Annotated in this window: 100 protein-coding genes, 4 tRNA genes, 1 pseudogene and 2 riboswitches (2 of these 107 cut by a window edge); of the genes and pseudogenes, 68 read left to right on the forward strand and 37 right to left on the reverse strand. The window is 66.1% G+C overall.

What is annotated here, in order from left to right:
• The 4 genes from ACFVHY_RS02770 to ACFVHY_RS02785 form a co-directional block, all read right to left on the reverse strand.
• Positions 1-581, reverse strand: partial view of an ABC transporter ATP-binding protein gene (locus ACFVHY_RS02770; RefSeq protein ID WP_390268075.1) — the 5' portion only. The gene continues 247 nt to the left of window position 1, outside the view; the window shows 581 of its 828 coding nt (coding positions 1-581); the start codon lies at positions 579-581; the stop codon falls past the left edge of the window.
• Positions 574-1,368, reverse strand: a complete 795-nt coding sequence (locus ACFVHY_RS02775; protein WP_390268077.1) for an ABC transporter permease — start codon at positions 1,366-1,368, stop codon at positions 574-576. The genes ACFVHY_RS02770 and ACFVHY_RS02775 overlap by 8 nt, the downstream gene beginning before the upstream one ends.
• Positions 1,343-2,368 carry an ABC transporter substrate-binding protein gene (locus ACFVHY_RS02780; RefSeq protein WP_390268080.1) on the reverse strand — a complete coding sequence of 342 codons (1,026 nt, stop codon included), beginning with the start codon at positions 2,366-2,368 and terminating at the stop codon, positions 1,343-1,345. The genes ACFVHY_RS02775 and ACFVHY_RS02780 overlap by 26 nt, the downstream gene beginning before the upstream one ends.
• Positions 2,365-3,075: a TenA family protein gene (locus ACFVHY_RS02785; RefSeq protein WP_390268083.1), complete on the reverse strand. Its 711-nt coding sequence runs from the start codon at positions 3,073-3,075 to the stop codon at positions 2,365-2,367. Before ACFVHY_RS02785 ends, ACFVHY_RS02780 begins: the two co-directional genes overlap by 4 nt.
• Positions 3,063-3,157, reverse strand: a riboswitch (TPP riboswitch). Its footprint overlaps the gene before it by 13 nt.
• 155 nt (positions 3,158-3,312) lie before the next feature.
• On the opposite strand from ACFVHY_RS02785, the gene ACFVHY_RS02790 reads away from it, so the two are divergent.
• From ACFVHY_RS02790 to rplA, 10 genes are all read left to right on the forward strand, one after another.
• Positions 3,313-3,393: transfer RNA gene (locus ACFVHY_RS02790), tRNA-Tyr, on the forward strand.
• 117 nt (positions 3,394-3,510) lie between these two features.
• Positions 3,511-3,583, forward strand: a tRNA-Thr gene (locus ACFVHY_RS02795).
• Between the two features lie 21 nt (positions 3,584-3,604).
• A tRNA-Met gene (locus tag ACFVHY_RS02800) sits at positions 3,605-3,678 on the forward strand.
• A gap of 93 nt (positions 3,679-3,771) precedes the next feature.
• Positions 3,772-3,939, forward strand: a complete 168-nt coding sequence (rpmG, locus tag ACFVHY_RS02805; RefSeq protein ID WP_045823858.1) for a 50S ribosomal protein L33 — start codon at positions 3,772-3,774, stop codon at positions 3,937-3,939.
• A 97-nt stretch (positions 3,940-4,036) separates the two neighbouring features.
• Positions 4,037-5,134 carry a fused (3R)-hydroxyacyl-ACP dehydratase subunits HadA/HadB gene (locus tag ACFVHY_RS02810; protein ID WP_390268086.1) on the forward strand — a complete coding sequence of 366 codons (1,098 nt, stop codon included), beginning with the start codon at positions 4,037-4,039 and terminating at the stop codon, positions 5,132-5,134.
• A gap of 246 nt (positions 5,135-5,380) precedes the next feature.
• Positions 5,381-5,453: transfer RNA gene (locus tag ACFVHY_RS02815), tRNA-Trp, on the forward strand.
• Positions 5,454-5,492: 39 nt separating this feature from the next.
• Positions 5,493-5,966 (forward strand): preprotein translocase subunit SecE, encoded by a 474-nt coding sequence (secE, locus tag ACFVHY_RS02820; protein ID WP_269554087.1) that lies wholly within the window; start codon positions 5,493-5,495, stop codon positions 5,964-5,966.
• Between the two features lie 70 nt (positions 5,967-6,036).
• Complete coding sequence (nusG, locus tag ACFVHY_RS02825) at positions 6,037-6,906, forward strand: transcription termination/antitermination protein NusG (RefSeq protein WP_390268089.1); 870 nt, start codon at positions 6,037-6,039, stop codon at positions 6,904-6,906.
• A gap of 100 nt (positions 6,907-7,006) precedes the next feature.
• Positions 7,007-7,441, forward strand: a complete 435-nt coding sequence (gene rplK, locus ACFVHY_RS02830; RefSeq protein WP_004021736.1) for a 50S ribosomal protein L11 — start codon at positions 7,007-7,009, stop codon at positions 7,439-7,441.
• An 82-nt stretch (positions 7,442-7,523) separates the two neighbouring features.
• Positions 7,524-8,240: a 50S ribosomal protein L1 gene (gene rplA, locus ACFVHY_RS02835; protein ID WP_065629251.1), complete on the forward strand. Its 717-nt coding sequence runs from the start codon at positions 7,524-7,526 to the stop codon at positions 8,238-8,240.
• A 70-nt stretch (positions 8,241-8,310) separates the two neighbouring features.
• Here the strand turns inward: rplA and ACFVHY_RS02840 are convergent, their stop codons facing one another.
• From ACFVHY_RS02840 to ACFVHY_RS02855, 4 genes are all read right to left on the reverse strand, one after another.
• Positions 8,311-9,939, reverse strand: coding sequence for a DUF222 domain-containing protein (locus tag ACFVHY_RS02840; protein WP_390268093.1), 1,629 nt, complete (start codon positions 9,937-9,939; stop codon positions 8,311-8,313).
• A 205-nt stretch (positions 9,940-10,144) separates the two neighbouring features.
• Positions 10,145-11,224, reverse strand: coding sequence for an ABC transporter substrate-binding protein (locus ACFVHY_RS02845; protein WP_390268096.1), 1,080 nt, complete (start codon positions 11,222-11,224; stop codon positions 10,145-10,147).
• An 11-nt stretch (positions 11,225-11,235) separates the two neighbouring features.
• The gene (locus tag ACFVHY_RS02850; protein WP_390268806.1) at positions 11,236-12,042 is read right to left on the reverse strand and encodes an ABC transporter ATP-binding protein; all 807 of its coding nucleotides are present in this window, start codon (positions 12,040-12,042) and stop codon (positions 11,236-11,238) included.
• 23 nt (positions 12,043-12,065) lie between these two features.
• The gene (locus ACFVHY_RS02855) at positions 12,066-13,145 is read right to left on the reverse strand and encodes an iron ABC transporter permease (protein ID WP_065629253.1); all 1,080 of its coding nucleotides are present in this window, start codon (positions 13,143-13,145) and stop codon (positions 12,066-12,068) included.
• Between the two features lie 46 nt (positions 13,146-13,191).
• A riboswitch (cobalamin riboswitch) is annotated at positions 13,192-13,370 on the reverse strand.
• Positions 13,371-13,520: 150 nt separating this feature from the next.
• Here ACFVHY_RS02855 and ACFVHY_RS02860 point away from each other — a divergent pair.
• Complete coding sequence (locus ACFVHY_RS02860) at positions 13,521-14,474, forward strand: L-lactate dehydrogenase (RefSeq protein WP_078113046.1); 954 nt, start codon at positions 13,521-13,523, stop codon at positions 14,472-14,474.
• A gap of 2 nt (positions 14,475-14,476) precedes the next feature.
• Here the strand turns inward: ACFVHY_RS02860 and ACFVHY_RS02865 are convergent, their stop codons facing one another.
• Positions 14,477-15,361 (reverse strand): alpha/beta hydrolase, encoded by an 885-nt coding sequence (locus ACFVHY_RS02865; protein ID WP_390268100.1) that lies wholly within the window; start codon positions 15,359-15,361, stop codon positions 14,477-14,479.
• A 126-nt stretch (positions 15,362-15,487) separates the two neighbouring features.
• Between ACFVHY_RS02865 and ACFVHY_RS02870 the strand changes: the two genes are divergently transcribed.
• From ACFVHY_RS02870 to ACFVHY_RS02895, 6 genes are all read left to right on the forward strand, one after another.
• Positions 15,488-15,877 (forward strand): hypothetical protein, encoded by a 390-nt coding sequence (locus ACFVHY_RS02870; RefSeq protein ID WP_390268103.1) that lies wholly within the window; start codon positions 15,488-15,490, stop codon positions 15,875-15,877.
• Between the two features lie 150 nt (positions 15,878-16,027).
• Positions 16,028-16,300 carry an excalibur calcium-binding domain-containing protein gene (locus ACFVHY_RS02875; protein ID WP_065629257.1) on the forward strand — a complete coding sequence of 91 codons (273 nt, stop codon included), beginning with the start codon at positions 16,028-16,030 and terminating at the stop codon, positions 16,298-16,300.
• Positions 16,301-16,321: 21 nt separating this feature from the next.
• Positions 16,322-16,798 carry an AraC family transcriptional regulator gene (locus tag ACFVHY_RS02880; RefSeq protein WP_280360618.1) on the forward strand — a complete coding sequence of 159 codons (477 nt, stop codon included), beginning with the start codon at positions 16,322-16,324 and terminating at the stop codon, positions 16,796-16,798.
• Positions 16,795-17,253, forward strand: coding sequence for a VOC family protein (locus ACFVHY_RS02885; RefSeq protein ID WP_247451578.1), 459 nt, complete (start codon positions 16,795-16,797; stop codon positions 17,251-17,253). The genes ACFVHY_RS02880 and ACFVHY_RS02885 overlap by 4 nt, the downstream gene beginning before the upstream one ends.
• 50 nt (positions 17,254-17,303) lie before the next feature.
• Positions 17,304-18,005, forward strand: coding sequence for a YoaK family protein (locus ACFVHY_RS02890; RefSeq protein WP_390268107.1), 702 nt, complete (start codon positions 17,304-17,306; stop codon positions 18,003-18,005).
• Between the two features lie 10 nt (positions 18,006-18,015).
• Positions 18,016-18,846 (forward strand): DUF2786 domain-containing protein, encoded by an 831-nt coding sequence (locus ACFVHY_RS02895; RefSeq protein WP_390268110.1) that lies wholly within the window; start codon positions 18,016-18,018, stop codon positions 18,844-18,846.
• On the opposite strand, the gene ACFVHY_RS02900 is transcribed toward ACFVHY_RS02895, so the two are convergent.
• Positions 18,843-19,784, reverse strand: coding sequence for a hypothetical protein (locus ACFVHY_RS02900; RefSeq protein WP_374612253.1), 942 nt, complete (start codon positions 19,782-19,784; stop codon positions 18,843-18,845). The genes ACFVHY_RS02895 and ACFVHY_RS02900 overlap by 4 nt on opposite strands.
• A 153-nt stretch (positions 19,785-19,937) precedes the next feature.
• Here ACFVHY_RS02900 and ACFVHY_RS02905 point away from each other — a divergent pair, with 153 nt between their 5' ends.
• On the forward strand, positions 19,938-20,456 hold the full coding sequence (locus ACFVHY_RS02905; RefSeq protein ID WP_390268113.1) for a TIGR04338 family metallohydrolase: 519 nt from the start codon (positions 19,938-19,940) through the stop codon (positions 20,454-20,456).
• 6 nt (positions 20,457-20,462) lie between these two features.
• Here ACFVHY_RS02905 and ACFVHY_RS02910 read toward each other — a convergent pair whose 3' ends face one another.
• Positions 20,463-22,490, reverse strand: a complete 2,028-nt coding sequence (locus ACFVHY_RS02910) for a CocE/NonD family hydrolase (RefSeq protein WP_390268115.1) — start codon at positions 22,488-22,490, stop codon at positions 20,463-20,465.
• A 214-nt stretch (positions 22,491-22,704) separates the two neighbouring features.
• Positions 22,705-23,892: a glycoside hydrolase family 76 protein gene (locus ACFVHY_RS02915; protein WP_390268118.1), complete on the reverse strand. Its 1,188-nt coding sequence runs from the start codon at positions 23,890-23,892 to the stop codon at positions 22,705-22,707.
• A 279-nt stretch (positions 23,893-24,171) separates the two neighbouring features.
• On the opposite strand from ACFVHY_RS02915, the gene rplJ reads away from it, so the two are divergent.
• The 16 genes from rplJ (at position 24,172) to ACFVHY_RS02995 (ending at position 46,905) form a co-directional block, all read left to right on the forward strand.
• Positions 24,172-24,702, forward strand: coding sequence for a 50S ribosomal protein L10 (rplJ, locus tag ACFVHY_RS02920; protein WP_004019499.1), 531 nt, complete (start codon positions 24,172-24,174; stop codon positions 24,700-24,702).
• A gap of 87 nt (positions 24,703-24,789) precedes the next feature.
• A complete protein-coding gene (gene rplL, locus ACFVHY_RS02925; RefSeq protein WP_004019500.1) occupies positions 24,790-25,179 on the forward strand; it encodes a 50S ribosomal protein L7/L12 in 390 nt (129 codons plus the stop codon).
• Between the two features lie 306 nt (positions 25,180-25,485).
• Positions 25,486-26,442 carry a hypothetical protein gene (locus ACFVHY_RS02930; protein ID WP_390268122.1) on the forward strand — a complete coding sequence of 319 codons (957 nt, stop codon included), beginning with the start codon at positions 25,486-25,488 and terminating at the stop codon, positions 26,440-26,442.
• A 371-nt stretch (positions 26,443-26,813) separates the two neighbouring features.
• Positions 26,814-28,040, forward strand: a complete 1,227-nt coding sequence (locus ACFVHY_RS02935) for an ABC transporter ATP-binding protein (protein ID WP_390268125.1) — start codon at positions 26,814-26,816, stop codon at positions 28,038-28,040.
• Between the two features lie 2 nt (positions 28,041-28,042).
• Positions 28,043-28,849: an ABC transporter permease gene (locus tag ACFVHY_RS02940; protein ID WP_004023366.1), complete on the forward strand. Its 807-nt coding sequence runs from the start codon at positions 28,043-28,045 to the stop codon at positions 28,847-28,849.
• 2 nt (positions 28,850-28,851) lie between these two features.
• Entirely contained in the window at positions 28,852-29,733 is an 882-nt protein-coding gene (locus tag ACFVHY_RS02945) for an ABC transporter permease (RefSeq protein WP_004023367.1), read from the forward strand.
• Position 29,734: 1 nt separating this feature from the next.
• A complete protein-coding gene (locus ACFVHY_RS02950) occupies positions 29,735-31,102 on the forward strand; it encodes an MCE family protein (RefSeq protein ID WP_065629267.1) in 1,368 nt (455 codons plus the stop codon).
• Positions 31,099-32,181, forward strand: a complete 1,083-nt coding sequence (locus ACFVHY_RS02955; RefSeq protein ID WP_058253304.1) for an MCE family protein — start codon at positions 31,099-31,101, stop codon at positions 32,179-32,181. The genes ACFVHY_RS02950 and ACFVHY_RS02955 overlap by 4 nt, the downstream gene beginning before the upstream one ends.
• Positions 32,182-32,186: 5 nt before the next feature.
• A complete protein-coding gene (locus ACFVHY_RS02960) occupies positions 32,187-33,293 on the forward strand; it encodes an MCE family protein (protein ID WP_065629320.1) in 1,107 nt (368 codons plus the stop codon).
• On the forward strand, positions 33,293-34,624 hold the full coding sequence (locus ACFVHY_RS02965) for an MCE family protein (RefSeq protein WP_058253303.1): 1,332 nt from the start codon (positions 33,293-33,295) through the stop codon (positions 34,622-34,624). Before ACFVHY_RS02960 ends, ACFVHY_RS02965 begins: the two co-directional genes overlap by 1 nt.
• Positions 34,624-35,967 carry an MCE family protein gene (locus ACFVHY_RS02970; RefSeq protein ID WP_390268131.1) on the forward strand — a complete coding sequence of 448 codons (1,344 nt, stop codon included), beginning with the start codon at positions 34,624-34,626 and terminating at the stop codon, positions 35,965-35,967. The genes ACFVHY_RS02965 and ACFVHY_RS02970 overlap by 1 nt, the downstream gene beginning before the upstream one ends.
• Positions 35,964-37,205, forward strand: a complete 1,242-nt coding sequence (locus ACFVHY_RS02975; protein ID WP_065629269.1) for an MCE family protein — start codon at positions 35,964-35,966, stop codon at positions 37,203-37,205. Before ACFVHY_RS02970 ends, ACFVHY_RS02975 begins: the two co-directional genes overlap by 4 nt.
• 102 nt (positions 37,206-37,307) lie before the next feature.
• A complete protein-coding gene (locus tag ACFVHY_RS02980) occupies positions 37,308-37,961 on the forward strand; it encodes a hypothetical protein (protein WP_390268135.1) in 654 nt (217 codons plus the stop codon).
• The gene (locus ACFVHY_RS02985) at positions 37,961-39,034 is read left to right on the forward strand and encodes a hypothetical protein (RefSeq protein ID WP_390268138.1); all 1,074 of its coding nucleotides are present in this window, start codon (positions 37,961-37,963) and stop codon (positions 39,032-39,034) included. Before ACFVHY_RS02980 ends, ACFVHY_RS02985 begins: the two co-directional genes overlap by 1 nt.
• A gap of 343 nt (positions 39,035-39,377) precedes the next feature.
• Positions 39,378-42,884 carry a DNA-directed RNA polymerase subunit beta gene (locus ACFVHY_RS02990; protein ID WP_175404366.1) on the forward strand — a complete coding sequence of 1,169 codons (3,507 nt, stop codon included), beginning with the start codon at positions 39,378-39,380 and terminating at the stop codon, positions 42,882-42,884.
• A gap of 64 nt (positions 42,885-42,948) precedes the next feature.
• Positions 42,949-46,905 (forward strand): DNA-directed RNA polymerase subunit beta', encoded by a 3,957-nt coding sequence (locus tag ACFVHY_RS02995; RefSeq protein ID WP_058253299.1) that lies wholly within the window; start codon positions 42,949-42,951, stop codon positions 46,903-46,905.
• A gap of 60 nt (positions 46,906-46,965) precedes the next feature.
• Here the strand turns inward: ACFVHY_RS02995 and ACFVHY_RS03000 are convergent, their stop codons facing one another.
• The 5 genes from ACFVHY_RS03000 to ACFVHY_RS03020 form a co-directional block, all read right to left on the reverse strand.
• Positions 46,966-47,946, reverse strand: a complete 981-nt coding sequence (locus tag ACFVHY_RS03000; RefSeq protein WP_390268143.1) for an alpha/beta hydrolase — start codon at positions 47,944-47,946, stop codon at positions 46,966-46,968.
• A gap of 320 nt (positions 47,947-48,266) precedes the next feature.
• A complete protein-coding gene (locus ACFVHY_RS03005) occupies positions 48,267-49,781 on the reverse strand; it encodes an acyl-CoA synthetase (protein ID WP_390268145.1) in 1,515 nt (504 codons plus the stop codon).
• Positions 49,782-49,812: 31 nt separating this feature from the next.
• Positions 49,813-50,649 (reverse strand): SDR family oxidoreductase, encoded by an 837-nt coding sequence (locus ACFVHY_RS03010; protein ID WP_390268148.1) that lies wholly within the window; start codon positions 50,647-50,649, stop codon positions 49,813-49,815.
• A 65-nt stretch (positions 50,650-50,714) separates the two neighbouring features.
• Complete coding sequence (locus ACFVHY_RS03015) at positions 50,715-51,512, reverse strand: maleylpyruvate isomerase N-terminal domain-containing protein (RefSeq protein WP_390268151.1); 798 nt, start codon at positions 51,510-51,512, stop codon at positions 50,715-50,717.
• 56 nt (positions 51,513-51,568) lie between these two features.
• Entirely contained in the window at positions 51,569-53,023 is a 1,455-nt protein-coding gene (locus ACFVHY_RS03020) for an aldehyde dehydrogenase (protein ID WP_390268154.1), read from the reverse strand.
• 116 nt (positions 53,024-53,139) lie between these two features.
• Here ACFVHY_RS03020 and ACFVHY_RS03025 point away from each other — a divergent pair, with 116 nt between their 5' ends.
• Complete coding sequence (locus ACFVHY_RS03025; protein WP_390268157.1) at positions 53,140-54,162, forward strand: AraC family transcriptional regulator; 1,023 nt, start codon at positions 53,140-53,142, stop codon at positions 54,160-54,162.
• Here ACFVHY_RS03025 and glsA read toward each other — a convergent pair.
• From glsA to ACFVHY_RS03060, 7 genes are all read right to left on the reverse strand, one after another.
• Positions 54,159-55,424: a glutaminase A gene (glsA, locus tag ACFVHY_RS03030; protein WP_390268160.1), complete on the reverse strand. Its 1,266-nt coding sequence runs from the start codon at positions 55,422-55,424 to the stop codon at positions 54,159-54,161. The genes ACFVHY_RS03025 and glsA overlap by 4 nt on opposite strands.
• Positions 55,425-55,446: 22 nt before the next feature.
• Positions 55,447-55,818, reverse strand: coding sequence for a glyoxalase superfamily protein (locus ACFVHY_RS03035; RefSeq protein ID WP_390268163.1), 372 nt, complete (start codon positions 55,816-55,818; stop codon positions 55,447-55,449).
• Positions 55,819-55,933: 115 nt separating this feature from the next.
• On the reverse strand, positions 55,934-56,749 hold the full coding sequence (locus tag ACFVHY_RS03040) for an endonuclease domain-containing protein (protein WP_390268810.1): 816 nt from the start codon (positions 56,747-56,749) through the stop codon (positions 55,934-55,936).
• A 381-nt stretch (positions 56,750-57,130) separates the two neighbouring features.
• The gene (locus ACFVHY_RS03045) at positions 57,131-58,012 is read right to left on the reverse strand and encodes a helix-turn-helix domain-containing protein (protein WP_390268166.1); all 882 of its coding nucleotides are present in this window, start codon (positions 58,010-58,012) and stop codon (positions 57,131-57,133) included.
• Between the two features lie 58 nt (positions 58,013-58,070).
• Complete coding sequence (locus tag ACFVHY_RS03050; RefSeq protein WP_390268168.1) at positions 58,071-58,397, reverse strand: hypothetical protein; 327 nt, start codon at positions 58,395-58,397, stop codon at positions 58,071-58,073.
• Between the two features lie 136 nt (positions 58,398-58,533).
• Positions 58,534-59,073 (reverse strand): RNA polymerase sigma factor, encoded by a 540-nt coding sequence (locus ACFVHY_RS03055; RefSeq protein ID WP_205334036.1) that lies wholly within the window; start codon positions 59,071-59,073, stop codon positions 58,534-58,536.
• Between the two features lie 63 nt (positions 59,074-59,136).
• Positions 59,137-59,484, reverse strand: a complete 348-nt coding sequence (locus tag ACFVHY_RS03060) for a hypothetical protein (RefSeq protein WP_390268171.1) — start codon at positions 59,482-59,484, stop codon at positions 59,137-59,139.
• 159 nt (positions 59,485-59,643) lie between these two features.
• Between ACFVHY_RS03060 and ACFVHY_RS03065 the strand changes: the two genes are divergently transcribed.
• From ACFVHY_RS03065 to ACFVHY_RS03075, 3 genes are all read left to right on the forward strand, one after another.
• Positions 59,644-61,026 (forward strand): GTPase, encoded by a 1,383-nt coding sequence (locus tag ACFVHY_RS03065; RefSeq protein ID WP_240199272.1) that lies wholly within the window; start codon positions 59,644-59,646, stop codon positions 61,024-61,026.
• 69 nt (positions 61,027-61,095) lie between these two features.
• Complete coding sequence (locus ACFVHY_RS03070) at positions 61,096-62,949, forward strand: dynamin family protein (protein ID WP_390268813.1); 1,854 nt, start codon at positions 61,096-61,098, stop codon at positions 62,947-62,949.
• A gap of 45 nt (positions 62,950-62,994) precedes the next feature.
• A complete protein-coding gene (locus ACFVHY_RS03075; protein ID WP_390268174.1) occupies positions 62,995-64,779 on the forward strand; it encodes an Hsp70 family protein in 1,785 nt (594 codons plus the stop codon).
• 27 nt (positions 64,780-64,806) lie between these two features.
• Here ACFVHY_RS03075 and ACFVHY_RS03080 read toward each other — a convergent pair whose 3' ends face one another.
• Complete coding sequence (locus tag ACFVHY_RS03080; RefSeq protein WP_390268177.1) at positions 64,807-65,460, reverse strand: hypothetical protein; 654 nt, start codon at positions 65,458-65,460, stop codon at positions 64,807-64,809.
• A gap of 304 nt (positions 65,461-65,764) precedes the next feature.
• Here ACFVHY_RS03080 and ACFVHY_RS03085 point away from each other — a divergent pair, with 304 nt between their 5' ends.
• Positions 65,765-66,469, forward strand: coding sequence for a hypothetical protein (locus ACFVHY_RS03085; RefSeq protein ID WP_390268180.1), 705 nt, complete (start codon positions 65,765-65,767; stop codon positions 66,467-66,469).
• Positions 66,470-66,510: 41 nt separating this feature from the next.
• Positions 66,511-67,641 carry a DNA polymerase IV gene (locus tag ACFVHY_RS03090; protein ID WP_390268183.1) on the forward strand — a complete coding sequence of 377 codons (1,131 nt, stop codon included), beginning with the start codon at positions 66,511-66,513 and terminating at the stop codon, positions 67,639-67,641.
• Between the two features lie 481 nt (positions 67,642-68,122).
• Here ACFVHY_RS03090 and ACFVHY_RS03095 read toward each other — a convergent pair whose 3' ends face one another.
• Both ACFVHY_RS03095 and ACFVHY_RS03100 read right to left on the reverse strand, forming a co-directional pair.
• The gene (locus ACFVHY_RS03095) at positions 68,123-69,313 is read right to left on the reverse strand and encodes an alkaline phosphatase family protein (RefSeq protein ID WP_390268186.1); all 1,191 of its coding nucleotides are present in this window, start codon (positions 69,311-69,313) and stop codon (positions 68,123-68,125) included.
• Positions 69,314-69,318: 5 nt separating this feature from the next.
• Positions 69,319-70,170: a GNAT family N-acetyltransferase gene (locus ACFVHY_RS03100; protein ID WP_390268189.1), complete on the reverse strand. Its 852-nt coding sequence runs from the start codon at positions 70,168-70,170 to the stop codon at positions 69,319-69,321.
• 70 nt (positions 70,171-70,240) lie between these two features.
• Here ACFVHY_RS03100 and ACFVHY_RS03105 point away from each other — a divergent pair, with 70 nt between their 5' ends.
• The 4 genes from ACFVHY_RS03105 (at position 70,241) to ACFVHY_RS03120 (ending at position 73,022) form a co-directional block, all read left to right on the forward strand.
• A complete protein-coding gene (locus tag ACFVHY_RS03105) occupies positions 70,241-70,756 on the forward strand; it encodes a YtxH domain-containing protein (protein WP_390268192.1) in 516 nt (171 codons plus the stop codon).
• A gap of 87 nt (positions 70,757-70,843) precedes the next feature.
• Positions 70,844-71,575 carry a YcnI family protein gene (locus ACFVHY_RS03110; protein WP_390268195.1) on the forward strand — a complete coding sequence of 244 codons (732 nt, stop codon included), beginning with the start codon at positions 70,844-70,846 and terminating at the stop codon, positions 71,573-71,575.
• Positions 71,568-72,116, forward strand: coding sequence for a copper resistance protein CopC (locus ACFVHY_RS03115; protein ID WP_390268198.1), 549 nt, complete (start codon positions 71,568-71,570; stop codon positions 72,114-72,116). The genes ACFVHY_RS03110 and ACFVHY_RS03115 overlap by 8 nt, the downstream gene beginning before the upstream one ends.
• Positions 72,117-72,122: 6 nt before the next feature.
• Positions 72,123-73,022 (forward strand): copper resistance D family protein, encoded by a 900-nt coding sequence (locus tag ACFVHY_RS03120; RefSeq protein ID WP_390268201.1) that lies wholly within the window; start codon positions 72,123-72,125, stop codon positions 73,020-73,022.
• Positions 73,023-73,174: 152 nt separating this feature from the next.
• Here ACFVHY_RS03120 and ACFVHY_RS03125 read toward each other — a convergent pair whose 3' ends face one another.
• A complete protein-coding gene (locus ACFVHY_RS03125) occupies positions 73,175-74,098 on the reverse strand; it encodes an alpha/beta fold hydrolase (RefSeq protein WP_068971172.1) in 924 nt (307 codons plus the stop codon).
• Between the two features lie 30 nt (positions 74,099-74,128).
• On the opposite strand from ACFVHY_RS03125, the gene ACFVHY_RS03130 reads away from it, so the two are divergent.
• Positions 74,129-75,022, forward strand: a complete 894-nt coding sequence (locus tag ACFVHY_RS03130) for an alpha/beta fold hydrolase (RefSeq protein WP_390268205.1) — start codon at positions 74,129-74,131, stop codon at positions 75,020-75,022.
• Between the two features lie 102 nt (positions 75,023-75,124).
• Here the strand turns inward: ACFVHY_RS03130 and ACFVHY_RS03135 are convergent, their stop codons facing one another.
• On the reverse strand, positions 75,125-76,384 hold the full coding sequence (locus ACFVHY_RS03135) for a DUF222 domain-containing protein (RefSeq protein ID WP_390268208.1): 1,260 nt from the start codon (positions 76,382-76,384) through the stop codon (positions 75,125-75,127).
• A gap of 1,241 nt (positions 76,385-77,625) precedes the next feature.
• On the opposite strand from ACFVHY_RS03135, the gene ACFVHY_RS03140 reads away from it, so the two are divergent.
• Genes ACFVHY_RS03140 through ACFVHY_RS03155 form a run of 4 tightly spaced genes read left to right on the forward strand, consistent with a single transcriptional unit; the run spans position 77,626 to position 84,500 of the window.
• On the forward strand, positions 77,626-79,170 hold the full coding sequence (locus tag ACFVHY_RS03140; protein WP_390268211.1) for a hypothetical protein: 1,545 nt from the start codon (positions 77,626-77,628) through the stop codon (positions 79,168-79,170).
• Positions 79,167-80,612 carry a glycosyltransferase family 2 protein gene (locus tag ACFVHY_RS03145; protein ID WP_390268214.1) on the forward strand — a complete coding sequence of 482 codons (1,446 nt, stop codon included), beginning with the start codon at positions 79,167-79,169 and terminating at the stop codon, positions 80,610-80,612. Before ACFVHY_RS03140 ends, ACFVHY_RS03145 begins: the two co-directional genes overlap by 4 nt.
• Complete coding sequence (locus tag ACFVHY_RS03150; protein ID WP_390268217.1) at positions 80,605-82,569, forward strand: hypothetical protein; 1,965 nt, start codon at positions 80,605-80,607, stop codon at positions 82,567-82,569. The genes ACFVHY_RS03145 and ACFVHY_RS03150 overlap by 8 nt, the downstream gene beginning before the upstream one ends.
• The gene (locus ACFVHY_RS03155; RefSeq protein WP_390268220.1) at positions 82,566-84,500 is read left to right on the forward strand and encodes an ArnT family glycosyltransferase; all 1,935 of its coding nucleotides are present in this window, start codon (positions 82,566-82,568) and stop codon (positions 84,498-84,500) included. The genes ACFVHY_RS03150 and ACFVHY_RS03155 overlap by 4 nt, the downstream gene beginning before the upstream one ends.
• Before the next feature lie 3 nt (positions 84,501-84,503).
• Here the strand turns inward: ACFVHY_RS03155 and ACFVHY_RS03160 are convergent, their stop codons facing one another.
• From ACFVHY_RS03160 to ACFVHY_RS03170, 3 genes are all read right to left on the reverse strand, one after another.
• Positions 84,504-84,920 carry a hypothetical protein gene (locus tag ACFVHY_RS03160; RefSeq protein WP_390268223.1) on the reverse strand — a complete coding sequence of 139 codons (417 nt, stop codon included), beginning with the start codon at positions 84,918-84,920 and terminating at the stop codon, positions 84,504-84,506.
• Positions 84,921-85,007: 87 nt separating this feature from the next.
• Complete coding sequence (locus tag ACFVHY_RS03165) at positions 85,008-85,835, reverse strand: SGNH/GDSL hydrolase family protein (RefSeq protein WP_390268226.1); 828 nt, start codon at positions 85,833-85,835, stop codon at positions 85,008-85,010.
• 94 nt (positions 85,836-85,929) lie between these two features.
• Positions 85,930-87,174 (reverse strand): lipase family protein, encoded by a 1,245-nt coding sequence (locus ACFVHY_RS03170; RefSeq protein ID WP_390268229.1) that lies wholly within the window; start codon positions 87,172-87,174, stop codon positions 85,930-85,932.
• Between the two features lie 68 nt (positions 87,175-87,242).
• Between ACFVHY_RS03170 and ACFVHY_RS03175 the strand changes: the two genes are divergently transcribed.
• A complete protein-coding gene (locus ACFVHY_RS03175) occupies positions 87,243-89,156 on the forward strand; it encodes a glycosyltransferase family 2 protein (protein ID WP_390268232.1) in 1,914 nt (637 codons plus the stop codon).
• Positions 89,153-91,288 (forward strand): acyltransferase family protein, encoded by a 2,136-nt coding sequence (locus tag ACFVHY_RS03180; RefSeq protein ID WP_390268235.1) that lies wholly within the window; start codon positions 89,153-89,155, stop codon positions 91,286-91,288. Before ACFVHY_RS03175 ends, ACFVHY_RS03180 begins: the two co-directional genes overlap by 4 nt.
• 125 nt (positions 91,289-91,413) lie before the next feature.
• Here ACFVHY_RS03180 and ACFVHY_RS03185 read toward each other — a convergent pair whose 3' ends face one another.
• Positions 91,414-91,704: a hypothetical protein gene (locus ACFVHY_RS03185; RefSeq protein ID WP_390268238.1), complete on the reverse strand. Its 291-nt coding sequence runs from the start codon at positions 91,702-91,704 to the stop codon at positions 91,414-91,416.
• Positions 91,705-91,782: 78 nt separating this feature from the next.
• Complete coding sequence (locus tag ACFVHY_RS03190) at positions 91,783-92,667, reverse strand: glycoside hydrolase family 26 protein (protein ID WP_390268241.1); 885 nt, start codon at positions 92,665-92,667, stop codon at positions 91,783-91,785.
• 801 nt (positions 92,668-93,468) lie between these two features.
• On the opposite strand from ACFVHY_RS03190, the gene ACFVHY_RS03195 reads away from it, so the two are divergent.
• The 12 genes and pseudogenes from ACFVHY_RS03195 to ACFVHY_RS03250 all read left to right on the forward strand — a co-directional run bounded on the left by ACFVHY_RS03195 (position 93,469) and on the right by ACFVHY_RS03250 (position 107,372).
• Complete coding sequence (locus tag ACFVHY_RS03195; protein ID WP_390268244.1) at positions 93,469-94,884, forward strand: sugar transferase; 1,416 nt, start codon at positions 93,469-93,471, stop codon at positions 94,882-94,884.
• A complete protein-coding gene (locus tag ACFVHY_RS03200; protein ID WP_390268247.1) occupies positions 94,884-96,185 on the forward strand; it encodes a UDP-glucose dehydrogenase family protein in 1,302 nt (433 codons plus the stop codon). The genes ACFVHY_RS03195 and ACFVHY_RS03200 overlap by 1 nt, the downstream gene beginning before the upstream one ends.
• Before the next feature lie 168 nt (positions 96,186-96,353).
• Positions 96,354-97,337, forward strand: coding sequence for an NAD-dependent epimerase/dehydratase family protein (locus tag ACFVHY_RS03205; RefSeq protein WP_390268250.1), 984 nt, complete (start codon positions 96,354-96,356; stop codon positions 97,335-97,337).
• Positions 97,338-97,430: 93 nt separating this feature from the next.
• A pseudogene (locus tag ACFVHY_RS03210) lies at positions 97,431-97,673 on the forward strand (Wzz/FepE/Etk N-terminal domain-containing protein); the annotation flags it as partial.
• Positions 97,674-97,898: 225 nt separating this feature from the next.
• Entirely contained in the window at positions 97,899-98,816 is a 918-nt protein-coding gene (locus tag ACFVHY_RS03215; protein WP_390268816.1) for a polysaccharide biosynthesis tyrosine autokinase, read from the forward strand.
• Positions 98,817-99,132: 316 nt separating this feature from the next.
• Positions 99,133-100,482 (forward strand): O-antigen ligase family protein, encoded by a 1,350-nt coding sequence (locus tag ACFVHY_RS03220; protein ID WP_390268256.1) that lies wholly within the window; start codon positions 99,133-99,135, stop codon positions 100,480-100,482.
• Positions 100,483-100,646: 164 nt separating this feature from the next.
• Complete coding sequence (locus ACFVHY_RS03225) at positions 100,647-101,303, forward strand: WecB/TagA/CpsF family glycosyltransferase (protein ID WP_390268259.1); 657 nt, start codon at positions 100,647-100,649, stop codon at positions 101,301-101,303.
• Positions 101,243-102,607, forward strand: coding sequence for a UDP-N-acetylglucosamine 1-carboxyvinyltransferase (locus ACFVHY_RS03230; RefSeq protein ID WP_390268262.1), 1,365 nt, complete (start codon positions 101,243-101,245; stop codon positions 102,605-102,607). The genes ACFVHY_RS03225 and ACFVHY_RS03230 overlap by 61 nt, the downstream gene beginning before the upstream one ends.
• Positions 102,594-103,619: a UDP-N-acetylmuramate dehydrogenase gene (murB, locus tag ACFVHY_RS03235; protein WP_390268265.1), complete on the forward strand. Its 1,026-nt coding sequence runs from the start codon at positions 102,594-102,596 to the stop codon at positions 103,617-103,619. Before ACFVHY_RS03230 ends, murB begins: the two co-directional genes overlap by 14 nt.
• 705 nt (positions 103,620-104,324) lie before the next feature.
• The gene (locus tag ACFVHY_RS03240) at positions 104,325-104,726 is read left to right on the forward strand and encodes a hypothetical protein (protein WP_390268269.1); all 402 of its coding nucleotides are present in this window, start codon (positions 104,325-104,327) and stop codon (positions 104,724-104,726) included.
• A gap of 166 nt (positions 104,727-104,892) precedes the next feature.
• Positions 104,893-106,371: a lipopolysaccharide biosynthesis protein gene (locus ACFVHY_RS03245; protein WP_390268272.1), complete on the forward strand. Its 1,479-nt coding sequence runs from the start codon at positions 104,893-104,895 to the stop codon at positions 106,369-106,371.
• Between the two features lie 20 nt (positions 106,372-106,391).
• Positions 106,392-107,372: a glycosyltransferase gene (locus ACFVHY_RS03250; protein ID WP_390268275.1), complete on the forward strand. Its 981-nt coding sequence runs from the start codon at positions 106,392-106,394 to the stop codon at positions 107,370-107,372.
• Positions 107,373-107,420: 48 nt separating this feature from the next.
• On the opposite strand, the gene ACFVHY_RS03255 is transcribed toward ACFVHY_RS03250, so the two are convergent.
• Positions 107,421-108,404, reverse strand: a complete 984-nt coding sequence (locus tag ACFVHY_RS03255; protein WP_390268278.1) for a hypothetical protein — start codon at positions 108,402-108,404, stop codon at positions 107,421-107,423.
• Between the two features lie 404 nt (positions 108,405-108,808).
• Positions 108,809-109,648: an SGNH/GDSL hydrolase family protein gene (locus ACFVHY_RS03260; RefSeq protein WP_390268281.1), complete on the reverse strand. Its 840-nt coding sequence runs from the start codon at positions 109,646-109,648 to the stop codon at positions 108,809-108,811.
• A gap of 231 nt (positions 109,649-109,879) precedes the next feature.
• Between ACFVHY_RS03260 and ACFVHY_RS03265 the strand changes: the two genes are divergently transcribed.
• The 5 genes from ACFVHY_RS03265 to ACFVHY_RS03285 all read left to right on the forward strand — a co-directional run bounded on the left by ACFVHY_RS03265 (position 109,880) and on the right by ACFVHY_RS03285 (position 114,965).
• A complete protein-coding gene (locus ACFVHY_RS03265) occupies positions 109,880-110,548 on the forward strand; it encodes a response regulator (protein ID WP_390268284.1) in 669 nt (222 codons plus the stop codon).
• A 266-nt stretch (positions 110,549-110,814) separates the two neighbouring features.
• On the forward strand, positions 110,815-111,726 hold the full coding sequence (locus tag ACFVHY_RS03270) for a sensor histidine kinase (RefSeq protein ID WP_390268287.1): 912 nt from the start codon (positions 110,815-110,817) through the stop codon (positions 111,724-111,726).
• Positions 111,726-112,802 (forward strand): hypothetical protein, encoded by a 1,077-nt coding sequence (locus ACFVHY_RS03275; RefSeq protein ID WP_390268290.1) that lies wholly within the window; start codon positions 111,726-111,728, stop codon positions 112,800-112,802. The genes ACFVHY_RS03270 and ACFVHY_RS03275 overlap by 1 nt, the downstream gene beginning before the upstream one ends.
• Before the next feature lie 124 nt (positions 112,803-112,926).
• Positions 112,927-113,262: a LuxR C-terminal-related transcriptional regulator gene (locus tag ACFVHY_RS03280; RefSeq protein WP_390268293.1), complete on the forward strand. Its 336-nt coding sequence runs from the start codon at positions 112,927-112,929 to the stop codon at positions 113,260-113,262.
• 299 nt (positions 113,263-113,561) lie between these two features.
• On the forward strand, positions 113,562-114,965 hold the full coding sequence (locus ACFVHY_RS03285; RefSeq protein ID WP_390268296.1) for a lipase family protein: 1,404 nt from the start codon (positions 113,562-113,564) through the stop codon (positions 114,963-114,965).
• Between the two features lie 68 nt (positions 114,966-115,033).
• On the opposite strand, the gene ACFVHY_RS03290 is transcribed toward ACFVHY_RS03285, so the two are convergent.
• Positions 115,034-115,103 carry the 3' end of an SGNH/GDSL hydrolase family protein gene (locus tag ACFVHY_RS03290; RefSeq protein WP_390268299.1) on the reverse strand. 794 nt of this gene lie beyond the right edge of the window, so 70 of the gene's 864 nt are visible here — the last part of the coding sequence; its start codon lies off the right edge, out of view; its stop codon occupies positions 115,034-115,036.

Genomic DNA, 115,103 nt, shown 5'->3' on the forward strand with positions numbered 1-115,103 from the left:
CGGTAGCGCTGCCACACCGACTGCAACCACGTCTGCATCTCGGTCCGGGTGAGTGAGTCGAGGGCGCCGAACGGTTCATCGAGCAGCACGAGGTCGCGATTCTGGACGACGGTGCGCAGCAGTGCGGCGCGCTGCCGCATCCCGCCGGACAGCTGGAACGGGCGGGCGTCTTCGAATCCGGCGAGTCCGAAGGCGGGGAACAGGTCCGCGGCCCGGCGTCGGGCCTCCTTCGTCGGCACGCCCTGCACCTGGAGGCCGAGGATGGTGTTGTCCAGCACGGTGCGCCATGGGAACAGCAGGTCCTTCTGCGGCATGTACGCGCAGTGTCCGGCGACGGCGGGTTCGGAGCCGACGGACGCGCTGCCGGAATCGGGGACGTCGAGTCCGGCCAGCAGGCCGAAGACGGTGCTCTTGCCACATCCGCTGGGCCCGATGACGGAGACGAACTCGCCGGGCTCGGCGGTGAACGACACCCCGTCGAGGACCTCCCGGCGAGGTTGTCCGCGTCCGGGTCGGGGATAGGACTTGGTGAGCCGGTCGACGACCAGTCGGTGGTCCGGGACCAGCCGGTGGTCAGTCATGGTGGCTCCGGTCCTCGGCGCGAGCCCAGGGCGCGACGATCCGCTCGACGGCGAAGGTGAGCAGGTACAGCGTGACGCTCAGGAGCGCGGTCACCAGCACCGCCGCGAGCACCAGGTCGGTGCGGAACGAGTTCTTCTGCAGGCTCATGTAGATGCCGAGCCCCTGGGTGGCGCCGACGTACTCGGCGAACACGGCGCCCACCACCGCATAGGTGATGCCGATCCGCAGCGCGGTGAAGAACCTCGGTATCGCGGACGGGAGCCGCACGTACCGGAAGACCTGGCGGCGGGTGGCCCCCATGCTGCGCATCAGCGCGCCGGCCTCGCGGTCGGTGGCGGCGAATCCCTCGATCAGGCCGATCGCCACCGGAAAAAACGTGACCAGGGCGATGACCAGCACCTTCGGGAGCAGGCCGAAGCCGAACCAGATGATCATCAGCGGTGCGATCGCGATGATCGGCAGGGTCTGGGAGGCGACGAACAACGGCACGAACGCCCGTCGCAGCGCCGGCGAGAAGTCGACGACGATGGCCAGCAGCCAGGCCAGGACCAACGAGACCGTGAACCCGATCAGGGTCACCTGCAGCGTCGCCGCGGCGTGCACCCCGATCTCCGCGCGGTGCGACCAACCCTGCGCGACGACGCGCGACGGCGACGGCAGCACCTGCGGCCGGATTCCGCTGACGTCGACGTAGACCTGCCAGACCGCCACCAGGACGACCACCGCGACGAGCGCGGGCGCGATGCGACGGAGGCCGGTGCTACCGAGGGGCGTCGAGGTAGTCATTGGTGAAGTACGTCGACCAGTCCGGCTCGGTCGTGAGGGGCGCCCCGTCCGGGCCGGTCAGCAGACCGCTGCGGTACAGGAATCCGGAGTTCCCGGCCCACTGTTCGAGCGTCTGCCGGCCGACCCGGCCGTCGGCGTCCTTCATGTATTGGCCGGCGAGCAACCGCTGGCTCTCGAACACCAGTTGCTCGTCGTTGAACGCGCCGGGGTTGGCGGCGAGGAGGTCGCGGGCGGCCGCGTCCGGGTCGTCGGCCGCCGCCTGGTAGCCGCGCTGCAGCGCCGTCACGAAGGCCGCCGCCCGGTCCGGGTTGTCCGCCAGCCAGTGCTCGTTGGCGTCGACGACGATCGCGTATGCCTCCGGGAATCCGAAGTCGGTGTAGTGGAAGTACCTCATCGGGGTTCCGCGATGCTCGGCCTCGATGCCCTCCCACGCGAGATAGGAGACGGTGAAGTCGGCCTGACCGGAGTAGACGGCCTCGTATGCCGAGGTCCCGAGGGTCACCGAGGTGAACTCGCCGGTGCCGCCGTCGTTCCGGATCACCTGCTCGAGGGTCTTCTCCTCGCCCGGGTCGCCGAAACCGGCGTATGTCTTCCCGTCGAGGTCCTTCGGGCTCGTGATGTCGCGGCGGTCGGCGCGGACACCGATGCCGGTGGCCCACTTCTGCAGCGGCGCGAACACGGAGATGGTGTGCGCGCCCGATGCCCGCGAGAAGGTCGACGAGTTGTGGGTGCTGATCCCGAACTCGGCGTTGCCCGCGTCCACGATGGTGTCCACGGCGGTGTTGTTGTACGGCAGGATCTCGACGTCGAGTCCGGCCTCCTCGAACCAGCCGCGCTGCTGCGCCACGAACAAGCCCGTGTGGTTGGTGTTCGGGGACCAGTCGAGCGCGAATCGGATGGTGCCGTCCGAACCGGCGCCCGAACCGCACGCGGTGATCGCCGACGACGCGACGACCGCGGCGGCGAGCACGGTGAGGAGGCGGCGCGCGCGGGCGCTCATGCGGCGGGCCACGGCTGCGGGTTCAGCGCGGTGTCCCAGAACAGGAGCTCGAACCGCGTGGCGACGGTGAACGCCGTCGCCATCGCGGCCCGTTCGCGCTCGCCGGCGTGCTCCGCAGCCGCGTCCACGAGTTCCCTTGCCCGCGAGGCGGATTCCTGGAATTCCGGGGCGTCGTAGGTGGTCACCCACTGCGCGTAGGGGTGGTTCGGGTCGGCGGCGAGCACCTGGGCGGCACTCGCGGCCAGGGCCCGGCCGACTTCCGCGTAGATCCAGAAGCAGGGCAGGGCCGCGGCCGCGCCGACCGCATACGACTCGGTCGCGGCGACGGCCGTCAGGTAGGACACGTACCCCAGGCACGCCGGCGACGGCTCGGGTTCGCCCTCACGCGGAGGCAGCTGGCCGCCGTTGAGCAGGTCGCCGTGGAGAGCCGACTCGACGGTGGCCGCGGTGGCCGACGAGTTCGCCCAGAACCCCGCGGTCTGCGGGTCGGGGGACTTCGACGCCAGGATCGCCAGCGCCTTCGCGTACCCGGCGAGGTACAGCGAGTCCTGCTCCATGTAGGTGCGGAACACCTCCAGTGGCAGCGTCCCGTCGCCGAGCCGCCGCAGGAACTCGAGGTCGTCGATCGCCGTCCGCAACCCCTTCGTCTCCTCCCAGAGGTGGTCGGAGAATCGGCCGGAGACCGGCAAGTGCGCATGCACAGACATGACATCCCTTCGTCAGCATTACCTGGACAGGTTCTCGGGTCTCATCTCAGCCCCGCGTCGCGGAGCACCCCGTGTCAGAACGCAGCCACAGTAGCAGGAGTGGGGGTCGCAGTGGGACGCCTGTGCCACGACCATGTCCCGGCCTGTTGACCAGCCGGTTTGCGCGTTGATGCGGTGTTCGTTGTATTCTTCACGGCGTTGTTCGTACGGCCGTCACGGTGGCCGGAAGAGCGGCACGGCAGGTTGCCCGAGCGGCCAAAGGGAGCGGATTGTAAATCCGTCGCGCAAGCTACATAGGTTCGAATCCTATACCTGCCACAGCGTGGTCCATTCTCGCGAAACTGCTCTACAGACGGTCTCCGACCAGCGATTTGTCTAGCGCAGACGCGAGTGTGTAACCTCGTTAAGGCTCTCGGGCACAACCGCCCGGGGCACGCCCCCTTAGCTCAGTCGGCAGAGCGTTTCCATGGTAAGGAAAAGGTCGACGGTTCGATTCCGTCAGGGGGCTCGCTGGACGAGAAGTCCGCGGGGCGGTGTAGCTCAGCTGGTTAGAGCGCACGACTCATAATCGTGAGGTCGAGGGATCGAGTCCCTCCACCGCTACACATCGGGTCCGACCGGAACCGAGCGCAAGGGTCGCAAGCCCTGAGGGAACTTCCGAACCCGACCACGTACCACCCGAAAGAAGGCAATCAAGTGGCCTCCTCAACAGATGTTCGCCCCAAGATCACCTTGGCCTGCGAGGTGTGCAAGCACCGTAACTACATCACGAAGAAGAACCGCCGCAACGATCCCGATCGCCTCGAGATCAAGAAGTTCTGCCCGAACTGCGGCAAGCATCAGGGGCACAAGGAATCGCGCTGACGCTGTCGTCGGCCGTTTCGAAGTACCACCAGCAGCGGGCTGCCTCTCGATGAGGCAGCCCGTCTTGTTGTGTCGGGCCCGAAGGGAGTAGAGCTCAATGTCACAGGTAAGCGGAGCCGAGATCCAGGATCGTCCGGACGAGGCGTCGAACGGTGGCGCGAAGCCGACCCCCGACGAGATCGCCGCCCACACGCAGAGCCTCGTCGGCTTCCACTACACGGTCGACGACTACTACGAGATCGGCCGCGAGGAGATCCGTAAGCACGCGATGGCCGTGCAGGACGCGCACCCGACCCACTGGAGCGAGGAGGGCGCGCGGGCCTTCGGTCACGACCGCCTGATCGCCGCGCCCACCTACGTGTCGGTGCTCGGGATCATCGCCCAGCGCAAGCTCTTCGAAGACGTCATCACCGGCTACGACATGTGGCAGATCATGCAGACCGATCAGCGGCTGGTCTACCACCAGCCGATGAAGGTCGGGGACCGACTGATCTGCGACGTCTCGCTCGAGTCGTTCCGGCATGTGAGCAGTCCCGAGATGATCGACCTGATGGTCACCAAGAACGTCATCTGGAACCAGCACGACGAGCCGGTCATGACCACGTGGACCTCCCTGGCCGCGCGTCCCGGCATGGACGTCGACCCCGAACTCGAGGCGTCCCTCGACCACGTGATGATCAAGGTCGACGCCATCGGCGAGTCCGGGCACACCGTCGAGCCGAAGGCGGGTCGCTACGACCTCCCCGATCCGACGCAGTCGCCTGGCGCCTTCGGTGCCGTCGACTTCGACACGCTCACGGTGGGTCAGGAACTCACGCCCAAGCGCTACCTGCTGACGCGCGGCAACCTCGCGAACTATGCGGGCGTGGCCGGCGACCCCAACCCGATCCACTTCTCCGACCACGTCGTGAACGCGGCCGGGATGGACGACGTCGTCGCGCACGGCATGCAGACGATGGGGCTCGGCGCGAGCTTCGTCTCCGAGTTCATCGGCGACCCGGCGGCCTTCTGCGAGTACAACGTGCGCTTCACCAGCCCGGTGTACGTCCCGGCCGACGACAGCGCGGCCGTCGACTTCACCGGCAAGGTGAAGTCGCTCGATCCCGCGACCCGCCGCGGGACCATCGCCATCACCGCCAAGCAGGGCGATCGCCGCATCTTCGGACGCGCGCAGGCCGTCATCCAGTTCAACTGATCGACCGGTCGCGAGCCGTTCGGGCGGCTCACGGACGGGTGGCGTGTACGGTCGTCGGGGGAGCGGAGGCGAGCCCGTTTTGGGTCCACCGCCCCGGTGATCTACACTGAAGTGTCTGATTGATTCAGACTTGCGCGCTACCCATAGGGTGGCGCGTTGGTTTTGTCGGCGACGAAACGTCGACGGGCCGCGAGGCCGGATCGAGAAGCACGGCAACGCCGACCACTCCGGTGGCGGGCGTCGCAAAGGGGCGTAGCTCAATTGGCAGAGCAGCGGTCTCCAAAACCGCAGGTTGCAGGTTCAAGTCCTGTCGCCCCTGCCCTGGTGAAGGGCACACGCTGACGAGAGGACCGCGAAGTTGAGCAAGCGAGACCGGGCCGCCCGCGCCAAAGACGCCGCAGAGGGTTCTGCGGCCGATTCGGCCGCGGCTGAGCTCGACGGTCGCGACGAGGCCACCGACGCGGGTACGGACGACGACACGTCGACCGGAACCGCGAAGGAGCTGCGTCCGTCCGGTAAGCGCTCGGCTCGCGGACGTCGCTCGGCGGCGGGTGCAACCGACGGTGACACCGACTCCGACACGGGGTCCGTCGCCGTCAAGGAACGCAAGACCAAGAAGAAGGCGTCTGCCGAGGAGAGCCGGAATCCGTTCGTACGGATCTGGGTCTTCCTGACGCAGGTCGTCGCCGAGCTGAAGAAGGTCATCTGGCCTACGCGGCGCGAGATGATCACCTACACGATCGTCGTGCTCGTGTTCGTCATCGTGATGACCGCGTTCATTGCCGGCCTCGACCTCGCCTTCGCCAAGGGCGTGCTCTGGTTGTTCGGCTGACCCACGCGGTGGGCTCGGCCGGCGACGAGGAACACGACCGCCAGATGAACCATAAGGAGCGTGGGCTGCAGTGAGCACCCCGGAGAACGAACTCGCCTCGACCGATTCCGTCGACGTGGCTGCTGCCGACGTCGACGCTGTCGACGCGGCCGTGACCGACGCGGTGGACACCGAGGGTGACGCGGTCGCCGACGACGCGGTCGTCGATGGTGACGAGGCCCCCGCCGAGGACACCGTCTCCGAGGATGCCGACGAGGCCGCGGATGCCGCCGACGACGCACCGGCGGAAGAGGCCCCGGTGGAAGAGGCGGAGGTCGATCCGGTCGAGGAACTGCGTAAGCAGCTCCGGCGCGCGCCCGGCGACTGGTACGTGATCCACAGCTACGCCGGTTACGAGAACAAGGTCAAGGCCAACCTCGAGACCCGCGTGCAGAACCTCGACGTCGGCGACTACATCTTCCAGGTCGAGGTGCCGACCGAAGAGGTCACCGAGATCAAGAACGGCCAGCCCAAAAAGGTCAACCGCAAGGTGCTGCCGGGCTACATCCTCGTCCGCATGGAACTCAACGACGAATCGTGGGGCGCCGTGCGCAACACGCCGGGCGTCACCGGCTTCGTCGGGATGACCAGCAAGCCGTCGCCGCTCTCGCTCAACGAGGTGCTGCAGTTCCTGATGCCGCGGACCGAGGCCAAGAAGCCCGCCGCGTCGCGCGGTGCCGCCGCCGAGGGCGTCGAGGCCGCAGCGGCCGCCGCGTCGAACGTCATCGAGGTCGACTTCGAGGTCGGCGAGTCGGTCACCGTCATGGACGGCCCGTTCGCCACGCTGCCCGCGTCGATCAGCGAGGTCAACGCCGAGCAGCGCAAGGTCAAGGTCCTCGTGTCGATCTTCGGTCGCGAGACGCCGGTCGAGCTCGGGTTCAACCAGGTCGAGAAGATCTAGCGCGCCGGCGCCGACGAGGAGCGGGCGACAACCGAGTACACACAGACTTTCACGTCTCCAGCGGGCGTGAATTCGCAAGGAAACAAGCAAGGAACAGAAGATGCCTCCCAAGAAGAAGAAGCTCGCCGGGATCATCAAGCTCCAGATCTCGGCAGGCCAGGCCAACCCGGCCCCGCCCGTGGGTCCGGCGCTCGGTCAGCACGGCGTGAACATCATGGAGTTCTGCAAGGCGTACAACGCGGCGACCGAGTCGCAGCGCGGCAACGTCATCCCGGTCGAGATCTTCGTGTACGAAGATCGCTCCTTCGACTTCAAGTTGAAGACCCCGCCGGCTGCGAAGCTCCTGCTGAAGGCCGCCGGCCTGCAGAAGGGCTCCGGCGAGCCCCACACCAACAAGGTCGGCAAGGTGAGCATGGACCAGGTCCGTGAGATCGCCAAGACCAAGGCCGAAGACCTGAACGCCAATGACATCGACCAGGCCGCGAAGATCATCGCCGGTACTGCTCGGTCCATGGGCATCACCGTCGAAGGCTGACAGACCTCATCGTCACCGTGGGAGGGCCGGCTCGGCCCGCACCACACACCCCGCCGACTGACGGCGGAGAAGGAACAGAGCAATGAGCAAGAAGAGCAAGGCCTACGCGGCCGCGGCCGAGAAGGTCGACAAGACCAAGCTGTACAGCCCGCTGGAGGCTGTGGAGCTGGCCAAGGACACGTCGTCGAAGAACACCGACGCGACCGTCGAGGTCGCGATCCGGCTGGGCGTCGACCCCCGTAAGGCAGACCAGATGGTTCGAGGCACCGTCAATCTGCCGCACGGCACCGGTAAGACTGCCCGCGTGATCGTGTTCGCCGCCGGCGACAAGGCCGCCGAGGCCACCGCCGCCGGTGCCGACGAGGTCGGCGCCGAGGATCTGATCGAGCGCATCCAGGGCGGTTGGCTGGACTTCGATGCCGCGATCGCCACCCCGGATCAGATGGCCAAGGTCGGCCGTATCGCGCGTGTCCTCGGACCCCGCGGCCTGATGCCGAACCCGAAGACGGGCACCGTGACCACCGACGTCACCAAGGCCGTCAACGACATCAAGGGCGGCAAGATCAACTTCCGCGTCGACAAGGCTGCGAACCTGCACTTCGTCATCGGCAAGGCCTCGTTCGACCCGGCCAAGCTGGCCGAGAACTACGGCGCTGCCTACGACGAGATCATGCGCGCCAAGCCGTCGGCCGCCAAGGGCCGCTACATCAAGAAGGTCACCGTCTCCACGACGACGGGCCCGGGCATCCCGGTCGACCCGGCGGTCACCCGCAACTTCGCGGAGGCACCGCAGGCCTGATCTGATCAGGCGCACTGACACCCACGAGGGGCCCGGCATTCCGATGCCGGGCCCCTCGTGTCGTGTGCAATCACGCGTGGTCGGTGAGTATGCGTGCGAGTGCGGCTTCGACCGGGGTCAGCGGTGGGGTGGTGAGGTGCTCCGGCGGTGTTCGCGGATGGACGAGTTCGCGGTAGGCGAGTTCGAGGCGCCGGCCGCGGTCGCCGTAGCCGACGGCGTCGGGGCGCGACTGGTCGCCGGGCCTGGTGGCAGGTCCGTGGATGTCGTTGCGCACGGTGTTCAGGTGTTGTGCGAACTGCCGGGGTATGTCGGGTCGGCGGTTGATGTGTTCGGGGTTGGGTGGGGCGCCGGGTTCGGCGTTGAGTCGCCAGACGCAGCGGCCTTCGTCGGGTCCGGATCGGGCGATGCGGGTGGTGTATTGGCCGGGTTGGTCGCCGACCATGCGGTTGTGGCGTGGGCAGGCGGGTGCGAGGTCGTCGATGTCGGTGAGTCCGCCCTTGGCCCAGTCTCGTTCGGCGTGGTGGAGTTCCACTTGGGTGGCGGGTTGATCGCAGCCGGGTGCGGAGCACACTTCCCCGTCGGGGCGGGCGAAGGAGACGAGGCGTTGTTCGCGGGTGGCGAGGCGTTTGCCCCGTCCGAAGTGCAGGGGGACGGTGGTGGCGTCTTTGAAGAGCGCGAGCCACGGTTGCATGTCGGCGGCCATCGCGATCAGGTCCCGGATGGGGAGCAGGGTGCCGGTGGCGGTGGTCGCCAGTCCGGCTTCGCGGATCAGGTCGGAGAGGTCGGCTTTGATGATCAGTTGCACGGGCAGGCCGCGGTGCGAGGTGCCGAGTGTTCCGTCGGCGAAGCCTGCGGCGAGTGCGGCGTCGAGGGCGTCGTGATTGGTCTGGGCGAGGGTGCGACCGTCGCGGTCGGCTGCGGCGGTCAGGGCGTCGGGGTCGGCGGTGCCGGCCGGGCCTTGGGGTGAGGCGGGGTCGTCGGGGTTGTTGAGTCCAGGTTTGCCCCAGACCGCGAACATCATCGACAACCTGGCGTGGAGTTCGGGAGTCAGCGTGCCCGAGATCTTTGCGGTCCCGTCAGCGCGTTGCCGACCGATCCACAGGCCGCGGCGCCTCTTGCGTTCCGAATCGTCGGCCAGTGTGCCGTCGGGGTCGAGGTGGGCGAGCAGGCGCGCGCCGAGTTGGGTGATCTCAGCGGGGGTGTGGGCTTCGGCGATCTCGGCCATCTGCCGCTCGGCGGCGACCTTGATGTCGTGGTCGACGGCGACCGGGATGCGGTCGAGGACATCGAGGGTGGCCTGCACGTGCGCGGTGCCGACCGCGCCTTGTGCGAAAGCTTCGGCGAGGCAAGGGTATTCGGGTGGGAGGACCTCGCCGCCGAGGCTGGTCCGGTGGGCGGTGGCGTCCATCTGCTTACGGCGGCGCATCGGGTTCGACACTCGTAACCGGTGCGTCATGTACTGCATGAGGGTGCGGCAGCCGGCCTTGCGGGGCAGATCACGAGTCTCGACCTGATCGATCTGCCGGTCACCGGCGACGGTCAGACGCGCGATCGCGCGCTCGGTCTCCGCGGCCACGTCGGCGAGTTCGGCATCGGTACACGGCGACAGATCCACGGTCTGCAACTCACCGAGGATGCGGTGCAGGTCGGCCACCAACTCGAGGGCACGCGGTCGCCGCGACGCTTGTTCGTCAGACATGGTCACCCCCCGAGAACCGTTGCCGCGAATGTACGTTCGAGTGTACACCGGTGCGAGCGCATTGCAAGCCAAAACTGATGTTGTGCAACGCTATTCGGAGCCGGTAACTTGTCGGTGCCTCGTGGTAGGGGTCCACCGACTTCTCCGTGTGGCGGCGGCATGACGATCGCCGCGGCCCCACGTGTTCAACGGGGCGTCCCGCGACTCACTCCAGCCAGTTGTTGCCCCCGAGGTCCAATTGCGCGACATCCAGGGACGGGGTGATACCGGATTCCGGTGCGAGGCCGTGGTTCTCGAGAACGCCGCGCATGATCTCGGCGGCGTCGATGTTGAGTGGGCTCGACACCCACATCGCGTACGGCAGGTTCACGAAGCGGTTCTCGCGCACCGCCTTCAAATTCCGGCTCGCCGGATTCGAACGCAGGGCGGCGATCTTCTCGTCGACCGACTGGCCGGGATAGTCGACGAACACGATGACGTCGGGGTCCGCGGTGGTGAGGCGTTCCCAGCTCACGGCGGTCCAGGTGTCCTCGATGTCCTCGGTCGCGTTGCGCGCGCCCGCGGCGTCGATGATGCCCTGCGGGCCGCCGAAGGATCCGGAGGAGAAGATGGTGTCCGAGACGCTGTCGAAGACGAAGACCGTCGGTTTCGCGGCGGGTTGTGGTGCGGCGCGCAGCTTCTCGAGGCGGTCGGCCACCTCGTCGGCCGCGGCGGCGCCCTGCTCGGGATTGCCGGTGAGGGTGCCGATGTTGCGAAGGTCGGTGTCGAGCGCGACCCACGGGTCCATGGTGCCGCGCTGCGCCTCGCCCTCGGTCTGCCGGCACGCCTCGGACAACTGGTACACGTCGATGCCGTGTCCGGCGAGGATCTCGGGTGTGATTCCGCGCGACTCGCTCATGCCGTAGTTGTATCCGGCATACAGCACTTGGGGTTTCGCCGCGACGATGTTCTCGAGGGTGGGACGTTCGGTCGCGACCTCGTTCAGGGTGTCGACCTGGGGTCCGTACTCGAGCCGCAGGACGTCTTTGTCCCGGGCGAGCGCGCTGACCGCCACCATGTTGTCACGGGCACCGGCGGCGAGTGCGATCGCGATCATGCCGCCGTCGTTGACGAACAACCGGTCGAGGGGTTGCGGGTAAGCGACGTCGGCTCCGCAATTCGATATGGTGACAGTGCTTTCCGACGCCACAGTGCTGTCGGCACCGCAGGCGGTGGCAGTTCCCAGCGTCAGAGCCGCCGCCACGATGGCGACGGTCGGGTGGACTCGGGACGTACGTATGGTCAAAGGATGTCCTCTCACGGGATGTCTTTCGTCAGAGTGCTGGGGGCGGGTGTGGTGGTGGGAGTGTTCAGGAGCAGATGGGGCAGGCCCGTCGATGGATGGTCGACGACGGTGCCGGACACCTCGAAGACGTCGGCCAGCAGAGCCGGCGTCAGCACCTCGACCGGTGGCCCGTGGACGATGACACCGCCGTCGGAAACCACTGCGACGGAGTCGAAGTGACGCAACACCAGGTCCAGGTCGTGCATCGCCGCGACCACGGTGGCGTCGAGCTCGTCGAGGATCTCCATCAGTCGTAGTCGCCAGGCGGCGTCCAGGTGATTGGTGGGTTCGTCGAGCACCAGGATCGGGGTCTGCTGAGCGAGCGCGCGGGCGAGGACGACGCGGTGCCGTTCGCCGCCGGACAGCTGGGTGCACGAGCGGGTGCCCCAGCCGTCGAGCCCGACCTGGATCAACGCGCGATCGACCACCGTCTTGTCGTCGGAACTCCCGGTGGACCAGGCCGACCGGTACGGGGTCCGGCCGAGGCCGACCGCCTCGGCGACCGTCAGCTCCGCGGAGGGCTGTTCCTCCTGGCCGACCACCGCCATCGACATGGCGCGGCGTCGCGAGGGGATGCGGTGGAGGTCGTCTCCGTTCACCTCGACGGTGCCGGCGACCGGGCGTTCGAGACCGCACAGCGTGCGCAGCAGGGTGGTCTTGCCGGAACCGTTGGGCCCGACGATGGCCAGTCGGGTGCCGGCGGGGACCGCGAGATCGACATCCCGCAGTACGACGCGGCCACCGCGACGGCACGCAAGCGCGTTCGCGCGCAACGACATCGACGATGCGCGGGTGGGGTCGGTCACGAGCCACCCCCGAACACGTACTGGCGTCGTCCCATCAGGAAAAGGAAGATCGGTGCCCCGATCAGTCCGGTCACGATGCCCAGCGGCATCTCGCGCGGTGCGGCCGCCACCCGTGAGATGACGTCGACCCACACCAGGAAGAGCGCACCGCCGCAGACCGCCACCGGCAACATCGCGCGGTGGGTGGCGCCGACCAGGAGTCGCGCCGCGTGCGGGACGATGAGACCGACGAAGCCGATGCCGCCCGCCACCGCGACGAGCACGCCGACCAGGAGACCCTGGACACCGAACAGCGCGTTGCGCATCGCGCGTACCGGCACGCCCAGCGACGTCGCGGTGTCGGTTCCGGCCGCGTAGGCATCGAGCCAGGAGTGGATGGCGAGCATGGCCACGACGGTGACCAGCACGACCGCCCCGGCGATCTGCACTTTCGCCCAGGTGGCGCCCGCGACGCTGCCGAGCATCCAGAACATCACGTTGTCGGCGGCGTGCGGGTCCGCGGCGGTGAACACCAGCAGCGACGACAACGCCATGAACGCCGAGGACAACACCACCCCGGACAGGATGAGTCGCAGCGCGGTCAGCCCGCCCTGGGCGCGGGCCACCAGGTACACCGTGACGGTGGCGGCCAGCGCGCCGAGCAGCGCCCCGCCGGACAGCGCCCAGACGCCCAGTCCCGCGAGCACGCCGAGGGTCATCACCGCGGTGGCCCCGACCGCCGCGCCGGCGGACACACCCAGCAGGTACGGCTCGGCCAGCGGGTTGCGGACCAGGGCCTGCATGAGTGCGCCGGCCAGCGCCAGCCCGGCACCGACCAGCGCGGCCAGCACGGACCGGGGCAACCGGAGATCCCAGATGATGACGGCGTGCGCGGAGTCGAGCTCGGCCCCGGTCATCCGGCCGACGACGGTGTGCCACACGTCGCCGACGGGGATCGTCTCCGCGCCGAAAGCGGTGGCCAGGGCGATGCTGAGGAGGGTGAGGACGAACAGTACTGCGGCTAGCGGCGTCGACGGGAGTCGCCGGACCGACGGGGCGGTCGCGCTCTCGGTCGTGCCGTCGGTACGACGGGACACGGGTGGTACTGCCTATCGGTCTGGGTATCTGTGCGCGAGATACACGATGGACTCGAGCGAGAACGGCCGGTAATCGGACTCGGGATCGTGGGGCCGGCGCCTTCCCGGGTCGCCCCGGTGTCCGCGCCGAATCCGTCTCCCATACCGTTGCGCGCCAGTCCCGGATTCACACCGGGTTCCCTGACACCCACGTGTGCGGGTGTGACCGTTCTCGGGGCTGAACATACCAACAACGATTTGCGACATCTGAGTCAGATGTCGCAGTTCGTGGTTCTGGGCGCAACGATGCGTGACATCGGTGCCCGGACAGCCGACACGCGAGCACCTACGCTGGGGGCCGACGATCGATGAACCCGACGCGGAAACGGTGAACCGATGGACGTACGAGACACGAAACTGGCCATCATCGGGGCGGGTGCGGTGGGCACCGCGATCGCCTACTCGTCCCTCATCCGAGGTGTCGCACGGACCATCGCCCTCCTCGACATCAACGCTGCCAAGGTGACCGCCGAGGTGCTCGACATGTCCCACGGCCTCGAGTTCGTGCCGCGGGCGGACATCATCGGATCCGACGACGTGTCGGTGTGCGCGGACGCCGACGTCGTCGTGTTCACCGCCGGCGCGAAGCAGAAACCCGGGCAGTCGCGCCTCGAATTGGCCGAGGCGACAATCGGTCTGACACGCGCCATCCTCCCCGGGGTCTTGGCGGTGGCCCCGAACGCGATCTATGTGATGGTCACCAATCCCGTCGACATCGTCACCTACGCCGCCCAGGAGATCAGCGGGCTGTCACCGCACCAGGTCTTCGGGTCGGGCACGGTACTGGACTCGTCCCGGCTGCGATTCCTGATCGCGCAACACTGCGGGGTCGCGGTGCAGAGCGTGCACTCCTACATCGTCGGCGAACACGGCGACAGCGAGATCCCGCTGTGGAGTTCGGCGTCGATCGGGGGCGTGCCGCTCACCTCGTGGACGCCGCTGCCCGGCCGTCCGGCGATGGACGCCGTTGCGCGCGAACGTATTCACCACGAGGTCGTGCACGCCGCGTACACCATCATCGAGGGCAAGGGGGCGACGAACTACGCGATCGGTCTGGCCTCGACGCGCATCGTCGAGGCGATCCTGAACAACGAACACCGGGTGCTGCCGGTGTCGACGCGCGCCGACGGCATCGAGGGGCTCGACGGCGTGTGCCTCTCGTTGCCGACCGTCGTCGACCGCGGTGGTGCCCAGACCCGGCTCGATGTCCCGTTGTCGGACTCCGAGCGGGCGGGCCTGCTGGCATCGGCGGAAACGCTGCGCGGGATGCAGGCGCGGTTCGGGTTCTGACGTCACACGGGGACGGTCCCGCGCAAGAACTCTAGCTGATCGGCGACCACCCGCTCGAAGTCGTCGCCGATGTAGATGTCGAAATGTCCTGCCGGATAACGAATCACTCGCGCTGCCGGGGCGCGGCGGGCGTACCGGGCAGTAGGTCCGGCCGGCGCCACGGTGTCCTCGTCGCAGATGCACACGAGCGTGGGACAGGTGAGCTTTCGCAATGCCCGACCAGGCGTGTGCAGCGGGATGGCGAGACCGACCCGCGCGGCGACCTCGTTGATGAACTCCAGGTCGTCGGGCACCAGCGGCAGGTATCCCGTCACCGCGTCGGGTGCCGTCATCAGGGCGGCCGAGCCGGACGCACCGGCGAGGCCGACGGTGACCGGCGGACGGCCCAGTGCCGAACCTGCCAGATCCGCGAGCGCGCGCACGGTCACCTTCGTCCCGGACACCACTCCCAGGGCGGCGGTGGAAGCTATTCCACTGGTGAAGGGGCACTGGGAGATCACCGCGGCCACCCGGCCGTCGCGTTCGCCCGCGACGAGGACGTGTCCGCCGCCGAAGGAGGTGCCCCACAGCACTATCCGTGAGGTGTCGACACCGCTGAGTGTTCGGGCGAAGGCGATTGCCGCGGCCCAGTCGTCGAGTTGGCGGCGAATGGACAGCAGCTGTCGCGGTTCGCCGTCGCTGTCACCGAAGTGGCGGTAGTCGAACACCAGGCACGAGTATCCCGCGGCGGTGAAGCGCTCGGCGAACGCGTCCAGGCGCATCCGCCGGACCGCACCGAGCCCGTGTGCCATCACGATGACCGGCGCCGGAGTGGTTCCCTCGGGCCGGTACCACCAGGCCCGGCATGTCGTCCCGGACGAATCGAACTCGACGTCGTTCCTGATCATCGTTTCCCTGCTGTCGGTGTGTGGCCTGGGCGGACTGTACCAATACGCGTTGTCGAATGACAGGCTTGCCGGAGGCTGTGGAGAGCGAGATGGAACCCGACGTCGACGCTGCTAGCGTCTGCCGTCGTGAAGAGATTGATAGCGGGGGCGTTGATCGCCGGAACAGCAGTATTCGGATTGACTGTGGGCGCGGGTGATTCCGACGCCAAGATCAAGCCGGGCAACTACAAACAGCAGCAACTCATCTACGGATTCATTCCGATGCCGGAGTCGAATGCGCGGGTCATCGGCAACGGCATGTACACCGACTACTTCGGGATCGGGCCGTGGAATCTGCAGCGCCAGCAGATCCAGCAGACGCCACACGGCGGCGTCGTGGCCCACACTGCGGACCCGGTGGTCCAGTGGTTCGCGCGTACGGAGTTTCGGCGCACCAAGAACGGATATGTCGGCACGACGTACAGCTGGGGCGTCCCGCTCGGCAGTGCGCTGCTCAAGGAGCAACCCCGCCGCTGACCCCGCGCCTTCCGATCCCGGGTCCGGCCGACGGCGTGTCCGTCGGCCGGACCAATCTTCGCGTCGCATGCGCTGTTCGACGACCCAACCCAGTAGTGTCACCTCGTCACGTTGAGGTGTCGGGGGACACTACGAAGAAGGTCAAGCACGATGCGTTGCTCGCGAAAGATGGTTCTCGGATTCCTGGCCGCGGCGTCGATGACGGTCGCTCCGCTGATGGTGGCGGCACCCGCCGCGGCGGCAACCGACTACGCCAATTGCACCGAACTGCGCGGCGACTACCCGCACGGTGTCGGCAAGACCGGCGCCGTCGACTCGACGTCGGGTACGCCGGTCACGACGTTCACCGTCGACGACGAACTGTACGAGGCGAACTCCGAGAGCGACCGAGACGGGGACGGCATCGCCTGCGAGAAGCACTGAGCGTGCGTCACACTGGGTGACGTGTTCACCCAGGTCGAGGACGAGAACCGCCGGTTGCTCCGTGCGCGCGACGCCATCGACCGCTCCTACGCCGACGACCTCGACATCGCAACGCTCGCCCGCATCGCGCTGATGTCGCCGTCGCACTTCATCCGCCGGTTCCGGGCCGTGTTCGGGGAGACGCCGCACCGCTACCTGCAGCGTCGGCGCATCGAGCGGGCCTGTGCCCTCCTTCGGACCACCGACGTCCCGGTGCTCGACGTCGCGTTGCTGGTCGGCTACGACAGTCCTGGCACGTTCGGCCGGACGTTCAGCCGAATCGTCGGCTCCAGTCCCACGGCCTACCGGCAGCGTGTCGCTCCGATTCCCGTTCCCGGTTGCTTCGTGCGCCGGTGGACCAGGCCGAGCGATGCTGCCACCGGGGTCCCGCGAGCGGCCGAAGTGAGCGATTTCGGAGAAGCGCCGGCCGGGCCGCCGGTCGTATCGTCGGGCGCATGATCAACGGCATCGGTATCCATTCCGTCTACGTCCTCGATCAGGACGTCGCACTCGACTTCTACGTCGGCACACTCGGTTTCACGGTCGACACCGACGTCGACATGGGTTTCATGCGGTGGTTGACGATCGCGCCGCCCGGTCAACCCGACCGGCTCATCCTGCTCGAGAAGCCCGGGCCGCCCGCGCTTTCCGACGAGACCGCCGCGAAGATCCGCGACCTCGTGACGCAGGGGGCGATGCCGGTGACGATCCTGTCGACCGACGATTGTCGCGGCACCCACGCGGCGCTCGTCGCACGCGGCGTCGAGTTCACCCAGGACCCCGAAGACCAGCCCTACGGCACCGATTGTGCGTTCCGGGATCCGTTCGGCAATGCGTTGCGAATGACCCAACGCACCGCCGCCGACCGGCCGATCGGAGCCGACGACATCGGCCGCTGGGCGCCGGACGAGTGAGGTGGTCCGCCGAACATCCCGGCGGCCACGCAGGCGTTAGATTCGTGCCCATGGCGGTCCGACTCGACAAGTACCTGAGCAGCAACCACCCGGACATCGCGATCGCGGCGGCGTTGCTGTTCCTGGCCGGGCTCATCGACGCCATCGCGTTCGTCGTGCTCAAGGGCAGCTTCGTCGCGTTCATGTCCGGCAATTCGACGATCCTGGGAGCGTCGACGGCCGCGGGCGGGTGGTCGACGATCGCGGTCGTCGCCGGACTCGTCGCGGCCTTCTTCGGCGGGGCCGTGGGCGGCGCGGCACTCGGTCGCTGGGGCGGACAGCACTCGCCGGTCTGGGTTCTCGTGGCCGTGACGGTGACGCTTCTCGCCGGCACCGTTGTCGCGCTGACCGCGTCGCCGACGGCCGGGATGATCGTGGTGGCGACGGCGACCGGCGCGATCAACTCGGCACTGTCCCACACATCGGCGGTGCCGGGCGGCTTGACGTACGTGACCGGCACGCTGGTGAAGTCTGCGCACGAGCTGGTCGCCTCGCTGGGTACCGATCGACCGTGGGCGTGGCTGGCGGTGTTCTGGATGTGGCCGGTGTTCGTCCTGGGCGCGGTGTGCGGCGGTTTCGCAGAACGTCACTGGGGTGTCGCCGGGTTGTGGGCCGGGGTCGCGATCGCCGCCTGCACCCTCCTCCTGCGGGTTGCCGAGACCCGGTCTCGAGGCAATTCGCGGTCCGATGGAACCGATCGGGCCGCTGGATAGTCTGAGTTACATGCGCGACGACAAGCTGCTCACCCGGATCTCCGCCCTTCTCCGTCAAGCGGAGAACACCGACAACGAGCACGAGGCCGAGACCTTCATGCAGGCTGCCCAGCGGCTCGCGACGGCGTCGTCGATCGACCTGGCGGTGGCGCGTGCCCACGACCCCGCGGCGCGCAGGAAGGTCACCCCGATCAGTCGACAGATCGCGATCGGCGAACCCGGCAAACGCGGACTGCGGACCTATGTGCAGCTCTTCGTGGCCATCACCGCCGCCAACGACGTGACCGTCGACGTGGCGAGCAACTCGACCTTCGTGCTCGCCTACGGGTACGAAGCCGACATCGACGCCTGCGAGGCCCTCTACACGTCGCTGATCGTGCAGATGGTCGCGGCCAGCGACGCCTACCTGCGGTCGGGTGCCTACAAGGGCGAGACGTTCGCGCGGGTCGTCACCCGGGGGAACGGGTGGCGTGCCCGGCGGGTGATCGAGGAGAAGCCGTTGTCGCCGATCACGGCGCGGCTCAACTTCCAGTCGGCGTTCGCCGAACGCATCGGCAAGCGTCTCGCCGAAGCCCGCGACGCCGCGCGTGCGGAGGCCCTGGCCGCCGAACGTGACTCCGGGGACACCACGCGCTCGACGGCAGTCGCGTTGCGCAACAAGGAGATCGAGGTCACCGACTTCTACCGGACGAAGTCGAGTGCTCGCGGGACGTGGCGTCCGTCGAGCGCCTCGGCCGGCTACTCGGAGGCCGCACGCCGCGCCGGCGACCGCGCGGGACGTCGCGCGAAGATCGGCGCCGACCGCGAGTTCGGCGGTGCGCGTGGTGCTTTGGAGGGTTAGGGCTCCACGCGCGTGGGCGGGGCGTCCACCGGACTCCCGGGAGGCCGGTCGTACCAGGATGCAGACGGGTGCGGGACGAACGGTGTCGGTGTGCCGGCCCACCGCCGCACCCACCGGCCCAGACGACCCTCGTCCGTTGCCACGGCGTGCACGACGATGGCGGTGACGACGAGGATGAGTGCGAACACGAACAGCCAGCTGATCGCGACGAAGACGACACCGAGGGTGCCGTAACTGCGGATGGTGCCCGCCGCGAGGGTCGGCAGTGCGACGCGGCTGCCGGCGAGCAGGGCGGTGATGAGGATGCCGGTACCGAGGCCGTTGAGGACGAGCAGCCTCATCGGTACCTGCGACGAGACCAGGAGCCGCGGGATCGCGGTGAAGGTGACCGACCAGATCAACACGGTCACGGCGACGATGAGCCCGATTCCCAGGACGCCCCGATCGCCGATGTGCATGCCGAACAGCGAGGTGGCCTCCACTCCGGTGGACAGACCCTGCACGGTGACCGCGGCGGGGATGAGGAAGACGACGACGACCCATCGCCAGAAGCTGCTCCACGGCAGTTTGGCGACGTCCCAGATCGACACATACATTCGGCCGAGGGCACGGGACAGGGAGGTGGCGCCGGCGATGGTCATCAGCGCACCGACGATGCCGAAGGTCGTCGCCGAGGTCGGGTCGTCGATCGTGGGCGTGTCGAGACTGCTGACGGGGATACCGAGCTGGGTGAGTGCGTCGTCGACGACGCTGGCGCCCGGCAGGGTGAGCACCAGGATCACGACCGGGAGGATCGAGGTGAAGGCCTGCGCGGCCAGGGTCATCGACCGGTCGGTGAGATTGCCCCGAGCCATGTCGATGACGATGCGGAGCATCAGGGAGGCGCCGGGCAGCCGCATCACGCGCTCGCGTACGGCATCGAGGTCGGGACGGCGCATGAAGTCTCCCATCGGCTCCGGGGTGAGCTTCGGCCCGCTCGCTTCGCTCCCGGCGCCGAGGATCGTCGGCCCGCTCGCTTCGCTCCCGGCGCCGAGGATCGTCGGCCCGCTCGCTTCGCTCCCGGCGCCGGGTCTCTCATCATCGGCGATGCCGTGAGTGAACGGGACACCGGGCGCGCACGATTCTATGAGGCCGAGCACCTCGTGCATCGCCTGTTCGACAACGTATCGTCGTCACGGACGGTGCAACTCGCCGGCACCGAGGTCACCCTCCCCGCGGAGGCGCGCTTCGCCTCGATCGACGCCGTCGACGACTACGTGGGCCGCGTGCTCGCGCTGCCGGGTGTGCGATCGAGTTTCGAGCGCGCGTCGCACCCGGTGTCGGTCCGCGAACGGCGCGGCCAGCGGTCCGCGCACTACGCGGCGCGGGTTCGCAGATCCAACGGTGTGCCGGTCGCCGCCGAGATCGCCATCCCGTCCGCGGCCGACGGACGCTGGGCGCTGCGTGAACTGGTGGTGCTGCACGAGCTCGCCCATCACCTCGACGGCACGACCGGCCAGGCTCACGGGCGCGGATTCGTGCTGACGCTCATCGAACTCGTCGGGCTCGTACTGGGGCCGGAAGCCGCGTTCGTCTATCGCGTCGTGCTGTCGGATTCCGGGGTGGGGTGAACGACCTCAGCGCAGCCCGTCGCCGGCCAGCAGCGTCAGGTGGCTCGGGTGGTCGGGGTCGAGGACCAGGCGCTGGTGTCGGCGGCCGCGTGCCTTGATGAGGTCGGGCACGAGCGTCAGGTAGCGCGGGAGACTCGCGGCGTAGACGTCGACCCGGAGCCGATGGCCCGGCTGCAGGACCGCGTCGGTGGGGACGAGATCGACGTCGAGGCGGATCGGTTCGTCGACGGGCACCGGCAGCTTGCGCTTGCGGGACAGATAGTGGTGCGCCGAGAGCAGGCTGCCGTCGTCGGCGTACGTCGACTTCGATTGATCCAGTGCGCGATTCGACGCCGACAGTGCGCCGTTGGTCAGGACGACCGACGTACCGTCGGGCGCGACGTCGTTCACGGTCACCGCCCAGACGGCCTCGTGTGCCGTGGTGGCGACGTTGAGGCGCAGGTTCATGGCGCCGCTGATCGGAGTGGCCTCTCCGACCGGCTCCGTGGTGAACGACAACGCGCCCCGCTCCTGGTATCGCGCATCCCGGGCGAAGTCCGCGCCGAGGGCCAGCGTCGCCCCCGCGGTCACCTGGGTCATGTCCCGGGACCGGAGCCCCCGAGTGTCCGGACGTACGTGAAGGGACGAAACACCCTGTGCGGGAGTGGTGCTCAGCGAACCGTCGTGGACGCAATGGTCGGCGGTCGACGACGGTTCGGCAGTCAGGTAGAGCCGCGTCGGGGCCACCCCGGGACGCGGGAAGCTCTGGCCCGCGGTCCACGCACCGCCCTGCTGCAGCATGGTGACCGGCCCGTAGTACTCGATCCCGTTGCGGTGCCCCTTGAGCCAGCGGTCGAACCACGCGCGTTCGAGGACGTCCAGGCGCGGGGGAGCGAACTTGCCGCCGTATCCCGACCCCACGTCGAGGTGATAGCCGTCGCCGACGATCATCTGCTTGCGGCCCGGCTCCATCTGCAGGCGCTCGTACACCCCGGTTGCACTGCGGCCGAACAGATCATGCCAGGCGCCGACGGTGAAGGTGGGTGCTTCGATGCGGTCGACGATCGGGTCGCGGGCGTCGAAGTACGGGTCGTCGAAGATGCGTGGATCACGGGCGGTCAGGAACCCCCACAGCAGCGAGGGGATCTCGGTGGCCGGGGACTTCACCCGGTCGATCGCCCAGCGCACCGCGTCGCCGCGCACGAGGTCGCGGATCACGTTGGCGGGGTTGGGAACCCACTTGAGCATGTTGACCGCGGACAACCACACCGGGATGAAGGCCGACGGCATGCCGCCGGTGATGTAGATGTCGCGCACCAGGTCGTCGCAACCCTCTACGGCGAACACGGCTTTCAGCTGTGGCGGCCGCTTGTCCGCGGCCTGCAGCGAGTTGATCGCCGAGTACGACCAGCCGGCCATCCCGACGGTCCCGTCGCACCACTCCTGCTCGGTCACCCAATCGATGACCTCCACCGAGTCCTGCTGCTCGCGAGGACCGAGGATCTGCCATTTGCCCAGGCTCGCGCCGGTTCCGCGGACGTCGACGACGACCTGCACGTACCCGCTGCGTACCAGGTTGCGATTGATGCCGAAGACGTCGAAGACCCCGCCCGACAGGGTCTGTGTCAGCGTCGTGAGTCCCTCGAGGGCCGTGCCCGTCGCGTCCATCGACCGGGACGCGGTGTGCAGTGCCTTGCCGAGGACGGGGGCGTGGAGGGTCTGGTCGATGAAGTCGATGGCCGCGCGGTTGTACGGGTTGATGTTGATGACCGCGGGATAGGGGGTGAGGATCGTCTGCCCGAACCGGTTGGCGGGCCGGATGACCGTGGCGCGCAGGACCACGCCGTCGCTCATGGTGATGGAGACGTTCCGGTCGATGACGACGCGCGGGTAGAGCTGCTTGCCGTCGACCTGCTCGCGCCAGCGGATACCGTCGGCGCCGCCGGTGGGATCACCCAGCGGGAGCGTGCCGAAATGCGGCGCACCAGTGGTGCGGGTTCGTGTCGACGGAGCGACACGGGCGCGCGGCTGTGTGGGATCCAGCTGGTACGTCATGGTGCATCACCCTGCCTGGGATGAGGTGTCGCACCCGCGAGTTGTTGCACGGATCGAGACGGCCGGGTGGACACCGACACCCCGTCGTGTCGGTCGCTTGCTTCCCGGCCCGTCCGCTGGCTGCGGATTACAGTGTGGTCCAGGTCACTTCACGTAGTCGCTGAAGGATAACTCAGCGGCGGTATCGGATGGCTAACGAGGTGGCGTCTTTTGGTCATGCCCGCGTGTGTTCCTGGTCACATTCAGATAAACCCAGGTCGATGGCGGCCGCCGCCTCGAGCACCATCCACGCCGACAACTGCACCGACAGATCCCGCTCCGGGACCTCGGACGGATTGACGGCGCCCGCCACGAACTGGGCTTTCGTGCCGGCGTCGGTCGGGATCACCGCGGTTCGTCGCCAGTCGCTGGAGAAGATCACCCGTCCGGCGACCTCGGTGCGATGAGCCCATGCGGCGTCCGCGCTACGGGTCACGATCCGGGCTGCCCGCGTACGGAGTTCATCCGAACCGTCGACCTCGGGCAGGTCGGTGGCGATGAGTGCGAGGTAGCGGGCCAGCACACCGTGGAACAGGCCTCCGTCGCCACCGCCCCCGCCGTTGATCACCCCGTCGGTGCACGAGTGGCGTTCGACGGCGCCGAGGAGGCGGGCCAGTCGGTCGAGGTGCCGGCGATCTCCGGTCGCCCGCAACGCCTCGAGTTCGGCGCCCAGCACGACGCCCTGGCAGTAGGTATAGGTGCCGGTCTCGGGTTTCAGTGAACCGTCGGGCAGCTTCTTGAGACCGTCGATGACCAGATGGGTGTCGGGATCGACGAGGTTGGCGTCCATCCAGTCGCACATCGCCACGGCGCGTTCGACGTGACCCGTGCGTGCCAGCAGGATCGCGGCCGGGCCGTTGGCCGGTGCGTTGAAGAACTGATCGGCCTTGCGCCAGGGGATGCCGCCGCCGTCCGCGGGTACCCAGGCGTCGAGCATCTGCCCGGCGAGGACGCGGAGTCCGCTCGCATGGTCGAGGTGCAGGTGCCGGTCGGCGCGTTCGATGGCCAGTCCCAGCCATGCCATGTCGTCGTAATAGTTGTTGGTCCAGCGGCCGCCGTTGCGGACCCGGATGCCGCGCAGCAGCCGGTTGGCGTCGTCGGCGACGTCGGGGTCGAAGGAGCGGTCCGAGCCGACACGGTGGATAGCGGCGTCGACGAGCAGGTCGACGAGGTGTGCCTGCCACCAGTAATGCCAGGATCCGAACTGGGCCTGCACGCGCCCGATGGGCCAGGCGACAGCTCCGGCACGTGTCCCCGGCAGCCAGAAGGCCCGCTGCAGGTGACGGTCGTAGATGGCGTCCGCGGCGGCCTGTGCGCGGGCGTTGGGGTCCCGCAGGTCCGACGATTTGGATTGTTCGTCCACGTCCGCGTAGCCTAGTCGTCGATGTGATGCACACCCGTGCGTCGTATCGGTTCAACCAGAGACCGTTGGTCGTCGGGATTTCCCGGACGAAGGCGCGACGAGGTCGCCGGCCCACGCAGGATGAACGAGGAATGTCGCTCCACACGAACAGTGTGTGCGTTCACGCCCCGTGCCTGTGTGCCGGGGCGTTTGTCATCTTCGCCCTCGATCGCCTCCCGATGCCCGTCGCTCTTTCGTTGGACTCGACCAACTCATAGTGACGAGGAGAGGAGGCGAAGTATGGCCAAGTCCGAAAAGGTCGCCGCAGTTGCGGAGATCGCGGAGCAGTTCAAGAGCTCCACGGCGACGGTTGTCACGGAATACCGTGGCCTGTCCGTCACCCAGATCAGCACGTTGCGACGTTCCCTCGGTGAGGGTGCAACCTACTCCGTCGCCAAGAACACCCTGGTGAAGCGTGCCGCTGCTGAGGCGGGCGTGGAAGGGCTCGACGAGCTGTTCACCGGTCCGACCGCCATCGCCTTCATCGAAGGTGAGCCGGTCGTGGCCGCGAAGGCGATCAAGACGTTCGCCAAGGACAACAAGGCGCTGGTCATCAAGGGCGGGTACATGGACGGCCGCGCGCTGTCCATTGCCGAGATCGAGCAGATCGCCGACCTTGAGACCCGTGAGGTCTTGCTGGCCAAGCTCGCCGGTGCCATGAAGGGCAACTTGGCAAAGGCCGCCGGTCTGTTCAACCAGCCGGCTTCGCAGGTGGCGCGCCTGGCCGCGGCCCTGCAGGAGAAGAAGAACGAAGCCGGCGAGACCGAATAGGTCGTCCGCCGCACCACACCAATCCCCGAACCGTACGGGGATGAACACCAAAGCCCCGTACGGGGACTGACAGGAAGGACGCCAACCATGGCGAAGCTCACCGCTGACGAGCTCATCGATCAGTTCAAGGAACTGACCCTGCTGGAGCTCAGCGATTTCGTGAAGAAGTTCGAAGAGGTCTTCGAGGTCACCGCTGCGGCTCCGGTCGCCGTCGCCGCTGCCGGTGCCCCGGCTGCCGGTGGCGCCGAGGCCGCTGCCGAGCAGGACGAGTTCGACGTCATCCTCGAGGGTGCCGGCGACAAGAAGATCCAGGTCATCAAGGTCGTCCGCGAGGTCGTCTCGGGCCTGGGCCTGAAGGAAGCCAAGGACCTCGTCGAGAGCGCTCCGAAGGCCCTGCTGGAGAAGGTCGACAAGGAGGCCGCCGAGGCTGCCAAGGCCAAGCTCGAAGAGGCCGGCGCCAAGGTTTCGGTCAAGTAAGACCGACTCACGCGCAAGCGTTTCACGAGCCCGGGACGGCACTGCTGTCCCGGGCTCGTTGCTGTCTGCTGTCTGCGCCCCTCGCCCTCGGTCCGCGGCGAACTCGTCGGCCTGCTGCGGCTTCGGCCGGCGGTCTCCCCGGATTGAAGTCGCACGCGACATCGATCCGTCGGTGCGACCTCGATCGAAGTCGCGCGGACGGATTGACATCGCATGCGACCTCGATCCGGGGGCTCGGCGCACGGTGCGCAGGGAGAAATCCGGAATGGGATGCAACCGAGACGGGGTCGTGTGCGTCCAAGACGCATGGCCTGGTTCCCTGCTGACAGTTTTCCCACCGACCGCCACGGGCTGATCCGTCGAGAGGCGACACTCCGGGCGGGTATCGGCGATGGCGTGGTCACCGCTGCAGTCGCACGGGGAGCACTCGTCCGTCTCGCGCCGGGCGTGTGGATCGCCGCGTCGGCGGAGTTCGACGGCCCCGACGGCGCCGACAGGCTCTATCGGAAGCGGTCGATCGCCGTCGCCACCTCCGCGCGAGACCGCGGTGTCGCGACCCTCAGCCATCAGTCCGCTGCCGCTCTTCTCGGCCTCGCGACACTGCATCCTCAGCGTGAGACGGTCCACCTCACCAAGCCGTCGAGTTCGAGCGGCGGGTTCGTCCGTGGGCACCGCCACGTCCATAACGGCCCACTGGGCAGAGATGAGACGGTGGTCGTCGAAGGTGTCCTGGTCACCCGCGCCGAACGCACCGCGGTGGACATCGCCATGTCCGGCGACTTCGCTCAAGCGCTCGTCGTCTTCGACCAGGCGCTGCGCATGGGGGCGGATCCTGGGCTGATGTCCGCGATGGTCGACAGCCGCGCAGGCTGGCGCAACGTCGGTGTCGCACGTCAGGCGCTGGATGTTGCCGACGCGCGCGCCGAGAGTGTCGGTGAGTCGTGGAGCCGAGCGCAGATGGTTCTGGCCGGACTGCCGACGCCGCGCCTGCAGCACACGTTCCAGACGCCGCACGGCGAGGCGCGGGCCGACTTCGACTGGGATGGACGAATCATCGGCGAGTTCGACGGTCTCCAGAAGTACGGACTCGTGGGTCCGGGCGAATCCCCTCGGGATGTGTTGATCCGAGAGAAGCGGCGCGAGGACGCCCTCCGCGCCCAAGGGATCGTCGTGATCCGTTGGACGTGGGCGACACTGGAATCCGGCGAGCTCGTCGGCCTCTTGCGGCCGTGGCTGGCGAAGTTCGGTCACACAGCTGCCTGAGCCGCACCTCCGCGCTAACGCCGGAGACCGAGCAACCGATATCGTTTCCGACATCATTCCGACGCCACCGCCCATCGACTTCGAGGGTGGTCATCGGCCGTCGGATCGTGTTCCGAAGGTGAAGCCCGGGTCTGCGGTGGCCGTCACATCGAGGGGCCGGCCCGACTTCCCTCACCGCGAACCATCGGATATTGTCATCGTCGCGGCGAGAGTTACCGGGCGGTAGGTTTCCCGCAGCCATCACCGAGAACCACGCGGCGGCGTTGTGGGCGGGGAGGGGTCGGTTACAGTGACCCCAACCACAAATGCCGCCGGTTGGTGCGCGGTCACACCGTGGCCGCCTCGGGGGCAGCGATCGTCTGGAGGAAGTTGTGGGTGTTGAGGTCAGCGTCGAAGGACTCACCAAGTCGTTCGGTTCGCAGAACATCTGGCGTGATGTCACTCTGACCCTGCCGGAGGGGGAGGTTTCGGCGCTGCTGGGTCCGTCGGGTACCGGTAAGTCGGTGTTCCTGAAGACCCTGATCGGGCTGCTGCATCCGGAGCAGGGGTCGGTGATCATCGACGGGACCGACATCACGCAGTGTTCGGCCAAGGAGCTCTACGAGATCCGCAAGCTGTTCGGTGTGCTGTTCCAGGACGGCGCGCTGTTCGGGTCGATGAGCCTGTTCGACAACATCGCGTTCCCGCTTCGTGAGCACACGAAGAAGAAGGAGAACGAGGTCCGCGACATCGTGATGGAGAAGATCGACCTCGTCGGTCTGACCGGTGCCGAGGACAAACTCCCGGGCGAGATCTCCGGCGGTATGCGCAAGCGCGCCGGGCTGGCGCGCGCGCTGGTCCTCGACCCGCAGATCATTCTCTGCGACGAGCCGGACTCGGGTCTGGATCCGGTGCGTACCGCCTACATCTCGCAGCTGCTCATCGACATCAACGCCCAGATCGACGCCACGATCCTGATCGTGACCCACAACATCAATATCGCGCGGACGATCCCGGACAACATCGGCATGTTGTTCCGCAAGGAACTCGTCATGTTCGGCCCGCGGGAGCAGTTGCTGACCTCGGAGCAGCCGGTGGTCAAGCAGTTCCTCTCCGGTGACCGGTTCGGTCCGATCGGTATGTCCGAGGAGAAGGACGAGGCGGTCCAGAAGCAGGAAGAGGCGATGCAGGCCGCGGGTATCTCCGGTGGTGGTACCAAGGAGGACTTCACCGAGATCATCCCGCAGGTGCAGCCCAATCCCGGTATGCCCGAACGCAAGGCGATCGCCCGGCACCGCGAGCGTGTGCACGCGATGCTGCCCGACCTGCCCCAGAACGCCCAGGAGGCGATCCGCCGCAGCCAGGAGCAGGAAGACCAGATCCGCGAGGAGAGCCGCGCGCACGCCGACAACATGGCGAACGGCAACGGCCCGTCCGGCAACAACGATTCCGGCAACGAGTGGACCACCGCGCCGGGCAACGTCGCCGTCGCGGACTCCAAGACCGATGTCATCGACTACGGCGGCAGCGATGCCCCGACCGAACAGTGGCACACACCCGGTGATGCACTGACCAAGCCCAGCCATCGTGCTGATGGGAACGAAGGGCGGACACCCTAGGGATGAGCAGTGCCACCACGCGTGGCGTCGACCGAATCGCGCAAGCCGGGACAGGTGCCCTGTCACAGACCGGCAATATTGTTCAGCTCTTCGTCGATGTTGCACGCCAGACCTTTGTGCGCCCGTTTCAGTGGCGGGAGTTCATCCAGCAGGCGTGGTTCATCGCCAGCGTGACGATCCTGCCCACCGCACTGATCGCGATTCCGTTCGGCGCGATCGTCTCGTTGCAGACGGGTTCGCTGATCAAGCAGCTCGGTGCGGAGTCCTACACCGGCGCGGCCAGCGTGCTCGTCGTCATCCAGCAGGGTTCGCCGCTGGTGACGTCGTTGCTGATCGCGGGTGCGGCCGGATCGGCCGTCGCCGCCGACCTCGGCTCGCGCACCATCCGCGAGGAGATCGACGCGATGGAGGTGCTCGGCATCAACCCGATCCAGCGCCTCGTCGTACCGCGCGTGCTGGCGATGGTCCTGGTCGCGATGCTGCTCAACGGTCTGGTCGCGGTCATCGGCATCGGTGGTGGTTACTTCTTCAACGTGGTCGTCCAGGGCGGTACGCCGGGCGCCTACCTCGCGTCGTTCGGTGCGCTGGCACAGCTGCCCGACCTCTGGGTCTCGACCCTCAAGGCCGCGATCTTCGGTGTGCTCGCCGGCGTCGTGGCTTCGTACAAGGGCCTCAACCCCAAGGGCGGTCCGAAGGGCGTGGGTGACGCGGTCAACCAGAGTGTCGTCATCACGTTCCTGCTGCTGTTCCTGGCGAACCTGATCATCACTGCGGTCTACCTGCAGGTCGTCCCACCGAAGGGGAGCTAGACGTGACCGATGGTGGGGGCGGTGTGACCATCGCCAAGAGCCGGCCCGAGTACTACATGTACGAGGCCCGCAAGCAGCTGGGCAAGCCGCTGAAGGTGCTCGACGGCGCGGGCGAGCAGATGTCGTTCTACGGCCGGACGCTCGCGTGGATGCCGAAGACGATCGTGCATTACACGCGCGAGGTCCTTCGCCTGCTCGCCGAAGTCGCGTTCGGATCGGGCGGACTCGCGGTCATCGGCGGCACCATCGGCGTGATGGTGCTGATGTCGGGGTTCACCGGCGTCGTGGTCGGCCTGCAGGGGTACGCCGCGCTCGACCAGATCGGGTCGCAGGCCCTTACCGGCTTCCTCTCCGCCTACGTCAACACCCGCGAGGTGGCGCCGCTGGTGGCGGGTCTCGCGCTGTCGGCGACTGTCGGCTGCGGCTTCACCGCCCAGCTCGGCGCCATGCGGATCTCGGAGGAGATCGACGCGCTGGAGACGATGGCCGTGCCGTCGATCCCGTTCCTGGTGTCGACCCGAGTGATCGCCGGTTTCATCGCGGTCATCCCGCTGTACGTGCTCGGCCTGCTGTCGGCGTACCTCGCCTCCCGCGTGGTGACGACGGTCTTCAACGGCCAGTCCGGCGGCTCCTACGACCACTACTTCAACCTGTTCCTGCCACCGGCCGACGTCTTGTGGTCGTTCGGCAAGGTGCTGGTCTTCGCGTTCGTGATCATCCTCGTGCACTGCTACTACGGCTACTACGCCTCGGGCGGTCCCGCGGGTGTGGGCGTGGCCGTCGGGCACGCGGTTCGAGCGGCTCTGGTGCTGATCGCGGTCCTGGACTTCTTCCTCGGCCTGGCGATCTGGGGCACCACGACAACCGTGCGAGTGGGAGGTTAGCGTGACGCTGCTGCGTAAACGGTTGCTCGGACTCGTCTTCTTCCTCGTCGTCGCGTTGTTCCTCACCTTGACGATCACCAAGTTCAACAAGACGTTCACCGAGTTCACCGACGTCACGTTGCTGACCGACTCGACCGGCAACGCGCTGCCGGCGAACGCCGACGTCAAGGCCCGCGGCATGACCGTCGGCGAGGTGCGCGAGGTCAAGCCCGGACCCGACGGTTCCGTCGAAGTCGTGTTGGGACTCAACCCCGATCAGGCGTCGACGCTGTCGGCCGAGACCACCGCGCGCATCCTGCCGAAGACCCTGTTCGGCGAGCGCTACGTCGCCCTGCAGGTGCCGGAGGACAACTCCGGGCCGACGCTGAGCAACGGTGCGACGATCCAGACCGACCAGAGCGGCAACGCGCTGGAGATCCAGCAGTTGTTCGACAAGCTGCTCCCGGTCCTCGAGGCGATCCCGCCGCAGGATCTGAACGCCACGCTGACCTCGCTCTCGTCGGCGTTGTCTGGCCGCGGCGAGCAGCTGGGGACGACGCTGGAAGAACTCGACCAGATCTTCGGCGAGATCAACGAGAACCTCCCCGAACTCGAGGGCACCCTCGAGGGGTTGGCCAGCTTCTCGCAGACCTACTCCGAGGCGCTGCCCGACGTGGTCGACGCGCTCGACTCCTTGCGCACGACGACGAACACCATCGTCGAACGCCAAGACGACCTGCGGACCCTCATCGCCACCCTGGGTGTCGCGTCCGACGACCTGACCGGCTGGCTGCGTGCCAACCGCACCGACCTCATCGACCTGGCCGTCGACTCCGAGGAACTCCTCGTCGGACTCGCCAAGCAGTCACCGGCGTTCGTGTGCACCTTCCGCAACTTCGCGGGTCTGATCCCGGAGTCGCGCAAGATCGTCGGCCAGGGCACCAAGAATCCGGGTGTGCGCGTGAACCTCCAGTTCGCCAATCCCCGTGGCCGTTACCTACCGAACCAGGACGAACCCCGCTTCATGGACCTCGATCCGCCGGCCGTGTGCTACGACCCCAAGATGGGTGGCAACCGCCCGTTCCCGCAGTACCCGGGTGGTTCGCTCGCCGACGGCAGCTACCAGCCCCCGTCCCGTAACCCCGGCCCGCGCACGATGCCCGAGCTGCCGCAGCCGCAATTCAGCGGCGTGCCCGCCGGGTCGGTCTCGGCGGCGCCGGGCGCGAAGCCGGTCGCAGTGGAGTCCAACCCGTTCGACGACCCGGACTACCGCAAGCAGCTGCAGGTCATCTACGGCGCCACCTCGGGCAAGGCGCCCGAAGAGGTGCCCACCTGGGTGACCATGATCGGCGGCGGTGCGCTGCAGGGTGCGAAGGTCGACATCAAATGAAGTCGATCGTCGGACCGCTGATCAAGCTGGTCATCTTCGGCGTGGTCACGGTGGTGACCACGAGTCTGCTCGCCGTCACCATCGCCAATGCGGGCGGTGACGGGGACGCGAAGTTCAACGCCGTCTTCACCGACGCCACGCTGCTCAACCCGGGCGACGACGTGCGCATCGCCGGTGTGCGTGTGGGACAGGTCGAGAGCGTCGAGGTCTACGACCGCAACAAGGCGAAGGTCGCGTTCAACGTCGACCGCGACCGGCTGCCGGACGGGACCCAGCTCTTCATCCGCTACCGCAACCTGACCGGGCTCCGGTACCTCGCGCTCGAGCGCGGGGCGGGCGATCCGTCGCAGACGGTCGCGCAGGGGCACACCTTCGGCCTGAACCCGGGTGTCAAGGACACCCACCCGCCGGTCAACCTGACCGAGCTGTTCAACGGATTCCGGCCGCTGTTCCAGCAGCTCTCGGCCTCCGACGTGAACAAGCTGACCGAGCAGATCATCGCGATCTTCGACGGTCAGGGCGGTTCGATCACCCGTCTGGTCAGCGACACCGCCGATCTGACGAACGCGATCGCCGACAAGGACAAGGTCATCGGTGAGCTGATCACGAACCTCACCAAGGTCCTCGACACCGTCAACCGCAACGACGAACAGTTCACCAGCCTGCTCGACAACACCGAGAAGCTCGTGACAGGCCTTGCGGCGCAACGCGGTTCGGTGGGTTCGGCGATCACCTCGGTCTCCAACCTGACCTCGGTCACGGCGAACATCCTCGGTGCGACACGGCCGTCCATCCAGGGCGACATCGCCGGCCTGAAGTCGCTCGCCGACCAGATCAACGCGCGCGACGAGGACATCGAGGAGACGCTGACCAATCTGCCGATCAAGCTCCAGAAGATCGGCCGCGCAGCGACATTCGGCTCCTGGTTCCAGTTCTACCTGTGCGGTATCGACGTGGTGGCGGGCAACGGCAAGTCGCCGGTGCTGACGCAACCGCTGGTCCCGCTGCCCGACATCAACCATGTGCTCTACACCAGTGCGGCGACGCGCTGCTGGGCCGACGACCGGCCAGGGGGGTGACCACGATGGCAGACAACAACGATCCGAACCCGCGTGACCCGAATGTGAACGACGACGAACGCGACGCGGCTGACGCCCCGGTGCAGCATCCGCACCGGCGCTTCGGTGGCCGGCGCAGCCCGGTCAGCATCGGCGCCATCGGCATCCTCATCCTGATGATGCTCGGACTCAGCTCGTTCTATCTCGCCGAACTGCCGCTGCTCGGCGCGGGTGCGCGCTACACGGCGAAGTTCACCGAGGCCGCCGGCCTCAAGCCGGGCAACGAGGTCCGCGTCGCGGGCGTGAAGGTGGGCGAGGTCGACGACGTCACCCTGGACGGGGACCGCGTCAACGTGACCTTCCGGGTGGAGAACACCTGGATCGGTGACCAGACCCAGGCGACGATCCAGATCAAGACGATCCTCGGTCAGAAGTTCCTGTCGTTGAATCCGCGTGGCAGCGAGCCCGCCGATCCCGACGTCCCGCTGACCGACACGGTCGCCCCGTATGACGTCATCGAGGCGTTCTCCGGTGCGGCCGAGCAGATCGGCGAACTCGACAACGACCAGCTGGCCGAGTCGATGCGCGTGCTGTCGGACACCTTCTCGGGGACCGCGGGTACCACGGGACCGGCGCTCGACGGCATCGCCCGTCTGTCGCAGACGATCTCGAGCCGCGACCAAGAGGTGCAGCGACTGCTCGCCGCGACGAAGGACACCTCGAAGATCCTGGCCGACCGCAACGAGGAGTTCGTGCGCCTCATCGGCGGCGCCGGTCAGTTGCTCGACGAGCTGAACAACCGCCAGCGCAACATCTCGGCGTTGCTGGCCAGCACCACGAGCCTTGGTGATTCGCTCACCGGCATCGTGCGCGACAACGAGGAACAGATCGGACCGGCGCTCGACGCGTTGAAGGGCGTGAACGAGCTGCTGCAGCGGCAGAACCAGAACATCCGCGACTCGATCAAGTACATGGCGCCCTTCTACCGCCTGTACGCGAACGTGCTCGGCAACGGTCGATGGTTCGAGTCGTCGGTCGTGAACCTCCTTCCGCCGGCACTGCCGCAGCAGAACACGACGCGGCCGCCGAACAAGCAGGCCATGGAGAACCAGGCCGGAACGGGGGTCGGCTGATGACCGCACCAGACCTGACCCAGAACTCGGGTCCCGGTCGCTGGTTCACGCCGCGGCACATCGTGGTGCTCGTGATCGGGCTGATCCTCGCGCTCATCGTCGCGGGTGCGCTGTGGTGGGTTTTCACCTCGGTCGGCACCACCAAGATCACCGCGACCTTCAAGCGGTCGGTCGGCATCTACGAGGGCTCCGATGTTCGCGTGCTCGGGGTGGCGGTCGGCAAAGTCGACTCGGTCACGCCGGAGGGCGACACCGTCAAGGTGACGATGACCGTCGACCGCGGTGTCGAGCTGCCCGCGGATGTCCGTGCGGTGCAGATCATCCCGTCGGTCGTCGCGGATCGCTACGTCCAGCTGACCCCGGCCTACACGGGCGGGGAGAAGGCGCCTCGCGACCTCACGCTCTCCGTCGACCAGACGATGGTCCCGGTGGAGGTCGACCAGATCTACGCGAGTGTCAAGGAGCTGTCCGACGCTCTCGGACCCGATGGCGCCAACAAGACCGACGGCACCGGCCGGCAGGGTGCGGTGAGTGAACTCGTCACCACCGGCGCGGAGAACCTCGAGGGCAACGGCGAGAAGCTCGGCGCGGCCATCGAGGGATTGTCGAAGGCGTCGACGACTCTCAGCGACTCGCGCGGCAACCTCTTCGACACCGTCAAGAACCTGAACGTCTTCGTCGGCGCGCTGCGCGAGAACGACGCCCAGGTGCGGCAGTTCAATACGCAGATGGCCTCGTTCAACCAGTTCCTCGCCGGTGAGCGCGAGCAACTCGCCGCCGCGCTGAACAAGCTCTCGATCGCTCTCGGCGACGTGGCGACCTTCCTCGCCGACAACCGTGAGCAGATCGGGGAGACGGTGAAGGACCTGCAGCCGACGACCCAGGCCCTGCTCGATCAGAAGAACAACCTCAAAGAGGTCCTGACCGTGCTGCCGATCACGGTGAACAACCTGATCAACGCCTACGACGCCGAGTCGGGCACGCTGTCGATGCGCCTGACGATCCCGGACCTGCAGGATCTGATCGGTGCCCAGTGTCGCCTGCTCGACCTCGGCAAGCTGCTGCCGGGCAACCCGGCCGCCGATCAGTTCAGCGACACCCTGCGGCCGCTGATCAGCCAGTGCGAGGAGATCGGTGAACAGATCCAGGAAGGCGTCCTCGAGCCGCTGCTGCCCGTGCTGCCCTTCGGCATCATGAGCAACAACAAGCTGCAGCGTGCGCCGGTGCCGGGCACCGTCCCGGGCAACCCCGACCCGGAGATCGGCAACCCGCCGTCGGAGCGGGCCCCGGCCTCCTCGTCGACCACCCCGCGACCCCGGGGAGGCAACTGATGAACCGCACGTCGATGCGTACGGCGATGGCCGGCGCCGCGCTGTCGCTGACCCTGCTGGTGACCGGTTGTATGTCGAACGGCATCCAGTCGATCCCGCTGCCCGGCGGCGTGAACACCGGCGACAACGCGCGCACGTACAAGATCCAGTTCGACGACGTGCTCGACCTCGTGCCGCAGTCGATGGTCAAGCGCGACGGCATCCCGGTCGGGCGCGTGACCAAGGTCGAGGTGCCGACCGATCAGTGGTTCGCCCAGGTCACCGTCGAGGTGCAGAACAACGTCGACCTGTCCGACGAGGCCGAGGCGAGCGTGCAGCAGACCTCGCTCCTCGGTGAGAAGTTCGTGTCGCTCACCGAACCCGACGGCAGTGCCGACGCGCCGCGCCAGAATCCGGACCAGCCGATCCCGGTGTCGCGGACGCGGACCGCCACCGACATCGAACAGGTCCTCGGGGCGCTCGCGCTGCTGCTCAACGGCGGTGGCCTCAACCAGCTGCAGCCGATCGTCACCGAGCTCAACAAGGCACTCGACGGCCGGACCGACAAGGTGCGCGACCTGATCGGCGAGACCGAGGACCTGATCGCCGGCCTCAACCGTCAGCGCGACGACATCATCACCGCGATCGACGGCCTGGCCGAGCTGTCCACCCGGACCGCCGCGCAGACCGCGCAGATCGACCGCATCCTGAAGCAGCTGCCCGCGGGCGTCGAGGTGCTCGAGGAGCAGCGTCCGCAGTTCGTCGAACTGCTGACCAAGCTCGACGAGCTCGGCCAGGTCGGTACCGACGTGCTGGGCAAGTCGCGCAAGGCGCTGATCAACGACCTGAAGGCGTTGCGGCCGGTGCTGACGCAGCTCGCCGCGGCGGCTCCGGATCTGATCACCGCCGCGCCGCTGATGCTCACGCATCCGTTCCCGGACTGGTTGCTGCCGGGTGTGCGCGGTGACTCGACCAACCTGTTCATGACGCTGGACCTCCGCGTGCTCAATCAGCTCGAGGCGCTCGGTGTCGGCCAGGGGACCCCGAGGTACGTCCCGCCCGCTCGGGTGAACGTGCCGGTCGACCGGCGCAACCCGTACTACCGCGGCAACGGCCCGCGCTACGGCTGGCCGACGATCACGCTGCTCCCGCCGGCCCCGAACTCACGTCCGGGACCGAACACCCCGCCGTCGGGTGGCACCTACCCCGCGTCGTTCTCACGCCCGGCCGATGCGGCCGGTCAGATGCCGACCCCGGCGGTGCCCGGTCAGGGCATCCTCGACGGTCCGCTGGCCGCCATGGGGCTCGCTCCGGCGGCGTCCGCCGGGAACCCGGCATCCGACCCGTCAGGAGGTGGACGATGATCGGCAAGCTCGTCAAGATCCAGCTGATCGTGTTCGTCGTCGTCGGCCTGGTGGCGCTGGTCTACGTGGGCGCGAAGTACGCCCGTCTGGACAAGCTGGCCGGTGTCGGCATGTACACGGTCACCGCCAAGCTGCCCGACTCCGGCGGCATCTTCACCAACGCCGAGGTCACCTATCAGGGTGTGCCCGTGGGTCGCGTCGGCAAGCTGACGCTGACGCCCGACGGTGTGGACGTCGCTCTCGACATCGACTCGGGCGGGCCGGAGATCCCGGCGTCGGCGACCGCGGTCGTCGCGAACCGGTCGGCGATCGGTGAGCAGTTCGTCGATCTGCAGCCGACGTCGTCGGAGGGGCCGTACCTGAAGGGCGGCGACACGATCACCAAGTACGCGCTGCCCGAGCCGCTCGAGGACGTGGTGGCCTCGGCGATCGACTTCACCGATTCGATCCCGGTCGACGACCTGAACACGGTCATCACCGAACTCGGCAACGCGTTCAACGGCCAGGGCGAGAACCTGACCCGCCTCGTCGACTCGCTCGGCAAGCTCTCGCGGGCCGGCGTCGACAACCTGAGCGAGACGGTGGCGCTCATCCAGAACTCGAACGTCGTGCTCGACACGCAGGCCGACCAGTCCGACGCGATCCTGACCTGGTCGCGCAACCTGAACCTGGTGACCGCGACCCTCGCCTCGGCCGATCCCGACCTGCGGCGACTGCTCACCACGGGCACGTTGTCGGCGACGCAGATCTCGGAGCTGATCCAGAAGAACGGAAACGACCTGTCGAAGGTCGTGAAGGATCTCGCCGAGGTGGCCCGCACGATCGAGCCGGCGACCTACACGACGTCGACGACGTTCGCGATGCTCTCCGCGCTGTCGGCGGGGAGCCACGCACCCGCGCCGGGCGACGGCCAGATCCACTTCGGTGTCGTCCTGGAGACGAACAACCCCGCGGCCTGTACGCGCGGATACGAGAGCACCGACGCGGTGTTGGCCGAGGCTCGTCGCCAGAACCCGGACTTCGACGTCCACTACGACGACTTCGCGTTCAACACCGAGGCGAAATGTACGGTGCCGTTCGGTAATCCGACGGGTGTCCGCAGTGCCGAGCGTGCCCAGTACGCCAACCCGGCGTACCCGCAGCCGTGGGACAACACCCCCAAGAAGGATCCCGACAAGCTCAACCTCAACCCGCTCGCCCAGCAGCTCGCAGCGCTGCTCGGCGTCCGGCCGCGCTAGACCCGACCACCCGACGAGCGTCGCCGCCCCTGATCGGACCTCCCACGGTCCGAACCTCGGCCTTGGCTTGCGCTCAGGAGCGATATATACAGTGTGTTCCCGATGACTGGCACCGCAGAACCGACAGAGAACAAGCCCGGCGGCCCCCGTCCCGCCCTGCGGCGGGCGGCGAAGTCCGCACCGTTCGTCCTGGCTGCCGTGGCGGTCGTGGTCGGCGTGGTGCTCGTCGCCGTGTTCGGTGTGCGGGCCTACAGCGTCTACTTCGACGAGTACCCGGCGCAGGAGACGCGCGACGCCGCCACCCAGGCGGCCGAGCAGGCCGTCCTCAACATCACGACGATCGACCCGGCCGACGTCGACGGCTTCCGCAAGCGCGCGGAGGCGTCCCTGACCGGGAAGGCCAAGGACGAGGTGCTCGGCAGTGAGGACGACGGTGAGGGCGGCAACGTGCTCGACATGCTCGGGACCGCCGGACCGAACACCGCCAAGCTGAGCGCGCGGCTCTTGCGCAGCGCACCGAGCGAGGTCGACGCCGACGAGCAGAAGGCCAAGGTGCTCGTCTACGTCGTGACGACGCTCGAACGCCCCGGCCAGCCCGGGATCGACGAGACACGCGGCTTCGACGTCAGCATGACCAAGGACGGCGACACCTGGAAGGCCGAGAACATCCTCGGTCTGGAGGGCATCGCCTACGCCGACGGCGGTGGCGCACCTGCCCCCGCGGCCCCGGCCCCGGCTCCGGAAGGGGGCAACTGATGGGACCGGACCGCGGTAAGAAGAAGCCCACCCCGAAGCGCCGCCCGACCCCGAAGGTCGCCGGCCGGACTTCTCCGCCCTCTGAGGTGCGAACAGAGAAAGCCGCTGCTCTGCCCCCTGAGGTGTCGGACGACGCATCAACCCCCCTGCCCCCTGAGGTGTCGGACGACGCATCAACCCCCCTGCCCCCTGAGGTGTCGGACGACGCAACAACCCCTCTGCCCCCTGAGGTGTCGGGCGAAGCTGCGTCCCCCTTGCTCCCTGAGGTGCGAGGAGCGAAAGCGACGAGCCACGAAGGGCCTGGTGACGGCACCACCGAAGCCAACCCCGCCGAGGCCGACCCCACCGAGGCCGACACCGCGAAGGCCGACACCGTCGACCTGGAGAAGTCCACTCCCGCGGAGTCGACCACACCCGAGCCCACCAAACCCAAGACCAAACCGGTCGCGCGGGTCTCGACCCTGCGCCGCGGAGACACCCCGGCGCCGGCCGGGTCGCCCGACAAGCCGAACCGGCCGATGGGCCGGCGTCCCGGCAGGCGGGACCGGCGGGGGAGGGGTGCCTCCCGCAATCCCCTCGGCATCCGTACCGGAGTGCTGGCGGGCATCGCGGCCGTGTTGTTCGTCATCGCCGCCATCCTCGCGTTCCATCCGGGCGCCGAGATCGGACCGAACAAGGCGTTCGTGGACCAGGAGTCGACATCGCAGCTCACCTCGCAGGCCCAGGAACGGATCTGCGCGGTGTTCGGGTACGACCACACCGAGCTCGACGAATGGCAGCGGCGGGCGCAGGACGCGTTGACCGGGCAGGCCCGCACCGAGTTCGACGAGACGCTGAAGGCGCAGCGCGAGCTGATCACGCAGACCAAGACGGGTGCGGAGTGCCGGGTCGACGCGATCGGCGTCCGGGACCTCTCCGGCGCCGACGACGGCGCGACCGCGACCGTCATCGCGAACCTGGTGGTGAGCGAGACGCAGAACAGCATGGCCACCAACAGCGGTGCACCGCGCGCCCAGTTCGCGATGGTGCGTGAGGGCGACCAGTGGCGGATCCGGGCGGTCGAGCCCTTCTGATCGAGGTGCGTCGCCCCCTCATCACCAGGTCGGACGCCGAGTTCGACACCGACTTCGCGAAATTCGCGCGTAGCGCTTGACGTGGAGGCGATGTCGGGCCAGGCTGTGACCAGCGATCGACGTGCAGGCAGCCACCCGCGCGAAATCGCTTTCCAGACGGCTTGACAAAGTGCGTCTATTTTCTGCTACAGTTGGACGTTGCGCTGGCTGCCTCCTGTCCATCTATCGATCCTTCTTCGGCCACTCTCTAGACGTGTGTGCTGCGGTGATCGCCGATTCCAGGGTGTCACCAGCGAACGGCCCATCAAGCCACGTACTGCACATCTAGGTTGTGAATAACGTCGTGTTGGAAGGACGCATCTTGGCAGTCAACCGCCAGTCCACCTCAACAATCCCCGGCGCGCCGCATCGCGCGTCGTTTGCAAAGATCAGCGAGCCGCTGGAGGTCCCGGGCCTCCTCGACCTCCAACTCGATTCGTTCGAATGGCTCGTCGGTTCGCCGGAGTGGCGCGCGAAGGCGATCGCCCGCGGCGACGAGAACCCGACCGGTGGCCTCGAGGACATCCTCCACGAGCTGTCCCCGATCGAGGACTTCTCCGGTTCGATGTCCCTGTCGTTCTCCGAGCCGCACTTCGACGAGGTCAAGGCCTCCGTCGAGGAGTGCAAGGACAAGGACATGACCTACGCGGCGCCGCTGTTCGTCACCGCGGAGTTCATCAACAACAACACCGGCGAGATCAAGTCGCAGACCGTCTTCATGGGCGACTTCCCGATCATGACCGAAAAGGGCAGCTTCATCATCAACGGCACCGAGCGTGTCGTGGTGAGCCAGCTGGTCCGCAGCCCCGGCGTGTACTTCGACGCCTCGATCGACAAGACCACCGAGAAGACCCTGCACACCGTCAAGGTGATCCCGGGTCGCGGTGCGTGGCTCGAGTTCGACGTCGACAAGCGCGACACCGTGGGTGTGCGTATCGACCGCAAGCGCCGTCAGCCGGTCACCGTGCTGCTCAAGGCGCTCGGCTTCACCGCCGAGGAGATCACCGAGCGGTTCGGTTTCTCCGAGATCATGATGTCGACGCTGGAGAAGGACAACACCGGCAACCAGGACGAGGCGCTGCTCGAGGTCTACCGCAAGCTGCGCCCGGGTGAGCCGCCGACCAAGGAGTCCGCGGAGAACCTCCTGGAGAATCTGTTCTTCAAGGACAAGCGTTACGACCTCGCCCGCGTGGGCCGTTACAAGGTCAACAAGAAGCTGGGTCTGACCGGCAACCCGATGGTGGGCGAGTCCACGCTGACCCGCGAGGACATCATCGCGACCGTCGAGTACCTGGTGCGTCTGCACGAGGCCGACCCGCACACCACCACCTACATGACCGTCCCCGGTGGCGTCGAGGTGCCCGTCGAGGTCGACGACATCGACCACTTCGGCAACCGTCGCCTGCGTACCGTCGGCGAGCTGATCCAGAACCAGATCCGCGTGGGCCTCTCGCGTATGGAGCGTGTCGTGCGTGAGCGCATGACCACTCAGGACGTCGAGGCGATCACCCCGCAGACCCTGATCAACATCCGTCCCGTCGTGGCGGCGATCAAGGAGTTCTTCGGAACCAGCCAGCTGTCGCAGTTCATGGACCAGAACAACCCGCTGTCGGGTCTGACCCACAAGCGTCGTCTGTCGGCGCTGGGCCCGGGTGGTCTGAGCCGTGAGCGTGCCGGCCTCGAGGTGCGCGACGTGCACCCGTCGCACTACGGCCGCATGTGCCCGATCGAGACCCCTGAGGGTCCGAACATCGGTCTGATCGGTTCGCTGTCGGTGTACGCGCGGGTCAACCCGTTCGGATTCATCGAGACCCCGTACCGCAAGGTCGTCGACGGCGTCGTCTCCGACGACATCGAGTACATGACCGCCGACGAGGAGGACCGCTTCCTCATCGGTCAGGCGAACACCAACTTCGACGGCAGCGGACGCATCACCGACGAGCGTGTCCTGGTGCGCAAGAAGGGCTCCGAGGTGGAGTTCGTCGGCGCGACCGATGTCGAGTACCTCGACGTCTCGCCACGTCAGATGGTGTCCGTCGCGACCGCGATGATCCCGTTCCTCGAGCACGACGACGCCAACCGCGCCCTGATGGGTGCGAACATGCAGCGTCAGGCCGTGCCGCTGGTGCGCAACGAGTCGCCGCTGGTCGGTACCGGCATGGAGCTGCGTGCCGCCGTCGACGCCGGTGACGTCATCGTGTCGTCGAAGACCGGTGTGGTGGAAGAGGTCTCGGCCGACTACATCACCGTCATGTCCGACGACGGCACCCGCGACACCTACCGGATGCGCAAGTTCGCGCGCTCCAACCACGGCACCTGCGCCAACCAGCGTCCGATCGTGGACGAGGGCCAGCGCGTGGAGTCCGGCCAGGTCCTCGCCGACGGCCCCTGCACCGAGAACGGTGAGATGGCGCTCGGCAAGAACCTGCTCGTGGCGATCATGCCGTGGGAGGGCCACAACTACGAGGACGCGATCATCCTGAGCCAGCGGCTCGTGGAGGAGGACGTGCTCACCTCGATCCACATCGAGGAGCACGAGATCGACGCCCGCGACACCAAGCTCGGTGCCGAGGAGATCACCCGGGACATCCCGAACGTCTCCGACGAGGTCCTCGCCGATCTCGACGAGCGCGGCATCGTGCGCATCGGTGCCGAGGTCCGCGACGGCGACATCCTGGTCGGCAAGGTCACCCCGAAGGGCGAGACCGAGCTGACCCCGGAAGAGCGTCTGCTGCGTGCGATCTTCGGTGAGAAGGCCCGCGAGGTCCGCGACACCTCGCTGAAGGTGCCGCACGGCGAGACCGGCAAGGTCATCGGCGTACGCGTGTTCAGCCGCGAGGACGACGACGACCTGGCTCCCGGCGTCAACGAGCTGGTCCGCGTGTACGTGGCCCAGAAGCGCAAGATCCAGGACGGCGACAAGCTCGCCGGTCGTCACGGCAACAAGGGCGTCATCGGCAAGATCCTCCCGCAGGAGGACATGCCGTTCCTGCCCGACGGCACCCCCGTCGACATCATCCTCAACACCCACGGTGTGCCGCGGCGTATGAACATCGGACAGATCCTGGAGACCCACCTCGGGTGGGTGGCCAAGGCCGGCTGGAACATCAACGTCGCCGAGGGTGTGCCGGAGTGGGCGTCGCGTCTGCCCGAGGACATGTACTCGGCCGAGCCCGACACCAACACCGCCACCCCGGTGTTCGACGGCGCCCGCGAGGAGGAGCTGACCGGACTGCTGTCCTCGACGCTGCCGAACCGCGACGGCGAGGTCATGGTCAACGGCGACGGCAAGGCGACGCTGTTCGACGGTCGTTCCGGCGAGCCGTTCCCGTACCCGGTGTCGGTCGGCTACATGTACATCATCAAGCTGCACCACCTGGTCGACGACAAGATCCACGCCCGTTCGACCGGTCCGTACTCGATGATCACCCAGCAGCCGCTGGGCGGTAAGGCGCAGTTCGGTGGTCAGCGCTTCGGTGAGATGGAGTGCTGGGCCATGCAGGCCTACGGCGCCGCGTACACGCTGCAGGAACTGCTGACCATCAAGTCGGACGACGTGGTGGGCCGCGTCAAGGTCTACGAGGCGATCGTCAAGGGCGAGAACATCCCGGAGCCGGGTATCCCCGAGTCGTTCAAGGTGCTGCTGAAGGAGCTTCAGTCGCTGTGCCTGAACGTCGAGGTGCTCAGCTCCGACGGTGCCGCCATCGAGATGCACGACACCGACGACGAGGACCTGGAGCGCGCCGCTGCCAACCTCGGAATCAACCTGTCGCGCAACGAGTCGGCCACCGTCGACGATCTCGCCAACTGATCTGACCCTCACCCGGCCGGGTTTCGCCCCGGCCACTGACAACAGAGCTCTGGAAAGGTAACAAGTGCTCGACGTCAACTTTTTCGACGAACTGAAGATCGGCCTGGCCACGGCCGACGACATCCACAACTGGTCATACGGTGAGGTCAAGAAGCCGGAGACGATCAACTACCGCACGCTCAAGCCGGAGAAGGACGGCCTGTTCTGCGAGAAGATCTTCGGCCCGACCCGTGACTGGGAGTGCTACTGCGGCAAGTACAAGCGCGTCCGCTTCAAGGGCATCATCTGTGAGCGCTGCGGCGTCGAGGTGACCAAGGCCAAGGTGCGCCGTGAGCGCATGGGCCACATCGAGCTGGCCGCCCCGGTCACGCACATCTGGTACTTCAAGGGTGTCCCGAGCCGGCTGGGCTACCTGCTCGACCTGGCGCCGAAGGATCTCGAGAAGATCATCTACTTCGCCGCCTACGTGATCACCGCGGTCGACGACGAGCTCCGCCACAACGAGCTCTCGACGCTCGAGGCCGAGATGGAGGTCGAGAAGAAGGCTGTCGCCGATCAGCGCGACGTCGACCTCAACGAGCGTCAGCAGAAGCTCGAGCAGGATCTCGCCGAGCTGGAGGCCGAGGGTGCCAAGGCCGACGTGCGCCGCAAGGTGCGCGACGGTGCCGACCGCGAGATGCGTCGTATGCGCGACGCCGCCCAGCGTGAGCTCGACGGTCTCGAGGAGATCTGGGACAAGTTCGTCAAGCTCGCCCCGGGCGACCTCATCATCGACGAGAAGCTCTACCGTCAGCTCGAAGAGCGCTACGGCGAGTACTTCCAGGGTTCGATGGGCGCTGAGGCGATCAAGAAGCTCCTGGAGACCTTCGACATCGACGCCGAGGCCGAGTCGCTGCGCGAGACCATCCGCAGCGGCAAGGGCCAGAAGAAGCTGCGCGCGCTCAAGCGACTCAAGGTCGTCGCAGCGTTCCAGCAGTCGGGCAACTCGCCGCTGGGCATGGTCCTCGACGCCGTGCCGGTGATCCCGCCGGAGCTGCGTCCGATGGTGCAGCTCGACGGTGGCCGCTTCGCGACCTCCGACCTGAACGATCTGTACCGCCGCGTCATCAACCGCAACAACCGCCTCAAGCGACTGATCGATCTGGGTGCTCCCGAGATCATCGTCAACAACGAGAAGCGGATGCTGCAGGAGTCGGTCGACGCCCTGTTCGACAACGGTCGTCGTGGCCGTCCGGTCACCGGGCCGGGCAACCGCCCGCTGAAGTCGTTGAGCGATCTGCTCAAGGGCAAGCAGGGTCGTTTCCGTCAGAACCTGCTCGGCAAGCGCGTCGACTACTCGGGCCGTTCGGTCATCGTGGTCGGCCCGCAGCTCAAGCTGCACCAGTGCGGTCTGCCGAAGCTGATGGCTCTCGAGCTGTTCAAGCCGTTCGTGATGAAGCGTCTGGTCGACCTGAACCAGGCGCAGAACATCAAGTCGGCCAAGCGCATGGTCGAGCGTCAGCGCCCCGCGGTGTGGGACGTCCTCGAAGAGGTCATCGCCGAGCACCCGGTGTTGCTGAACCGTGCACCGACGCTGCACCGCCTCGGCATCCAGGCCTTCGAGCCGCAGCTGGTGGAGGGCAAGGCCATTCAGCTCCACCCGCTGGTGTGTGAGGCCTTCAACGCCGACTTCGACGGTGACCAGATGGCCGTGCACCTCCCGCTGTCGGCGGAGGCGCAGGCCGAGGCGCGCATCCTGATGCTGTCGTCGAACAACATCCTGTCGCCGGCGTCGGGCCGTCCGCTCGCCATGCCGCGTCTGGACATGGTGACCGGTCTGTACTACCTGACCACCCTCAAGGAGGGTGCAGCGGGCGAGTACACCCCGGCGAACGGCGACGACGTCGAGCGTGGTGTCTACTCGACCCCGGCCGAGGCCATCATGGCCGTCGACCGCGGTGTGCTGACCGTGCAGTCGCGCATCAAGGTGCGTCTGACCGACCAGCGTCCGCCGGCCGACATCGAGGCCGAGCAGTTCCCCGACGGCTGGAAGTACGGCTCGCCGTGGGACATCGAGACCACGCTGGGCCGGGTGCTGTTCAACGAGCTGTTGCCGATCGAGTACCCGTTCGTCAACGAGCAGATGCCGAAGAAGCGTCAGGCCGTGATCATCAACGATCTCGCCGAGCGCTACCCGATGATCGTGGTCGCCCAGACCGTCGACAAGCTGAAGGACGTCGGCTTCTACTGGGCCACCCGTTCGGGCGTCACCGTCTCGATGGCCGACGTGCTGGTGCCGCCGCAGAAGGCGGAGATCCTCGACAAGTACGAGGAGCGGGCCGACGGTCTGGAGCGCAAGTTCCAGCGCGGTGCCCTCACCCCGGACGAGCGTCGTGACTCCCTCGTGGAGATCTGGAAGCAGGCGACCGAAGAGGTCGGCGCGGCCATGGAGGCGCACTACCCGGACGACAACCCGATCCCGATGATCGTGAAGTCGGGTGCGGCGGGCAACATGACCCAGATCCGCTCGCTGGCGGGCATGAAGGGTCTGGTGACCAACCCGAAGGGTGAGTTCATCCCGCGTCCGATCAAGTCCTCGTTCCGCGAGGGCCTGACCGTGGCCGAGTACTTCATCAACACGCACGGTGCCCGCAAGGGTCTGGCCGACACCGCGCTTCGTACCGCCGACTCGGGTTACCTGACCCGTCGTCTGGTGGACGTGTCGCAGGACGTCATCGTGCGCGAGACCGACTGTGGCACCGAGCGTGGCATCACCACGACCATCGCCGAGAAGCAGGCCGACGGCACGCTCATCCGTGACGCGCACGTCGAGACCTCGACCTACGCCCGCACGCTGGCGCAGGACGCGGTCGACGCCGACGGCAACGTCATCGTCGAGCGCGGTCACGACCTGGGCGACCCGGCCATCGAGGCCCTGCTCGCCGCCGGCATCACGCAGGTGAAGGTCCGTTCGGTCCTGACCTGTGGGACCGGCACCGGTGTGTGTGCGATGTGCTACGGCCGTTCGATGGCCACCGGCAAGCTCGTCGACATCGGCGAGGCCGTCGGTATCATCGCGGCCCAGTCGATCGGTGAGCCCGGTACCCAGCTGACGATGCGTACGTTCCACCAGGGTGGCGTCGGTGACGACATCACCGGTGGTCTGCCGCGTGTCCAGGAGCTCTTCGAGGCCCGCGTCCCCAAGGGCGTCGCGCCGATCGCGGAGGTCTCCGGCCGGGTGCGTCTCGAAGACGACGACCGCTTCTACAAGATCACCCTCATCCCGGACGATGGTTCGGAAGAGGTTGTCATCGACAAGATCTCGAAGCGTCAGCGTCTGCGCGTGTTCAAGCACGACGACGGTTCCGAGCGGCTCCTCGCCGACGGTGACCACGTCGAGGTCGGCCAGCAGCTCATGGAGGGCTCGGCCAACCCGCACGAGGTGCTCCGCGTCATGGGTCCCCGTCAGGTGCAGATCCACCTGGTCAACGAGGTCCAGGAGGTCTACCGCAGCCAAGGTGTGTCGATCCACGACAAGCACATCGAGACCATCGTGCGTCAGATGCTGCGTCGCGTGACGATCATCGATCACGGTTCGACCGAGTTCCTGCCCGGTTCGCTCGTCGAGCGTGCCGAGTTCGAGGCGGCCAACCGTCAGGTCGTGACCGAGGGTGGCGAGCCCGCCGCCGGACGTCCGGTGCTGATGGGTATCACCAAGGCCTCGCTGGCGACCGAGTCGTGGCTGTCGGCGGCGTCGTTCCAGGAGACCACGCGTGTCCTGACCGACGCGGCGATCAACAGCCGCAGCGACAAGCTGATCGGTCTGAAGGAGAACGTGATCATCGGTAAGTTGATCCCGGCCGGTACCGGTATCAACCGCTACCGCAACATCCAGGTTCAGCCGACCGAGGAAGCTCGTGCCGCGGCGTACGCGGTGCCGTCCTACGACGACACCTACTACAGCCCGGACGGCACCTTCGGTGCTCCGGCCGGCGCTGCGGTGCCGCTGGACGACTACGGGTTCTCCAACGACTACCGGTAGGCGCTAGGACAAGACGACGCGGCCCCCGCACTCATCGCGAGTGCGGGGGCCGCGTCGTCTCTAGGGAACGGGAAGAGTTGTGACGGTGCGGGTTTCGAGGAGCAGGTCGTAGTAACGGCCGCCGGGGTAGTAGGTCGGGGTCGCGGTGTCGGCCACCATGTCCGACGACCAGCCGGTGGCGAGTGCGCGGATGACCCGGCCGTTGCGGGGACGCGGCACCGCAAGCTCGGACAGTTCGCCGATCAGGTCGGTCGACTCGCCTTCGGCGTCGATGTGGATTCCGGTGACGAGGCGCGAGCCGAGAAACTCCTGCCGCGTTGTCTCCTGGAGGACGGACACGCCTTGCCCGAAGTTGTTGGACACCGACGGTTGCGACGCGATCACCCGGATCGGTAGCGCGGCGGCGGCGAGAGATGCTGCGGCGGTGGCGAAGTTGACGCCGAAGAAGGAGTTGACGGGATCGAACAGCATGAGGCCGGCCAGGCGTCGGTAGGCGACGGGGTCGGCACGGCGGAGTGCGTCGGCCGCCACGACGACGAACTCGCCGCCGGCCGAGTGTCCGGAGAAGATCATTCGGTACGGCATCGTCACGTCGGGGCGGTGGGCGGAATCGCGGGCCTCGCGAAGGCTTGTCGCGAGCGGACTGCCGGTGTCGTGGCCGGAACCGAAGACCCCGCCGATGGTCCGCGCGAACGCCGCGTTGTCGGCGATGTTGTAGGCGACGGCACACCCGCCGAGGTTGACCGAGTCCAGCGTCGGGCTCACGACGAGGAACCCGGCGTTCGCGTACGCGCGGGCCACGGAGTCGAGGTTGGCCGCCGTACGGGAGAAGCCGTGCTGCAACCACACGATCGCCGAGGGTTCACCGGGCGGGAAGTACCACCGGACCGCGACCCGGACGGGCTTGCCCGCACATTCGGTGGCGATGTCGGACGACGACCCGGCCGCCGGCGCTGCTGTCACTGCCGACGGTGTCACACCGACGAACACCACGATCGCGGCAACAACCGCGATGCACCAGCGGAACAATCTTCCCGACATCCGGCAAGTCTAGGACCGGCCAGATGCCACGATGCGCGGTTTCCGGGAGCGCGACCCCCTCCGGCCTCCGCTCGCTGAGGTGCAGAGGAGCGCAAGCGACCCCCCACCCCTCCCCAATCCGAAGAACCGCATAACCCATGCTCCCTGAGGTGCGAGGAGCGCAAGCCGCCGGGCCGAGCAAGCGACGAAGGAGCGCGTCGAGGTCGACGAGCCACGAAGGGCCTGGTGAGGCGCCTTGCGAGCCCCTTCGTGGCTCGCTTCGCTCGCACCTCAGGGAGCATGAATGTCGGACGCCCGCGTCCGCTCCCTGCCTCGAGGGGTCACAGCTTGCGCTTGACCAACTTCCCGGTCGGCGTGCGCGGCAACGTGTCCCGGAAGATGACCTCGCGCGGCAGCTTGAACTTCGCGATCCGCGGTCGGAGGTGATCCAACAATGCGTCGGCGAGCTCGTCGCCCCCGTCCTGTCCCTCGACCGGTTGCACGACCGCCGTCACCCGCTCGCCGAGATCGGGGTCGGGTACGCCGATGACCGCGGCGTCGAGCACCGACGGGTGGGCGAGGAGTGCATCCTCGATCTCCCGCGGGTAGATGTTGACCCCGCCGGAGATGATCAGGAACGAGTCGCGGTCGGTGAGGAACAGGTGACCCTCGTCGTCGACGTAACCGACATCGCCGGTGGTCGTCCATGTCGGATGCTCGGGATGCTGTGCGCCACGGGTCTTCTCGAGATCGTTGTGGTACTCGAACGGCAGCCGGTCGCGCTCGAAGTAGATCGTGCCGATCGTTCCCGCCGGCACCTCGGTGCCGTCGGAATCGCAGACCCGGATCGTGCCGAGGACGGCGCGCCCCACCGTGCCCGGGTGCTCCAGCCACTCTGGGGTGTCGACGATGGTGAGACCGTTGAGCTCGGTGGACGAGTAGTACTCGGACAGGATCGGACCCCACCAGTCGATCATGGCCCGTTTGACGTCGACGGGACACGGCGCGGCGGCGTGCACCGCGACCTTCAGGCTCGACGTGTCGTACCGGGCCCGCACCTCCTCGGGAAGTCGGAGCATGCGCACGAACATCGTCGGCACCCACTGGCTGTAGGTGACGCGGTGTTCCTCGATGAGGGCCAGCGCCCGTTCCGCGTCGAACCGCTCCATCACCACCACCGTGCCGCCGAGCGCCTGCACCGAGGCGCAGGTGCGAAGCGGCGCAGCGTGATACAGCGGTGCCGGCGACAGGTAGACGGTGTCGGGACCGACGCCCCACACGGACTGGTTCATCGCGATCATGGTGTCGCCGGGCTCGTCGACCTGCCGGTTCGGCAGTTCGGGTTTGATGCCCTTCGGTCGTCCGGTGGTGCCGGACGAGTAGAGCATGTCCGCGCCTCGCGGCTGGTCGGCGAGCGGTTCGGTCGACTGCGTCGCCGCGGCGGCGTCGAGGTCCTCGTGACCCTCGATCCGGCCGGAGTAGGCGAAGCGAGTCTCGACGCCGGGGGTGAGCGGGATCAGCTCGGCGCCGAGGTCGGCGAGAGCGGCGTCGACGATGAGGGCCTTCGCGCCGCAGTCGATGACGATGTAGGCGCTCTCGGCGGCGGTGAGGTGCCAGTTCACCATGGTCAGGTAGAGGCCCGACCGCATTGCCGCCCAATAGATGTCGAAGATCCGCGCGGAGTTGGTGGCGAGCACCGCGAGGTGGTCGCCGGGACGCAGGCCGCGGTCGGCCAGGGCCCGGGCGACCTGGACCGACCGGGTCTCCAACTGGGTGAACGTCACCGTCTCACTCCCGTCGGCCATGATGACCGCGGGATCGTTGGGTCGGGTGGAGAGGTGGGCTCCGGGGTACATCAGAAAGCTCCTAGCGGGTCGAACCGGTCGATCAGTACAGGTAGTCCTCGCCGCTGGCACGCACGGTCACGTCGGAAAGGCTGATGCCCCACGGCTGGTCGATGACGTGGACGACGGCGTCGGCGAGATCCTCGGGCTTGATCAGCCAGTACTTGATCGAGTCGACGTCGGTGAGTTCGGCGGGCAGGTCGTCGTTCAGAAGGGCCGTGACGTGCTCGCCGTAGGAGGCGGCGCGCTGGCCGACGAGGCCCATGATCGCGGTGTCGTTGACGATCCAGCTGGCGAGGTTGGTGCCGGTGATGCCGGTCGGCTTGACGGTGGTGACCTTGATCTTGCCCTTGGCCTCGATGCGCAGCGAGTCCGAGATGGTGGTGACCGCGGCCTTGGTCGCGCTGTACACGCCCGAACCCTCGATGCCCGCGTTGCCGTAGATCGACGAGATGTTGACGACCTGGCCGCGACCCTGCGCGATCATCTGGTCGTAGACCGCGGAGATGCCGTTGACGACGCCCTTGATGTTGATGTCGATGGCGGCGTGCCACTTCTGCCAGGCGCGGGCGTGGTCGGCGAAGTAGGCGAGCGGCATGACGCCGGCGTTGTTGACGAGGACGTCGATGGCGCCGAACTGCTCCACGGTGGCGTTCGCCGCCGCGGCGACCTGCTCCATGTCGGTGACGTCGGCGACCTGGGCGAGCGCCGAACCACCGGCCGCGCGAATGCCGTCGACGACGGCGTTGACGTTGTCGGCGTTGACGTCGACTCCGACGACGTGCGCGCCGGCGGCCGCGGTCTTCTCCGCGATCAGCTTGCCGAAGCCGCTGCCGGCGCCGGTGATGACGATGACCTTGTCCTTCAGGTACTCGGACATGGGGGTACTCCGTTTCTGTTCTGGGTGAGACGAATTGACGTGGATGCGTCTGGCGATGAGTGAGGTCAGACGATGTCGACGGCGTCGAGGAGGCCTGCGACGCGCTGCCGGTCACCGGTGACGGTGACCGCCGACCGCCAGGCGCTGCGGGTGGTGCCCCAGCGCAGGAAGTCGGTGGCCGAGGAGGTGGCGACGTCGGCCGGCAGGTCGGCGGTCTCCCGCACGGTGACGATCGTGCCCGCGGTGTCGCGGTCGATGACGAACGAACGGTCCGTCGCGCCGGTGAGCCGCAGGCCGATCGGGCTCTCGAGTGTGGGATACAGTGCCGCACCGTTCATCTGGGGCAGGCCGGCGATCATCCAGTCGATGGCGGGATCGATGGCCGCACTCACCGACACCTCGGCGGCGTCCAGCGGTCCGAACGGCTGCGTCAGGTCGCTGGTGAGATGCACGAGGTGGTCGAAGGCGACGGCGTCGCTGAGCTGGCGCAGCCGGTAGGTGCCCAGGTCGAGCATGTCCAGCGGCTGGTCACGAAGGTCCTCGCCCTGTAACGCGGCCAGGGTCGCGAGGCCGGCCTCGGACTGCGCGCGGTAGTAGTCGACAGCCTGTTCCGACGACCAGTCGGCCCGTTCATGCACCGCGGCGTCGTTGAGTCGCTCGGACTTTCCGCTCGGATTGTCGGGGAAGACCAGGTCGGGGTCGGCGATGAAGTTGAAGAAGAAGCCCATGTGGGTGACGACGTCGTGGACGCGCCAGCCGTGGCAGGCGCTGTCGGCCGCCCAGTCGGCGGGCGTGAGCCGGTCGAGCAGGGCGAGGGTGTCGTTCACCAGTGCCTTGGCAGCAGTGACTCCGGCATCGGACATGGCCGATCGCCTCCTTGGAATATGTTGTGTACCAGTGTGAATGGACGAGACGGGTGTCAGGCGGGCAGGAAGATCGACTTGAGGTTCTGGTAGGCGGCCAGGCCCTCGGGGCCGAGCTCGCGGCCGATGCCGCTGGCCTTGACGCCGCCGAAGGGCGAACCCCAGTCGAGGTTGAAGTAGTTGACGCCGAACGAGCCGGTCTCGACGCGACGGGCGACGTCGACGCCGCGATCGGGATCGGAGGTCCACACCGTTCCGCCGAGCCCGTACGACGAATCGTTGGCGAGAGCGATGGCGTCGTCGACGTCGTCGTAGCGCAGCACGGTGAGGACGGGACCGAAGACCTCTTCGCGGGCGATGGTGGCCGAGTTGTCGATGCCGGCGAAAACGGTTGGCTCGACGAAGAACCCGCGGTCGACACCCGACGGCGTGCCGCCGCCGGTGGTCACGGTGCCGCCCTCGGTGCGGCCGCGCTCGATGAGGGACAGCACCCGGTCGCGATGCCGGCCGCTGGCGAACGGACCGACCGCGACGGTCTCGTCCATCGGGTCGCCGACGGGCAGCGACGCGCACATCGCGCTGATGGCGTCGAGGTACTCGTCATAGCGGCTGCCGGGCACCAGGATTCGGGTGGACATGTAACAGGTCTGGCCGGTGTTGAGCAGGGATGCGGTGGCGAGTCCGCCGACGGTCTGCTCGAGATCGGCGTCGTCGAGCACCAGCGCCGCGGACTTGCCGCCGAGTTCGAGGGTCACCGGACGGATGAGTTCGCCACAGACGCGGCCGATCTCGCGGCCGGCCGGGGTCGATCCGGTGAACGCGACCTTGTCGATGTGCGGGTGCGACACCAGGTGACGGCCGATCTCGCTGCCGCCGTTGACGATGTTGAGGACACCGGCGGGCAGGTCGGCTGCGATGGCCGCCTCGGCGAGGACGTACGCGTCGAGGCTCGTCTCGGGGGATGGCTTGAGAACCACGGTGCAGCCGGCGGCCAGCGCGGGCGCGATCTTGAACATCGAGAGGATCGCGGGGAAGTTCCACGGTGCGATGGCTCCGACGACGCCGATGGCCTCGCGGCGCACGATTGTCGAGCCGGGCAACGGCTGGCTGGTACGCGTCTCCTCCACCGGGGTGGCCTCGACGAGGTCGGCGTAATAGCGCAGCAGCTGGACCGGCGCGGCGCCCTCGGCGAACCGCGCCAGCGCGATCGGCATGCCGTTCTCGGACGTCACCGCCGACGCGCGGTCCTCGGCGCGTTTGTCGAGCTCGTCGGCGAACCGGCGCAGGTGTGCGGCACGGTCGGCAGGGGACAGGTCGCGCCAGCCCGACGACCGGAACGCGGTGCGGGCGGCCTCGACGGCCGCGTCGACGTCGGCGGTGGTGGCCTCGGGTACCGAGCCGAACTGCTCCTCGGTGAGCGGGGAGATGACCGGGATCGTCGCCGAACCGGCCGGCGCGCGCCAACCGCCGTCGATGAAGAAACTCGTGCGGACGGTGTCGATGGTGGTCATGGGTACTCCTCGCTGAGTGTGTCGGCCGTCGAGCGGTCGGCGGCGTGTGTCCATGATCACTCCGAGCGAGGCCGGATTTCTTGACATCTCATGACGACTTCTTGACAGTTGGTGCCATGGCCGATCTGATCTGCGCATCCTCGCTCAGTCAGTTACCCGAACTGATTGCCGAACACGATGGAGATGCCCGCGCGATCCTCGGCCGCGTCGGCATCGACCCGGCCGTCGTCGGCGCGTACGACCGGTTCGTCCCGTTCACCGCTCTGTCGACGGTCATCGGTCTGTGCGCGGCCGAGTTCGACGTCCCCGACCTCGGGCTGCGCCTCGCCGCCCGGCAGGACCCCGACATCCTCGGCCCGGTCGCGATCGCGGCCCGCAACGCCGAGACCGTCGGCGACTCGTTTCGGCAGGTTTCGGCCTTCGCGCACGTGTACAGCCCGGCCATCACCGCCCAGATGCACTACGGCGAGCGGGAGGTCGCCTACGAGTTCGATACCGTGCTGCAGCGTGTGCCGTACCGGCCGCACGTCGTCGAACTCGCGATGGGCGTCACCCGGTCGACGTTCGCGATGACGCTGGGTCACGGCTTCCGCGCGAACCGGATCACGTTGGCGCACCCGCCGATGTCCGAGCCGCGCGTCTACACCGACTATTTCGGTTGCCCGGTCGAGTTCGAGGCGCCGGCCAACCTGGTGGTCTTTCCCCGCGGGGTGATGCAGCAGACGTTGCGGCGGGTCGACCCCCTGGCCTACGACGTGGCCATCCGATTCATGACCGGACACGATCGCGAGAGGGCCTTCGGCGAGGCGGTCTCGGCGCTGATCGTGCGCGCACTGCCGGCCGGGGCGGCCACGCTGGAGGCGGTGTCGAAGCTGCTGATGATGCACCCGCGTGCGGTGCAGCGGGGTCTGGCCGACGAGGGCGCGACATTCGAGCAACTCGTCGACGACGCGCGCCGCGACCTCGCCGTCTCACTGCTGTCGAACCGGGGTGTCCCGCTGGCGGCGGTGGCGCGGCAGATCGGATACTCCGAGCAGAGCACGCTGACCCGCAGTTGCCGACGCTGGTTCGGCGTGCCGCCGCTGGCGAAGCGCCGCGAGCTGACTGCCCCGGGCCAGGACTCGTCCCGAGATCTCTAGGAGTCGTCGCTGTCCGGGGTGTCGTCGCTGTCCGGGATGTCGTCGCCATCCGAGAAGTCGTCGTCAGCCGAAGCGTCGTCCAGGAGGCCTTCGGGGTCTTCGATGCGGACGTCGTAGTCGTCGCCGAGGCGCCGGGCCACCTCACCGATGAGGCGCCGCGCGGCGTCGTCCAGTACCCGCACGTGGGTCAGGTCGAGGACGACGGCCTCGGTGTCGAAGCCTTCGCACGCACGACTGGCGACGATCTCCGCGCCCGCGAAGCGCAGGTCGCCCTGGAGCTCGACGACTGTCGTGCCGTCGTGTTCGGTCACCGATCGCAGCGCGGGCCGACCGGTGGGGGCCACGTGCATCATGTGCAGTTCCATGTCGCGCGACAGCCGTTCGAAAACGGCGACGCCGCGCACGCTGTTGCCCTGTCGGTCGAGCCGCGGCGACCACACCGCGAGCCCTACCTGCCCGGGCAATACGCCCAGGATCGCGCCGCTGACACCGCTTTTCGCGGGGATTCCGACCGTCGCCATCCAGCTGCCGCTGCCGTCGTACATGCCGCACGTGGCCATGACCGACAGGACGTGCCGGGTGATCCAGCCCTCCAGGAGGCGCTCGTCGTCGCCGGTCGACAGTCCGCCGTTGGCGAGTACCGACCCCATGACGGCGAGGTCGCGGCAGGAGACCCGGATCGAACACTGGGCGGCGTACCCGTCGACGACCTCGTCGGGTTCGCAGTCGAGTTTGCCCGCCGAGCGCAGCAGGTAGGCCAGCGCGGTGTTGTGGTCGTCGGAGGCGAGTTCGGCGCGGTGGACCTCCTTGTCGACCGAGACCTCGCGTCCGGCGAGAGTGCTGACGAGGTCGATGACGCGGTCGACGCGTTCGTTGGGATCCGCGCCGTTGATCATCCCGTGCACGGCGACGGCGCCCGCGTTGATCAGCGCGTTGCGCGGTCGGCCGGTCTCGGCCTCGAGCGAGATCTCGTTGAAGGCGTCGCCGGACGGTTCGGTGTCGACGCGTTCGAGTACGGCGTCGAGCCCGCGGTCGCGCAGGGCGAGCGCGTAGGCCGGTACCTTGCCGATGGACTGGATGGAGAACTCGTGGTCGGCGTCGCCGGCGGTGTACACGGTGCCGTCGATGGTGGCCAACGCGATACCGAACGACGACGGATCCGCCCGCTCGAGTTCACGATTGCCGGTCGCGACCTCACCGCCGTCGTCGTCGCGGCATTCGGAGAGTACTCGTTCGAGGTAGTCGTCGATGGGGGAGCGCATATCCCACGGTAGCCACCTGGGCTCAGTTCTGGCGGTACGGCATGTACTGCACCGACCAGTGGTTGCCGTCCGGATCGTCGAAGTACACGAAGTGGCCCCACGCCTGTTCGTCGATCTCGCCGGGGTCGACGCCGGCCGCGAGCAATTGTTCGCGGGCCTCGTTGATGTCGGTGACGACGACCTGCAGACCCTTCACCGATCCCGGTTCCGCGTCGGTGAGTCCCTTGCCGAAGGCGATGGAACACGCCGACCCGGGCGGGGTCATCTGGACAAACCGGATCTCGTCGGACACGACGTGATCGTGGTCGACGTTGAATCCGATCTTGGAGTAAAAGTCTCGCGCCCGGTCGACGTCGCTGACCGGCAGGATGACGAGTTCGAGTGTCCAGTTCACGGTTCCTCCTGGGGTTGTGGTGTAACACAAGCTTCTCAGGACATGCGGACAGTTACGGTCCTTATTCGAGACGTTCGTCCGCCCCCTGAGGAGGCCCGGAGCTTGCGGAGGGCCGTCACGAAGGGTCATCTCGACGTCGGATGCGATGTCGGTCCTGGCGGGTGACGGCTCGGATCTCTTCGAGAACCCCCTCCCAGCCGTACAGCACGTCGTCGTAGGTGAGGCGCATCGTCATCCAGCGGTCGAGCATTGTCATCCGGTCCCGCCGGCGGTCGTTGCCGAATGCGGCCTTGTCCGAGTGGTACGACTCGCCGTCGCACTCGATGAGCAACGAACCCGTCCGGAGATCAGCGTGTTCGCGGCCGCCGATCGACGGTTGCACCTCCACGTCGAATCCCGCGGCGATGAGCCGGAGCCGGACGAGCGACTCGGTGCCGGATTGCGAACGGGCATCACATCGGTCGAACATCGCCGAGACCGCACGGGTTACACGACCCATCTCGGCCTGGAGGTCCGGGATGGTCAAGTCGGTGGCGTTGAGGACCGAGTCGACCACCGCTATCCACTCCTCGGCCGGAAGGCACCGTGCGGCGCAGCCGACCGCCACGGCGATCGGGTCGACGGCCGTCGTCACGGGGAGCGGGCGGCCGAAGCCCTGGCACCACCGGAACGGGCCGCTGGGCTTCGTGGCGGACTTCGCGTGTTTGCTGAGACGAACGTGGGTCTCGTTGTGGCCCGGCGGTATCCAAAGATCCGGCAGGCCGCGCCGCTGATGGAACCGCAGCGCGCTGATGCAGGACAGCGCACCTCCGGCCGTCACCGCGGACACGACGTGGGGGTCCGCCGCGGACGTCCGCACCCAGCCGTATCGGAGCGACGTCAGGGTCTCGGCCTTGCGCGCCTGCGCAATGGCATCGGGCGCCCAGCCCATCGCGGTCAGTTCTCTCAGCGAGTACACGCCACAATCCGAAGTCACACCTGCTTTGACGCACGGAACCGGTCGGTGGTTTCGTCAGATCGGGCCGGGTGTGGAAAGTGTTGTCCCCGTGAGAGTCGTGGGAGGGCAATATGCCCTTCGAGGTCGCTCATGGGGACGAGACTTTGACTCACCCCGCCGAGAACCGGACCGTGGTGCGGATCTGGGTGGCTCCGGGGTGGTCACAGGCGGTAGTCGTGCCGGCTTTGGGCGTGGCCAGGCGCGACGGGCCGGTTCCTAGGCTTCGTCGGGCCGGGTGTGGAAAGTGTCGTCCCCGTGAGTGTCGTGGGAGGGCAATGTGCCCTTCGAGGTCGCTCATGGGGACGAGACTTCGGCTCACCCCGCCGAGAACCGGATGGCGGCGCGCACCTGGGCCGCGATCGCCCGCCCGGCGTCGAGCGGCCATCGGTGCATGACGTAGTCGGCGGCCGCGTCGATAGTGAGTTGGCGGGTGGAGTTTCCCGCGCGCACCCAGAACTCGGGCGGGGCGTTCTTCCCGGCCCGCAGGTAGACCGGCCGCGGAGATGGTGAGCACGTCACCCGGCAGACCGGGACGTCCCGCGATCCGTCGGGCCGCGCTACCGATTCGACGGTGATGCCGACGGCCGCCGCGGTGTTCTGGCCGAGGGTCGTGGTCAGCAGATCGCGCAGCCACAGTTCGAAACGGTCGGCGTCGGGCACCTTCAGCGTCGCGAAGTCGGGTTCGAGACCGAGTGGGGTGCCGTCGTCGGCGACACCGATGAGCAGGGTGCCGCCGTCGGAATTGAGGAACGCCGACACCGTCTTGACGATCACCTGCTCCATCCGCGGGTCTTTCTCGCCGCTGCGCAGGTTGACCCGGGCGGTCGACTTGAACTCGAGCCGATCGGATTCGCCGTCGGAGAGCAGTTGCGCGACAGGGGCATTGGATTGCCGTTGCAGCCGCGCCGCGAGCAGGCCGTACGCGCCGACCGCGATGACCGAACTGATCAATCCCAGCACGACCGTCGTCACGCTCCACACCCGGAGGTGCTTGTCGACGAGGCCGGCGATGTAGAGGCCGAGCGCGGTGCCGAGGATCGACAGCACCATCGCCGTCGTCGCGTCGAGGCGGGCGCGTCGGCGCAGCAACCACCTGGCGACGACGCCGAACACCCACGCGACCACCAGCACCAGTACCAGCGCGGTCGCCGTCGCCCAGACCGGTACCGCGAACTCGATTCCGCCGATCGTTCCCACACAGCTTTATAGCCCGGAGCCTCGCTCAGCGCGGCTCCGGGCTACCGAAACGTCGAACTCAGACGGCGTCGCCGCCGTCGATGCTGCCGAAGTCGCCGACCTCGACGTTGCCCTCGTCGTCGACGGCGGTGTCGAAGGTGCCGTCGCCGTCGGTGTCGGCGACGGCGATGTCGGTGAGGCCGTCGGCGTCGGTGTCGGCTTCGATGACGTCGATCTCGCCGTCGGCATTGGTGTCGTAGGCGATGGAGTCGGCCTGGCCGTCGCCGTCGGTGTCGAGGATGGCGTCGGTGGTGCCGTCACCGTCGACGTCGGTGAGTGCGGCGTCGACGGCTCCGTCGCCGTCGGTGTCGACGAGTACGGCGTCGGCGGGGATCTCGGTGCTCATGGTGGGTCCTTTCGGGGTTCGGCGCGGTGGTGCCGGGGGGTTGTGAAGTGCTTCTGGTTACTTGGAGGTGAGTCTGCCCCGGTTTGTTCCCCGCGGCCTCGAAGTCGCGTCGGGATCATTCGCGGGGAGTACCCCCTCAGCGCAGATCGGCGAGCAACTCCGACAGGAGGGACCGCGCACGGGAGATGCGACTGCGCACGGTCTGCAGGCCGATGCCCTGGGCCTCGGCGATCTCGGAGTAGCTGAGCTCGCCGTAGACGCGCAGCACGAAGGTCGCCCGATAGGCGTCGGGAACCTGCGCCAACGCTTCGGCGATCCGGTCGGACACGACGACCTGCGCCGCGACGTCCAGATGGCTCATCGGGTCGTGGTCGGCGATGTCGTCGGCGTCGGTGCGTTTGCGGATCCGGGCGAGCGCGGCATTGGACCCGATGCGGTACAGCCAGGTCGACAGTTGCGCGTCGCCACGGAAGTTGCCGATGGCCCGCCACGCGGCGACGAGCGCGTCCTGCATGGCGTCCTCGGCGTCGTGCTGATTGCCGGTGATGCGTAAACAGATGGCCCACAGCCGGTCTCGATGCTGTTCGACGAGCGTGGTGAAGGCCGCCTGATCGCCGGCGCGGGCGCGTTCGAGGAGGTCCGCGCCAGCGGGGGATTCGTCGATCAACGACTGCACCCGCTCATCGTAGGGCCGTGCCCCGACCATGGCAGCACATCGCGACTTTCGGTGCCGCGCAGCTCAGAAGTCGTCATCGAATGTCCCGTCTTCCACTGGATCGACGACCGGATCCCCGTCGTCGCCGAAGACGTCGTCGATGGTGTCCCCGAAGTCGCCACCGATCGGATCGTCACCCGCGAGGTCGGATTCCGCGGACACCTCGCCGTCGAACTCCTCGTCCGCCGGATCCGGCCCGGGTGCGGCGGTCAGGTCGGTGTCGAGTTCGTACGACGGGTCGAACGCGGTTCCGACGGCGGTCTCCCACGCGCCCTCGGGCACGCTCAGCTCGCCGGGCGGGTCGGTGTCGCGCAGCCAGTCGTCGAAGCCGCTCTCCCCGGAGCCGGTGTCATCGTCAAGGTCGTCGGTCATGGTCGTTCGCCTCCGCAGGTATCTCTGTCATCCGGTCGACTGCCGGGCGCCGAGGAGTGATGGACAATTCTCGGCACGTACCTAGGAGTGTCGCCGAGCCCGGAATGTTCCCGCCGGATCGGAAGAAGTCTCGGGAGGTCAGATCTCGTGGAGCAGCGCATGACCGTGCGTGGTCGCGTGGAGCAGTTGCTCGACGAGGTGGGCCTGCTGGCGCCGGACCCGGCGACGATTCCCGCCCTGCGGGCCCGGCTCGCCGAACCGCTGACCGTCGCGCTCGTCGGACGCGTCAGCTCCGGCAAGTCGACGCTGCTCAACGCCCTCGTCGGGGACCGTGTCGCCCCGACCGACCGCGCCGAGTGCACCCGCGTCGCCGCGCTCTACGTCGAGGGCAACCCGCAGCGGGTCGAGGTCGTCGGACTCGACGGCGCGGTCACCGAACTTCCCGGACCCATGCGCGGCGACCTCGGCCGGCCACCGGAGGAGATCGACCATGCGATCGTCCACACCCCGTCCCGGTTGCTGCGCGAGCGCTTCCGGGTCATCGACACCCCCGGCCTCTCGGGTTTCACCGACACCGCCGAGATCGCGACCCGGCGGGTGTTCGGTGGGCAGAGCAGGCTGGCCCGGCCGGACGTCGTGCTCTTCCTGCTCGACGACGCCGCGGGACCGAAGGCCGACGAGGTCGCCTTCCTCGCCGACGCCGGTGCGTCGGCGCAGAACACCATCCTGGTGATCTCCCAGGCCGACCTCATCGCCGCCGACAACCCGATGCTCAAGGCGCAGGAGATCGCTCGCCGGGTCTGGCGACGCTTCCCGGCGATCGCGGGCGCCGTGGTCGCGGTGTCCGGGCTGATGGCCGAGGCGGGCGTCTGCGGGGTCACCGAACGTGAGACCGCCCAGATCTCGCGCCGCGGACAGCTCGAGTCCTGGGAGCTGTTGACCATCCTCGACGGCGGGATGCCCGCGCCGCCGGGGATCGACGTCGACGAACTGGGCCGGCTCGAGCAACTCGTGGGCACCTATGCGATGGACGCCGGGGGCGAGATCGCGCGGCAGGGTGCACGGGCGTACAGCGAATGGCTGCACCGGGTTTCGGGCATCGACGAGTTGCGGCTGGCCATCGGCCGACGATTCCTGGCCGTCGGCGACATCCTCAAGGCACGCACGGTGCTGGCCGCGCTGCGCGAATCGGCCTACCGCAGTCCGCGACGCGACGTCTTCCTGGAGGCGATCGACGAGGCCGAGACGTCCCCGGCGCTGCACCGGCTCCGCGAGATCGCCGCGCTCGAGGCCCTCGCCCGGTGGCAGCCCGACTGCGAACTGGTCGGCGAGCTCAACGTCGTCGTCGCGAGTCGCGATGTGCGCGTGCTGTTGTCGTTGCCGCCGAATGCCGCACCACCGGCGATCGCGGACGCCGCGCGGCAGCGGGCCACCGACTGCCGGTCGCGGCGGGCCTTCGCGGCGACGTCTGCCGAACGGGAGGCGTTGCTGGTGCTCGAGCAGACCTATCAGCTCGTCCGGCGCGGACTGTGGGTCAACTGACGTGATGGTCGACGAGGAGCGCAGGGTGAACGAGGAGAGCAGACGGTGACTTCCAGGGAACCCGCCGCCATGTCCGGGGCTGGGGCCAAGGGACTCGAGAAGGCCCCGGCGAAGAGTGCGACGCCGACGCCGGAGGCGGTCCTGCGGTCGGCGATCGACGCATTGCGCAAGCACGGCGAGGACGCCATCGCCGACCGCGCGACCCGCGTCCGCGACCGACCGGCACCGCAGGGGACCGTGGTCGTCATCGGCGAGGTCAGCCGGGGCAAGAGCTCGCTGGTCAACACGCTTCTCGGGGTCGGCGACCTCGCGCCCGTCGACGCCGAGATCACCACCTCGGTGTACGTCCGGTTCACCCCTGCCGCCGACGACCTGCCCGCCGGCACCGCGCTCGTCGAGTTCCCCGGTGCCGCCCACCGCATCCCGGCGACCGAACTGTCCGACTGGGTGACCGTCGGCGGGCGCCACGCGGCCGGGGTGCCGGCAGAACGTCTCGCGCCCGGCACGCCCGTCGATTCCGTTCTCGTGCCGCCGGTCTCGGCGCGGGTGGGGGTCGACGCCACGGTGCTGCCCGGCGTCACCGTCGTCGACACACCGGGTGTCGGGTCGCTGGTCCCCGAACACGTCGAGGCCGCGGTCAGCGCGGCGCGCGGCGCGTCGGTGCTGGTGATGGTGTGCGACGCGACCGCACCGCTCAGCGCGCCCGAACTCGACTTCCTGCGCAGTGTCAGCGAGGAGGTCGCCTCGGTGGTGTTGGTGGTCACCAAGACCGACCTCGTGATGCGGCAGTGGCGGACGATCGTGGCCGAGAACCGAAAGCTGATCGGCGCCAACGCACCTCGCTTCGCGCACATCCCGATCATCGGTGTGTCCAACCGCATCGCCGCCCAGGCCGCGGCGATCCCCGATCCGGACCGTCGTGAACGGGCCCTCGCGGCGTCGGGCGTTCCCGAACTCGTCGACGCCCTGACCCCGCTGGTCCGCGACGGGGCCGCGTCGCCGGTGCACAACGCGCTGCAGCTGACATTCGCTGGGCTCGACGACGTCCGCACGCGCCTGGTCCTGGAGATGAAGGCCGCCACCGCGACTCCCGCCGAACGAGCCGACATCGAAGCCGAACGCGACCGGCTCCAGCGCCTCAAGGATCGTCGTCGGGAATGGCGGGCGCGACTCACGCAGGACATCACCGCGGCGTCGCTGCAGACCGACGACCTCATGCGCGACCGCTTCGACAAACTGCTGGGCCAGTGGTCCACGCGTATCGACAAGTTGCGCTTCTACGAACCGCACCGGGCGGGCCAGGAGCTGATCGCGCAGATGACTGTCGACCTCGAGGCCGCCGCGCGCGAGGTGAGCGCCTCGTTCGTGGCCGGGATCGAGCGGATTGCCGACGCACTGTTCGCCGATGCCGCCATCTCCGACGAGCTGGTCGGACAGATCGCCGGCGGCGCGGGCGAGCTCAAGCTCCGTGAGCAGGAGAAGATCTCGCCGTGGAAGAACATGGTCGACCCGATCCTGCTCTCCATCGTCGCCGCCGGCGGCCCGCTGGCGATCATCCCGGTGGTCAACGTGGTGGCGGTGCCGGTGTGGGCGGGCGTCGTCGTCGGGTTCCGGGCGTCGAAGGTCGGCAAGGAGAATCATCGCAAGTGGCTGACGAAGGCGGTCGCCGACATGAAGGCCGACGTCCGGTCGCAGCTGCAGTCGATCAAGGCGCAGGCCAGCGGTGACCTGCAGATCGCCTACGACGAACTGCTCGAGCGGCTCCTCGCGGAGTCGACGAAGATCCTGAACGACGCCGCTGCCGATGCCAAGAAGTCGGCGGCCGAGCGGGAGAAGATCGCGCAGGATCTCCGGAACCAGATCATCGCGGTCGACAACGTGCGCAAGTCGATCGCCCGGGTACTTCGAGCGCCCGCCGGATGAAACCCGCTGTCATGTGTAACGATCTGCACCTGAGGAGGTGGCCACGTGGCGCAGGAGAGCAGGCGGCGACTGTGTATCGACTTCGGCACCAGCAACACCGCGGCCGCGTACCGGGTCGGGTTCGGCGAGCCGGTCATCGTGCCGCTCGGCCCGGGTGGACCCGCGATGCCGTCGGCGGTGTTCGCGGCTGACACAACCGTCGTGGTGGGTCACGACGCGGTGCAGCGGAGGTTGCAGGCACCCGACGCCTTCGAGGACACCCCGAAGTCGCGTATCGACGACGGCGAGATCGAACTCGGCGACCGGTTCTGGCCGGTCGAGGATCTGATCGCCGCCGTGCTGCGGCACGTGCACCAGACCGCGTTGCGCCACAGCGGACTGCCGATGTTCGACTCGATCGTGCTGACCCATCCGGACCGCTGGAGCGAGCGACGCAAGAACGTCCTCCGGCGCGCGGCGCAGCGGGCCGGCATCCCCGCCGACGCACTGCGTGTCGCCTCCGAATCACTCGCTGCCGCTTGGTACTACGTGTACCGCGGGCACGACGTCAGTGGTGGCGAACGGATGTGTGTCTTCGACTTCGGCGCCGGCACGTGCGACGTGGCAGTCCTCGTCCGCGACGGCGCCGAGGGATTCACCGTCACCGGGTCGGGCGGCGACAATCACCTCGGCGGCCGGGACCTCGACGCCCGGATGATCCGTTGGGTGCACGACGAGGCCGCCGAACTCGACCCCGACCTCCCGAGCCGGCTCCGATCCCCGGCCGCCGCGATCGCCCTGGCCGATCGGGTGCGGACGGCGAAGGAAGCGCTGTCCGACACCGCGCAGGCCGTCATCGAACTGCCCGGCACCCGGCACACGCTGCTGCTGACCCGACGCGAGTTCGAGGCGATGATCGGACCGTTCGTGGAGCGGGCCGTCGAGTTGACCCGGGACGCGATCGCGCGGGCCGACGCCGCGGGTACCGGTCCGGGCGGGCCGGTCATCGTCTATGTCACGGGCGGGACCAGCAGCATCCCGATGTTGCAGTCCGCGCTGTCGTCGGTCGGCCGGGTCGCCCGGATCGGCGACCCGAAGGTCGTCGTCGCGCAGGGTGGGCTCCTCCGCTCGACCAACGTCGTCCCGGGGACCGAGGCCAACAGCTTCGATGTCGGGCGGGAGACCGATCCGCGGCGGACCGTGGGCCCGGCGGTCGACGCGTCGGGTCGTCGAATCGCGTTCCCCGCGTTGCCGGGCGGTTCGGTGATCGCCGCCGTCTCGGTGCGCAACGGCCAGCCCGTACGAGCGGGGGAACCGCTCGCGACCGTCGATTTCCCGGCCGGGCGGGTGACGATCGACGCGCCGGTCGCGGGCACGGTGCACGGCCTCGACCTGCGGTCGGGCGCCGCCGTCCAACCGGGTGCGGTGTTCGCGGCCGTCGGACCGGTGGACCTGCGGCCGGACCAGTGGCCGCGGCTGCACCGGATGCCCGCCGGCACATCGGCGGTTGCGGCGCGGCCCGTGACACAACCGGTCGTCCCGCAACCCCTCGTCCCGCAACCCCTCGCCCCGCAGCCCGTCGCTCCACCTGCCCACATCTCGCAACCCGGCTCGGCGCAACCGATTCCGGAATCGGGGAAGGTGAATGCGTTCGGGCTGGCGGGACTCATCGTGGGAATTCTCGGGTTTCCGCTGTGCCTGGGTACGATCGTCGGCCTGGTACTCACGGTCGTGGGCATCACGCGTGCCGGTGGCCGTCGCGATGCCCTCACCACGACGGCGCTCGTCATCAACATCCTGGGCGCCGTGGCCTGGGTGGCGTTCGTCATCTGGGCGGTCGTCAGCGGCTGACCCGCACGCCGACGCGCAGGTCGTCGGTCAGGGATGGCTGTCGATGTCGAACTGACGCCACGCGGCGTCCCACTCTCGTGACCGGTGCCGATCGGCGACCAGGCGCACGAGCACGGTCGAGCCCCACCAGACGAGCACGACGAGCATCACCACCCCGGCACCGGCGATCAGGCCCTCCATCACGGCGTCCGTTGTGGTCACGGGCGGGCCCACCACCGCGCCGGTGTCGTCGAGCCAGACGGTCCGGACCCGGCCGACGGCGTCGAGCGGCTCGGCGCCGACGGACGCAGTGAGCCGGTGACCGTTCGGGTCCTGCCACGCCACAGTGGTGCGGTCGGTGGTGTTCTGGCCGCTGTCGTTCGGCACGTCGGCGCCCGGAACACCGACGCCCGGGACGCCGGCACTCGGTGCACCGATGCGTGGTTCCCCGACGCCCTCGACGGACGTGCGAATGATGGTGGCGCTGACCGAATGCCGGGGTTCCTGGTGCTCGATCGTCGCTTTGTGCGCCGCATAGGTGTTGCCCCCGACGGTCAGGGCGACCATGAGCCCGGCGAGTGCTGCGATCCACAACATCACGAGTGTCGCGGTTTCCAGGCGGTCGGCGCGGCGGACCAGGCCATTCGACGATGCGTGCATCACGCGCCAGCAGTGGAGTTCGCGGGCGAGGAATCGCAGCATGTCCCCCTCCTGATGCCGGTCGCCCCTTACATGGTCGTTGCCGGTGGCCGGCCTGGACAGGGCCTTTGGTCCCGAAACGGGCGCAGCGCCGGCGTGTTCAGTCATTCGACTCACAAACGATCCGTGCTCGGCGTATCCTCGCACTGCGCCGATGGCCGACATCGTGTGGGGGTGCCGGGGCGTAGGGGGTCGACTCGAGGGGCGGGATCTCGCTCCTCGTCGGTGTCCACGATCGTCATGGTTCGACAGGTCGTCGATGGTCGTGGTCTGAGTGGAGGGGTTGACGTTGACCAGCGTTTTGTCTGTGGGCGCATCGAGACGCGGTGCGCGCACGTTTCTCACGGCGTCGGCGATCGGCGAGGCGATCGACATCGAGGAGTCGATCGTCCTGACCGGGTACGCGGCGCTCGCCGAGAGTGCCGCGGACTTCGGGGTGACGCCGGACCTGATGCGTGAGGTCGACGCGGCCGTGCACCGGCACCGGGCGATCATCGCGCGGCTTCGGCTGATGCGAACCGAAGCCGTTGCTGCCGAACAGGTCTCGTCGCCGCACGACGAGGCGCTGGCCGTCCTGGGTCTCGGTGGTCCCGATGGTGATCCGATCGCCACGGACATCGAGCCGTCGAAGGTGGTGCGGGCGTACCGCGACGCCGACCACGACGGTCGGCGTCCGGCGCTGGTCGCCGTCGCGTACCTGCTCGCCGCGACGCACGCGCTGACCGACCCGACGAACTGTGGGACCGCTTCGCCCGCACTCAATCTCATGCCCCCGCCGCTGCATCGGGACCGCGCCCTCCTGGAGAAGGTGCTGACCCACGCCGTGGCGACGTCCGACCCGGCCACCCGTGCGGAGCTGGCCGCTCACATCACCGCTGCGAGTGCCGCGTTCGCCGACGCCGGCGGCGGGGCCGACCGTTCCCTCTCCGTGCTGCGGTACAACCCGCACTCGTTGCGCACCTCGTGCCGGTCGATGGGTCTGGGCGAGGTCGACATCTCCATCGCCGGCTGATCTGATCGGCCACCGGGCGCGCGGCGATTACTCTGGGCGTCGTGACCACGTCGGTTTCGCAGCGCTATCGGTGGCTCCTGCACGTCGATCTCGACCAGTTCCAGGTCGCGGTCGAGCGGCTGCGGGCCCCCGAACTGGTCGGGGTGCCGGTGATCGTCGGCGGCAACGGCGATCCCACCGAGGCGCGCAAAGTGGTCACCTGCGCGTCGTATGAGGCGCGCGACGTGGGCGTCCGTGCGGGGATGCCGTTGCGGGCGGCGCACCGCAAGCTGCCCGACGCGGTGTATCTGCCGCTCGACATGGGCGCCTACGACGCGGCGTCCGCCGAGGTCATGGACGTCCTGCGGGCCACCGGTCACCCGGTCGAGGTCTGGGGCTGGGACGAGGCGTACCTGGGGGTGAGCGCGCGCGGGGCGGAGGTCGACCCCTTCGACGACGCGGCCATCGTCGACCTGGCCGAACGGATCCGTTCGGAGATCCTCGACCGGTGCGGGCTCACGAGCTGCGTCGGGATCAGCGACAACAAGCAGCGCGCGAAGATGGCCACCGGATTCGCCAAGCGTCCGCCCGGTGGTGCGCGAAGCGGTGTCGACGCGCCGCGCGTGTTCGTGCTCGACGACCGCAACTGGCTGGAACTGATGGGTGACCGACCCACCCGCGACCTGTGGAGCGTCGGGCCGAAGACGTCGGCGAAGCTCGCCGCCACTGGGATCAATACGGTGACCGAGCTGATCGCCACTCCGCGCGACGACTTGATCGCCACCTTCGGTCCGCACCAGGGCAATTGGCTGTACGTCCTCTGCCGCGGCGGCGGTGATTCGACGATCACCGCCGAACCCTGGCTGGCGCGTTCGCATTCCAAGTCCCGCACGTTCGCGACCGACCTCAGCGACGCCACCGAGATGCGCGCCGCCGCCGCGGACCTCCTGCGCGAGTTGCTCGATCAGGTGGTCGGCGAGGAACGCCTGCCGTTCCGGGTCGCGGTGACCGTCCGCACCACGACGTTCTACACCCGCACCAAGTCGAGGAAGCTCCCCGCGCCCAGCCTCGACTTCGCCGAACTCGAGTCGGTGGTCGCCGACCTGCTCACCAGGTTCGACATCGACCGCCCGGTCCGCCTCCTGGGCGTGCGCCTCGACCTGGTGACCGACGAGGAGGACGCTCCAACCTGAGGTGCTCCCTCCGCTCCCTGACCCGAAAGAAGCGCATAACCCCTGCTCCCGAGCCCGACGGGGCAGCTGAGCCACTGCTCCCTGATACGAAAGAAGCCCATAACCCCTGCTCCCTCGTCCGAAAGAACGACCTACCCCCTGCTCCCATGAGGAGCGCCCGGAGCTTGCGGAGGGCGCGTGCTCCCTGCTCCCTGAGGAGCGTCCGGAGCTTGCGGAGGGCGCGTCACGAAGGGTCTTCGCAATCCGACTCGCCAAGACCCTTCGTGACGCTCGCAAGCTCGCTCCTCAGGGAGCAGTAGAAGGGCTGGTAACTGGGACATCCTCCTGATGTGGTCGTAGGGGCTTGGTTATCCCAACCACAAAAGGAGGATGTCAATGTCTCAGGTTAGTCGATTGAGTCGGGGAGGCAAGCGACGAACTTTTCAAAGTCGCCTCCGCGGGGCGGCACGCTGGGTCGTCAACCGTCGCTGGGGCTTGCGCCTCAGGACGCAGCCCGGGCCACGATGAGTGGCACGAGTTGTTCTGCGGTGGTCCAGGCGCCGTGGTGGCCGAGCATCATCGACTCCATCGTCTCGCGCTTGCTGCGGGTGAGGGTGGTGGCGCCGCGGGCCACCGCGACGACGTCGCCGATGCGTTGTGCCACAGCGTCACTGACGATCGGTCCGAACCACTCTTCGTCGATGGTCTGCTCGCGCGAGACCACGTGCGCGGCGTCGCCGAGATACGACGCCCAACCGCTCAGCACGTCGTCGGCCGATCCCGGTGTCGCATAGACGTGCCGGACCCGCGCCTCGCCGGCCACCGCGTCGACTCCGTCGAGCAGGGCGGGGGCGGTGTCGATGTCGATCGCCCGGTCGGCGGTGATCATCCCGTGGTCACCGGTGACGAGAAGTGTTGTGCCATCGCCCAGTTCGGAGGCGAGATCGGCGACCAGCCGTTCGACGATGCGCAGCTTCTCCAGCCACTCCGCCGACCCCGGGCCGTGGATGTGGCCCGCCATGTCGAGTTCGCTGTAGTAGGCATACACGAAACGCCGGTGCCGACTCCGACGCCGCAGGGTTGTCAGCACGGCGTCGCGGATGCCGTCGGGTGTCACGGCGGGCAGGAACTGTCCCGAGGCGCGGAAGGCCGCCATCGTCAGGCCGGTTCCGCGGAACTCGCCGGGCATCACGTAGGTGACCCGGACACCCTTTGCGGCAAGTTCTTCGAGACTCCCTCGCTCGGTGCGGACGAGGGCCGGGGGATAGGTCATCAACGCCGACGGTCCGGAGGCGTCGTCGAGGGTCCAGCGCAGCGAGTTGAGCACTCGTCGTGATCCGCGGGTCCGGCATTCGTCACCCGGGCGGAAGCTGTACCCGATGATTCCGTGCACTCCGCACGACGTCCCGCCCGTCAGGCTCAGGATGCTGGTCGCGGTGGTCGCCGGAAACCCCGCCCGCAGCGTCGTCGAGGTCAGTTCCTTGAGCGTCGGGGCATGCTCGACGTAGTCGTCCAGCAGGGTCGCGCCCAGGCCGTCGATGAGCAGCAGCACCACCGAGTCGCTCGGCGGAACAACGGGTCCCGCACCCTCGGACGCGACCCCGAGTGCACCCGCCACCGCCGGCAACACGTCGGCGAGCGTGTGCGGATAGCCGTGCCAGTCCGCGGGGGCGAGCTCCAGCGGACCCGCCACTTCCGTCACCGCGCCCCCGAACCGGCCGGCCCGAACACATAGTGTCCCGACCGCAGGAACCGGACCGACCGACGCGCGTCTCCCTCGACGAGCAACGGCGACAACGCATCTCGCAGCGCAATCCGCCACCGTGCGGCGTCGAGCGGCGCGCTGACCCGCATCGACTCGACGTCACGCGGAACCTCGACAACGGCACCGGCATCAGGGGTGATGCGCTCGTGGTGCGCGACGGGATGGGATGGCCGGTCGACGTCGATGACCGACACGGCCCCACCGGCGAGCGCATCGTCCACCGACTCCACCGACCCCTCCGACCTCGACGACCCGTCCGGCACCGACGGCGCGGCGGACTTCAGGTCCCACGCCACCAGCACTCGGTCGGAGTCGGCATCGCCGCCCAGCTCGTCACCGAGTTCGCCGTAGAAATCCTCGTAGTAGTGCACGGGCGTCGCACCGAGCTTCGCGAGGTTGAAGTAGGCGTTCCGGGCGACCAGGGGATCGAAGGTCCAGGTGATCGTCGACAGTCCGCGCTCCAACGCCCAGCGACGCTGGTGCATCTTCAGCGCATGACCCACCTGATGGCCGCGGCCGCGGCGGGTCACCCCGGTGATGTGGCTGTGCAGGGTCTCGCCGACCGGTGCGCCGAAGAACGCCACGCTCCCGCCCGCGAGGTGGTCGCCGATGAAGGCGCCGGCCACATAGTTGCCGGCGTGACTGAGCGCCCGCAGCATGTCGGTCCCCACGGGCCGGTTCGTCGGATCGGGCCGCCACACGTCGTCGAAGATCCGCAGCAGGTCCTCGAGTTCGTCGGGCGACGACAGTTCACGAACCTCCACACCGAGGGTTGCATCCGACATGGGGTCGATTCTGTCATCGCCCGGCGACACCGTGGTCGGGGTTCGACCAGCCCGATCTAGGATGAGCCCCATGTCCCGCACCGCCCGACCGTCCGACGCGTTCGCACGCGTGGCCGCGGCCGGTGTGGTTCCCGCGGTCGCGGTCGCCGCGCACGGTGCGGCGAGTGGGGCGATGCCGAGTTCGTCGGGCGTCCTGCTGAGCGCCGCGATCGGCGTGGTCGCGTCGATGCTGCTCGCGCCGCGCCGGGGACGGCTCACGACGGCGGCGGCGTCGACCACGCTGGTCCTGTCCGCTGCCCAGGCGGCTAGTCACTGGGCTCTCGCGCTCGACGCGGGGCACGCCGCCCACGACGCCTCGACGCTGCCGATGCTCCTCACCCACCTGGTGGCGATCCCGCTCAGCGCGGTCGGAATAGTCGCCGGTGCCCACCTCCTGGCGTCGATCGGCTCGGTGATCCGATCGCTGGTGCCGCCGGTCGCCCTTGCGGCACATCCGGCCGCTCCGGTGTTCTGGTCGCCACCTTGTGTTCCGGCCGCACCCGCGTTGTGCGGCACCGGCGTTCGCGGACCACCGGCCGCCTCCTGACGCCGCCCGGGCCCCAGACCAGAACGGTGTGGGGTCGAAGCGCGCGTCCACGAGGACCGGTCCCGACACCATCGAAAGACACAATCCATGAAGCTCAGTTCCCCGCGGGCGACGATCGCCCGCCGCATCACCGCGCCCGCCGCCGCCGTCGCCCTCGTCGGCCTCGCCTCCTTCGCGGGTGCGGGTGCCGCGTCGGCGCACGTCACCGCCAACGCGCCGACGGTCACCCAGGGCGGGTACGGCGTCGTCACCTTCGTCGTCCCCAACGAGTCCGACGCCGCCGCCACGACTGCGCTCCGGGTAACGCTGCCCGGGCTGACCTCGGCCCGCCCGGAGGTGATGCCCGGCTGGAAGTCCGTCGTCACCAAGAAGGACGACAAGGTCACCGAGATCACCTGGACCGCCGATCCGGGTTCACCGGGGGTGCCGGTCGGACAGTTCGGCCAGTTCCGGTTCTCCGGCGGACCGTTCCCCGAGCAGGAGACCGTCGAACTCCCCGCGCTGCAGACCTACGCCGACGGTGAGACCGCCGACTGGAGTCAGCCGACCCCCGACGACGGCTCTGAGCCGGAGCTGCCCGCACCGACGCTGACCCTGCCCCCGGCCACGGGCGGCGGGCATCACGGCGGCTCGCACGCCGCCTCGACGACGGGCACCGCCGACGCATCGGACACCTCCGAGTCGTCGGCATCGTCTGAGGACTCCGCCGCGCGCTGGCTCGGTGGGATCGGCCTGGTGGTCGGCACCCTCGGCGCGGTCATCGGCGTCGCGGCGCTGACAGCCCTGCGTCGCAATGGTCGTGGCGGCGGCGATGCCTGACCGTCGCGCGCCGGTTCGACGCGTCGTCCTGGTCCTCGCGACGCTGCTGTGTCTCGGGCTCGTCGGATCGTGGGCGGCGGCCCCGGCGTCGGCGCACTCGCGGCTGGTCTCCTCCGACCCCGCCGAGGGGGCGACGCTGCAGACCGGTCCGCAGACGGTGACGCTGACCTTCAACGAGCCGATCCAGTCGTCGTATGCGGTGCTCAACGTCGTCGGACCCGACGACCACTACTGGCAGAACGGCGACCCGACGGTCGATGGCCCCAACCTGCGTGTCGGGGTACGCGAACTCGGTCCGGCCGGTGAGTACGTCGTCAACTACCGGGTGACCTCGGCCGATGGGCACGTCATCAGCGGACAGCGCACGTTCGAGCTCGCGGTCGCCGGCAACGGTGAACCCGGCCCGGCGATCGAAGCGGTCGATGCGTCGTCGGACGAGGGAATCCCGGTGTGGTGGTTCATCGCCGGCGCCGCCGTCGTCCTGATCGTCGGACTCGGCGTCGTGTTCTGGCTGAGCCGGCGACCCTCGACGCGGAGCTGACACCTGATGACCGTCCGCAACGGGTCGATCCTCGCGATGACCCTGGCCGGCGGTCTCGTCGTGAGCTGGTTGCTCGCCCGTCCCGGCGGTCCGGATCTCGTCGCCGTGCCCACCACTCTCGCGCTCGGTGTCTCCGTGACGCTGCTCGGTCTGGGGGCGCTGCCGACGGTCGACGCCGAGCCCTCGAGCCGGGTGATCGGCCTGCTGGCCGGGGTGTGGTTGTTCGCCGTACTGGTCAGCGCCTGGGTGCGGACGGCCGATCGGGCGGGTGTCGAGGTGCTCGACGTCAAGGCCGGCGACTTCGGCGACGTGCTGTTCTCGGGTGCGCCCGAGATGGTGGCGCTGGTGGCCGGGATCCTGATCCTCGCGTGGGTGGTGCTGGACCTGCTGACGGGGATCGAGATCCCCGTGCTCGTGGTCGGAGCGCTCGCGGCGATCGGGGTGCTGGCCACCTCGATCGCCGGGCACGCCGGCAACGACTCGTGGGGGCCGTTCCTCATCGGTGCCCACGCACTGGCCGCGGCCTGGTGGTGCGGACTGCTCGCGGCGATGCTGCTCTCGGTGCGCGGCAGGTCGGGGTGGGCGCGCAGTCTGCCGGTCTTCTCCGGCCGCGCACCCTGGGCCGTCGGGGTCCTCACGGTGACCGGCCTGATCTCCGGCCTGATCGAGGTCGACGGTCCGGCGAACTTGGTGAGCAGCGGTTACGGCCGGATCCTGCTCGCCAAGGCCGCAGTCCTCGCGATCCTCGTGGGTCTCGCGGTCTGGCACCGCCGGCGGTGGCTACCGGCCGTGCAGCGGCATCGCAGCAGCGAGCCCGCCTCCGTGCGCGCGGCCGTCGTCGAACTGGCGATCATGGCCGTGGCGCTGGGTCTCGCGGCCGGGCTGTCGGCGACCGCGCCGCTCTGAACCCCCTGCTAGCCGAGCAGGTGACCATTTTCCGCTGGTTGAGCCGGCTCCGAGCGCAGCGAGGCGCCGTGTCGAAGCCACTTTGCCGCGGGTCACCAGGTGGCCTCGACGGGCGCGGCGGCCTCGCTTCGCTCGTTCGTCGCTGCTCGACTTCACTCGCCCATCGGCGGCCGCGATTGGTCCCACAGCGCGAGGAGTTCGTCGATGATGTCGGTCGCCATGTGCAGGGTGCTGAGGTGACTCTCGCCGGGCATCTCGAACAGCTTCGCGTCGGGGAGCAGCGACACCATGTGCTCGCCGTGGGCGTACGGGATGATGTGGTCGGCGTCGCCGTGCCACCAGCGCACGGGCACGGTGACGTCGCCGACGCGGAAGCCCCAGTCCCGCGCGAAGACGACGACGTCGGCGAATGGCGCATTCATGCGCCGGCTTCCGCCGTGGAGCAGGTCGTCGAGGAACATGGCCCGGAACTCCGGGCGCGCCAACAGTTCTCGGTCCGCCTGCGGGGACAGTCGACCGTAGATGGAGATCGCGGGTTCGGCGATCGGCCGGGCGAAGCCGAGGGCGACGCTGAGCACCTGGCCGATCGGCGCGCCGGCGACGCTGACGAGCGGTGCGAGCAGCGTGCCGAGTCGCATGGCCCCGCCCTCGATGCGGTCGGGTCCGACCGTCGGCGCGACACCGCCGAGGATCCCGGCCGCCGTCACCCGATCGGGCATGGCATGGGCGACCCCGAGTGCGTACGGCCCGCCGCCCGACAGCCCGATGATCGCGAAGTCGTCGATGCCCAGGGCCTCGAGGACCTCGGCGAGGTCGGGGGCGAAGGCGGCGACGTTGTCGTACCGATGCGGGCTCGACGACCCCACGCCCGGCCGGTCGAGTCCGATGAGGCGGATTCCGCGTTCGAGCGCGTACGCACGCGCTTCGACGGGGATCTGGCGCCGGGCGCCGGGGGTGCCGTGTAACCAGACGATGGCCCGTCCGGTGGCCGAGCCGTACTCGGCGAATCCGATCCGACGATCACCGTCGGCGACGGCGATCGACCCCTCGATTTTCGGACGGGCGATGTCGATCATGTGATCAGCATCTCACGTACGGTTGGTGGCGTGATCCCCGAGTTCGTTCACGGCACCGCGCGCGCCATCCGCCACGTGTTCACCCCGTACCCGGCTCGGGACATCCCGGAGGGCCGGATGGTCGACCTCCCGGGGCGCGGGCGGGCGTTCGTCACCGACTCGGGCCCGCGCGACGCGCCCGCCGTGTTCCTCCTGCATTCGGTACTCACCACCGGGTTGCTCTGCTGGTATCCGACGATCCCGGCGATCAACGACCGCTATCGCGTCATCACCCTGGACGCGCGCTGGCACGGCCGCGGCATCGAGTCCGAGACCTTCGACCTCCGTGACTGCGCCGACGACGTCGTCGGCCTCGCCGACGTCCTGGGTATCGACCGGTTCACGGTCGCCGGGTTCTCGATGGGCGGCGGCATCGCCCAGCTGGTGTGGCGCCGCCATCCGGGACGGGTCGCCGGTCTGGTGCTCTGTTCGACCGGCCCGTACTTCAGCACGCATGATCCCCGGCACCGCGCGTCGTCGGAACGCATGGGTCGCATCCTCCGCCCCGTCTACCGCTTCCTGCCGCGGGTGTCCGACAAGAGCCTCGACAAAGCGGCCCACACCACCATCTGGGCGCTCCGGCAGTTCCTCTCGACGCCGCTGGTCCACCTTGGCGACTTCGGAAACGGGCTGGGGGTGTTCGACTCTCGCGGTTGGCTCCACGAGGTCGACGTCCCGACCGCCGTCGTCGTCTCCATCCGCGACCGGGTCGTCGAGCCCGAACGGCAGCAGTTGCTGATCGACGGCATCCCCGGCGCACAGCGCTTCGAGGTCGACGGCGGTCATGCTTGCTGTGTCCTCGGCGCGCGCTACTTCATCCCACCGTTCGCCGAGGCGCTCGACGCCGTGGTGCCTCGGGATCGGTCGGCAGTGGCGGCTCACTGACAGAGCCGCCGTTCACACTGTGGAGTTGTCAAGGGACGGATGCGGTCCCGGGGTATGCCCGGGTGCGGAAGGTGCTACGCGAGAACTGTTGTGGGACGTCGGTCAGGCGGCGTCGTCGAGTCGCATGGTGCGTCGGTTGTAGGCGGGTAGGGGTCGGCGCTGCGTGTCGATACTGGCGGGTGGGACGAGCCAGGGGTGTCGGTCGAAGCCCATGACGATGTCCCAGCCGTGGTGGTGGACCTGGGTGTGGCAGCGCTGGCACAGTAGGCAGCCGTTGTCGAGGTCGGTGGGTCCGCCGTCAGCCCACGACTTGATGTGGTGGACCTGGGTATGTGACGGTGGTGCACCGCATTTGATGCAGCAGGTGTCGCGGACGATGATCGCTTTGCGTAGGTGTGACGGATACAGCCGATGGGTGTGGCCCATCTGCAGCGGTACGCCCTCACCGTCGAGAACGATCTCAGTAAGCGAGCAGTCGCACGACACCTGTTTCGCGGTCGCTTGGCTGACCGATCCGGTCCACAGCAGCGTGGCCTGGTCTCCGGTCGCGGGGATCGTCAGCATCAACTGGGTGCGCGGGGAACCAACGGTATCGATGCTCGCGCCGACCGCGGCTTGGTCGAGGATCAGTTCGAAGGCGTCGGCGCGGCGTTGCTCGGCGGTACGCCGGTCCTCGGCGCCGTCGGGTTCGGGTCGCGGGCAGAAGCGTTCGTCGATCATCGCGAGGAACTTCTCGCCGACGACCTGGGTGAGGTCGGCGCGGACTTCGACGCGGCCGTCGTCTGTGGTGTGGGCGTTGACCGAGTTCAGCGATGGGTCGTCGGCTACGGGGATGCCCTTGTCGGAGGCGTCGGCAAGGCTGTTGGCGATCGCGCGAGCGTGTTTGAGCACTTGCGTCGGTGTCGCGCCTGAGAGCGCTTGGGCGATGAGGTCGATCTCGTACCTTGATCGCCCATCATCGAAAATGCCGTCGGCGCAGCACTTCTCGATCTGGTTGACGCCGCGGACGATGGCGTCGACTACTTCGCTGGACAGTCGCCCGTCGGCGGCATGACGCGCCAGGTCCGGCAACGTAGGCAGAGCGTCGACACTGCGCATGGTGCGAAGAGCGGCGGCCGGTGCATGTCCTGACTCGATCAGCAACTTCTTGGTGGTGCTGCCGGCTTTCTGGGCGACGCCGAGTTCGTCGAGTTGTGCTGCGTGGGTGACGATCTGATGATCAGCAAGGTTGCGTATCAGCCGCCACGTATTGAGGGCGTCGAATGTCGCTCTGCCCGTTGGGTCGTCGGCGGGTGGGGTGGTCTCGATGAGCTGATCGAGAAGAGTGGCGAGCTCTGGCATGACTCCAAGGTACAGGAACATTCGTTCGATTTCGAGGAGTTTCCACAAGCCGGGAACAGCGAATTCATCGACTGTGCACCGTTTTTCGTCGACTGCGCGGTAACTGTTGTCAGTGATTGACTCCAGTCACACCCGTTTCGAGTTCGCGCCCAGAATTGGTGATTCGCGCCATGATCACGAGCCCCACGGGCGGTCAGGTAGCGGCCTTCGTGATGCAGACGAACGCCCACTCGGTGCTCGTGGTCCCCACAGAGATCGGCGGTGGCCGGCAGGTCGAAGTTCGGCGGCACCGGCGCGAGTGGCGCGTAGGCCTCCTTGCGCTCAGCGGGTCCGCCGTAGCCCGCCACGCCGATCGGCGTGCGGTCGGTGGTGTAAGCGGCGCCGTGCCGTACCGGGCGCTGCCAGTCGTCCCCGTTGTCGGTGATGCCGACTGTCAGGTCGACCGCGCTTGACGGATCCTCTGGTTCGACGTGCGCAACGGCCAGGCCGCCGCCCGAGGGTCGTCCCTCACGAGGTTGACGAGCGGTCCGACGCGTCGGCTGACGCACCCGTGCCAAATCGGTGGGCCCAAAAGCGGAGGGCGCAGCCGATGACGGTGGATGCGCCGACCGATCACTGTCACCGACGTGGATGGCCGAGGTCTGCTGGTCCGGTCGCGAGGACGCAGAGCGCCAACACCGCCGTTGTCAAACGACCAGAAGTCGACGCAGTAGCACCACGTGACGTCGACGTGGTCTCGCGAATGGACTCACGACGATCCCGCCGAGACTGCTGACTGACAAGTAATACTTGTCGATGACGTTTCGCGGTGGCCCTACCGCCCAAACGTCTCGACATTGTTGCCGAACCACATGGAACGTTTGTGATTAGCTGCAGCGCAGCGTCTTTAGCGTTGCGACACGGTCAGGTGACCCACTTTCTCAGGTGTGACATCAACTACAAATTCGTGCCGTAAGTCGCGTGACTTCCGCCCACATCGCGGCTCGGGCGGCGGCCCAGGGCGGCGCTGTCTGTCTACCAAACTATCTCTGCCGCAACCTAAGACGAAACGCAGCTCAACCCCGCGTCGAGCCCGAAGTTAGCACCGCCACGGCCGCGGCTCGCACAATTCGTACAGTCGATGTGCTCCATCAACTTTCTTTTTAGCGTTACTATCATTTCAGTTCGCGATTCGGTTGCCAGGGGAGGCCCGCAGGGTTGGCGCCGGAGCCGCGTCTGGCGTTGGAGCCCACTGCTCAGGCGCCGTCCTGGGGAGGATCTCGATGACTGTTCTCGATTCAGTCGTGCCCGCGTCGCCGCCATCTGCGGACGTCGACGCCGACGCGGCTTCGACGCCGGCGCAAGGTGCGGCTCGTCGCACATGGCGAGCGACGCTGACCGCGCCGCGTGAGATGTCGATGGGCGCCCGGTACGCGTCGACGATCGGTGCGGGCATGCTGGCGTTCGCGCCGGCCATCGCTGCCGAGTTCGACGCGCTCCGCCAGGGGTCGCCGACGGCATACCTGCTGTTCGTACCCCTGTGGTGTCTGATGATCGCCTTCGGGCTCGACGTCTCGTCGCGGGGCCGTGAGATCGGTGACGGCGAGTTCGACCGCATCCTGGTCGTCATCGTGGGCGGCGCGCTCGGACTGACCGCGGCCCTGGTCATCCCGCGGATTCCGGCCGTCGCGGCGTTCTGGCACGCCGATCTGATCCCGCTCCTCATCTGGGTGTTCGCGGCGTCGATCGTGGTCTTCGGGATCCGACGCGTCGTCCGCGATTACCTCATCTGGTTGTTCCTGCTGACCTGCTTCCCGCCGAACTACCTGCTGATGGGGCAGGTGCTCGGCGGCACGACCGTCGCCTTCGGTGCGTTGTCCGTGGCGATTGCCCTCGTCGTGACGTACATGGCGCTGCGTCGCCACCCCCGCGTCGCTCTCGCGACCGCGGCGCTGTCCGGCGTCGGCGGCGCGGTGCTGGTTGCGGTACTCCACGACATCCCGGTCCTGGCCTACACGGTTCCCGCCGGTGCGGTGACCGCGATCGCGATCGTCGTACGACTCCGGTTCGGCAGAACGGGCTCGGCACGCGCCGGTCTGCCCAAGCAGTCCATCGCCACCCTGGCGTCGGCCTGGTTGGTGGCACTGGTGATCCTGGCGGTCACCCCGTTTGCGCCGGAATCGCCGAAACCCGTTGTGTCACCGCCCATCGGCGAGGAGTGGCTGGAACAGTTGCGGACACTCGGTATCGGGATCACCGAGCCCGAGGTGTTCGACTGGGGTCCGCGGGTCATGGGGTCCGACGGTGACGTGCGCCGGTACCGGGTCACGACGGGGCAGACCGGTCCGGAGAACAGGCCGCTGTCCACCGCCTATCTCGACGTGTTCTCCACCGCGGATCTGGGCCGCTTCTCCAGTTACCGCCGTGGTCTCTGGTACGAGACGGTGCCGCCGGCGACGATCCACTCGACTCCCGCCTCTTCGGACGGCCGACACGCCCGGCTCGGCAGCATCGCCAACACCCTGGAGTCGGTCCGCACCTCGGATCAAACGCTGTGGACCGGTCGATTCTGGGGTTGGCGAGTTCCCACGCCAGCCGGTGAGCGCTACATCGCCGTCTACCTGATGGCCGCGCGTGACCAGCCGGGTTCGTCGAACGTCGCCGAGCCGAAGCCGCCCAGCTATGCCACCACCGTCGCCGAACCCATCAGTTGGCTCATCCGTGGTAGCGACGGCACCCCGGACCCCGTCGACGACTCCGACCTCGATGTCGCGCTGACCGATCTCGCGTGGTCGATGATCGACGCCGTCGAACGACCAGCTCGGTGACCACCCCCGACGCGGGACCGCTCACCGACGCGCGCCACGTCTCCACCCTGTCGGCACGACATCCGTTGAGCCGCAGGCAGCGTCTCGGCCTCGTCGTGCTCGCGATCGTGACCGCGGCAGCGTTCCTCCTGACCTGGCGGGTCTCACTCGCGGTCATCCTGAGCATCTGCGCCTTGTACTTCCTGGTCTCGAGCGTCGACAAGTTCGTGCTCATCACCCGCGGCATGTCCGGCAGGGGAGTGCTGCGGGTGTCCGACGACGACGCACGCGCGATTCCCGACGCCGACCTGCCGGTCTACACCGTGCTGTTGCCGGTCTACGGGGAACCCGAGATCGTCGCCAACCTCGTCGCCGGTGTCGGCAAGATCGATTATCCCGCAGACAAACTCGACATCCTGCTCGTCCTCGAGGCCGACGACCACGAGACCCGGGAGGCTGTCGAACACGCCGACCTGGACGGGATCACCCCGGTGCTGGTCCCGCCGAGCGAGCCGCGGACCAAACCCAAAGCGTGCAACGTCGCCATGAGTCTGCCGTCGGAACGCAGCGACATCGTCACCATCTACGACGCTGAGGACATCCCGGATCCGCTGCAATTACGCAGGGCGGCAGCCGTCTTCGCCGCAAGTCCGCCCGAGGTCGGGTCGGTGCAGGCGCGTCTCGGTTACTACAACGAGCGCGAGAATCTCCTGACCCGGTGGTTCGCCATCGAGTACGACCAGTGGTTCTCCTACATGCTGCCCGCACTCAGTGCGTCGAAGTGTGTGATCCCGCTCGGCGGGACGTCGAACCACATCCGCACCGACGTGCTGCGGGAGGTCGGCGGATGGGACGCGTACAACGTCACCGAGGACGCCGATCTCGGAATTCGGCTGGCGCGCTACGGGTATCGCACAGTCGTCCTGGATTCGCTCACCGGTGAAGAGGCGAACGCCGACGTCGTGAACTGGGTCCGGCAGCGCTCCCGGTGGTACAAGGGCTATCTCCAGACCTTTCTGGTGCACACCCGCCACCCGGTCGACATGATCCGTGAACTCGGACTCGTTCCCGCACTCCGTATCTCGAACCTGACCGCGGGCATGCCGATCGCCAACACCCTCAACCTGCTGTTCTGGGCGCTGCTGCTGGTGTGGTTCGCCGGGAAGCCCGACTTCATGCATTCCCTGTTCCCCGGGCCCATCTATTACCTGTGCGTTCTGATGTTCACCGTGGGGAATCTGGCGACCATCATGCTGGGCGTCGTGTCGACCCGCACCCTCGGGAAGCCCTACCTACTCGGCGCCGCGCTGCTCGTGCCCGGTTACTGGTTCCTTCAGTCCATGGCTGCGATCAAGAGCATGGCGCAGCTCATCTACAAGCCCTCCTACTGGGAGAAGACCGTGCACGGACTCTCGGCCATGCCCGGTGCGTCCCGACCGCCGAAAGGTCCTGAGATTGTCTAGCAACAGTCCTGTCCGCCTGCGCCGCCTCCTGGGAGCGGTCCTGGCGGCGCTGATCGTCGGCACGGGAGCGGTGGCTCCGGCCGCGGCGGCGCCGGGAGACGGCACGACGACGCTCAACTGGCGGCAACTGGGAATGGGCACCTCGGTCACGATCGACGGCGCCGACGTTCCGGTCGGAGTGAGCATCCCGGTGCCGCAGGGGATGTCACCGACCACCCTGACCGGTGTGGTGGCGTCGGCGACCAACGTGACCGACGCCTTCATCCAGGTCGCCCGCACCGACGGCACGATCATCGGTACCGTCGTCGTACCGAGGTTCGGTCCGCGGCAGCTCAGCACCGCGTTTTCCGTTCCGCTGACCGCAGTGCCCGTGGGCGACAACGGCCGTGCGGATCTGCGACTGACGCTGCGCAACGGGACCGACGATTCGGTGTGCGGACCGGTGCCGGAGGTCGCACTGACCAGCCTGAACGTCGCCTTCCGGGGCGCCGCGACGGTGCCCGCCACCATTCAGGATGTGTTCGGGACCGTGGTCAACCGGGTGACCGTGTACACCCCGGAGGACCCGAGTGCCGCGGCCGCGCAGACCACGCTCGGCGTCGTCGCCGCCATCGCGAATCATTATCGTCCGCAACGTGTTGCGATCGATGTGGTGGAGTCGGCCGATGCCCGGTTGCCGCGCGCGGCCAGTCCGCTTGACCGGGCGGTCGTCATCCGCGAGGAGGGTGGGGCGGGGAGTGTCCGTCTGGAACGTGCGGGACTTCCCGGGGCCGTGTTGGTGATCAGCGGTGACCAGGACTCCCTGCCCGATCAGGTGGCCCTGTTCCGCGACGGGCTGACCGGTCTGGCGCAGACGCCCTCTGCCGCGGTCGAATCAGTCGGCGATCGGCAGATGCAGGGTTCGGACTCGGTGACCTTCGGGGAGTTCTCCGATCGGTTGTCGGTGGAGGCTCTCGGAACCGCCTCGCTGGTACCGGGTTTCGATCCGACGATCCTCGCCCTCGGTCGGCCCGGCGCGGTCGACGTCGCGCTGAAGGCGCGCTACACCCCGGTGCGCGACAACGAGCGCGCGAACGTCATGGCCGTCACCGGCGGCGAGATCCTGCACACGAGTGCGCTGAATGCGTCCGGTGCGCTGGACACGCAGTTCACCATCCCCGCCGCGCAGGTGGCGGCCAACGAACCACTCGAATTCCGGGTCTCCTACGAGCCGGCCCCGGGCGCCTGTTCGCCTCGCAGCGTGCCGCTGACGTTCCAGATCGACCCGTCGTCGACCGCGTCGTCGAGCACGACTCCCGTTCGGATGGGCGGTTTCTCGTCGGTGCCACTCGGGTGGCAGCCGACCGTCCAGGTCGCGCTCGACAACACCAACCCGGCGCAACTCGACGCCGCCGCCGCACTGCTCGCGTCGGTGCAGCGCAGTTCGGCCACCGCACTGTCGCCGGTGCTGGTGCCGCTGGATCAGGCGATCGCCAGCAATACCGGCGCACTCGTGGTGGCCGATGCGGCGAACGCCCGCCCGCTGAATCCGCCGATCAACACCGAGGATTCGTCCACGCTCGTCGACCTGGCCGCGCAGATCAGGCTGGCGATCCCGGACGGGCTGGGCACCATCCAGGCGTTCTCGCAGAACTCGCGCACGGTGGTGTTGGTGAGCACCTCGGGGTCGTGGGATCTGGTCGACCCGCTGTTCGCGTATCTCGATGATCAGCAGGGAGATCTGGCGAACCTCCGCGGTGACGTCCTGGTGGCCGGCCGCGCGGGTCAGCCCGAGCTGATGACCGTGCGGGCCGACGGTCCGCAGGCCGAGGTCGATCAGGTCGGCACCAGTTGGGTGGTGTGGCTGGGTGTCAGCGCCGCCGTCTTCGCAATCGCAGTCCTCGTTTCGGTGGCGATCATGTTGTATCGCAGACGCTTCGGCGGCTCGGGCGATCCCGCTGACGGCTCGACTACATGACCGTCGAGCTTCACGACGACGCCTCGGCACCGGCGGCCGGTGTGCAGCCGCCGGTGAGTGAGGGCCGTCGACGGCTCACCGCGACGAAGTGGTGGGGTATGTCGCTGTTCGCCGGTCTGGTCGCCGGGTATCTGGCGGTCGGTGCGTACCTGTATTTCGCTGTCGGATACATCAATCCCGACGCGAGCAGTCGCGTGGGCAACGCCGGGTTCACCATCTGGAGCCGGGACCCGCATCTGGGCGCGATCGGCTTCGTGTGGAATCCGTTGCCGAGTCTGATCGAAATCCCGCTCGTCGAACTGTCGTCGCACTGGCCCCTGAACCAGTGGCCGGAGCTGCGTCGCGTCGGATTCGCCGGTGCGGTCATGAGCGCGGTGTTCATGGCCGGTGCCGGGTGGCAGGTTCGACGTATCGCCCTCGATTACGGTGCCGGCCGCCTGCTGCGCTGGATCGCGTTCGCGGCGTTCGCGCTGAACCCGATGATCATCCTGTACGCGGGGATGGGGATGAGCGAGGCGCCGTTCCTGTTCTTCCTGCTGTGGACATGCCGTCGAATCCTGCTGTGGGTGAATCGATCACGTGTGCTCGATCTGGTCATCGCCGGCGTCGCCCTGGGTTTGGCGTACCTGACGCGCTACGAGGCGCTACCCGCGGCTGCGGGCGTGGCGGTCGGGGTGTTCGTGGTGTCGACCCGACGGCACCGTCCCGAGGAGCCGTCCGGACCCGCAGCGTGGCGGGCCGGCGCGCCCTTCGGTGTGCACGACGCGACCATCGTGGCCATGCCCACCGCGTTCGCGTTCGTGGTGTGGGCGGGCCTCGGCTGGCTCCTCGACGGGAATGCGTTCTCCCAGTTCTCCTCGCAGTACGGCAACTCGGCGCAGGTGGAGGCGGCGGGGATCGTCTCGGCCGAGGACGTCGGAGCAGGGCCGCTGGCGGAGGTGATCGTCGCCAACCTGCTCGGCATGCAACCACTGCTGTTCGCGGTGCTGCCGGTCGTGGCCTGGATCGCGGTCCGGTTGCGGAGGGTCGACGCGGCGGTGCCGGCAGTCGTGTTCGGCTCGGTTCTGCTGTTCCAGATGTCCGCGGTGATCCTCGGCTCGACCTTCGGCTGGTTCCGCTTCTACCTGGCGTCGACGCCGCTGATCGTCGTCGCGGTCCTCGTCGCGTGTGGGCCCGCCCACCGTCTGCTCCCCGACGCCAGGCAACCTCTGCTCCCTGAGGTGCGAGGAGCGTTAGCGACCGGGGTGTTTCCGCTCCCTGAGGTGCGAGGAGCGTTAGCGACGAGCCACGAAGGGTCCGCTGACCTACACGCTGCGCCCACCCGCCGCTCCTTGAGCAGCGATCGGAGCTTGCGGAAGTCGCCCACCCGCCGCTCCTTGAGCAGCGACCGGAGCTTGCGGAGGTCGTGTGTCGAAAGGACCACCCTCACCACACTCATGGCGCTGGTCCTGGCGACCTCGATACCCGTGACGGCGTCGTCGATGCTCAACCCGGCGCTGGGCAAGGAGGAGTACGGCCTGCGCTCGGCGTTCTGGCCCGATCGCCACCCGCCGTCGGAGTTCTGGTTCTACTGGTTCGGCGAGGTCTCGGGCAACGTCGCCGCCTGGCTGGACAGTCAGAATCTGCCGGAGGGCTCCGTTCTCGTCGACACCTTCGGGGTCTCGCGCGTCTGGCTGGAGTCCGAGCGCCCCGAACAGTTCGTCGTGCGCAGCGACTTCGACTTCTTCGCGAAGCTGAACGCACCCGCGGAGCAGGGCGTGCAGTACATCCTCACGCAGCGGCCGACCGGCCTCGGCTCACTCGACGCCATCAACGTTCGCTATCCAACGCTCTGGGCCGACGGCGCCGGCATCGCGACGGTCGCCATGACGGTGACGACGCCGACTGGCAAACCGCAGTTCCGGATCTATCGGATCAAGGGATCGGACTGACCGTTACGGATTAACCCAGAAGGTGGCCGCAACCGGCGTGCTCAGGATGATGTTCTCTTGCGGGTAGTACTCGCCGGTCACCACCAGCTGGCCGGCTCCGGTGCGGATGGTGCTGCGGCGGTGGGGGTAGTCGTACGGGATCGAACCGGCGGCTCCGGTGGTGAGATTGCGCCAATGCCACCGGAATCCGTAGCCGAGGGGATATGGGTAGATCTGGCCACGTCCGTAGTACACACGCGGCTGGGCGACTCCGGCGCCGCCGACGCCCCAGACCAGCCCGGGTACCTGCACGGTGACCGAGTGATCCAGCTTGGGATGAGGCGGCGGGGGCGAGGCGGTTGCCGTGGCCGATGCCGACCACAGCGGCACGATGACCGCGAACGCGAGCATCAGCGAGAGGATTGCGCGACGAATTGTCATTCCGTGACGGTAGCGCCCGCTGGTTGAGTTTTCCGCGCTATTTGAGCTGCGAGTGGCTTCCACGAGGCCAACCGTCAAGAACCCCACCTACGCCTGCAACTCGAAAGCCTTCAGCACGGTCGTCGTCCAGATCTGCTGGCCGGCCGGGTTGGGGTTCACGGTGTCACGCAACAACGGGCGGAGTGCAGCGGAATCGGCGGGGAATGCGGAGTACACGTCGATGACCTGGATGCCTTCGGCGTCCATCGCGGACGCGTAGCCCTCCATGATCGCGTTGGTGGCGCCACCCTGCGCGGGGCTTTGCTTGATGGCCACGAGCTCGGCGTTGGGGTACTTCTGGCGCAACTCGGTGATGAGCGGCTCGAGCTGCTCGGCGAGCGGGGTGTTCGGGTCCTGGGTGTGGCCGAAATTGAGCAGGATCAGATCCGGCGTGACGTCCGGGGTGATCAGTTTGTCGAGATTCTCGAGCGCGTAGTCGGCGTCTTTGCCGGAGGCGCTGCCGTTCCAGAAACCGATCGGGCCGTTCGGTCCGTCGCCGAGCCCGACCATGGCGCCGTAGTCATTGGTGGTGGCATTCCAGAATTTGGTGGCCATCGGGCGTTGGAGTTTTTGGCTGATCGTCGTCCCGAGTGCGGGAGCCCATCCGTCGCGGGCGGCGCCGGTCGAGTCGCCGAGGAGCACGATGGTCCGGGGCTCAGAGGGATTGGCCTCTGCGTCTTCGATGAATTCGAGGGTCGCCGGCTGCTCGAGTGGAGCCATGCTTGCTGGGGTCACACCTGCCGAAGATGTCGACGTCGGCGCTGTCCGATTGCTGGACACGATCAGTCCGACGATCAGGATCACCGCACAGACAACCATCACGATCCAGGCCCAGATGGGCGCGGAACCGAAAACGCGTTTCACAGCGTTCAACATCTACGTAATCTCCAACTCGATTGAGGCCCCCCAGCCAACGTTGTCACCATAGCGGGCGTTGTTTCCGAGTGCGCGTGACGCCAAACCCGACGGGTCAGCAATCGGTGGGGGCCGGCGCTCCGGCAAGGCGGTCCTGCATCCACGTGGCCATCTCCGGCCCAGGGTCGACGCCATGTCCTTGCCGGTCGTGCCGGACCCGCATCAACTGGTCGCCGAGTTCGCAGGCCCGCGTCAACGTGTCTTCCATGATGTCGACGGGAATGACGGCGTCGGCGCCGCCGTAGAAGACCGCGATCGGCACATTCGTGGTGATCCGCGGCAGGGCGTATCCCTCGAGAGTGCGGGACAGGGTCTGCGCCGCGCCCGGGGTCACGGCGTTCAGTGCGGCGTCATCGGGTACCGACAACCCGGCCAGCGCCGTGCGACCGGCCGAGCAGACCGGCGCGGTGTCGGTGCCGAGGCCGGCCAGATGATCGCCCGGGTTGACGGCGGGATGGGCTTGGGCCACACCGTGCACGACCAGCGGATACAGGAATCGTTGCGCCCGGGTGAGTGTCCCTTCCTGCGCGCGGGTGACGAAGTATCCGGCATCCAGCAGAGGAGCCACGGCAACCGCACCCACCAGGTCCCCGGCGCCGTCGCCGTACTGCGGGAACTCCTCCGCCGTCGACCAGGCGGCACCCCCGCCCTGGGACCGGCCGACAGCGAACCACCGGCTTCCGACGCCGAGACCGGCCGACTGTGCGGCGCGGGCGGCATCGATGACGTTGTATGCGGCAGTGCGGGGTTCGAGGTAGGGATGAGTTGCCTGTTGATCCGGCCGCACTCCCAGTCCCTGGTAGTCGGTCGTGACCACGGCATATCCCGCGGTGAGGAAGTCGGCGACGGCGGTCAGATCTCCGAACATCATGTCTTGGTCCGACGGTCCGCAATCCCGGGTGATGCCGGTGGTGCCGTGCGCGTACGAGATCAAGGGGTGGCCGCCGGGCGGGGGAGCCGACCCGGGGACGAATAGTGCGCCGCTGACGATCGTCGACTTGCCGTCGAGTCCCGATGCCGATCGGTACACGAGGCGTTGAGCCGTGATGCCGGGCGGTAGCGCGGCGAACCACGCATCCGGAACGGTGTCGGTGACGACGATCTGACCGCGCGCACGTCGCACGTCGGCAACCAGTACCGGCGGGGATGACGGCGGTGCGTCGACCGCCACCGACGAGACCGATTGCGCGGGTTCGCCGGTCTCGGACGTCGAGTCGCAGGCGGCCACCGAGCCGGCACCGAGGGTCGCGACGACGACCCATACGCCGACCGTTCGCGCGCGGCGCCACCCTGTTCTCACCCGAGAAAGGTATCCCGGCGATTCCCACGGTTTGCTTCGACGTATCTGTTTGCCCGATTCTCTAGGGCGTGGAGTCGATCACCAGGACACGTCGGGCGGGCGCGTCATCTCTCGGTGAATTCGACGACGCCGATACCGTCGCCTTCGCGGCAGCCTCCCGTCGGTCCGCCGATCCGCCCGCGCCCGAGCGCGATCCACTTGCGGTGGCCGCGCCGTCTGATGCCGAGGTGTATGAATATCTCGGCCCGCAGATGCGCTGGGTTCAACTCGTCCTCATCGCCGCATTCGTCTTGGTGTCGATTTCCCTCGCCGCTTTCGCGACGACCCATGTGTGGCTGTTGCCCGTTCTCATCGTTCTTCTCGCCAACGTGATCGGAAATGCACTCTCGTTGGCGACCGGGATGAACCGTCGACGCATCACGTGGCGGTCACATCAGGAGCGGGTCTCGAACTGGCAGCCCGTGGACCGGAGGTATCCCAGCGTCGACGTCTTCCTTCCCACCTGCGGTGAAAGCATCGCGATCCTGCGCAGCACCTATCGACACATCGCGGCTCTGCGGTGGCGCGGCCCGCTGAACGTCTACGTTCTCGACGACGCGGCGCGGGGCGAGGTGCACGAACTGGCTGCCGAGTTCGGATTCACCTACGTCGTCCGCCCGGATCGGGGCCATCTACGCAAGGCCGGCAATCTCCGGTACGCGTGCACAATCAGCCGCGGCGAACTCGTCGTCATCTTCGACGCGGACTTCTGCCCGCGCCACGACTTTCTCGCCCATCTCGTGCCCTACCTCGACGACCCGCAGGTCGCGATCGTCCAGAGCCCGCAGTGTTTCTCGACGACCGAGGCGATGAACTGGATTCAGCGCACGGCCGGCGCGACGCAGGAGTTCTTCTATCGCTGGGTCTTGCCGTCGCGGGATCGGATCGGAGCCGCGAATTGTGTCGGCACCTCGGCGGTCTACCGGCGCCAAGCTCTCGACCGCGTGGGAGGTTTCGCGGCGATCGAGCACAGCGAGGATCTGCATACCGGCCGGCTGGTCCAGCAGGCCGGATACAGCATTCGTTATGTACCGGTCGTCTTGTCGCGCGGGTTGTGTCCATCCGATCTCGCGGGCTTTCTGAACCAGCAATACCGCTGGTGCCAGGGGACGCTCTCCCGCGTCTCTCCGCTCCCCGAGGAGGCCGCCCGCACCCTCCGACAACGCATCGCCGACTGGGCCGGCGTCTTCTACTACCTCACCACCGCGATGAACGTCTTCCTCCTCTTCCTCCCCGGCGTCATCATGGCCGCCTTCTATCCGGAGGACGTGCGGCCGGAGCAGCTGGTGCCGTTCCTGCTGGGGCTGTGGGTGTATGTCGTGTTGTTCCCGCTGGTGTCGAGGACCCGCTGGCGGTTCGAGGTACTCCGCATCCAGATGGCGTACAGCTTCGCGCACGTGATCGCGATCTGGCACAAGATGATCGGCCGCGAGATCGGCTGGGTGCCGACGGGTGCGATCGGGAAGTCAAATTCCCTGGCCCGCTCGATCAGCGCGCTGGGGGCGATCACGCTCGGCACGTCGCTGCCGCTGTTCTGGGTGTTCATCATTCGCGACGTGATGCAGTACGGGCTGGGCCAGTTCTGGATGATGGTCGGGCTCGTAATGGCCTATACCTATCTGGCTCTCCCGCTGTTCGTGGAGTTCCTCAGAATTCTGCGTCCTCGACGTGCCGGTGAACCCCAGCCCCCTGAGGTGCGAGGAGCGATAGCCGCCGGGCCGAGCGAGCGAAGCGAGTCGAGGTCGACGAGCCACGAAGGGCCCCGCAAGTCAATTCCCGATCCCCACGAAGACCGCCCACACGTCGCCACCAAGCGGCCGACGACGACCAACTGGAACCGTATATCCGCCTGGGAGGCCGTCGGATACACCTGCGTGATCCTCTTCGTCGCGGCGCTCGCGCTGGGATGGTTCGACGTCATGCTGCCGTGGGACACACAGTGAGCAGACACAGAGCCGGGGGAGCGGTGCCGATCAGCGTCGACGACGCGCCGACAGTTCCGCTCCGTGCGCAACCGGCGGGCCCGGCACCTCAACCTTTGGCGCCGAACACCTTCTTCGACGACATCGCCGGACTGCGTGGCATCGCCGTCCTGCTGGTCGTGCTGTTCCATTCGCACGTCCCGTTCCTTACGGGCGGATTCGTGGGCGTCGACGTCTTCTTCGTCATCTCCGGGTTCCTGATCACCGGGCTGCTGGTGCGCGAGTACGAGCAGCACGGCCGAATTTCGTTGCGCAGCTTCTTCGCCCGTCGGGCCCGGCGCATCATCCCGCCGGCCGCGCTGGTGATCGTGGTGTCGATCGTCGCCGCCGCGTTCCTAATGCCGTTGCTCAAGGTGTTCAAGCAGGCCATCGACCTGCTGGCCGCGGCCGCGCAGTTGTCGAACTGGCATTTCATCGAGCAGAACGCCGACTATCTGGCTGGAGCCATGGACGGCAGTCTGGCCACCCATTTCTGGTCCCTCGCGATCGAGGCCCAGCTGTATTTTGTGTGGCCGTTCTTGGTGACCGCGGCTGCGGCGCTAGCGATGCGCACGCCGCTGGGCCGGGTGTTGTCGGTCCGATGGTCGGTCGGGTTGGCGGTGCTGATCGTCAGCGTCGTCTCGCTGGTCCTCGCCATCCTCATCACCGCAACCGACCCGGCGACGGCATACATGGCCACCTACACGCGGGCCTGGCAGTTCGGTGTCGGCGGGTTGGTGGCGATCGCACTGCCGACGCTCGCTCGCTTCGGCGGGCACCGTCTCGGTGCCCCAATGGCCTTCGCGGTCGGTTGGGCAGGTCTGGTTGCCGTACTGGTTGCGGGCTTTGTGATCCACGCGCAGACTCCGTACCCGGGCACGGCGGCGCTGCTGCCGACCATCGGCGCCGCATTCGTGATCGGCTCGGGCTGCATGGTGGGCACGCGATCGGTGTTCGTCGGTCACCTCCTGGCGACGCCACCACTGAAGTTCCTCGGCCGGGTGTCCTATGCCTGGTATCTGTGGCACTGGCCGGCGATCGTCCTGTACGAGTCGGTCGCGGGGGCGTCGAGCTGGCCGGCGCCGCTGCTCGTCTCGGCCGGTTCCCTGGTGCTGGCGACGTTGTCGACCCTGTTGTTCGAGGAACCACTTCTCCGCAATCGCGAGTTGAAGCGCAATGCGTCTGCGTCGATTTCGGTGGGCCTGACCGGGGTCGTTGTGGCCCTAGCGGTCACGATGACCGCCGGCGTGGTCACCGTGCAGCTCGCGAGCCGCGACACCATCGCCAACGCGGCACTGACGTACCAGTCGGTCTTCGGCGCTGAGGCGAGCGAACCGAGCGGCCCGGTCACGCCCAACCCGTTCCAGGCGTTCGACGACCGGCCGGAGCCGTTCGAGTGTTTGATCCCGGTCGGCGACGTGGAAGCCCGCGCCGACTGCGTCTTCGGCCCGCCCGATGGCATTCCGGTGGTCCTTTTCGGTGACAGTCACGCCGACCAATGGGCAGACGTCGTCCGCACGATCGGCGCCGACCACGGGTGGCGAGTTCACCAGTTCACCAAGGCGGCCTGTCCCGCGCAGCACCTGCGGCCGCAGCGGGGGATCTTCGAGCCGTACGTGAAGGCGGACTGCCAGGAGTGGCGCGAGGCGACGTTGCGGCGGATCGCCGAGGTGGGTCCGCGGATCATTTTCGTATCGTCGTTGTCGACGTATGTGCCTTCGCGCGAAGCCTCGCAGGCGGCGTGGGATCACTCGCTCACCCAGCTGCGGAACACCGGCGCGAACCTGGTGTACATCGCGGACACCCCATATCCGGGCTTCCAGGTCGCCGACTGCATCTCGGGGTCGATGGACGACTGGACGCAGTGCGGATTCAACTTCGACGACTACCCGCGCGTCGAGCCCATCCTCGACGCCGTCTCGCGCGACGACTACCGGGACATCACTACGGTGAACGTGAACGACCTGCTGTGCTCAGGCAACTCCTGCGCCGGAGCGCACAACAAGATCCTCTTCTACCGCGACGACTCGCACCTGACCGCCACCGCGGCACGGGTCCTCGAGCCAGCGGTGCGCAGACAGCTCGACCGACAGCGTTTCGACTACAACGGGTAGCGCTCTTTGCTAACTGAGCCACCACTGCTGGTTGAGCCGGCCCCGAGCTCCCACCGCTGGTTGAGCCGGCCCCGAGCCGCTAGGCGAGGCGCCGTGTCGAAGCCACCAGGTGACCACTCGCACCCCTACTCCTCCCACCTCCGCCGTTCGCGAGTGCGGACACACGCAACACCTGCAAGTACGACCCCAACAATGCAGAGGATGTCGGACTCGGTAAAGCCGTGCTCCAGCGAGAACGAGACCAGGACATGCCCCTCGATCGGCCCGTTCCAAAAGAACCACGCAACAGACAACCCCGCGAGAACAGCAGCCACCCGGTAGCCCGGTCGCGCCAGGCTCCAGGCGCCGGTGACGAACAGGAGGTTCAGGATCACCAGCGAGTGGAACACAGTCGGCGGGATGGGTTCTGGCGGCATCCGACCAGTATCCATACGGGATGGCCACCCCCGCGCGACGAACGCGCGTGATCTGGCTTCCAAACAAAGTCACCTGACTTAGCCGCGAGGTGTTCCGAGCCATTCCGCGAGCCCATCGCGAAATGCCGCCGTGCTCGACGATGTCGAATTGATTCTCCAGTCGCGCTCTTTGTCGGTCTGAAACCACAGAAAGCCGGTTACGTCCGTATTACGAAGCATGAGTTCGAAGAACTCGTCCATCCATCCCGCTTTGTCACCCGGTCGCGCCCCCTCAGCGCACCCGACCTCGGTCAGGAGTATCGGCAACCCAGGGGCGAGACGCCGGATGGTGGACAGGCTCTGAGAGAACAGCTTGTCCGGGGACTGCCACCGGTGGCCAGGCGTGTCGCCCCAGTTGTAGCCATCGAGCCCGAGATAGTCGACGAACTGATCACCGGGGTAGCAGTCGGCGAAGTCCCGGGCGCCTTCGGTGAGCACATTGGGAGCCCAGACGAACTCGACGTTGGGCGCCTGGGCACGGACGATCCGGTGCATCCGCACCCACGCCGCGCGGTACTCCGCAGCGGTGTTTCCGTGAAGGCCGACCGACCACGGATACCAGGTCCCGTTCATCTCCTGGGCGAATCTCAGCAGGACCGGATGACCCCAAGAGCCGAGTTCCGCAGCCCACCAGCCGAGGTCGGAGTCGTGTTGACCAGCGTTGATACTGCTCAGCGAGAACTCGGTCTGGTACGGCCCGACTCGTGGATTCCACGGTTCAAGCGTGAGGACAGGGGTCGCGCCGAGCTGATGAATCGTGTCGAGGTGAACCTGTGAGTGCGAGTCTCGCGTCGACGCGTACAGGTGCAAGAGCTCCGGCTGGGCGCCGGCGAGCGCGGCGAAACGGTCGAAGGTTACGCGTGACTCGGAGGCCGGTGCAGACAGAAAAGCGCCCCATGCAGGGTGAGGCAGGGAGGACGTCACCCCAGCTGACCGCTGTGCGCAGGAGGGCAGCAGCGCACTCGCTGCGGCGAGGGAGGCTACGAGCAGTGTTCGACGGGCTATCGCAACTGTTCCAAGAGCCGAGTGTGCTTCGCCATCCACCTTGTCATTCTCGCGTGCTTCCCCTCAGGTTGACAGCACGGGTACCCGGTGCGCCGTCGCCCGCAAATTTTGAGCACAACAACGGTGAGTGACAGCCGGGTGAACGCATCATTTTGCGGGCGAATTCACTAACTGCAGAATCAAAAAAATATGATGAATATTCAGTTGTTTCGAGATATATCGCGCCGTGGCGTAGTTACTCGCCGAAAGGCCACTGCGCGATCATGAAATCCTACCCGGTGTGGTGCTGATCACACCCCGTCCTAGCGGGGGTCGTCTCCCCAAACTCGAAGTCAGAGCGCAGATTTGCCAGTCGTCGCGAGCTGCCGAGGGCGAAATTATCTCGACGTCCACGGCGGTGATGCCTACGGGCTCCTCCGGGTAAGATTCGCGACGAAAAATTTGCGACAGAAGTGTCACCCGACCGGACTACATGGGCCCTCGAGTTGTATCCGTGACCCTACTGAAATAGTCTTCTCGGCAGTCGTGAAGCGAATCGCGGCTCCGCCGTCGTAGACGTTCTGGTGGTTGGGCGCAGGGGCCGATCGCCGCCTTCAGGTTCATCGTGTTGGGAGGTTGGCAGTGGCCCATGGTTCGGCCTTTGGCTCGTTGGGGCGCGTAGAGCGCACGCCGTTGCGATTGCGCCTCGCCAGTCGAGCGAGAGACCAGTCGCGGTCATGGGTGCATAGTTATGTCGTCAAATTGGCTTGGACCGACGTCATTCTTGTAATTGCCGCAGTGTGCCTAGCCCAGTTCGTGCGGTTCGGCGCAGAGAGCGCCACGACGCCCAACGGCGCGGCGCAACTCCCAGCGGTCGTCGTCTCGGTTGTACTGGCCTTCATCTGGATTCTCGCACTACGCGCATTTCAGACTCTGGACCGCAGAATCGTCGGGTCCGGGTCTCAGGAGTACAGCCGGGTCGTCACTGCCTGCCTTGCCGTCTTTGGAATGATGGCGATGGTCGACCTGTTGTTTCGGCTCAACATCGCGCGAGGCTTCATCGCAATTGCGCTCCCGGTAGGCACTGCGGGATTGCTCCTGTCGCGTTGGCTCTGGCGGCAGTGGCTCGGGCGTCAACGGATTAAGTCGCGGAATTTGGAGCGGGTCCTGGTGGTGGGCAGCGAAGCATCCGCCGTCCCGATGATGCAGCGGCTACTGCGGCAACCAAATCTCGGATTTCAGGTGGTCGGCGTCTGCCTCCCCGACCATATCGGCCATCGACAGTTCCTTCCTGTGGACAAGGTCAGCGTGCCGGTGTGTGGCACGTTCGACGACGTGTGCGAAGCAGTCGTGGATTCAGGTGCGACCACTGTGGCTGTGACCTCGGCGGAAGCGCTTGGTCACGAAGCAATGCAAGCGCTCAGCTGGGACCTCGAGGGTCTCGATGTCGAGATGATGGTCTCGCCTGGCGTGACAGATGTTGCGGGCCCTCGTGTGATGGTTCGTCCGGTTGCGGGCCTGCCGCTTCTACACATCGACAAACCGCGGTACGAGGGAGCGAACAGATTCCGTAAGGCATTGGTAGACAGGATCGGCGCGGCAGCGATCCTCACGATGCTCGCGCCATTGTTCATCGGGGTAGCGATCGCGATACGGCTCGACTCAGAAGGGGCGATCTTCTACCGGGCAACCAGAGTCGGGCTCAATAACTCTCACTTCTCAATGTGGAAGTTCCGCTCGATGGTGCAGGACGCGGACGCTCTGAAGGAGAACCTTCGCGATCTCAACGAGGGTTCAGGTGTGCTCTTCAAGATGAGAGACGATCCTCGAGTCACTCGAGTTGGGGCGTTTATTCGCCGATACAGCCTCGATGAACTGCCGCAGCTTTTCAATGTGCTTGCGGGAACAATGAGTCTTGTTGGGCCGAGACCACCCCTTCCGGACGAAGTGGAACGCTACGACGGTCGTGTCGCCCGGAGGATGCTGGTAAAACCAGGAATGACTGGCCTCTGGCAGGTGTCTGGACGTTCTGATCTTTCATGGGAAGAATCTGTACGCCTCGATCTCTCGTATGTCGAAAACTGGTCAATTATGCAAGATGCACTGATCCTATGGAGGACAGTGAAGGCTGTAGCGGCGAAGGACGGTGCGTACTAATGCGGATGGTAGTTTTGGGACTCGGGTACCTCGGCGCGACACATGCGGCTTGCATGGCTGAACTGGGTCATGAAGTGCTTGGTATTGAAGTTATCCCGGAGAAACGGGAACAGTTGGCGGCTGGAGAGGTTCCGTTTTACGAGCCGGGCCTCCCGGACATGCTGCAACGACACATCGAGTCCGGACGGTTAAGGGTGTCGGGTTCGTACGCTGAAGCCGCCGACTTCGCAGACGTGTTCTTCATAGCCGTCGGGACTCCACAGAAGAAAGGAGAGTATGGTGCTGATCTCTCCTACGTCGATGCCGCTATAGAAGAACTCGTACCGCTGCTCAATCGCGACGTCCTGATCCTTGGTAAGTCGACGGTTCCGGTTGGGACGACTCAGAGGCTGTCTGAACGTGCGGATGAGCTGGCGAAGGACATTGAAGTTGAGCTGGCCTGGAACCCTGAGTTTCTCCGAGAAGGGTTCGCCGTACAGGACACGCTCCATCCAGACCGGTTGGTGCTTGGTACCTATCCCGGCGGAAATGCTGAAAACACATGCCGGGAGATCTATGGCCAGATGATCGAAGAGGGTATTCCATTCATCGTCACAGACCCGCCGTCCGCGGAGCTCGTGAAGACGTCCGCCAATGCCTTCCTGGCAACCAAAATTTCATTCATTAATGCAATCGCGGAAGTATGTGAACCCGCTGGCGCTGATGTGAAAGTAATAGCCGATGCGATTGGCTATGACGCGAGAATTGGCCGGAAGTTCCTGAACGCTGGACTTGGGTTCGGAGGCGGATGCCTGCCGAAAGATATACGCGCATTCATGGCGCGTGCCGGCGAGCTAGGCGCAGCAGAAGCGCTATCATTCTTGCGCGAGGTCGATAACGTCAATATGAGACGACGCACCAGGATAGTTGAGTTAACTCGCCAGGTCTGCGGCCGATCTTTGCTAGGTACGCGGGTCGCGATCCTCGGGGCTGCTTTCAAGCCAGAGTCAGATGACGTACGCGATTCCCCCGCCCTCAACGTAGCCGGGCAAATACAACTGCAAGGTGCTTCAGTCACGGTGTACGACCCAAAAGCCATGGGCAACTCGCAGCGTTTGTTTCCGACTCTCGATTACGCACCCACCGCCTTACAGGCATGTGCGTCCGCGGATGTGGTGCTGGTTCTCACCGAATGGCAAGAGTTCGTTACCTTAAATCCGTCAGAACTGGCCCAGACAGTACGTCAACGAAGGGTTATCGACGGCAGAATGTGCCTGGACCAATCGAAGTGGGTTAGCGCGGGCTGGGAATACCACGTATAAGGCTGTAGCAATCCCAACACGGCCAAGGCCTGGGAGAGTCGGTGTGCTTGGCTATTGCTTCGACGACAACAGATGAGAAGATCAAATCGATAGGCGACTGAGCGGGGGCGGAATATCGTTATCCGCGATTTCCGTGGGGCCTACGGGGCTTTCAGAGAGGTTGTGGATATGAAGGTAGTGGTCACAGGTGCTGCAGGCTTTGTAGGAAGCACACTTAGTGAGACGCTACTCCAGCGCGCAGACGTGAACCAGGTGATCGGGATAGATAGTCTGACCGAGAACTATTCGCGAGATCGGAAGTTGGCCAACTTAGCATCTCTGCGAGATCAAGACAGATTCACGTTTCTGGAAGCAGACTTGCTAGCTGTTGACATCGACGATTTGGTGAGCGGTGCCACGTATATCTTTCACCAGGCAGGCCAGCCTGGAGTACGAGGATCGTGGGGGCAGAGTTTCAGCGACTACACCGACAGGAACATTACCGCCACTCAGCGACTCCTCGAGGCAGCGAAGAAATCGAGCGACCTGCGCCGATTCGTCTATGCGTCGTCCTCTTCAGTCTATGGGAATAGCGTCCGTTTTCCCACGTCAGAAGGTGACCTGCCCCGCCCCTTCAGCCCGTACGGAGTGACCAAATTGGCCGCGGAGCACCTGTGTACCCTGTACGCCGAAAACTACGAGGTGCCGACGGTCTCCCTGAGATACTTCACAGTTTACGGCCCGAGGCAGCGGCCGGACATGGCGTTCGATAAGTTCCTGCGTGCTGCGTTTAGAGGCGACCCGATTCACGTTTATGGCTCTGGGCAACAAATCCGAGACTTTACGTACGTCGACGACATTGTCATGGGCAACCTCGCAGCTGCAACAACGAACCTCGAACCCGGTTCCGTTTACAACCTCTGCGGTGGTTCGTCGGTCAGCTTAGAATGTGTTCTGGAGATGCTCTCGAGTATCACTGGTGAGAAGCTAATCATCGAGCGAAGGACGCCAGTGGCCGGCGACGTTTTTAAAACCGGAGGGGTAGCGGAAGCCGCTAAAGCTGACTTGCGTTGGCGTCCGTCTGTCGATCTCGCGACCGGCTTGCAGAGGCAAGCCGATTATGTACAGCGCAGCTCTCTGACGCGCGAACAACGTACTTCTACCATAAAATAGGCTGCGCATCGCAGGTAGCGCACAGCGAAAAGGAAGATATCGATGATCAGTGAAAATTCGATGTCCAGCGGTGACCTCCGCGGTGGTCAAACGATGAGGCGGCTGGCGCTCGTGGTCCGACGGGACTGGTGGATCTTCCTGCTCTCCACCCTACTATTCGGAGTCATTGGTCTAGTATATTCAAACTTTGTTACGCCAGAATACAAATCAACCGCCGTCCTTTACGTTACGTCAGCGACGGAGTCGACGAATCAGAGTGCATATCAAGGATCGCTAGCTTCGCAACAACGAGTCGCATCGTATGCACAACTCGTGCGATCCGACGTGGTGTTGTCTGAAGCCATCAGCAGTGGGCCAATCGACCTAAGTGTCCTCGAGGCGCGGGAAGCTCTGTCTGCATCGTCCACGGCCGGTACGGTGCTTCTTAGTGTCAGTGCTCAGACAACCGACCCTGCATCAGCAGCCGCACTTGCCAACGGGGTCGCGAGCTCCATGGCGACTTACGTAGATACTCTGGAGACGCCTAGTGGCGGAGGGAATCCTCTCGCCAAATTGACGGTCGTGAGCCCGGCAGAGCCTCCGACCACCGCAATCTCACCCAACTACACCATAAATGTCGCGGCAGGCTTCTTTATTGGTGCATTTCTGGGGATCATTGTGTTGCTGCTCCGAGATCGTTTCGATTCCCGAATCCGGTCAGAATCCGACGTTGAACAGATTCTCGGTGTACCGGCCTTGGCGGCCATCCCCGACGATGATCGGGTTGCGCATCGGCAACTGATAGATTTTCGCAGCGGTGCGGGGCCAGCCGCAGAGGCGTTCCGAAAACTGCGCGCCAATCTGGCTTTCGTCAATGTAGACAACCCGCCCAGAACAATCGTTATATCGAGTCCTGAGGAGGGCGAAGGCAAAAGCACAACGAGTGCAAATCTCGCGTCAGCGATTGCAGAATCAGGGCATCGGGTTGTGCTTGTGGACGGCGACTTAAGGCGGCCGCGCGTCGCGTCGATGTACGGAGTAGGTGACGCGGTTGGTTTCACCAACTACCTGACACGCGAACTTGAACTAGCGGACGTTATCCAGAACTCGCAGACGGCCGGCGTTGACGTAATCGGCAGTGGCCGCACACCCCCGAATCCGGCCGAACTTCTGGAATCGAACAGAGCTAAGGAGGCCTTCGAGATACTGCGGTCCGATTACGACTACGTCTTGATCGATGCTCCACCTATACTCCCTCTTGCCGACTCGATTGTGCTGGGACAGTCAGCCGACGCATTACTGCTTGTAGTGTGCGCTGACCGAACTGGTCACGTACAGGCGCGAACCGCGCTGGATGAGCTAAGTATTGCCAACATCGACCTTCTCGGCGTCGTGCTCAATCGTGCTGCTCGTCCACTGGGTGGCTACGGGAGGTACTCATACTACCGATCGGCTTCTTCGGAACAGAACGCTGCCGGGTCGGCCGGGATTAGAGCCTGATAATGCGGCAGTCCCTATTCATCTCAGAACCGTCTATAGCAAGTCCCCCGGCCCGCAAATCTGAGATAAACGGATTTGAGACAAGCGGTGCTCTGTATAGTTACCGGATTAACTGCCAACTCTGGGCTGACTTCGAATGAGCCTCAGAACACCCTCTTACGTTATGGCTCCTTCTGTGGGTGCGACGGTCAAAACTGGCCACGCCCGAACTGTTGGACTGTTACTCGGCGCATCTGCCGCCATCGTGGGTGTGCAATCGCCTATTGACGCACTTCCACTGCGACCGTGGCGCGCCCTGGTTCTTCTAGCACTCATAGTGGCAGCGGACAAGTATGTCAGATCTGGCCGGCGCAAGTTTCTTCCTCCTTCGGCATTGCCCGTATTCGTTGCCGTAGCCATCTTCATGACCGGATCTTCGATCGTCGAGATGTATAATGCCTCGACACTTCGATACGAGCCCATTGTTGACAGCTTGGTAGAGCCGGCATTCTGGTTCCTATCTTTCGTGGCCGCGTGTTCGGTCGTTACCAACTCCGAGACTGCTGAATCCCTTATCAAGGGATTCATACTTCCAGTGTTTCTCGCTGTGCCTTTGGCTGTCGCGCAGGTGCTCGATATTGAGCCGGTGATCAGGTTCACGACACTTGTTGTCTCTGGGCGCGGCGTGGCCGATTCAGTCGCCGAGGGAGAATTACTGCGTGCAGGCGGCTTGGTTGGTGGGTGGACATCATTCGGGGCATACCTGACCGGGGTCTTCGCTGCCGCAATCGCGTTAATGATCCTAAACAGGCAGCGTAGCGAACCACTAACGATTCTGCCCTTAGCGGTTGCAGTGCTGTGTATTGTCGGACTGCTGACGACGCTGACGTTCAGTACTGCGATCGCTTTCGTTGTGCTTCTCGTCGGTTCTGCACGGCGCCTGGGCTTCCACCCTGGGGTGTTTGCTGCGGCGGTTGGGGCCGTCGTGCTGGCGGTATTTGCGTTTGGATCGCGCATCCGAAGCAGGTTTGCAGAGCAATTTGATAGTTCGGTGGGTTACGTAGACTGGCTTCCAGAATGGGTTCCGAATACGCTTGGATATCGCATATTTGTTTGGGGTAGTCAGACCATACCGTCGATTCTAGAGCGTCCCGTGACCGGTTGGGGAAACAAGGTCTACCTGGTTACCTTGCAAGAGTTTGGTGCGGCGGACGTCGACAGGATACGACCAGCCGGGCTCGAATGGTCGTCAGCAGAGTCGCAGTGGTTGTGGACACTTATGAATAGCGGTGTGCTGGGGTTGGCACTGCTCGTGATCCTCCTGTGTGGGATTTTGTCCCCGATTCGATTGGGCTGGCGCAGCAGCGAGGCCAGGTGGATAGCTCTCCCTGTTGCGCTGCTACTCGCTTCTAACATTGCAATAGCATTTACCGCGATTGGATTGACGAACAAGGGGCTTCCCGGAACATTGTGGCCGCTACTTGGAGTGGTTGCGGCGCTAGCCGGTGGGAGACAAGAGTTAGCGAAGCCGAGCCGTATATCCGCGGTCGCGCAATTCAATTCTGCAGAGGGCGCTAGACGCGAGCGGATCTCCGTGAGAGCTTCCGGGCCCGTTAGCCACGACGCGGCATCGTGCCGTTCTATGGACTGCATCAGCGAGTGGGAATCAGGAGATAGAAAACGATGAGCCATACTACGTTGCGCACCGTGCGCGTTGGTGGGCTGAACACCGCAGTGATCGGTCGCGTTGAGATGGCTACAGTGATGGTCCAAGACTGTTTGCGGGCGCGCGCAGTTGGCGATGCGTGGAGTCCGCGCTTGGTGTTCTCATCGAATGGCCAAGGCTTAGCGATGACCGGCAGATCTCAAGAGTTCGCTGGCGCGATGGCGTCCGCCGATATTATCCATGCAGATGGTATGCCAGTAGTAATCGCATCTCGATTCGCGAGATATCGCTTACCGGAACGCATCGCGACGACTGACTTCTTTCACGATGCCGCAGCGGCAGGTCAGGAGGCGGGTCTGCGGTTCTTTTTTCTGGGTGGAACCGACGATCAGAATTCCCGCGCCGTCGCAGAGGTTCGAAGGCGCTACCCGCGACTTCAGATCGCTGGACGCCATCACGGTTACTTTAAGGACGCGGACGCGGAGCAAATCTGCGCAGATGTTCGCGCGGCCGACACCGATGTACTATGGATCGCTCTTGGCAAGCCTCGCCAGGAGTATTGGTCACTGCAGTTTCGCGAGAAGCTCCAAGGTGTCGGGTGGGTGAAAACATGCGGTGGGCTGTACGCCTTCCTTGCCGGTGATGTCTCGCGGGCACCGGGGTGGATGCAAGCGTCCGGGCTCGAGTGGTTGTACCGCATGATTGAGGACCCGAAGCGCCTCGGAAAGCGGTACGCGACCACGAACCCGTACTCGGCTTACCGGATTCTACGATTCACAGATTGGCGATTCAACGCAGTTCGTTCAAAGTCGTCTTCGATTGCGAAAAAGGAGCAGATCTGATGTATGCGTTGATCAAGGGTGGCGTCAAACCGACCGGTCGCGTACGCGTAAGTGGAGCAAAGAACTCGGCGACTCGATTATTGGCTGCAGCGATGCTCTCCGACGAGGACGTAACTTTATCCAACTTCCCGACGGAGTTGGTTGACGTAGGCCACAAGGTGGAATTTACACGGTCGATGGGTGCGCAAGTACTGGTCAACAGGGATGACGAGTCGGTGCAGGTCAGTGGATGCGGGGTCGCTGTACGCAACCTTAGCGCGGTTAACTACGACGTGCCGATCCGAACCACGTACCTCCTCGCTGCTGCGCAGCTAGTTAGAGACGGCGAGGCCCGCATTCCATACCCGGGTGGATGTCCGATTGGACCGGGAGACGCCGGTAGCCGCGGGTACGACCTCCATGTCATGGTGTGGAATCTGCTGGGATGTGAGGTGGTCGAGCACGTCGACCACCTCTATGTAAAAGCCACCAACGGCCTCGTCGGAAATAGTATCGACTTTCCTATCACGACTGTCGGCGGTACTGAGAATGCTCTCATTTGTTGCAGCGTTGCGTCGGGCCAGTCGATAATCAACAACGCTTACATAACGCCCGAGGTGGAGGACCTAGTTGAGCTCCTGAAGGGTATGGGAGCTGCGATTACCATTACGGGATCGAACATCGTTGTCGATGGCGCTGGCGGTATTCTCTCAGGCGTCCACAAAAGAGTTATGAGTGATCGAATCGAAGCGCTCACTTGGATCGTCTACGCGGCTATTTCTGGTGGTGAATTGTTCATCGAGGATGTCCCGTTCGATTCCATGGAAGTGCCCCTAATTCACCTACAGCAGGCGGGATTAGATCTGTACCGCAATTCTCGTTCGGTACACATGTCTCCGGATTGTCTACGGTCCGGTTCGATTCGTCCCTTCGAGCTCGCGTGTGGCTCGCATCCCGGTGTCATCTCTGACATGCAGGCGTTCTTCGTGATGCTTGGACTATACGCCGAAGGTACCTCTCGAGTTTATGACTATCGATACCCGGAGCGCGTCGCCTTCGTTAGTGAATTGGCGCGCCTACTTGCACCTGGCTCTGTTGATTCAGAACGCGGCCGAATTACGACCAGGGGGCCGGCGATCCTTCGTGCGGGGCGCGCCAACTCTACTGATCTCCGCGGCTCCATGGCTGTGGTCCTGGCTGGACTTTGCGCCGAGGGCGTAACCCGCATCGATAACGTTCAGATGGCGTTGCGCGGTTACAATCGGCTCGATAGCAAGCTAGCGTCACTCGGCGCGGAGGTGTCGTTTTTTGATGACGAAGGCTAGCCACGGCCCCAGGCGGCTCGATAAGCAACTACTAGCGGACCTAACGGATATTGTACCGCGTGGAATCAAGTTTGATGTACCGCTGAATGAGCTAAGCAGGTGGAGAATCGGCGGTCGAGCAAGAGTTGTCGTCAATGCCGATTGTGTTGAGCATATACAAGCTGTTACAAGCCTTACTACGAAACATCAGTGTCCGCTCGTTGTCGTGGGCGACTCGGCAAATCTACTGTTCGACAGCAAAGGCTTCGAGGGAGTCCTACTGCGATTGGCCGGTTCGCTGCGAGATGTGCGCGCAGTTGGCAGGTCGATCCTTCAAGTAGGTGCGGGTTGCTCAGTGGATTCCCTCGCTGACTTTGCTGCTGATTGTGGTCTGAGCGGGCTGGAGCATATCGCCGGCATCCCTGGGACGGTGGGTGGGCTTATCGCCATGAACGGTGGGTCTCAACGCCGCGGTATCGGCTCCAGTGTGCAAGTGCTCGACGCTGTGACAAGAACAGGTGAGCGAGTCGCCATCGATCAGATCAGCGCAGACTTCGGGTATCGATCATCTGCATTTCAAACGAATGGGTCTGTAATTGCGCAAGCGACTCTTGGTTTGCAGGTCTCAAAGGCTAATGAAGTAAGAGCATCAATAGCATCAATACGTGCTGAACGTCAGAGGAAGTTCCCATCCGACGAGGCGAACTGCGGGTCAACGTTTCTTTCTGACCCAGCGATGTACGACATAATTGGACCGCCCGGACGTGCGATTGAAGATGCAGGTCTTAAGGGTCTGAGGCGTGGCGGTGCTGTAATTTCCAGGCTGCACGCGAATTTCATTAATAACGTCGGCGATGCTACCTCCGACGATGTCCTTTGGTTAGTCGCGGCAGTGCAATGTCGTGTCGAGGACCGGACAGGGTTTGCAATGAAATGTGAAGTTAGGCACGTGGCGGCTGATGGCATCGTACGCCCGGCCGATGAGAGTGCAGCCGAGAAGTGGGATGCGTCGGATTTTACATTCTGTCAATGAATTTGCAGTTTTCAGAACGGAAGAGACCTGATGTCAATCGAACGCAGACCGGTTAGGGTTCTTGAATCTGTCCAAGGCCCGAGTCGGCAGATCAAGTATGTCGACCAAGTTGTACGGTACGCGCCAGACACCGTGGAGTATGTGTTCTTCTCCTGGAGAACAGCGCTTCTCGGTAGATATGACATCTTCCACGTTCATTTCCCTGATGGCCTACTCAAGGGTTCGAGTCGTGTCAGGCTACTCCTTAAGCACTGCTTGTTCCTCCTGTTCTTGGTTCGGCTGACTGTGCTCCGATCTCCCATAGTTCGCACTCTCCATAACGTCGAACCGCATGAGTCGGTGTCGAAGTTTGGTACCGCGCTCTTATCGTGGCTTGATTACCTTTCGGACGTGTATGTCGTTCTGAACCGATGCACTCCAGTCAACAGTCGCGTCAAAACTGTGTATATACCGCACGGCCACTTCCGAGAACAGTTCGCCGATCGGAGTCGACACACCGCGGTACCAGGGCGCGTGTTGGTGTTCGGGAGAATCCGAGCGTACAAAGGCGTTCTGGAATTGCTTGAGGCGGTCGACGATCACGCTGCGGATGGTCTTCACGTGCGCATCGTTGGTGAGCCAACCCCGGCGCTTCGATCCGCGATAGAGAGCCAACTCCGTCGGACGGATCGTCGGGGAGCACAAGTGAGCACGGATCTACGAAACGTGTCTGATCAGGAGATGATCGACGAGATCGCTAAGGCGGAGTTGGTGTTGGTGCTCAATGCGGATCTGAATCAGTCGAACTCTGGTGTGGCGCTAGTCGCGCTGTCTGTTGACAGGCCCGTTGCGACAAGGAGGGTGTGTGTGACGGAGGCTCTTGCCGACGAGGCGGGCCCAGGCTGGGTGGTCTTCTTGAACGAAGACCTGTCCCGTGCGGAGGCCCTGCGGGATGCGCTGCACCAAGTACGCACCGCGCGCATGTCCACGACTCCCAGTCTCAATGATCGAGATTGGCCTTCGGTCGCTGCCCAATACGCAACCGTGTTCACATCACACGATCTGCGAGATGTGGGCCGACGCTGGACTGCGGGATCATTTCGTGACGTTGAGGTTAGGTCTGAGTGACGATATTTGGCATGCCTTCTTTTGTCGACTGGAGAATTGCGGAGTACATCTGTGGTTGGCATGCTTTCGGATCAGGGGATGGTCCTTTGGAGGCCAGCAGAGTCGTGAATGTCGTCTTCTTCTCGAAACTTAATCAGGGCAGCCTGACTGCAGATGGACTTCTGCAGTGAGCGGCGAGACGCGGAAGCTCGGGCAATCTGCAGCCAGGGGCGCTGTCGTCACTGTGAGTGGCCAGGTCGTCAGACTAGGTTTGCAAGTTGTCGGGGTAGTTCTACTGTCGCGCATGCTTGAGCCGGAGGACTTCGGCCTCATGGCGATGATCGCGGTTCTAATCACGGTTGGTCAGTCGATCCGAGACTTCGGTCTATCGAATGCCGCGATTCAGGCCCAGCAGGTATCCGAGCAACAGCGGTCCAACTTGTTTTGGCTAAACACCGGCCTTGGTGTGTTTGTTGCTGCTACGGTGTCTGCGGCCGCCCCGTTTATCGCGGAGTTTTACTCAACGTCTGACCTTGTTCCTGTAATCTGCGCCATGTCGAGTGTCTTCGTTATTTTTGGCTTGATGACGCAATCGCGTGCTCATCTCGCCCGCGACCTCAGGTTCGGGCCTTTGATGATTACCGACGTCGCTCCTGCTGTCGTTGGATTAGCTGTTGCGGTGTTGTTTGCGGCTCACGGTGCTGGGGTGTGGGCACTAGTTGTCCAGCAAGTTGTCATAGCGGTAGTTGGACTCGTTCTTTCTGTGGCCTTCGACCGTTGGCTCCCCGGGCTACCTAGACGCTCGACCGGGATGGGATACTTTCTGCGGTATGGTGGGTTTCTTACATTGGCGCAGATTGTCGCGTCACTGAGTCGGAACGCCGACTACGTAATCCTAGGGTACCGGTTCGGACCGGTGGCGACCGGATACTACAATCGTGCGTTCGAACTTGTCATCAATCCGCTAAACCAAATTAACGCGCCGTCCAGTAAGGTCGCGGTACCCATCCTGTCGAAGCTTCAGGACACTCGAGAGAGATTCGATAATTTCCTTCTCTCCGGCCAGAAGACTATGCTTTTTGCGCTGGTGCCTGTCTTGACTTTGGGTGCGGTCGTTGCTGATCCGCTCGTTCTTCTCGTACTCGGCGACGATTGGGTGCCGTCTTCTGTTCTCCTTCAGATCCTGATGTTAGCGGCGATCTGCCGGGTGGCCAGCTACGCTACATATTGGGTTTCTCTGTCTCGGGGGGCCACTGCGGTGAGCCTGTGGGTCCATCTTGTATCCGCGCCGGTTCTCGTCTTGTCAATGCTGATCGGCTCAATAGAAGGGGTCGTGGGAGTAGCTTGGGGATTTGCCGCCGGCACCGCTTTCGAGTGGATTGTTTCGTTAGTCTGGTTTTCAAAGGCTGCTCAAGCGCCTGGTTGGCGCATGTTGACGAACGCGATGTCGGTTTTCATGGCGAGCGCCGCTCCAGCTTGTGCTGCTTGGATTGTGTTGATCTTGCTAAATGATGTGCCTCACATTTCGCAGATACTTGGTAGTGCTGCGACATTCGTTGTGGTCTGGGTTGTAGAGGCACTTTTTGTTCCATTGTTTCGTCGTGACTGGGTCACCGTGATTGGTGTCGTCCGCCTAATTGGGGCCCGCAGTAAAGAAGCGAACTGAAGCCAACTACGGAGGACGATGTGCCGAGAGTAAGTGTAGTCTCCGGTTACTACAATCGCGGTCACCTTTTGAAACGTACCGTCGATTCGATTGCAGCTCAGACATATCGTGACTTTGAGTTAATCATATTCGATGATTCATCTACTGATGACACCGCCGAGAGATTGGCGGACATTGCGAGAGATTTCGGTCCTGGAAACTTCAAGGCTATTGTTCACGAGTCGAACAAAGGCTTTGTTCAGGGTCTGATTGAGGCAATCGACGGGTCCAGTGGCGAGTATATCGCTATTCAGGGGTCTGGCGACGTGTCGCTCCCTAGCCGATTATCGCGTCAGGTCCAGTTCTTAGATGCCCACCCGGAGGTCGCAGTAGTTGGTAGTTGGTATTACAACGTTTCAGAGGACATAGGGGCCCGTCGGTTACGGAGGCCTGACGCGGGGGGAGTCGACTACGATTCGTTGTTGTCTGGGAATATCTTCTCGCACGGCGAAGTTATGATTCGGCGCTCCTACTATGAGCGGGCTGGTGGCTATCGACCCCAGTTTAAGTTCTCTCAGGATTACGATTTGTGGCTGCGTCTGTCACGTTTCGCAGAGTTTGGAACGGTGGAAGAAGCGGTCTACGAAAGATACGTTCAGTTCGATGGTGTTTCTTACCATCCGCGTAAGGTCATTGTTCAAGCCTGTTATTCAGTTGCCGCGAGGAAGATGTCGGCCATGGCGGACGCTGACGAGCGCGATGCTCTTGCGCTGCTTAGTCGCGAGGGGCCTACTGCGGTTGTCGCTGTTTCGGATGCTGAGGTGCAGCACAAAGTTCGGATGGCGGCTGCCAGGTCTTTATTGTTTGGTTCAGCTTCGAACGCGGCAGAGATAGTGCGGACCGGCATCGTTCGTCCGATTGAGCGCGTCACTATGCTGACCGTCATCAAAGTGTTCTCGTTCCGGTTGATGAGGCCGGTGAGGACAGTGGTCGCACGCGCGGTTGGGATCGACCGGAGCTAAGCACGTCTGATGCCTAGTGAGTTTCGTCAGATAGGCCATGCACCCAGGTCATTGGCCGGGTCCCAGATGTAATTCACTGCGACTTTGCGGTTTGGTCAGTGGCCCGACGGTCAGCGGTACCGGCATGCCTGAATGAGCATAACGATTGCCGATTCTCTCTGTCAGTGATGGAGCGTCGAGTCCCCAGATGCCACCACCACTGCTTGACCATCCGGTTCCGATTAGATTGTTCCGAAACTTGATTTTTTTTGGCGCTCCGTGACCGGAATCATAAACATGAAAAGTCTTGCCGCCTCCGGTGCAGTAGTTTTCCTCGATGGTGATGTTAGAGATTGGGTTCGAGGGAGTCTGTAGCAGAACGCAAGAAACTATATTTGGTCCGAACTTCGGGAGCATTTCAATGAAAGATCGTCGAAGCTTTGTGTTGTAGCCACTAGTCATCTGGAACCCGTCGGAGTGAGGGTGGACTCCGTTTCTTCCGTCCCACATCTCTCCAGCTCTTGACTTGTTGAAGGATATTGGGTTGTGTATGTAAATATATTCGTAGAGTGATTCTGCGCAGAGTCGAGCACCGTCTGACATACCTTGGACCTGTACGTGGTGTGCGTGAAGCCTGGTGAATGAGCCTTCTGAAGAACCGAAGCCGTGGCTGTTAATCCATTGTCCCTGGCCGTCGATATACACATGATGAAGGTGCGTGTGCAATCCAGCACCGATATCGATCGCCCATTCCGTGTCGCGGGAGAATAGCCAGAAGTCTCTTAGTTCGATGCCGTCGCCGGTGACTCGAACGGACCCTATGATCACTTTTCCTATCAACGCGTCGGCTGCTTCCTGAGACTGAACGACGTGTTGTCCGAAGAGCGCGCGCCGGTACGGAGGAACGCGAGGGCGGCAATTGTTCGAGAACCAGTTCCGGAGTGATTCAATGCTTCGCGAAGCGAATGCTTCGTTCCAGCCCTCGGCGTCCTCCTGCTGGGTATCTTCGATGCCGATAAGGTTGGTCCGATGCTCGCGGTGGGGAGCGACCATGCCTAGTGTCACGGCCGCTGCCGTAAGTAAGAAGTCGCGGCGGTGAAGCGGCCGCCCCGGGCTGCGCTGGATGATATTGACCTCCCACACAGTGTGGCATCGCGGCATGCCTCGACCGGCTTCTTACCGATGCAGTGTACCTGCGATTTCAAGATCCCGGTGACGTGCAGGGGCTTGGTGCCGCGTCGGTGGGAGTCCGCGATCAACACGTACGGTCGATAGCCTGATTGCGGTCGTATCGATACTGGTTGAGAGACAACGAGTACTGCTGGCTCAACGGGAACGGCGTTCCTGCCCTGTCCTCCGATTACTGGCCTTGGGTTAGCGGTCTCGGCCTTTCTTCATCACCGCGCGGAGCGCGCATCGACGACGTACTCGGTTCGAGTCCGGACACGGCCGCGTGGTCAGAGCGACTTTGCGATCAGACTAGCGATCGCACGGCTGCCGAGGGGCGTCGGGTGGCGGGGTTGGGTCTGGGACTGCGAGGCGTTGCCTTCGAACCAGCGGGCTGCGCCGGCGCATGCGTCGTGCCCGACGGCGGCGGAGGCGACGTCGACGAAGGTCATCGATCGGGTGACGGCGGCGGTTCGGAGGATGGCGTCGAATCTCTTGAAGAAGGACTGTAGGTACGCGGCGTCGGCGTTGCTGATGTTGGCCTGGCCGGGGCAGCCGGTGCGGCCGTAGTAGCCGCCGTGTCCGACAAGGACCACGCGGGCGAGGGGTGCGCGGGCGGCGATGGTGCTCAGAGTTGCGCCGATCTTCGGTGCGACTGCGGTGAGGGCCGAGGTCATCCGGTCGGCCATGGCGCGATCCTGTCGACACCGGGCGTCCTGGCCGAACCTGGGCGTGAAGCAGGAGGAGACGATCGACCACCAGCGGAGGTCGTTGCCGCCGATCGAGAGCGTCACCAGTCGCGTGGACCACGACAGTGCGTTGATCTGGACGGGCCGGGCGCCGAATGATGTCGTCTGTCGGCGGGCCGTGACGTCTGCGGTGGTGGCGTTCACGCAGGCAACCGAGGTGTAGCTCATCCGGAGCTGGGAGGCGAGGTGCGTCGGGTAGGCGTCGCGTGTACGTCCGCACCCGTCCGGATGCTGTGCCGAGGTCAGCGTCGGCGCTGCGGCGCGTGAGTCTCCCAGGGCGACGTACGCGGGAGCCGCCGGCGCGGCGAGAACCGACGGTACCGACACACAGCTGATCGCGATGGCGAGAACGGCGACGAGCGCGAGGCGGAATCGGGTCACGGCAGGAGTATCCCAGCCGCGTCGGTGAACGTTACGAGGGGTCTGGGCGCCGTCTGACAGGCCGGTCCAATGGCGCCCGGTGACCGACTGAGAACAGCCCGTTCAGTCGATACAGAGCTTCGAGTCGACGGGCTAGCGTGGTGATGTCAACACGCGGTCCTCGAGGCGCGAACGGATGTGATCCGTGCAACTTTGCCACCGTGGTCGAGGGGCGTCGGTCATGATTGCGCCATGGTGGTGGTGCGACGGGGCGAGCGCGCGCGGATCGGAGTCGTCGATGATCACCCGTCGATCGTCGCCGGGCTGCGGGCGATTCTCGGGGACCAGCCGGACCTGGAGTTCACCGCCGGCGCAGCGACAGTGTCGAAGTTGCTGACAGAGACCCGAGATCTCGATGTGGTCGTCCTCGATCTGCGGTTGGAGGACGGGAGTTCACCGCAGATCAACGTCGACTGTCTCGCTGAACTCGACATCCCGGCTGTTGCCTACACCTCCGGAGACGAACCCTATCTGGTCCGGTTGGCCGCCAGTGCGGGGGTGAAAGCAGTGTTGCGCAAAAACGTTGACGACGACGTACTTCTGGCTGCCATCCGAGCGGTGCTCTCGGGCGAGGAGACTCCGACGGTGGATTGGGCGGCTGCAATCGATGCCGATGACGACTTCGTCGACCTACCACCACAGTTGCGACGTGTCCTCGAGCTGTATGCCGCAGGTGAATCCACTGCCGGCGTTGCCAAATCCATGAACCTGTCCCCAGACACGGTCAGTGACTACGTCGGTCGGATCAGAACGAAGTACGCCGCAGTGGGGCGACCCGCGCCGACCCGGCAGCATTTGATGTTTCGAGCGATAGAGGACGGATGGCTACCGATACCGCGGCGGCTACGACGGCGGAGATAGCGTCTGATCGCGACGTCGCACTCGACGAATCCGCAGGCCAGCGGATTCTTCGGCAGTTCGCTGTGTTCATCGCCTGTGGCTACCTGGTGTACCTGGTGCTCACCTCCCCGGCTATCGCGGCGTCACTGGCAGTGATGCACATGTGGTGGACGGTCCCCGCGCTGGCTGTCGTGTTCGGTCCCGGGCTCGCGCTGGGGCCGCTCGCGTGGCGCGGGTCGCCTCGAGCGCTACGAGTGTGTGCAGCGGTTGCTGCCGGCGGATATCTGATGGCGGTGGCCACCTGGGGTTTCGGCTGGAACGGCGCGCACCTTTCCGAAACCACCGGCATATGGTTCTTTTCCTTCTGTGGGTTGGCTGCGATCGCCGCCGCGTTGGCCATGCGTCCGACCTACGCCTTTGTCGTGCTCGTGGTGGTGGTGGTTTCGACCGTCACGATCAACTACGTGGCCCGCGACGTCGCACGCAGCGGACTTTTCGTTCCGGACATGGCGTGGGCATTCGCCTTCTCGCTCGTGTACTTCGCCGCTGCCGTCATGGGGATGCGTACCGCAACTGTTCTCGATGACACGCGGGCGCAGGCCTACCGAACGGCGGCGGCCGCCGCGGCGTCGCAGGCTCGTGCCAACGAGCGGCAACGGTTCAATCAACTCACCCACGACGGCGTCATGGCGACCTTGCTGGTCGCTGCTCGCCGAGGGAACTCCAAACAGTTGGCAGCTCAAGCCCAGGCCACCTTGCACGCGCTCGATCGGATCCGAGGCGACACCGACACCGACGGCACGATGACCGCCGACGTTGTTCTGACGCATCTCAGCGAGGTGACGGCCACGGTGGACCCCACCCGGCGTTTTGAAGTTCGCCGGACAATCGACAGCTCAGACGCCGGCTATCCCGCCACGGTGGTCCATACAATCGCGGCAGCGGCGGGGGAGGCAGTGCGCAACAGCGGCCGTCACGCGCGGGCGTCGAAGACGATTGTCTCGGTGGAGATCACAGATGACCGGCTTCAGGTAGAAGTAGCCGACGACGGGCAAGGTTTCGAACCGTCGACGGTGCCGGCCGACCGACTCGGAATCGCCATCAGCATCCGTGAGCGGATGTCGCAGATCGGTGGTTCCGCCACCATCGAGTCGGCGCCGATGCGCGGTACTCGTGTGTGCTTGGAGTGGGAGCGGTGATGCTGACCCCGACCGGTGGGCGCGAGGACATTCGCGACTTGCTCGGAATGCGAACGCGCGGTGCGTGGCTCATCATCGGCAGCTACCTCATCGCGATGGTCATCGTGACCGTGGCCACGGTCAACAGTTACACCACTCCCTGGGTGGCGGCACTGGGTCCGGTCATCCTGATAGCTGCGACGCTCGCGCTCGTCCTCGTCCCCGGCGATCCGCTCCCGTTCGGGACGACGTTGATGCTGACCGTCTCGGGGCCGGTGGCCTGTGCACTTGTGTTGTCGGCGACCCCCGCGGTCCTCAGTTCACCTCTGCAGACCTGGATACACGGCGGCGGGACGTCGATCTACTGCTTCATGAATGTCCGCGGCCGGCGGATCGCGCCCTGGATCGGCTTGCTCGGAATGGTGCTTGTGTTCGCAGCGTGGGCCGTCGCTGACGGTCGGGGCGCTGCGTACGGCATCAGTTTTGTTGCCATCGACGCAGCCCCTCTGGCAATGGCGACTCTGCTGTCGTTCACTCTTCGGCCCACGGCGAAGGCGGTGTTCTCGCTGCGGGCGCAGACAACCGAACGCGTCGCCGAACTGGCTGCGCAAACCGCCGGTGCCGATGAGCGCGAGAAGCAGTCGCGCCACCTCGATCGCCTAGCCCGTCCGATGATCGAGAAGATCGCGTCAGGCGAGACCCTCACCAGAGCAGAGCAAGCAGAGTGCGCTCTGCTCGAGGCCCACCTGCGCGACCGGCTGAGAGCGCCGATTCTGTCCACCCTCGAACTCGACGAAGCCGCGTATAGCGCGCGACAGCGGGGCGTGGAGGTCATCTTTCTCGACGATTCCGGTACGCCAGAGCAGGACCCCGCCGTCATAGCGTCAGTGCGTGACGCAGCCGCACACGCCCTGCAGGAGGCGGCCGGCGGGCGCGTATGCGTACGCATGTGGCCATCCGGCCGGGAAACCGTGGCCTCGGTACTCGTGACCGATGCCGCCGGCACACGACGCACCGAGATCACCGCCGATGAGGTAGAGGAGCTTCCTCGTCTCGGAACCCAGGCCGTCCCCCGTACGGGCAGACCGTTCGCTTAACTATCTATGCCCCCCGGGGCGGTGGCACCATCGCGGGTGCCCCCGCAAGATCGGTCTGTCGCCGACACCGCGACCGTCTTAACGTCACTCCCATCAGCCACAGCAGACCAGCAGGAGTGCAACGATGACGATTCAGGCTCTTGATTCGGTAGGGCGGCCTGCCCTCAGCAAGCGCGAGATCGAGGTGCTGACCGTGTGGCTCGCGTGTGATTCCAAGCAGCAGGCCGCCCGACGACTCTTCGTCGGTGAATCCACGGTGCATACTCACCTCACTCGGATCCGCGACAAGTACCGAGTCGTCGGCCGACCCGCGCCGTCAAAGATCGCCCTGCTCATCAGGGCCATCGAAGACGGAATCTGCACCCTCGAAGAAATCGCCAGCCTTACTGCGTTTTTTGACAAGGCAACTGAAGTGCAACGCAGGCAACAACATCCGAGTAACGGTCGGAACCTCGCCTGAAGAGACTCCGCGATGACTGAAGGTCCTCTGAGCGTGTTCAGGATCAAATTGCGATTGCTCTACTTCCGAGCGGCGTCGGACGCCACGTCGACGAAGGTCATCGATCGGGTGACGGCGGCCGATCGGGGGATCGCGTCGAACAGTCCGAACGGCGGTCCGGCGTTGGACAGTCAACAGGGCCGTTGCCGACCGTTAACGCCAACCCTTTACCATGACGGGGGTTCGATTTCGATGCGAGAAGTGGCTGACCAGCGGGGTGTTCCGGTCCGGGATCGCTTGTGTGACAAGGAGTATCGGCGATGCCGGCATGGTGCAAGCTGCGGGGCTGGACGCTGCGCGCAGCGATTTCTGCAGTGATGGCGACGGGGATGACGATCGGTGCGATCGGAGGAACTGTGGAGGTGTCGGCCGAGCCGCCGAATCTCGGTCCGGCGCCCTCCGCGGTTCCCGAGGCCATCGACGCCGCTGTGCCGGCACCGCCGGTGAAGAGGTTGCACCGCATACCTGCGCGCTCGGTGACCCCCGGCGCCTCCCACGAGCTGCAGGAACTTCGCGAGGCGGTCATGCCCTCGCCGAGCGGCGACCGGTTCTTCGATCAATGGCCGGCCGACCTCGCACGCCGTGCTGCCGGAGATGTGATCGCCACTCGCGATGTCATGCGCACGGCGCAGTTGCTGATGACGGTTCCGCTGCAATCGGCTCGGCAGATCAAGTTCCGGAGCGTCGACGCCGGCGATCAGCCGATCTTCGGTACCGCGACCCTCCTCGTCCCCGCCAAGGCATGGAAGGGACCGCGGTCGCGTCCGGTGCTGGTTCACAATTCGCCGATCGTCGCACTCGGGACGAAGTGCACGCCCGGTTACACGCTTGCTCACGGCTATCACGCCGACACCAACACCACCGACCTCATCCCGCCGTTCGCGCAGTTGGCCTTGGACCGCGGCTACGCGGTGATCATGCCCGACCACACCGGACCCCGGATGGCGTACGCCGAACCGTACGTCGCAGCGCACGTGATCATGGACTCGCTGCGGGCGGCAGGGCGGCTCGACCCCGACAACTTCGCCACCGGACCGATCGCCATGCACGGATACTCCGGTGGCGCGATCGCCACGAATGCCGCGGCGAAGCTTGCCGATTCCTACGCCCCGCAGCAGGCCGGGCGGATCGTCGGCGCGGCGTACGGCGGCGTACCGGCCGACTACCGCTCCCTGGCCGGGGCCATGAACGCCAACCTCGGTTCCGGGGTGTTCCACGCCGCCATGCTCGGTGTCGCACGGGAACGTCCCCAAGTCCTTGCGATGGCAAACAACGCGGCACGCTGGTTGGCCACGTCTCCGATGCGGGACCTGTGTACCAGTGGGATGGGTGCCCTGGGTGTGTCGCACATACCCACTCAGGTTCTGTCGGCCGACCCCGATCCTTACCGTTCACCCGTCGCTGAGCGTCTGTTCGCGATCACCTCGATGAAAGATCACCGGGCGACGATGCCGCTGCGGATCTACCACGGAACCTACGAGTGGTGGATACCGGCGAGCCAGGCTCGCGCCCTGTTCGCCGAGCAGTGCGCGCTCGGGGCGTCCGCGTCGTTCCGCGAGTACCCGGCCGAACACATGACCGGGATCTTCGCCGGCCTGCCCGACACGTTGACGTGGCTCGACGATCGTCTGCGCGGGAAACCCGCGCGGAGTGAGTGCCGCTGACAGGACGACCTGGGGTGGCTTCGACTCGACGCCTCGCTCCGCTGGAGCCGGCGCAACCACGGGTCGGGTCAGAGCGCCGCGACGACCAGGTCTGCGATGGCCTTGCTGCCGAGCGGGGTGGGGTGGCGTACCTGGGTT

The organism is Gordonia sp. NPDC127522 (genome assembly GCF_042672305.1).
Lineage (GTDB): Bacteria > Actinomycetota > Actinomycetes > Mycobacteriales > Mycobacteriaceae > Gordonia > Gordonia hongkongensis.

What these genes read in the sequence shown, in the direction of transcription:
- ACFVHY_RS02775 (WP_390268077.1), bottom strand. Translation starts at nt 1,368, where the DNA reads ATGACTACCTCGACGCCCCTCGGTAGCACCGGCCTCCGTCGCATCGCG.
- ACFVHY_RS02780 (WP_390268080.1), bottom strand. Translation starts at nt 2,368, where the DNA reads ATGAGCGCCCGCGCGCGCCGCCTCCTCACCGTGCTCGCCGCCGCGGTC.
- ACFVHY_RS02785 (WP_390268083.1), bottom strand. Translation starts at nt 3,075, where the DNA reads ATGTCTGTGCATGCGCACTTGCCGGTCTCCGGCCGATTCTCCGACCAC.
- ACFVHY_RS02810 (WP_390268086.1), top strand. Translation starts at nt 4,037, where the DNA reads ATGTCACAGGTAAGCGGAGCCGAGATCCAGGATCGTCCGGACGAGGCG.
- rplK (WP_004021736.1), top strand. Translation starts at nt 7,007, where the DNA reads ATGCCTCCCAAGAAGAAGAAGCTCGCCGGGATCATCAAGCTCCAGATC.
- rplA (WP_065629251.1), top strand. Translation starts at nt 7,524, where the DNA reads ATGAGCAAGAAGAGCAAGGCCTACGCGGCCGCGGCCGAGAAGGTCGAC.
- ACFVHY_RS02840 (WP_390268093.1), bottom strand. Translation starts at nt 9,939, where the DNA reads ATGTCTGACGAACAAGCGTCGCGGCGACCGCGTGCCCTCGAGTTGGTG.
- ACFVHY_RS02850 (WP_390268806.1), bottom strand. Translation starts at nt 12,042, where the DNA reads ATGTCGTTGCGCGCGAACGCGCTTGCGTGCCGTCGCGGTGGCCGCGTC.
- ACFVHY_RS02860 (WP_078113046.1), top strand. Translation starts at nt 13,521, where the DNA reads ATGGACGTACGAGACACGAAACTGGCCATCATCGGGGCGGGTGCGGTG.
- ACFVHY_RS02865 (WP_390268100.1), bottom strand. Translation starts at nt 15,361, where the DNA reads ATGATCAGGAACGACGTCGAGTTCGATTCGTCCGGGACGACATGCCGG.
- ACFVHY_RS02875 (WP_065629257.1), top strand. Translation starts at nt 16,028, where the DNA reads ATGCGTTGCTCGCGAAAGATGGTTCTCGGATTCCTGGCCGCGGCGTCG.
- ACFVHY_RS02885 (WP_247451578.1), top strand. Translation starts at nt 16,795, where the DNA reads ATGATCAACGGCATCGGTATCCATTCCGTCTACGTCCTCGATCAGGAC.
- ACFVHY_RS02890 (WP_390268107.1), top strand. Translation starts at nt 17,304, where the DNA reads ATGGCGGTCCGACTCGACAAGTACCTGAGCAGCAACCACCCGGACATC.
- ACFVHY_RS02895 (WP_390268110.1), top strand. Translation starts at nt 18,016, where the DNA reads ATGCGCGACGACAAGCTGCTCACCCGGATCTCCGCCCTTCTCCGTCAA.
- ACFVHY_RS02900 (WP_374612253.1), bottom strand. Translation starts at nt 19,784, where the DNA reads ATGCGCCGTCCCGACCTCGATGCCGTACGCGAGCGCGTGATGCGGCTG.
- ACFVHY_RS02910 (WP_390268115.1), bottom strand. Translation starts at nt 22,490, where the DNA reads ATGACGTACCAGCTGGATCCCACACAGCCGCGCGCCCGTGTCGCTCCG.
- rplJ (WP_004019499.1), top strand. Translation starts at nt 24,172, where the DNA reads ATGGCCAAGTCCGAAAAGGTCGCCGCAGTTGCGGAGATCGCGGAGCAG.
- rplL (WP_004019500.1), top strand. Translation starts at nt 24,790, where the DNA reads ATGGCGAAGCTCACCGCTGACGAGCTCATCGATCAGTTCAAGGAACTG.
- ACFVHY_RS02930 (WP_390268122.1), top strand. Translation starts at nt 25,486, where the DNA reads ATGGCCTGGTTCCCTGCTGACAGTTTTCCCACCGACCGCCACGGGCTG.
- ACFVHY_RS02940 (WP_004023366.1), top strand. Translation starts at nt 28,043, where the DNA reads ATGAGCAGTGCCACCACGCGTGGCGTCGACCGAATCGCGCAAGCCGGG.
- ACFVHY_RS02955 (WP_058253304.1), top strand. Translation starts at nt 31,099, where the DNA reads ATGAAGTCGATCGTCGGACCGCTGATCAAGCTGGTCATCTTCGGCGTG.
- ACFVHY_RS02960 (WP_065629320.1), top strand. Translation starts at nt 32,187, where the DNA reads ATGGCAGACAACAACGATCCGAACCCGCGTGACCCGAATGTGAACGAC.
- ACFVHY_RS02965 (WP_058253303.1), top strand. Translation starts at nt 33,293, where the DNA reads ATGACCGCACCAGACCTGACCCAGAACTCGGGTCCCGGTCGCTGGTTC.
- ACFVHY_RS02970 (WP_390268131.1), top strand. Translation starts at nt 34,624, where the DNA reads ATGAACCGCACGTCGATGCGTACGGCGATGGCCGGCGCCGCGCTGTCG.
- ACFVHY_RS02975 (WP_065629269.1), top strand. Translation starts at nt 35,964, where the DNA reads ATGATCGGCAAGCTCGTCAAGATCCAGCTGATCGTGTTCGTCGTCGTC.
- ACFVHY_RS02980 (WP_390268135.1), top strand. Translation starts at nt 37,308, where the DNA reads ATGACTGGCACCGCAGAACCGACAGAGAACAAGCCCGGCGGCCCCCGT.
- ACFVHY_RS02985 (WP_390268138.1), top strand. Translation starts at nt 37,961, where the DNA reads ATGGGACCGGACCGCGGTAAGAAGAAGCCCACCCCGAAGCGCCGCCCG.
- ACFVHY_RS03000 (WP_390268143.1), bottom strand. Translation starts at nt 47,946, where the DNA reads ATGTCGGGAAGATTGTTCCGCTGGTGCATCGCGGTTGTTGCCGCGATC.
- ACFVHY_RS03005 (WP_390268145.1), bottom strand. Translation starts at nt 49,781, where the DNA reads ATGTACCCCGGAGCCCACCTCTCCACCCGACCCAACGATCCCGCGGTC.
- ACFVHY_RS03010 (WP_390268148.1), bottom strand. Translation starts at nt 50,649, where the DNA reads ATGTCCGAGTACCTGAAGGACAAGGTCATCGTCATCACCGGCGCCGGC.
- ACFVHY_RS03015 (WP_390268151.1), bottom strand. Translation starts at nt 51,512, where the DNA reads ATGTCCGATGCCGGAGTCACTGCTGCCAAGGCACTGGTGAACGACACC.
- ACFVHY_RS03020 (WP_390268154.1), bottom strand. Translation starts at nt 53,023, where the DNA reads ATGACCACCATCGACACCGTCCGCACGAGTTTCTTCATCGACGGCGGT.
- ACFVHY_RS03025 (WP_390268157.1), top strand. Translation starts at nt 53,140, where the DNA reads ATGGCCGATCTGATCTGCGCATCCTCGCTCAGTCAGTTACCCGAACTG.
- glsA (WP_390268160.1), bottom strand. Translation starts at nt 55,424, where the DNA reads ATGCGCTCCCCCATCGACGACTACCTCGAACGAGTACTCTCCGAATGC.
- ACFVHY_RS03040 (WP_390268810.1), bottom strand. Translation starts at nt 56,749, where the DNA reads ATGGGCTGGGCGCCCGATGCCATTGCGCAGGCGCGCAAGGCCGAGACC.
- ACFVHY_RS03050 (WP_390268168.1), bottom strand. Translation starts at nt 58,397, where the DNA reads ATGAGCACCGAGATCCCCGCCGACGCCGTACTCGTCGACACCGACGGC.
- ACFVHY_RS03060 (WP_390268171.1), bottom strand. Translation starts at nt 59,484, where the DNA reads ATGACCGACGACCTTGACGATGACACCGGCTCCGGGGAGAGCGGCTTC.
- ACFVHY_RS03065 (WP_240199272.1), top strand. Translation starts at nt 59,644, where the DNA reads ATGACCGTGCGTGGTCGCGTGGAGCAGTTGCTCGACGAGGTGGGCCTG.
- ACFVHY_RS03070 (WP_390268813.1), top strand. Translation starts at nt 61,096, where the DNA reads ATGTCCGGGGCTGGGGCCAAGGGACTCGAGAAGGCCCCGGCGAAGAGT.
- ACFVHY_RS03080 (WP_390268177.1), bottom strand. Translation starts at nt 65,460, where the DNA reads ATGCTGCGATTCCTCGCCCGCGAACTCCACTGCTGGCGCGTGATGCAC.
- ACFVHY_RS03100 (WP_390268189.1), bottom strand. Translation starts at nt 70,170, where the DNA reads ATGTCGGATGCAACCCTCGGTGTGGAGGTTCGTGAACTGTCGTCGCCC.
- ACFVHY_RS03105 (WP_390268192.1), top strand. Translation starts at nt 70,241, where the DNA reads ATGTCCCGCACCGCCCGACCGTCCGACGCGTTCGCACGCGTGGCCGCG.
- ACFVHY_RS03110 (WP_390268195.1), top strand. Translation starts at nt 70,844, where the DNA reads ATGAAGCTCAGTTCCCCGCGGGCGACGATCGCCCGCCGCATCACCGCG.
- ACFVHY_RS03115 (WP_390268198.1), top strand. Translation starts at nt 71,568, where the DNA reads ATGCCTGACCGTCGCGCGCCGGTTCGACGCGTCGTCCTGGTCCTCGCG.
- ACFVHY_RS03120 (WP_390268201.1), top strand. Translation starts at nt 72,123, where the DNA reads ATGACCGTCCGCAACGGGTCGATCCTCGCGATGACCCTGGCCGGCGGT.
- ACFVHY_RS03125 (WP_068971172.1), bottom strand. Translation starts at nt 74,098, where the DNA reads ATGATCGACATCGCCCGTCCGAAAATCGAGGGGTCGATCGCCGTCGCC.
- ACFVHY_RS03135 (WP_390268208.1), bottom strand. Translation starts at nt 76,384, where the DNA reads ATGTTCCTGTACCTTGGAGTCATGCCAGAGCTCGCCACTCTTCTCGAT.
- ACFVHY_RS03140 (WP_390268211.1), top strand. Translation starts at nt 77,626, where the DNA reads ATGACTGTTCTCGATTCAGTCGTGCCCGCGTCGCCGCCATCTGCGGAC.
- ACFVHY_RS03155 (WP_390268220.1), top strand. Translation starts at nt 82,566, where the DNA reads ATGACCGTCGAGCTTCACGACGACGCCTCGGCACCGGCGGCCGGTGTG.
- ACFVHY_RS03160 (WP_390268223.1), bottom strand. Translation starts at nt 84,920, where the DNA reads ATGACAATTCGTCGCGCAATCCTCTCGCTGATGCTCGCGTTCGCGGTC.
- ACFVHY_RS03165 (WP_390268226.1), bottom strand. Translation starts at nt 85,835, where the DNA reads ATGTTGAACGCTGTGAAACGCGTTTTCGGTTCCGCGCCCATCTGGGCC.
- ACFVHY_RS03185 (WP_390268238.1), bottom strand. Translation starts at nt 91,704, where the DNA reads ATGCCGCCAGAACCCATCCCGCCGACTGTGTTCCACTCGCTGGTGATC.
- ACFVHY_RS03200 (WP_390268247.1), top strand. Translation starts at nt 94,884, where the DNA reads ATGCGGATGGTAGTTTTGGGACTCGGGTACCTCGGCGCGACACATGCG.
- ACFVHY_RS03205 (WP_390268250.1), top strand. Translation starts at nt 96,354, where the DNA reads ATGAAGGTAGTGGTCACAGGTGCTGCAGGCTTTGTAGGAAGCACACTT.
- ACFVHY_RS03225 (WP_390268259.1), top strand. Translation starts at nt 100,647, where the DNA reads ATGACCGGCAGATCTCAAGAGTTCGCTGGCGCGATGGCGTCCGCCGAT.
- murB (WP_390268265.1), top strand. Translation starts at nt 102,594, where the DNA reads ATGACGAAGGCTAGCCACGGCCCCAGGCGGCTCGATAAGCAACTACTA.
- ACFVHY_RS03255 (WP_390268278.1), bottom strand. Translation starts at nt 108,404, where the DNA reads ATGGTCGCTCCCCACCGCGAGCATCGGACCAACCTTATCGGCATCGAA.
- ACFVHY_RS03265 (WP_390268284.1), top strand. Translation starts at nt 109,880, where the DNA reads ATGGTGGTGGTGCGACGGGGCGAGCGCGCGCGGATCGGAGTCGTCGAT.
- ACFVHY_RS03270 (WP_390268287.1), top strand. Translation starts at nt 110,815, where the DNA reads ATGGCGGTGGCCACCTGGGGTTTCGGCTGGAACGGCGCGCACCTTTCC.
- ACFVHY_RS03275 (WP_390268290.1), top strand. Translation starts at nt 111,726, where the DNA reads ATGCTGACCCCGACCGGTGGGCGCGAGGACATTCGCGACTTGCTCGGA.
- ACFVHY_RS03280 (WP_390268293.1), top strand. Translation starts at nt 112,927, where the DNA reads ATGACGATTCAGGCTCTTGATTCGGTAGGGCGGCCTGCCCTCAGCAAG.
- ACFVHY_RS03285 (WP_390268296.1), top strand. Translation starts at nt 113,562, where the DNA reads ATGCCGGCATGGTGCAAGCTGCGGGGCTGGACGCTGCGCGCAGCGATT.